This is a genomic window from Pseudomonas sp. NPDC089547 (genome assembly GCF_050280665.1).
Taxonomy (GTDB): Bacteria; Pseudomonadota; Gammaproteobacteria; order Pseudomonadales; family Pseudomonadaceae; genus Aquipseudomonas.
In genome coordinates, this window is the sequence record NZ_JBNNVS010000012.1 from 57,672 (window position 1) to 139,480 (window position 81,809).

An 81,809-nucleotide genomic window follows, 5' to 3' on the forward strand; every position below is an offset into this window, starting at 1 on the left:
AGAATGCGAGGTTTTTCAGGGTTACGGAAGGGTGAGTGAAGTCGATCAGCACGTCGAATTCGTCGGCGACCTTGGCCAGATCGTCGGACAACAACACGCCAATACGGCCAAGCGCCGCCAGCTCACCGGCATCTGCCCCAACCAGCGAGCTGTCAGGGCGATCGATCGCCGCCGTCAGCCCCGCACCCGGGGTTTGTTGCACGGCTTCGATAAGGGTCTTGCCCATCCGCCCCGCCGCGCCCATCACTGCAATACGTCGCATAGCCTTTTCCTTGTCAGAGATCGCCGAAGAAGCGCTTCACGCCATCGAACCAGCCACTGGCCTTGGGCGAGTGGGAGCTGTCACCTTCCAGCGAATCACGCAGCTCTTCGAGCAGCTCGCGCTGGCGACGGCTGAGGTTGACCGGGGTTTCCACCGCCACACGGCACAGCAGGTCACCCGCACCACCGCCACGCACCGGCGCAACACCCTTGCCACGCAGGCGGAACTGCTTGCCAGTCTGGGTGCCTTCTGGAATCTTCAGCTTCACACGACCATCCAGGGTCGGCACTTCCAGCTCGCCACCCAGGGCCGCATCGGTGTAGCTGATCGGTACTTCGCAGTACAGGTGCTTGCCGTCACGCTGGAAGATCTCGTGCTCACGCACGCTGATCACCACATACAGGTCGCCAGTCGGGCCACCATGGGTACCGGCTTCGCCCTCGCCCGACAGGCGGATGCGGTCGCCAGTATCGACACCTGCCGGCACCTTGACCGACAGCGTCTTGTACTCTTCGACACGGCCTTCGCCGTGGCACGAGGTGCACGGATCGGTAATGATCTTGCCCTGGCCATGGCAGCGCGGGCAGGTCTGTTGTACCGAGAAGAAACCTTGCTGCATACGCACCTGGCCGATGCCGCCGCAAGTCGGGCAGGTCGACGGGGTCGAACCCTTCTTGGCACCGGAGCCATCGCAAGGCTGGCAGTTGACCAGGGTAGGTACACGGATGCTGACCGTGGTACCACGCACCGCCTCTTCCAGGTTCAGCTCGAGGGTGTAGCGCAGGTCGCTGCCACGCTGGGCACCACCACGACCACCACCGCGGCCACCGCCGAAGAAGTCGCTGAACACATCGCCGAAGATATCGGAGAAGTTGGCACCACCGAAGCCGGCACCGCCGCCACCCATGCTTGGGTCCACGCCGGCATGACCGTACTGGTCGAACGCCGCACGCTTGCTGGCATCAGACAGTACTTCGTAGGCCTCGTTGGCCTCTTTGAACTTGTCTTCCGACTCTTTGTCGCCCGGGTTGCGGTCCGGGTGGTACTTCATCGCCAGACGACGGTAAGCCTTCTTGAGGTCAGCTTCACTGGCGCCGCGCTCGACACCCAGAACCTCATAGTAATCACGCTTGGACATAGGTCATTTGCACCTTGTTGGGCGTCTGGCATCTGCGCCGCGCCATCAGTACCTGCCGCCCCTCCAGGAGCACTGACAGATGCTGTAAAAATTCTCGAATTCCAGATACGCCAACGCGGGAGCAAGCCCCCGCGCGGCGACATCCTACCAGTTCACCACCAAACGGCGGTGAACCGGCCGACAACATGCAACGATTACTTCTTGTCGTCGCCTTTCACTTCTTCGAACTCGGCGTCAACCACGTCATCGTGCTTGGCTTCCGGCTCGGCCTGCTGCGCGCCACCCTGAGGCTGTTCAGCCGACTGCTCGGCGTACATCTTCTGGGCAACCGGAGCGGAGACCTTGGACAGCTCTTCGACCTTGGCATCGATTGCAGCCTTGTCGTCGCCTTTGACGGCAGCTTCCAGGGCAACCACGGCAGCCTCGATGGCGGTTTTCTCTTCGGCGGTAACCTTGTCACCGGCGTCAACGACCATCTTGCGGGTCGAGTGAACCAGCGCGTCACCCTGGTTACGGGCAGCGGCCAGCTCTTCGAACTTGCGGTCTTCCTCGGCGTTGGCCTCGGCGTCACGCACCATGCGCTCGACTTCTTCGTCCGACAGGCCGGAGTTGGCCTTGATCACGATCGACTGAGCCTTGCCGGTGGCCTTGTCTTTCGCGCCAACGTGCAGAATACCGTTGGCATCGATGTCGAAGGTCACTTCGATCTGCGGCACGCCACGTGGTGCTGGCGGAATGTCAGCCAGGTCGAACTTGCCCAGCGACTTGTTCTGCGAAGCTTGCTTACGCTCACCTTGCAGCACATGAATGGTCACGGCGCCCTGGTTGTCGTCGGCAGTCGAGAACACCTGCGACTTCTTGGTCGGGATGGTGGTGTTCTTCTCGATCAGCGCAGTCATCACGCCACCCATGGTTTCGATACCCAGGGTCAGCGGGCTGACGTCCAGCAGCAGTACGTCTTTCACGTCACCGGCCAGGACAGCACCCTGGATGGCAGCACCCATGGCCACGGCTTCGTCCGGGTTGACGTCCTTGCGGGCTTCTTTACCGAAGAAGTCAGCAACGGTTTTCTGTACCAGCGGCATACGGGTCTGGCCACCGACCAGGATCACGTCGTCGATCTTGCTGGCGTCGATACCGGCATCTTTCAGGGCGATGCGGCAAGGCTCGATGGTACGCTGAACCAGGTCTTCGACCAGCGACTCCAGCTTGGCGCGGGAGATTTTGACGTTCAGGTGCTTAGGACCGGTGGCATCTGCAGTGATGTACGGCAGGTTGACGTCGGTCGACTGAGCGGACGACAGCTCGATCTTGGCCTTCTCGGCAGCTTCCTTCAGGCGCTGCATGGCCAGCGGGTCGCCTTTCAGGTTCATGCCGGTTTCTTTCTTGAACTCTTCGACCAGGTAGTCGATCAGCAGCATGTCGAAGTCTTCGCCACCCAGGAAGGTGTCGCCGTTGGTAGCCAGTACTTCGAACTGGTGCTCACCGTCGACTTCGGCGATTTCGATGACCGAAACGTCGAAGGTACCGCCACCCAGGTCATAAACGATGACAGTGTGGTCGCCCTTGGCCTTGTCCATGCCGTAGGCCAGCGCAGCAGCGGTCGGTTCGTTGATGATGCGTTTTACGTCCAGACCCGCGATGCGGCCGGCGTCTTTAGTGGCCTGACGCTGGCTGTCGTTGAAGTAGGCCGGCACGGTGATGACCGCTTCGGTCACTGGCTCGCCGAGGTAGTCTTCGGCGGTTTTCTTCATTTTTTTCAGGACTTCGGCGCTGATTTGCGGCGGAGCCATTTTCTGGCCGTTCACTTCTACCCAGGCGTCACCGTTGTCGGCCTTGGCGATCTTGTACGGAACCAGCTGGATGTCTTTCTGCACGACCTGCTCTTCGAAGCGGCGGCCGATCAGGCGCTTCACCGCGAACAGGGTGTTGTGCGGGTTGGTGACAGCCTGGCGCTTGGCCGACTGACCTACCAGGATTTCGCCATCGTTGGCGTAGGCCACGATCGAAGGGGTGGTACGCGCACCTTCGGCGTTTTCGATGACCTTGACGTTACCGTTTTCCAGAATGGAGACGCACGAGTTGGTGGTCCCCAGGTCGATACCGATGATTTTACCCATGTTAACTCTCCCGAAACTTGAATTTGGTAGCAGCGACTACTTTGGCCAACTGCGGTAATACTTGAAGGCTTGACACCTAGATGGGGATGCCCCGACGGATTTCAAGCCTTTTCATTGATCGAGGGTTGCGCCGCGCTAGGCGCCTTGCTGACCACCACCATGGCGGGGCGCAGCAGGCGGCCGTTCAGCAGGTAACCCTTCTGGAATACGTTCAGCACGCTGTTCGGCTCGACCTCGGCGTTTTCCTGCATGGCCATGGCCTGGTGATGCTCAGGGTTGAAGGGCTGGCCGTGCGGATCGACAACTTCGAGGTTGTAGCGCTTGAGGGTGTCCTGGAACATCTTCAGGGTCAGCTCGACGCCTTCGCGGATCTGCTTGACGTGCTCGTCATCAGCGCTGGAGTGCGCCAGGGCCAGCTCCAGGCTGTCGATTACCGGCAGCAGGTCGTTGGAGAACTTCTCCAGGGCGAACTTGCGGGCCTTGTCGACCTCCTGCTCAGCGCGACGAATGCTGTTCTGCGCCTCTGCTGCCACACGCAGGGACTGATCCTTGGCGGCGGCCAGCTGCTCCTCGAGTTCCAGAACACGGGCGTCAGCAGTCACTTCTGCACCGACTTCTTCAACGTTAAGGTCTTTCTCGTTCAGCTGTTCGTCAGCCATGGGGTCTCTCCTGCGCAATTTTGTGGACTGCGAGCCAGGCTCGCCTTTGATGTCGGCTATATGGGGCCGGAAAAACCAGCTTCAAGGGGCGAGGTGGTTTTCCGGGCGGCAACAGAATCTGCCAACAGGCATTGGCAGGCCTGAAAAAAGTACTGTATAAATAACCAGACCTGACTTTTCGGGAGCCGCCCCATGCTGGTGCACCTGTCCATTCACAACTACGCCATCGTCGAGCACCTCGACCTCGAAATTGCCCGCGGCATGTCCGTCATCACCGGCGAGACCGGTGCCGGCAAATCGATCATGCTCGACGCCCTGGGCCTGGCCCTTGGCGACCGGGCCGACAGCGGCGTGGTACGCCCCGGCACCGACAAGGCGGACATCCTCGCCACCTTCGACCTCGTGGACATCCCCGAGGCCCATGCCTGGCTGGCCGAGCGCGACCTGGACAACGACGGCCTGTGCATCCTGCGCCGGGTCATTACCGCCGAGGGCCGCAGCCGCGGCTACATCAATGGCACGCCCTGCCCGCTCGGCGACCTCAAGGCGCTGGGCGAGCTGCTGATCGATATCCACAGCCAGCACGAGCACCAGTCGCTGCTGAAAACCGACACCCACCGCCGCTTGCTCGACGAGTATGCCGGCGCCGTCGACCTGTCCCGCCAGGTGCAGCTTGCCGCCAAACGCTGGAACCAGACCCGCCTGGAACTGGAGCGGTTGTCCAACTCCGGCGACGAGCAACGCGCCCGTCACCAATTGCTGAGCTACCAGCTGGAAGAACTGGACAACCTCGGCCTGGGCGAGCACGAACTGGAGCAGCTGGAACAGGAACACAAGAACCTGACCAGCGCCGAAGCCCTGTTCGGCATCTGCCGCCAGGTCATCGACCAGTGCAGCGAAAGCGACTCGGGCAACGTGCTTAGCGCCCTCACCGCCAGCCTCAATCGCCTGGGCGCCACCACCAACTCACCCAAGGCCCTGGGCGAAGCGGCCAACCTGATCGCCAGCGCGCAGATTCAGGTAGAGGAAGCCGTAGGCGAACTCAACCGCTTTCTCGACAATTTCGACGCCGACCCCATGCGCCTGCAAGCGCTGGAAGAGCGCCTGGACACTATCTATACGCTGGCGCGCAAACACCGCGTGCACCCCACCGAACTGCCCCACCTGCAGCAGCAACTGATGGAAGAGATCGAGGGCCTGAACGCCAGCGACGAGTCGATCGAGCAGTTGGGCGTAGAGCTGGCAGCCTTCGCCCAGCATTATAAAGAGAAGGCTCGCGAGCTCAGCACCCTGCGCCAGCAAGCCGCTCAGCAGTTGGCCGTGGCGGTGGAGCAGGAAATCCAGCGCCTGGGCATGCCTGGCGGGCGCTTCTGCATCGAACTGACGCCGAACGAAGGCTCAGACCTGTCGCCACATGGACTGGAGCAGATCGAACTGCTGGTCAGCGCCAACCCCGGCCAACCACTCAAAGGGCTGGCAAAGGTAGCCTCGGGTGGCGAACTGTCGCGTATCAGCTTGGCGATTCAAGTCATCACCGCGCAGACATCACGCATTCCTACCCTGGTGTTCGACGAAGTCGACGTGGGCATCGGCGGCCCTACTGCGGAAATTGTCGGCCAGTTGCTCCGCCGCCTGGGCGAGCGCGGGCAAGTACTGACCGTAACTCACCTGCCGCAGGTCGCGGCGCAAGGTCACCACCACCTGTTCGTGCATAAAGTGCGCAACAGCGATACCACCCACACCGCTGTGGCCAGCCTGGGCAAGCGTGAGCGGGTCGAGGAAGTGGCGCGAATGCTCGGCGGCATCGATCTGACCAAGGAATCCCTGGCGCATGCGCGCAAGATGGTGGTAAGCGGCAAGGCCTGATCCCTTCTTTTTCAGGCCCATTCGCGGGTAAACCCGCTCCCACAGGTTTTTTGCAAGGCTCAGGATTTGTGTGGTCCCTGTGGGAGCGGGCATGCCCGCGAAGAAGCCAGCTCAGACAACAAACCTCTCAGCCCCAGAAAGCACAAAGGCGACCCGAAGGTCGCCTTTGCTGTCCATAACGAAAAAATCGTTACTTCTTCTTACGCACGTACAGGACCAGATTGTGGTCCACCAGCTCGAAACCGTGTTCCTCCACGATTTCACGCTGACGCTTCTCGATCGCGGCATCCATGAACTCGATGACTTCGCTGGTATCCACGTTCACCATATGGTCGTGGTGACCGCCATCAGCCAGCTCGAACACTGCGTGGCCGCCGTCGAAGTTGTGGCGAACCACCAAGCCTGCCGCTTCGAACTGGGTCAGTACGCGATAGACGGTGGCCAGGCCTACGTCCTCGCCCGCCTCCATCAGCGCCTTGTAGACATCCTCGGCACTCATGTGACGCTGCTCGGTAGAGTCGAGCATCTGAAGGATCTTGACTCGAGGCAGGGTCACCTTGAGACCGGCTTTGCGCAATTCGCTATTTTCAACCATGGTCAGCTTTCTCGCCGATGCTGCTTCGCAGCTTCTCTTAATACGGGTATGATCGGGGTTTACGTTGTCCAGCCAAGATAGTGGAAGTCGCCCACCGATGCAAAACACCAAGCTCTTGCTAAACAGCCTCGCCCTCGCGGGACTGCTCGCACTCGCCGGTTGCTCGTTTCCCGGGGTTTACAAAATCGACATCCAGCAGGGCAATGTCGTCACGCAGGATATGATAGACCAATTACGCCCGGGAATGACCCGACGGCAAGTAAGGTTTATCATGGGCAATCCGCTGATTCAGGATACTTTCAACACCAATCGTTGGGATTACCTGTACAGCCTGCAGCCTGGTGGCGGTAAACGCCAGCAGGAGCGCATGAGCATTTTCTTCAATGAAAGCGACCAGCTGGTGAGCCTGTCTGGCGACTTCATGCCAGGCGTCAGCAAGGACCAGGAAATCCTTGGTGGCAGCAGCGATACCACGGTCAGCCCAGCCGCCGAGCCAGGCCAGACCGAGCAGCCAGCTGCACAGCCTGAGGAAAAACCGGCCAAGCCTGGCTCGACCGAAGAGTCCATCCAGCGCGAGATCGACACCATCGAGACCACCCCGGTCCCGACCCCGGCACCGCTGGAAACCCGCTAAGCGGGAACAGCAGCCGAAAAAAAGCCCGGACCTGGTCCGGGCTTTTTGTTTGCGGCTAACCGTCAGGCATTCAGTTGCTTGGCGCGCTGGCAGAAGGCATCGACCAGCGTGTTGGCCGCCTGGTTGAACAGCGGGCCCAGCGTGGCGCGCACAATCGGCCCGGCATAATCGAAGGACAGGTCCAGGCTGATCTTGCAGGCCTTTTCTCCCAGTGGCTTGAACACCCACACACCATGCAGCTGGGTGAATGGCCCTTCCTCTAGGTTCATCTCGATAGACTGCCCCGGCACCAGCACGTTACGCGTCACAAAGTGCTGGCTCATGCCACCCTTGGCCACTTCGAGCCTGGCACGCATGTGCGTGTCACTGGCGTCGATCACCGTCGAGGCCGAGCACCAGGGCAGAAACTCAGGGTAGCTGGCCACATCGTTGACCAGATCGTAGAGCGCCTGGGCGGGGTATGGCAGCAGGGCGGAGCGTTGAATATGGGTAGTCATCCAGGCGTCACTTCCAAGGCTGGGTGGCGGCGCTTCGCAGCGTGCCGAAAACAGGTTCTGTCACCAAGACAGGCCCGTATTGTCCGGTATTCATTGCAGTGGCTCAAGCACACCGAAATCCCATAGCGGACGACGCACGGACTTGCCTATAATGCCGCCCCTATGGCTAAGCAAAAAAAACATCCGACCGGGACCATCGCGCAGAACAAGAAAGCGCGACACGATTACTTCATCGAACACAAGTTCGAGGCCGGGCTGGTCCTGTCCGGCTGGGAAGTAAAAAGCCTGCGCGCCGGCAAGGCACACCTAGTTGACAGCTACGTGCTGCTCAAGGACGGTGAAGCCTGGCTGTTCGGCAGCCACATCACCCCGCTGACCACCGCCAGCACCCACGTCATCGCCGACCCTATCCGCACGCGCAAGCTGCTGCTGAACAAGCGCGAGCTCGAGCGACTGGAAGCGGCCGTGGCGCAAAAGGGCTACACCTGCGTTGCCCTGGCGCTGTACTGGAGCAAGCACCTGATCAAGTGCGAAATCGCACTGGGCAAGGGCAAGAAGGAATTCGACAAGCGCGACACCGTGCGCGAACGCGATTCCAACCGCGAGCTGCAGCGGGTTGTGCGGAACAAGGGCAAGGAAGACTAAAACTTCTTCAGCCTGTTCCGGCCTCTTCGCGGGCACGCCCGCTCCCACAGGGATTGCACCGGCTTCGGAAGCGATACATAACCTGTGGGAGCGGGCGCGCCCGCGAAGAAGCCCACGCAGCTCTCAACGCCCGCTACGCCGCTCCGCCCGCGCCACCCGCTGCGCTTCCTCGTGCGCCTCTTCCAGCACCTCCTGCACATACAGAATGTGCCGGCTGGACACCTCCCGCGCATCGTCCGCCCTACCCTCGACAATCGCCAGGTACAGCTCCCGGTGCTGACTGATCAGCATGTCCCGGGTCTCGGTACGCTGCTGGTACATGCCACCAATGTTGGTTACCACGTTGCGCTTGAGCAGGTCGAACAAACCACGAATGGTGTGCAGCAACACCGCGTTATGGCTGGCCTCGGCGATTGCCAGGTGAAAGCTCGCATCGGCAGCACCTTCTTCCGCACGGGTCACCTCATCGACCCGGGTGTAACAGTCCTGCAGCGCGTCAAAGGCCGCCTTCAAGCGCGTACGGTCCGGCTCGGTGGCGCGCTGGGCCGCGTAATAGGCACACGACGCCTCCAGGGTATGGCGGAATTCAAGCAGATCTCGCTGCGCCTCGGCACTGTGCTCAAGCAACTGCAGCAGCGGGTCGCTGAAGGTGGAGCCCAGGGACTCGGCAACAAAATTGCCCCCACCCTGACGGCTGACAAGCAGCCCCTTGGCCACCAGCTTCTGGATCGCCTCACGCAGTGACGGGCGGGACACACCGAACTGCTCGGCAAGGGCGCGCTCGGCCGGCAGACGCTGTCCCGAGGTCAGCGTGCCCTCCAGAATCATCCCTTCCAACCGGTCGACAATGTCGTCGGACAGGCGCCGTTGGCGGACCTGATCAAAAACCATCACATGCTCTCCACAAACCCCCGGCAAATATCAGGGGGCGCCTATTCTCGCCGATCCAGAGCGCGCAAACACCCATCAACGAGTGATTTTCCCAGCGCATCAGACGCCCGCTCATCGGTACGCGACCAAAGTTTTGCACAGGACAAATTGACACACCCATAACAGCGCTTTTAACCTAGCGACCAGTCATTGTAAATTGGTCTTACCAATTATCCAATGCCAGTGCTGACCAACAACAATTAGGGGCCACCCCATATGCAAACCTGGCAACAACTCTATAGCCCGCTTGGTAGTCTTGGCCTGTCCGCACTGGCGGCGGTCATTCCCATCGTGTTCTTCTTCCTTGCCCTCGCCGTGTTCCGCCTCAAAGGCCACGTCGCCGGCAGCATCACTCTCGCGTTGTCGATCCTGGTGGCCATCTTCGCCTTCCAGATGCCTGTCGACATGGCATTTGCCGCCGCAGGTTATGGCTTCCTCTATGGCCTCTGGCCAATTGCCTGGATCATCGTGGCCGCGGTGTTCCTGTACAAACTCACGGTCAAGAGCGGCCAGTTCGAAGTAATCCGCAGCTCGGTGCTGTCGATTACCGACGACCAGCGCCTGCAAGTGCTGCTGATCGGCTTCTGCTTCGGCGCCTTCCTGGAAGGTGCAGCCGGCTTTGGCGCACCGGTAGCGATCACCGCCGCCCTGCTGGTTGGCCTGGGCTTCAACCCGCTGTACGCCGCCGGCCTGTGCCTGATCGCCAACACCGCCCCGGTGGCCTTCGGCGCCCTGGGCATCCCGATCATCGTCGCCGGCCAGGTGACAGGCATCGACGCCTTCCACATCGGCGCCATGACCGGCCGCCAGCTGCCGCTGCTGTCGCTGTTCGTGCCGTTCTGGCTGGTATTCATGATGGATGGCTTGCGTGGCGTGAAGGAAACCTGGCCTGCCGCCCTGGTTGCCGGCCTGAGCTTTGCCGTTACCCAGTACTTCACCTCGAACTTCATCGGCCCGGAACTGCCCGACATCACCTCGGCACTGGCCAGCCTGATCTGCCTTACCCTGTTCCTGAAAGTCTGGCAGCCAAAGCGTTCGTTCAGCGAGGCCAAAGGCAGCGTCGGCGCAGCTGTCGTGCAGCCAAGCGGCAGCCAGCCTACCCCTTACAGCTTCGGCGAAATCTTCAAAGCCTGGTCGCCGTTCCTGATCCTGACCGTGCTGGTCACCATCTGGACCCTGAAGCCGTTCAAGGCAGCCTTCGCCCCGGGCGGCGCGATGTACAACTTCGTGTTCAACTTCGCCATCCCGCACCTCGACCAACTGGTGATCAAGACCGCACCGATCGTTGCTGCACCCACCGCCATGCCAGCGGTGTTCAAGCTCGACCCGATCTCTGCCACCGGCACTGCAATCTTCCTCTCGGCGCTGATCTCCATGGCCGTGCTGAAGATCAACTTCAAAACTGGTCTGACCACTTTAAAAGAGACCTTCTGGGAGCTGCGCTGGCCGATCCTGTCGATCGGCATGGTGCTGGCCTTCGCCTTCGTCACCAACTACTCAGGCATGTCTTCGACCATGGCCCTGGTACTGGCCGGCACTGGCGCCGCGTTCCCGTTCTTCTCGCCGTTCCTTGGCTGGCTGGGCGTGTTCCTGACGGGTTCGGACACTTCGTCCAACGCCCTGTTCAGCTCGCTGCAGGCCACCACTGCTCACCAGATCGGCGTCAACGACACCCTGCTGGTTGCCGCTAACACCAGCGGCGGCGTGACCGGCAAGATGATCTCGCCGCAGTCGATCGCCGTGGCCTGCGCCGCCACCGGCCTGGTCGGCAAGGAATCCGACCTGTTCCGCTTCACCGTCAAGCACAGCCTGTTCTTCGCCACCATCGTTGGCCTGATCACCCTGATCCAGGCTTACTGGCTGACCGGCATGCTGGTTCATCACTAAAGTGAAAGGGGCCGGGCGCCATCGCGCCCGGCACTCCCCACAAGCAACGCTGCGAGAATCCATGATCATTTCTGCCTCTACCGACTATCGCGCCGCGGCCCAACGCAAGCTGCCTCCCTTCCTGTTCCACTACGCCGATGGCGGCGCATACGCCGAGCACACCCTGCGCCACAACGTGTCGGACCTGGCCGGCATTGCCCTGCGCCAGCGCGTGCTGAACAACATGTCCGAGCTCAGCCTCTCCACCCGCCTGTTCGACGAAACCCTGAGCATGCCGGTGGCGCTGGCCCCGGTCGGCCTTACCGGCATGTATGCCCGCCGTGGCGAAGTGCAGGCGGCGCGTGCGGCGGCAGCCCATGGCATCCCCTTCACCATGTCCACGGTGTCGGTGTGCCCGATCGAAGAAGTGGCCCCGGCCATCGACCGGCCGATGTGGTTCCAGCTGTATGTGCTCAAGGACCGTGGCTTCATGCGCAACGCCCTGGAGCGGGCCAAGGCTGCCGGGGTCAAGACGTTGGTATTCACCGTCGACATGCCCGTACCCGGTGCCCGCTACCGCGATGCCCACTCGGGCATGAGCGGCCGCAACGGCCCGCTGCGCCGCGTGCTGCAAGCCATGACGCACCCCGAGTGGGCGTGGGATGTGGGCGTGATGGGCCGCCCGCACGACCTGGGCAACATCTCCAAGTACCGCGGCAACCCCACCGGCCTGGCCGACTACATCGGCTGGCTGGGCAACAACTTCGACCCGTCCATCTCGTGGAAAGACCTGGAGTGGATCCGCGAATTCTGGGACGGCCCAATGATCATCAAGGGCATTCTCGACGCTGATGACGCCCGCGATGCGGTCAAGTTCGGTGCCGACGGCATCGTGGTGTCCAACCACGGCGGCCGCCAGCTCGATGGCGTGCTGTCCAGCGCCCGCGCCCTGCCGGCGATTGCCGATGCGGTCAAAGGTGATATCAAGATCCTCGCCGACTCGGGCATCCGCAGCGGCCTCGACGTGGTGCGCATGATCGCCCTGGGCGCCGACACTGTGCTGATCGGTCGCGCCTTCCTGTGGGCCTTGGCCGTACACGGCGAAGCCGGGGTTAAAAACCTGCTCGAACTGTTCGAGAAGGAAATGCGCGTGGCCATGGTGCTGACCGGTGCCAAGTCGATCAGCGAGATCACCCGCGACTCGCTGGTACGCGAACTGGGCGCCTGACCGCCTGCCAGAAACACCGCCTGATTGACCCGGGGCATGTGGCGCACAGACGCCACAGCCCCGCGAGGAGACTGCATGAGCCTGCCCGCCGCGTTCCTGCGTGATGCCGAGCGCCTGATACCCGCCGAACGCCGCTTCGACGACCCCACGTCCACCCTGGCCTTCGGCACCGACGCCAGCTTCTACCGGCTGATCCCCAAGCTGGTGGTGCGCGTCGAATCCGAAGACGAAGTGGTCGGCCTGATCAAACTGGCCCAGCGCGAGCGGGTGCCGGTCACCTTCCGCGCGGCGGGTACCAGCCTGTCCGGCCAGGCCATCAGCGACTCGGTACTGATTGTGCTCGGTGATAACTGGAACGGCCGCGAGATCCGCGGCCAGGGCGAGCAGATCCGCCTGCAACCCGGCGTCATCGGCGCCCAGGCCAACGCCTGGCTGGCCCCGTTCGGGCGCAAGATCGGCCCGGATCCTGCCTCGATCAACGCCTGCAAGATTGGCGGCATCGTTGCCAACAATGCCAGCGGCATGTGCTGCGGCACCGCGCAAAATACCTACCACACCCTGGCCGGCCTGCGCCTGGTGCTGGCCGACGGCACCCGCCTCGACAGCGAAGACCCGGCCAGCGTCGCCGCCTTTGCAAGCAGCCACGCCGAGCTGCTGGAATCACTGGCCCGCCTGGGTCGCGAAACCCGCGCCAACACTGCACTGGCCGAGCGCATCCGGCACAAGTACCGGCTGAAGAACACCACCGGCTTGTCGCTGAACGCACTGGTGGATTACGACCAGCCGCTGGACATCCTGCAGCACCTGCTGGTCGGCTCCGAAGGTACGCTGGGCTTCATCAGCGCCGTCACTTACCACACCGTGCCCGACCACCCGCACAAGGCCAGCGCACTGCTGGTGTTTCCCAGCGTCGAAAGCTGCTGCCGGGCAGTGACCGTGCTCAAGCAACAGCCGGTTTCTGCCGTGGAGCTGCTCGACCGCCGCAGCCTGCGTTCGGTGCAGAACATGCCCGGCATGCCGCTGTGGGTAAAAGGCCTGTCGGACAATGCCTGCGCCCTGCTGATCGAGTCCCGCGCTGCCAGCCAGAGCCTGCTGCAAGAGCAACTGCAACAAGTGATGGCCTCGATCGCCGACTTCCCCCTGGAACAACAGGTGGACTTCAGCGAAGACCCGGCCGTGTACAACCAGCTGTGGAAAATCCGCAAAGACACCTTCCCCGCCGTCGGCGCCGTGCGCCAGACCGGCACCACGGTCATCATCGAAGACGTGACCTTCCCCGTTGAGCAACTGGCCGAAGGCGTCAACCGCCTGATCCAGCTGTTCGACAAGCACCGCTACGACGAAGCGATCATTTTCGGCCACGCGCTGGAGGGCAACCTGCACTTCGTCTTCACCCAGGGCTTCAACAACGCCGAGGAAGTCGCCCGCTACCAGGCGTTCATGGACGACGTGGCGCAGTTGGTGGCCGTGGAGTTCGGCGGCTCGCTCAAAGCCGAACACGGCACCGGCCGCAACATGGCCCCGTTCGTGGAGCTGGAATGGGGCCATGACGCCTACCAGCTGATGTGGCAGCTCAAGCGCCTGCTCGACCCCAACAGCATCCTCAACCCCGACGTGGTGCTGAGTGAAGACCCGGACATTCACCTGAAGAACCTCAAGCCACTGCCCGCCGCCGATGAAATCGTCGACAAGTGCATCGAGTGCGGCTTCTGCGAACCGGTGTGCCCATCCAAGGGCCTGACCCTCAGCCCGCGCCAGCGCATTGTCATGTGGCGTGACATCCAGGCCAGGCAACGCGCCGGCCTCGACACCCGCGAGCTGATGCAGACCTACCAGTACCAGGGCATCGACACCTGCGCCGCCACCGGCCTGTGCGCCCAGCGCTGCCCGGTCGGCATCAACACCGGTGAGCTGGTGAAGAAACTGCGCAGCCAGGCCGCCGACCATGACAAGACCGCCGACTGGCTGGCCGAACACTTCCACATCGCACTGGGTGGCGCACGCCTTACCCTCACAGCCGCCAATACTGCACGCAAGCTGCTCGGTGCCCCGCGCCTGGGCCGCCTGACCGGCACACTGAATAAAGTAAGCAAAGGCCGCCTGCCCCAGTGGACACCGGCCATGCCACAACCCCTGCGCCCGATCAGCTTCGGCGCGGCAAGTAACGACGCCCGCCCCCGCGTGGTGTACCTGGCCGCCTGCGTATCGCGGGTGATGGGCCCGGCCTATGCCGACCGTGAGCAAAGCTCGCTGCTGGACAAAACCCGCGGCCTGCTGGAAAAGGCCGGCTATCAGGTGGTGTTCCCCGAAAACTCAGACAGCCTGTGCTGCGGCCAACCATTCGCCTCCAAGGGCTACCCCGAACAGGCCGAGCACAAACGCCAGGAACTGATCAATGCCCTGCTGCACGCCAGCCGCGGCGGCCTTGACCCGATCTACTGCGACACCAGCCCCTGCACCCTGCGCCTGGTGCAAGACCTGGGTGACACCCGGCTGGACCTGTACGACCCGGTGCGCTTCATCCGCACCCACCTGCTCGACCGCCTGGAGTTCAGCCCCCAGGACGAGCCGGTGGCCGTGCACGTGACCTGTAGCACCCAGCATCTTGGCGAAAGCCAGGCACTGATCGACCTGGCGCGGCGTTGCAGCAAGCAGGTGGTGATCCCGGAAGGCATACATTGCTGTGGGTTTGCCGGTGACAAAGGCTTCACCACCCCCGAGCTCAATGCCCACTCGCTGCGCAGCCTGAAAGATGCGGTGCAGTATTGCAGCGAAGGCATCTCCACCAGCCGCACCTGCGAGATCGGCTTGAGCAGCCACAGCGGTATCGACTACCACGGGCTGGTCTACCTGGTGGACCGCGTTACCCGGCCACGCAGCATCTAAAGGCCGGCGCCGTCTCCATTTGTAGGAGCGGCCTTGTGTCGCGATCGGGCCGCGAAGCGGCCCCTCGATTTACGCACCCACACTGACATCCTGGGGCTGCTTCGCAGCCCGATCGCGACACAAGGCCGCTCCTACACAGGTACAGCGCAAGCCTGGGCCAACCGCGATACCTGTGGGAGCGGCTTCAGCCGCGAACACCGGCAAAGCCGGTGCCATCCCACCATCATTCCACCCCGCCACCATCCCGATTGAACCCCCGCCAATCCCCCACAGTCCACCTTACAGGCCCACCTTCCAGAGGCCCCAGAGGAGACACCCATGAAAGGTACCGCGCTTTCGGCCCTGTTCGCGGCCGCTACCCTGCTGGCTTCGCCTGTGTTCGCCGCCGATGACCTCTGCACCACCAACCTGCAAAAGATCGACGACAGCATGGCCACCGCCGGCGCCACCTCCGAAGGCCTGGACAAGGCCATTACCGAGCACGTCGACAAAGCCAAGGCCGCCCAGGCCTCGGGCGACACCAAGGAATGCATCGCCATCACCAGCAAAGTGCTGGAGCGCCTGGAAAAAACCGAGAAAGGCAGCGGCACCGGCAGCGGCGGCGCGTGAGCCTGAAAGCGGGCGACAGGACCGGCTGTCGACGTCGCCCGCGCAATGGCGTATACTCCGCCCCACGTGCCGTAAGGTGCGTTAGCGTAACGCTAGTGTGGGGCCGATTAGGATTCGACGCCGGTAGCGAAACTCTAGGTGCATGCCGAGTTGGTAACAGAACTCGTAAATCCACTGTTGCAACTTTTATAGTTGCCAATGACGAAAACTACGGCGCGGAGTACAAGCTGGCCGCTTAATGCGGTCTCTTGACCCGTTGCTTCTGGTAGCTTCGGCTCCAGCAATCACTAGGGGATGCCTGTAAACCCGAACTGATTGTCATACAGAACAGGATCGTCGCGTAGCACGTTGTGGGCGAAGTGACTAAAACTTACACAACTCATCCAAAGCACCCTGCCCGTCGGGCGGCTGCGGATTAAATCAGTAGACACGGCTAAGCATGTAGTACCGACAGCGGAGTACTGGCGGACGGGGGTTCAAATCCCCCCGGCTCCACCAAATGATCAATCAAAGACGTCCACGGACGTCTTTTTTTGTGCCTGAAATCCAGTAAATACACGGCTTCCAGCGCTTTTGCAGTCTTTTGAGATTTTTTGAGTTCCAGCCATTCGGGTATTCCAGGCGGTATTCCACCTCACCCGGTGCTAATCTTTGGAATACCGAATCAGTGCCTGAGGAGAATCTCATGCCTGCTCAAAACCTCCGTCTGTCCGATCGACAGCTCAAGGGAGTCAAACCCGCGTCCAAGGATTATGTCCTCACTGACGGTGATGGTTTGCAGCTCCGCGTACGCAGCAACGGCTCGTTGCTGTGGAATTTCAACTACCGCGAGCCGGTGACCAAGAAGCGCATCAACATCGGCTTCGGGACCTATCCCGAACTGTCACTGGCGAACGCACGAAAGAAGGCAGTCGAAGCCCGCGAGCTGCTCGCCCAAGGCATCGATCCGAAGGTGCAGCGCAATACGCTGAATGAAGCCAAGCGCGCGGAAACCGAACACACCTTCGAGAACGTGGCCACCGCCTGGTTTGAACTCAAGAAAGACTCGGTCACCCCAGCCTACGCCGAGGACATCTGGCGGTCGCTCACGTTGCACGTGCTCCCCGATTTGAAGACGACGCCACTGACGAAAATCACCGCGCCGATGGTGATCGGATTGCTTCGTCCAATCGAAGCGAAAGGCAGCCTGGAGACGGTCAAACGTCTTAGCCAGCGGCTAAACGAGATCATGACCTACGGCGTAAACTCCGGCCTGATCTTCGCCAACCCGCTCACCGGTATCAGGGCAGTATTCAAGAAGCCCAAGAAAGAGAACATGGCTGCGCTTCCGCCCGAAGAGCTCCCCGAGCTTATGCTGGAGATCGCGAACGCCAGCATCAAACGCACTACCCGCTGCCTGATCGAATGGCAGTTGCATACGATGACTCGCCCCGCTGAGGCGGCGACTACTCGCTGGGCGGACATCGACTTTGAAAGGCGTATCTGGACTATCCCACCGGAGCGAATGAAGAAGCGCCGTCCGCATAGCATCCCGTTGAGTGATCACGCTGTCGCCCTGTTGGAGTCACTCAAGCCTCACAGCGGCCATCGCGAATACGTCTTCCCGGCAGACAGAAATCCGCGCACCCACGCCAATAGCCAGACCGCCAACATGGCGTTGAAACGTATGGGCTTCCAGGATCGGTTGGTCAGCCACGGCATGCGTTCGATGGCCAGCACCATCTTGAATGAACATGGGTGGGACCCCGAACTCATTGAGGTCGCACTGGCGCATGTCGACAAGGATGAGGTGCGCAGCGCTTACAACCGGGCCGACTACATCGAGCGCCGGCGTCCGATGATGGATTGGTGGAGTGAGTACATCCAGAAAGCCGCCACCGGCAGCCTGCTTGCCTCAGCCTACGGCCAAGTCAGAGACAAAAATGTGGTGCCGATTCGTTAGCACTGTGCAGGCGCAAGAATTGCGGTAACAACTGAACGTTCGTGACTCGGGGCAAGCAGCCTCACTTATCCGCTTCTCAGCGCGGGTCCATCCAAACAGGGCTGCAAAGCCGCCCTGTTTGGATGGACCTCACTTTAAAGAGCTAAAGCCACGACGTTGTCCAGGATTTACCACGGAATTCCACCGGTGGATAACCGCTTTTCACGCCCCCAAGAGCGCTGAATTTCGGCCCTTGACCGGTTTTATCCACAGGCGTAGAACTGGCCGTGCAAGCGCTGTCGATGACAGCATCCCAGGTGGCTCGAACCTTCAAGGTCACGCCGCTCTCGCGGTGGTTCTCCCCAAAGGCGATTCGCATCCGGCAGCTCGCCCGGTCACTTCCCAGTGATGGATGCTCTTATACTTATGGCCCTCGTGCGCCAGACACACCGTACCTCGCTGCCCTGCAGCAACCTATCCGCTTGGCCGAATCTTGCGCCAACCTGTGCCCGTCTCTTTCTCTGGAAAGAGACGGGCACTTCTACCACTGCTGCAGCCCCGATCTTACATGGCATTGCGGCAATCCCCCTCGTGACAATCGGCGTGACAAACGCCGATGTCACCAGCAACAGCCATGTAGATGATGGTGCCGCAGACCAGGGAATGGACTGCACCTGACTGACAGTCAGGCATGCCCCGGTCATCGCATTGCTGCTTGCACCTGGCTCAGGATCTCGCGGCGCTGGTCTCGTCAGCCAATGCAGCCTCCACCCGCCCACCGGTAACGGTGCTCAGGAGGCCAGATCATGAGATGCCCTTGCTCCCGGACGTAAGGAGCCGCCAGTCCCGCGTAGTGGACATTCCCCACAGGTCGCAGGGGCCTTGATCCCTGATAACACTCAACATTCTTGGCGGGATGACGTGGGACGAGGATCGGAGAGCGGACGATGAGGTGACTGACATGGCATTGGTGTGTAGACGCGATGGTCGTAATTTCGGCTACGGCAGGCAGTTGAGCTACGCAGGACCTCAGGCGCTGAAAGACATGTTCGGCGGCGGTCACTACGGCACCGTAAAGGCGCACAGTGATCGATGGTTGGCATTCGTGAGGTGGTGCCGCTCCGAACAGGGGCCCGGCATCAATGATGCGCGGCAGATTGATTGTGGGGTATTGGCCGACTATGCGGCGCATCTGCGCGACGTGGTTGGGCGCGGTGACCTAGCCGTCAGCACCGCACAAAATCGGCTATCCAGCGTTAACAGGACCATGGCGGCGCTTCGCGGTGATCAGTACGTGAAGTTGCCCAGTCCGAGCAAGGCATTGGGTATGCAGCGCACTGGGGTTCGCCACTCGGTGCCGCAGGGCCAAGACCGCAAACAGGTTAAGCAGATTGTCGATGTGCTTTGCCGCGATCATCAGCGACGGGCCGCTGCAATCGTTCTATTGGCGCGAGCCACCGGCATGCGCTTGCGTGAGGCCATCCTAGCCGACTTGCCACGGCTGAGCCGTGAGGCTAACGACCTAGGCAGGATCAACATCCAGGATGGCACCAAAGGCAGCCGCGCTGGCGCCTCGGCGCCACGATGGATTACGGTGGACGACCATGTTCTAGGTGCACTTGGGTTTGCACGGCAGGTATCGCCTGCGAGTAGCCGCAATCTGATTGCGCTAGACGAAAGCTATCTGAATGTTCTGCAGGAAATCGTCCGCCCAGCACGGGACGTCCTGCATGCACACAACCTCAAGGGCTTCCATGAGCTACGGGCGGCGTACGCATGCGAGCGCTACGAGCAGATCACCCAATGCCCCGCCCCAATCAATGGTGGCAAATGTTGCCAGGTAGATAGGAACCTTGATGGCGAAGCCCGGAGGCGAATCAGTTACGAGCTTGGGCACGGGCGGATCGACGTGGTCGCGGCCTACATTGGAGGACGGACATGAGCAAGCCATTCGATATGGAGTTGTTCTTGGCGGGCTTCCTGACCGGCTCACACGCAACGCAGCAACGTCATTTACGCCAAGCGAAGCTTATTCAGAATGAAATTGCAAAGCGTTGGCAGCGAGAAACCCCATGGGCTTGGCAGAGAAAGCATGTGACTTGGTTTCTTGAACGTCGCATGAGCCAGCGCAGTCAGGCGACGCGGTACTACTATCTGCTAACGGCCAGGATGCTCGCACGGCGCCTAGAAAAGCCATGGCTTTTCAATCTCTGAGTGAGAGCGGCTGCTATCGATCCACAGCCGCTCGTGAAGGGCAGATGACGCCTAGAATCTGCCGTTAAACTATAGCCCTAGCCACCAGCAGTTTGGGGTTGTGCGGAGCCAGAGCACGCTGGGGCATGGTACTGTGCGCCGACCATAAGCTTGCCTAGATTGATTTTTGATTTTTTGACTCATGATGAAATCGTTGAACGGATATAAAATATGTTGAATTTCAACGAGATAGCGAAAATTTTTTCCAGCAGCAACATCAATTCCGTTTCGGGGGGCGATCTGTCCCTTGTCACAAGAGTGGCAAAATGCTATCAAGACAGCTTTGATGACACCTTTACTGTTGCTAGCGTATTTGAATTTTGTTATGGCCTACTGTGCAGGGAATATCGTAATGAATACTATTACAAAAATTCTATTGCAAAGAAAATTCTCCTCGGAAGACATTCAATAAACAGCTCTACTATGCTCACTGAATTCCGAGTAGGCGCAAACAAAGCCGATTGTGTAATCGTCAATGGCATTTCAACATGTTATGAAATAAAAACTGATTACGACAACCTAACCCGACTAAAACCTCAAATCGATTCTTACCTGAAGATATTCGATAAAGTTAACGTAGTTGTCTCTAAGAAAAATCTAACCTCAGTGCTGAATATAGTACCTGAAGAGGTAGGGATTATCTTACTAAACAAGAGCGGTACTTTTCGAGAAATGAGATCTGCGCAACTTACAGACGCACAGATTGATGTTCGGGTCTTAATGAGATCGCTTCGACGTGACGAATACGTTGGGCTCACCGAATCGTTGTTTGGCGCGGCACCAAATGTGAGCAATACCGAGATCTTCCGTGAGTGTGAACGATTACTACTGACATCTGCCGCCAACGATAAAATTCGTACTGAGTTTAGAAAAATTATTCGTCAGACAAGAGCTCTGGACAAGGATTTCATACTTTCTTTACCTACATCCTTATTAGCGGCCGGAGTCGACTTTGGATCAACCCGCAAGGCCCGAGCTGGGCTTGTGGAAATCATGAATTCAATCTTAAGTAAGGAAACTCTATGTACTACCCAATCCTCAAAGGCAAACAGTTTGAACTAAATGCACTCAGGGAACTCGTTGGACATATACCCTCCAGCAATGTATGTCCCATTTTAGAACCTGTAAATTTAAACCTTGCCCCCCTAGGGACTACCATTTCCGAATTGACAACATCTGGCATCAGCCCGTGGGTAGTAATTAATCCTTCTCAAAGCGAATTCGCAAGTGGTGCGACGTCAAATATTTTTTCTTCTCTGAGAACCAACCTTGCAACTATTGGGACTGGGCAAGGTTCATTCGTCCCATGTATAAAAATACGTGATGCGTCTGACGCGCCTGCCATCGCATTGTTAAAAAGCTTCACCATACCTTTTGTCGCTTATGTTGAAGGTATTGTTACACCAGCCCTAGTTGTGGATCTAATGAGAGCCTCTGCTGTAGCACTCAATCCAGACAAAACGGATTTTTCGGTATGGGGAACTCTTCCAAGGGCCGTCCTCTTTCATGATGGTTTTGACAAAAAAACCAGAAATTTAGATTACGGCACAGAGTCATTTTACTCAAACCTTCACAATGGGTATAGAGCGTTCCCAAATGCAATTGGATTTGGCGATTTCACCATTCTAAGCGAACGCCTCGTTGAAGGTGGTGGCCCAGCATTTGTCGTTACCCTACACATGTCCTACCTTGATCCTTCTCGGTCAACTCAAATGTATGTGCGCCATTTCTCTTCCTACTCTGATAATGACAGCCAAAGTGATCCTGGTGGTAAATTTCGCGAAGCTCTAGATTTGCTTATTTCCCATATTTCAACGAATCCAGGAAATTTCGTCAACACTGCGGGATTACAAGAATTTATAACTCTTCATGCTACTCGCCACTACCCAGGACTTGGCGTTGTCAAAAAAATATCAATTAAGCACCATATTCAGACACTATCTTCATGGTAATTGATTTTGCGAATTAACCTCTAGGGATCCTCCGAATAAGTCGTTTCGAGCTGCTCAGCCCCTGTAAACACGCGGGCTCCAGCGGGCCCTTCGTGAGGAAAATGGACTTGTTCAGAGGGTTCCTAGCCGACTTCCAGCTGGACATATTCGCAAATTCGCCAGTAAGGGCTCAAACCATTTTTTCCCTTCAATATAACTTCCCGAAGCCTTGCCTCCCGAATGCGTTCATAATTCAGCATTAATTACATATACCTCATAAAATTGTGTAGGTTTCTCATGCTTGGCGAATCCCTACACGATTCAATCTACTTTCATCGGGCGCCACTCAGCACAACTCTGCAGCACCTCGATCTATAAGCTCTGTACTTCAAGTGATGCCATACTTGTGGCACCTTTCTTAGGGAAGTCTATAGATGGAGGATTTCAACCCACCGAGAAGCTCTACAAGCTCCCGCTTTTCTGGACTTGTTAGCACAGCGCTCATTGCCCGAGTTAAGCGCTCGTGTAGGGCCGCTGTAGGGGCATGCATACCATTAATAGCATAAGCCCGTTCAAGCTCTTCAAACGAAAGCAGCTCATACGTCTTCAGGCCCTCACCAGAATGAGTAGAGTATTTAGCGAAACATAATGACTCGGTACTAATTTGAACATACGTTAAATGACTGGAATAAATAAAATTTGGCACGATAGGATTGATGATAGGAAGTGCTCTTTTGGACACTTTTTTGTCGACCCTAGCTCCTTTCCACTGATTACAATGCACACACCCAACAGTTAGATTGGCGAGTTTAAAGGCAAGCGAAGGATATTTCGACTTGGGTAGAACATGCTCGATGTGCCATGCCCAGCCGTAATGCCCTACCGGACGACGACAGTACGCACAACATCCTAAGCATCGTTCAAAAAGTACTTCCTGTACTTTTTTGCGAATCTCTTTATATGTGCCGACTTCGTCTTCGGTGAAATTTACCGTTCTCCAATGAGCGTTTTTCCGAGTAAAAGTTTTTGATACGGCTGGCGATGAAAATGCCGACCATGCCTCTCCTCCGTTTAACTCTTTCGCTCTCATCAGTTTTAGTAATTTCGCTAAGTGTTCCTTTTGTTCGGCAGTTGTACAGAGAGACCTCATGGAACATCCTTCATTTTTATGGAGTTTACTAGGTCATTTCTTACCAAAACTAGGGCGGCTTCGATCTGCTGCTCTGCTTCCTTGGATAACCCGATCACTGTTCGCAGTTCATTAAGAAGCTTAACAGCATCATTTTTCTCTATACCGCCCTCAGCCACGCTCAGCACAGCATCAGCAACCTCTACACTGACCTCCCTCGTCTGGTAGGGCGAAGTTTGAAAAAATCTAAGTACCAGTTGGTCGTGACTAGCTACTTCTGCGAAGTTATGGAATTTACAGGTAATTGAGCCTGCTCCCGGACCAGCATATGTTAAACGTTCACCCGCATCGTGCTCTCGATGCAGTACCGCAACCATGTTATCGAGACTATCAGCATCAACCTTGACAGCTTCGCTTATAATCGTAGGTGAATGAGTCGCAACTACGACATGAAAACGATCAAGCCTTGAAAGCAGTTTTTCTAGTGTTTTATGGAAGTCCATCTGCCAGTGAAGATGAAGGCTTATCTCTGGCTCATCGATCAAAAAAATGGTTCCGTCACGCATGACACTTAAAATTTTTGAGAACAACAATAACCTATTCTGCTCACCTGTACTAAGCTCATCAAAACCGATGAGCTCTCCTCCTGCCAGCTCAATTTTTAGCGTGAAATCAATATTCAGCTCTAGATAGTTAAGCAGCATAGGGATTTGAGCTTCAGTTAGTTTCTCAAATCTTCCGCTGCCCTCTGCAATTCTCCGAAGCATTGCAATTGGCCGTGAGGATAGCAAACCTAAGTCAGCTGCTCTTTTAATTATCCTATTACTATCCCTGGTAGCCTTCTCCGGAGGATTAAGGATAGTATCTATTGACTTTTCACTAATAGAAAAAGACAGATTCATATTGACAGCATCAAGCAGATACTTTAACAATCTCCTATCTATCCGCATAGCATGAAGTATATATCTAGCAAGCTGCCTATCTATCGCGGAAAGAAATACCGCATTCGAAGAGTTTCGAGCCCCCATATATATTACATTTTTATGATCACCATAAATAAATCGATCATGCACCGAACTGGCGATGCATGCGACCACTCTATCCGATCTAGCTTTTTTTAGCCGTTCGGCGAGTTCCCCCAACATTCTACTCTTCCCAGTACCATTATTACCAATTACATAAGTATATTGACCTGGCCTCTTACCTCTGGAGGATGAATTAAGGCGATTCAGTATAGCCTCAACAATTTCAGTCATAGAGTAGCTTTTATCTTTCTGCATAATTCCCCAAAGCGAGCGGCCTCTAGCCCACTCAGTACCCTCTGAACATCACTTCCCGCCTAAGATTGGATCATACACTCCAATAGAGCAACTCACTCAACACCTTTACACGTGGACGGGTTTTACAAACGCCGAAACGACAATTTAATAAATTGATCATCTAGCTACTTCAGCAATTGGATTATCGAAGATTGCTGACCCAATGACAAGTCGCTTTACTCACAAAAACTTTAAGGCTGTGTAATAATCCTGCCCGGATATGTATGGAGGGAGTACTTTTTTGCCGTGTGGGTTTGCGCAGACACTAGTAGCACCTGAGCCACATCCAAAATCGGTCACAAACTCACACATCATCTCTTGAATAACTTATAACCATTGCAAATATTTTTCTTTGACCGACTGGGGTAAGAGCGACCACTTCCAACCATGATCTGTCATCCGCGAAGAGTACCTAGGCTGCAGCCTTTGGGGGCACTGATTATTTCCTGAATTTTCACTTTGAAGACGGAATGCTATTATAAGCTCTGTAATAGATGTGACTCTGGTTAATTTAACTTCTGAAGCATGACGGCGATATGATATCACCCTATTGATTGTTAGTTTGTACGCGTGCGATTATCTTAGTTTGCATGCGCGCTGAAAGCATCTATAAAAGATGTGATTAATTGCCCAAAAGTAGCACTTGGGCATCCGGGGAAATTTTTAGTCGCGGCGTTTACGGAGCGTATAAATGAGTTGGAAAATTCGGCTACATTACCCGCCAATAGGCTTTGGTGAGTTCATCGAGGTTTATGCTCGCAGGCCAAGATGGAATGATTTTGGCTATAATTATCATGCGACATTTATATTCAAATATGGTGGAGAATCGGTAAAACTTTCGGCGTTTTTGTTGCCCTGCGCAGGGAAACAAGGGGAATACTCGGATAATTTGCCAGATTTTCCAAACGGGGAGATTTTTAACTTTGAGACTTTATTGTCGGAACCAGAGCAATACAGACTGATTGGCGACCGACTTCCAATAGAAGACTTGAATTATATTTTAGAAGCGCTGCATGATGTTTCATACAGGTATACTGCGGGGTCGCACAATTATGACACCTTAATACGAAGTGCACAGTTCCGGCTGGGTGTACTGCGTTATGAGAATGCGTACTTGTCGTTGATTAATGGTTACCCTAGTGCATATGTCAAAAGTCCGACACATGATGCTAAATTTCCATTTAAGTTTTCGGCCATATTGCCAGGCTCTGAGAATTCAGTAATCCTTAATATCGAATATCGACAACATCGTTTTTTCGATGACCGAGTCCATTGCTTGGTCGGGGTGAACGGTACAGGAAAAACTAATCTGCTTGCACGGTTGGTTGCGGCAACCTGTATGAGTTGTAACGAAGTGCATGGTGCTCCTGCAACTGAATTGTACACTGGTCGCCATCAGTCGTTAGCATTTGATGCGGGCTCGCTCGAAATGCCCGAAGGCTCAGGTTTTAATCGCGTGGTGTCATACTTTTCTGATCCTGCCTCTGCGTTGCCGCGCGGAAACAGTGTTGGTCGTTTTGAATATCATGCTTTTAACACCACTGCGAGATCTGAGACTCAAGGCTTCAATAACAACTTAACTTACTTGCTTGCTAATTTGCTAAGGATTGAAAACGAAAATTTTGATGACCCTAAAAATGTAATCCTCGCTGACGTTCTGAAGGGTATTCTGCCGATGGAGTTACTGGCCATTCCAGTAACTGGAGAGTGTCCGCAAGGGCACTACGTGTTTGATGCTGAAGGTGAAAGGTGGAGCTACATTAGTCACATGACGAGCGAGCAGCGCTCGCTTGAAATATTGGGTACAATCGACACAAATCGCGAGCCGGGCTTTTTGGCTTACGGGAGTAGGACGGTCATTGCTCTCAGTAGTGGTCAGCGAAGTATTTTTAATTTTGCGTTACATTTTTTATGCTTGGCGGGATATGGAACGCTTTTATTAATTGATGAACCTGAAACCTACCTCCACCCCAATCTTGTAAGTGACTATATGATGTTCCTCTATAAAATATTGGAGCGCACATCCTCTGTGGCAATTATTGCCACTCATTCTGCGTATGTAGTACGTGAAGTGCCTACACATTGCGTTCATATATTGCAGCGGGAGGGGTTACGATCTTCAATAAACAATCCCTACCTTCGTACGCTTGGCGCGAGTGTGACGGATATTTCGCTTGCCGTATTTGGCGATAGCACTGTCGACGCCTACCACAGAAAGGTGAGTGAGATTGTCGCAAAGACTGAAATGCCATTTGATAAAATTGTGGAAGCCTATAAGGATATTTTCAACATTGAAATGTTGATGGAGATCAAGGATAGAATTTCTCGGCCTGATGAGTATCATTGAAATGCGTTATTATTTGCCACGAGAAATGGTTTCTGATATTTCATTACTGAAAAGACTTGCGCGCAATTTTGATTATCTAGCGGAAGACTGCGAGAGAGTTCGTGTTGCGTATGGCGCTTATCTTAAAACTGAAGGGAGCCCTCAGCTTCCTGCTGCCGATGTCAGCGATGAACTTGTAACGCTTCTACATCGGCTATATGAGGGCGCATCCAAAAATCATGGATTCGACTGGATTCATAGAATTCGAGATGCACAACTGACTTCATGCCCTATGTGTGGAAATCTTTCAGTTGGAACGGTAGAGCATTATCTTCCAAAAAACCCTTTTCCTGAGTTTTCCGTTTTCAGTTTTAATCTCGTCCCATCGTGCAATGCGTGTAATCGCAAGCGAGGAAGTAGGCATAAAAATGGGATTAAATACAAGCTACTGCATCCGGCTTTTGATAAAGATTTATTTGGTCGAATAGAGCTTGTGACGAGATTTGATATGAGCGGAACTGTGCTGGATTTTGAATTGGATTTCAGAGGTGACAAATTATCCGCTGATGAGCAACTTAGGGTGTCTGCGCATATTAAACTGTGTATTGATCGTCGTGAATTTCGGCAGGTTACAAACTCTCAAATTGGAAGCCTTGCCGCGCGATTAGATATTGATGAGCCGGATGGATGGGTGGCGGAGATCGAAAAGGAGTTGAGTGTCATGACGCGTGCGCAGCTAAACTATGGCTGGGGAGCTGCCTGCCTTCGAGGTATTCTTGACATGAGCGCTAAAGATCGAAATTACTTGCTGCTAAATAGAATTCAAGAATTGGGCCTGATCGAGAATCAATGAACTATTGAGGCGCCGGTCTAACATTATACGAAAATAGATATCGCAAATACTGCATGGAACAAGCCAGTGAGACCATGGCGGCATAACTTTTCGCGAGTTTGTCGAAGCGTATTACGATGCGGCGGTTCTTTTTTAGCCAGCCAAACATACGCTCGATGATGTTGCGCTGTCGCTACTTAGGCCGGTCAAACAATCCGGGTGACGCCAGGCTTGAGTCTGCGTTTCATCGAGCGCATCGGAATGACGGACTGCATTAGATTTTGGTCGCAGTAGCGGCAAAGCGCTTTGGTATTGTAGGCCTTGTCGGCAAGCAACAATTTGCAGCGTTTGCGCGGCCGGCCACGTTGGCTCGATGGAATGCTGACTTCGTCCAGGAGTGGTTGGGCGTAGCTGATGTCACAGGCTTGATCGCCATAGGAGGAAATCCAGTGGTGTCCCGTTGGCGTCGCAGAGCATGTGGATTTTGGTTGTCAGCCCATCGCGACTGCGGCCTAGAGCGTGATCGGCAGGCTCTCTTTTATCCCGGTTGCAAGAGGAGTCTCGGGTTGCTTGTACAGCAGTTGAGTCCATCATCCAGGTTTGCAGATTGATCAAGGCTTGCTCATTCATTTTCAGTTGCAAGCGTTTGAGCATTTGATCGAACGTCCCCCGAATCTGCCAGCTTCGAAACCGTTGATACCACTGTGGACCATAGGCTGGAGCGCTCCGGCATAGCTCGACACGCAGCGCCCGAGCAGAGTACCCAGAACACGTCATAGAGCGTCAGACGATCTCTCAGGCGCGGCCGCCCTCGGCCATGATTTTCAATGAAGAGATGGGAAACCACACCCCAGGTCTGCTCCGAGATTTCGTACCGCTTTGCCATCACAGATTTCCTTTCCGTAGATGGCCGGGAACCATGCAGAATTTCAGCTTCCGAAGGGAGCCGATTGGATTTCGTGCAGAGCCTAGGAGCCCCTGCACCTGCGAGCACAGGGGCAACAATCAACAGCGCGACCATATGCTTGATCGATTTGGCCCCGATTCGCTTTTGGGGGCTTTTTCTCAAAAGAACCGTCCATCGGAATCCAGACCACTCAGCGTTCCAACTGGTATTCCAAGCGATTGGACCAATCAATTATTAGTCAGCCAAAACAGAAAGATACCGACTTGTTTCAGTTTACCCCGGCCCACCAAATCCTAGAAAGAAGACGCCCACGGGCGTCTTTTTTTGTGTCTGGGATTTGCCGGATGGGAAGCTAGAAAATCAGATTTTTCGCCTTCAGCGCAGGCCGTTTCCCAGAAATACTCTCAGCGCCTGTTTTCCGTTGCACGTACCAAATGCGACCCCTAGTGTCGACGAAAGCACCGGATTGGCCATCGTACTCGCCCATGAGGGATAATGCCTCGGCCTTCCGACCCATCGCCCGTCCACCCAGAGAGGCGTCATGACCCTTACCGATCTTCAGCAAATCCTTGCCCGCGGTGAGGATAGCCACCATCAGTTCAAGCGCGATTTCAACAATGTCGATGCTTTGGCGAGCGAACTGGTGGCGTTTGCCAATACGGCCGGAGGCTGCTTGCTGATTGGCGTAGAGGACTCCGGTACGGTGAGCGGATTGAGCAATACCGATGTTGCGCGGCTCAATCAGTTGCTCTCTAACGCGGCCTCCCAGAATGTCCGCCCGGCGATCAATCCTTTATCCAGCAACCTTCAAACCGAACAAGGCCTGGTCATGGTGGTAACCGTCGAACAAGGGTTGAATAAACCCTACGTCGACAGCCAGGGCTGAATTTGGGTGAAGAACGGCGCCGACAAACGTCGAGTCACCGCCCGTGAAGAACTGCAGCGTTTGTTTCAGCAGGCCGGGCTGGTTTGCGCCGATGCGGTACCGGTGGCAGACAGTAGCGTGGCGGATATCGACGCCAAAGCGCTTGGCGAGTACTTCCAACGCCGATTTCGGCAAAGCCCCGAGCACACCGGTTTAGAAACCGCCCGCATCCTGGATAACCTCGGGCTTGCCAGTGGCGGTATACCCAATTTGGCTGGCTTGTTGCTGTTCGGTAAAGCGCCACAACGGCTACGCCCTGCGTTCGACATCAAAGCGGTGGCATTTCCGGGTACGGTACTGCATGACCGTCAGTATCTCGACAGCGAAGACATCGACGGCAACCTGCAGGAGCAATACCGACGCGGCTTGGCCTTCATAAAGCGTAACCTGCGCCACGTGCAGGGCCGGCAAGGCTTCAACACTCTCGGCCAGTTGGAAGTGCCCGAGGAAGTGTTCGAAGAACTGCTAGTCAATGCCCTGATCCATCGAGACTACTTTATCAGCGCCTCAATCCGGATAATGATTTTCGTCGATCGCATCGAGCTGATCAGCCCTGGGCACCTGCCTGACATGCTCGATACCGACAAAATCCGATTCGGCCTGTCCAACCGCCGTAACCCGACACTCACCTCTCACGCTGTACACATCCTCCCCTATCGCGGTTTGGGCACCGGCATCCCGCGCGCTATCGATGCTTGGCCAATGATCCGGCTGGAAGACGACCAGCAGAGCAATCAATTCAAGGTCGTGATTCAGCGCGTGGTGGAAAAAGGGCCTCTCCCAGGCCCAACTGGGGACCAAGTAGAGACCAAGTCGGGACCAAGTCGGGACCAGGTAGGGACTAAGTCGGGACCAAGTCGGGACCAGGTAAGGGCTAAGTCCGCTGTTGAAGAACAAGCCGGAATTTACCTGGTTTTGAAGCAAGAGCAGATATCGCTGCTGTGCAGGATGAAAGTCGATCACTCTGTGTCAGAGCTAATGGCTTTCGTCGGGCGCAGCAACCGCAGCAAGTTCCGCGAACAGGTTTTAGCGCCGCTACTGAGGCTGGGCCTGGTCGAGATGACCATTCCAGAAAAGCCTAGCAGCAGCAAACAACGCTATCGCCTGACTGCGGCCGGCAGAGCGCTAAACGCCGAACAAAGCCCCTCAGACGACTAAGCCCCAACAGCCACTTCTGTGGGTCAGCCAATCTAGCGCTTTACACACCTCCGAGCTGCCGCGCCAGGGGCCGTGGCGTTCCTCTGGTGCCAAACATGTCTGCGAAGAACAGGGAGCTGCAGGTCAAAAAGTCGGATTTAACCCCTTCCTTGTAGGGCGTTTCCCAAAGATACTCCCAGCGCCTGTTTTCCGTTGCGGTCATTTTTTCAGGGTTTTAGTCTCGGTGGGTCGTTGCACATCAACGACCGGCTTTGACAGGCCGCAACGATACACAGCGCGCTCAACCGTTCATGGCGGTTGTGCATGGGGCACGCTCGCGTGCGCCGGTTTCTGTGTTCGCCGGTCTGTCAACCCATGCACAGCTGCCACCTCTCCGTTTGACAGCGGGTTGGCGGTGGCCCCTATCGAGAACACAGCAAAATGCTAAAGATTGTTCCTGACCCACCCCACCACCTCCACTCCCTGGAAGACACGATCACGCTGGCCTCGGACTACGCACTCTGCGCAGAAGCCGTAGCCCAGCAGGCGATGCTGATGCAGCCGAGATCACCCGCTTCGGTGTTGATCATGGCGTCGATGCACGAGCTTGAAACCCTGCGGCGATTACTCGAATCAGCGCTTGCGCTAATCCAGCAGCCAGCGACCCCGCAACCGATGCATTGATTCGCATACCGAGCAGAAAACCTGTGGGAGCCCGGCTTGCCGGCGATAGGGCCAGCCCAGGCAACCACAAGACCAGGGAGATTGATCAATGACCAGCGAAGACACGAAATGCACAGTCGGTAAAACCATCTTCTTTCAAGGCGAAGACCAGACTCATCCACTGTTTCGCATTGAAGCTGGCATCCCTTGCCAGAGCGCCCGCGAGCAGGCTTCAGAGCTGATGGGTTATGCGCGGGACCTGACCATCGATGGGCTGATGGAAGACAAACCCAAGCTGATCTGGGCCGCGCATTACCTGTGCGCGTTGGGCAAGGCACTGCTTGATGATGCCGAACTAGGCATGATGCGCTGAAGCCTGAAGGCTGAATGTGGCAGGCATCTGTGAGAGCGGGCGCGTCGAGGCGTCGAACCGCCGCGAAGCAGGCAACGCGGTGGATGGCACGGGCTTCGCCCGTGTTCGCGGGCAAGCCCGCTCCCACAGGGATCGCGCCAGCTTGTAGAAATTGAGCAAGACAGTTGCTCCCACAGGGACCACGCCATGCTGAAGAAATGCGCCGCACCTGTGGGAGCGGCTTTAGCCGCGAACACGGGCGAAGCCCGTGCCATCCGCCGCCGTTTTACCAGCTGTAGCTGACCTTGGCCGTCACCTCACGCCCCGGGTTGTAGTAGTTTGCCGTCCCCGAACCCACCACATGCTGCTCGTCAAAGAGGTTGCTGACATTCAGCGCAAGGTCGGTGCCCTTGGCAATCTTGTAGTTCAAAGCCGCATCAAACAGCGTGGTCCCATCGCTTTTCTTGGTGTTGGCAGCATCCATGTAGTAGCCCCCAACATACCGCGCACCCAGGCCAACGCTTACGTCGGTATCCGGAATGTCGTAGTAGCTCCACAGCGAGGCGGTATGCTTCGGCGCGACTGTGAATTCCTTGCCCTTGAGCGAAGAGCCGTCATACAGCGAGCCCCGCAGCACCTCCGTCTCCATGTAGGAATAAGCACCGATCAGGCTGATGTTTTGCGTGACCTGCGCCTTGGCCTCAAGGTCCAGGCCACGTGCATGGGACTCACCCACCGTCTGCTGCTCGATGATCCCGCTCGGCAACACCACGGCGATGGTAACGTTTTCCTGGGTCAGGTCATAAACGGCAGCAGAGAACAACGCATCCATGCCCATTGGCGAATATTTCACGCCCACTTCGTACTGCCTGCCGGTCTGCGGCGTTACGCCAACCTGCGGAGGCGACACCGACTCCACCATGCTCACGTAAGTGGAGACCTCATCGTTGACGATGTAGGTCAGCGCACCGCGGTACGAGGTTTCGGAGAAGTTGTCGCTCTGCTTGTTCACGCCACCGACGTACTCGGTGCTGGACAGGTCCATGGAGTCATTACGCACACCCGCTGTCGCAATCACACGGTCATAGAAGGACAGGTTCTGCTGCAGGAACACGGCCTTGGTGGTGGCGTCGTTCTTCTTGCGGGTATAGGGCGTGACGCCGCCCGGAACGCCGGTGAATACCGGGTTGGCGATGTCGATAGACGGCGCAAGGCTGTAGACCGAGCTTTGCTTGGTGCTCGAGTCGAGGTATTCCACACCCACCAAGGTGCTGCTGTCGATGTGCTCGAACTGCGCATCGTACTGCAACATCAGGTTGCCGTTGAGCTGGTCGGCATCGCTGTCGGTGCCGAACACGTAGCGGGGGATGACGGTGCCAACACGCGAAGCGCGATCACTCAGGTAGACATAACCGAAATCATCGCTCAGCTCGCTGTAGCGCAGGTTGCTGCGCAGCGTGAAGCCGTTATCGAAGTCATGGGTGATGTTACCGCTGAGGCTGGTGCGCTCCACATCGTGGAAGTTGTAGCTGGGCTCACCAAAGAAATCGCTGCGGTCGTATTCCTTGTCCAGTGGGTAGCCACCACTGTTTGGCGAACTGTTGGTCTTCAGGTAGTCGAGGATTACCGTAGCCGAGGTGAAGTCGGTAGGCGCCCAGGTCAGGCCGCCCATCACGAAGCGGTTGTCGTCCTGCGAATGGTCGTACTCGCGGTCACTGTTCTGCATCTTGGCGGTGAAGCGGCCAGCCAGGGTTTGCTCATCGTTCAAGGCATCGCCTACATCGATACCGGTCTCGGCGTGATCATAGGAGCCATAGGTCACATAACCTTGCCCGAACTTTTCGAAGCGCGGCTGCTTGGTCACGAAGTTCACCGAGCCGCCCGGGTCTGCCGGGCCAAACAGCGTGGAGTTGGCGCCGCGCAGAATCTCGATGCGCTCATAGGCGAACGGGTCTTCGCGCACACCGCGCATCGAGCTCAAGGTCAGGCCGTCACGGTAGGTAGTGGCCTGAAAGCCGCGGATCTGGAAGTAGTCGTTACGGTCGTCCGAGCCGTAGAAGTCGCTGACCACGCCCGGCGTGTACAGCAGCGCCTCTTCCGTGGTGCTGACACTGCGCTGCTGCATTTCCTTGTTGGTCACCACAGACACGGAAGCTGGCGTATTGAGGATGCTGGTCGCCACCTTGCCGCCAACCCACAGTTCCTTGGCAACCACCGAGTTGGTGTCGTCATCGGCACTGGCCTTGACCTTGGCGTTGATGATGACCGGCGCCAGGCGGTAGTCCTCGGTCGCGCCCAGCTCCAGCGGGCCGGCAGGCTTTGGCTGCGGCACCACCAGGTAGGCGGCAGGGCCCTGCTGCTCAAGCTGCAACTCGGTCCCTTGCAGCAACGACGACAATGCCGACTTGGTATCCAGCGCGCCCTGCACCCCTTGGGTATTGCGGTTGGCCACGTTCTGCGCATCGAAAGAAAGGCTGATCCCCGCCTCCCGCGCAAAGCGGTCGAGGGCCGGCGCAAGTGGGCCGGCAGGAATGTTCCACTGCTTGAGCGGGCTGCTGTGGTCAGCGCTCGAAGGCTGCGCCAGCGACGGCAAGGCGTAGGCGCTGACAACCAGACCAAAGAGTGCGGCGTGCAGGGCACGGTTCAATGGGTGGCGCTGTGGAACCGGGGTAAAACTCATTCTCTCGCTCCGTGTAGGGGGTCGGCGGGGCGGCCTGTAATCCGGCCTTACCTACAAGCCGAACGAGAATGAGAAAACACCTCATTTATTTTTCACTTGGTACCTATGTCGCATCGCATACAGCATTGGTGGACAAATCTCATCGTGCCACCTTATCTGATTCGGTAAAGTCCGCAGGCTCAAGGATCTCTGGAGCTTCAAGAAATGGACTTTAACGTAATCATCAGCCAGAACTGGGCAACCCTGAGCTGGTTCGTCCCACTCGTCATTCTGCTGTTCATCCTCAAAAGACCAGAAACCAAAGGCTATCTCGGAGAGTTGCTGGTGCGGTACTTCGCATGGCTGAAACTGGACGAGCACACCTACCGCCGACTGCACAACATCACCCTGGACACACCGGATGGCACCACTCAGATCGATCATGTCTTCGTCTCGGTCTACGGCATCTTCGTGTTGGAGACGAAAAACATGGGGGGCTGGATTTTTGGCAGCGAAAAGCAGGCACAGTGGACGCAGAAGCTCTACAAACGCACCTTCAAGTTCCAGAACCCGCTGCGCCAGAACTACAAGCACCTCAAAGCACTGGAAGCGACACTGGGTGTAAGTGCCGATCACCTGCACTCGGTGATCACCTTTGTTGGCGACAGCACCTTCAAGACCGAAATGCCGCCGAATGTTACCCAGGGCAGCAAATTCATTCGCTACATGAAGTCGTTCCAGCAACAGGTGTTCAGCGAGGCCGAGGTTGATGCAATGCTGCATGCACTGCAAACCGGACGCCGAGCCCCTACCCTCGCGACTCATCGCGAGCATGTACAGAACCTCAAACGCCGTAGCGACCCGAGTGCAGAACGGCAATGCCCAAAATGTGGAAGTGCGCTGATTGTCAGAACCTTCAAATCTGGCGCAAAAGCTGGCCAGCAATTCTGGGGTTGCTCGACATTCCCCAAATGCCGAACCATGCAGAGTTTCTGACCGGTACCACCTTTCACGCCATTTCGTCGGCACCTGCTCTGGTAGCGCTTCGCGAACTGCCAGTGCCCCCTTCGCCGATCAAACGAATGCGCCAGCCCAATGCGCTGGCGCCCCCGCAATCACTCGAAAATGATGGCCAATTGCCCTTGGCTTTTCTCTCTATCAGCATGTCAAAAAGTTGATACGCCAAGATTTTTGATAGAGAATAAGAAACAGGATGCATTTTAGCGTATTTCAGTATGCTTTAATCGAGTGCAGGGAATGGACGAACACACAATCTCCGACGCGGGCGTACCGCCGATCGACCAGCTTGACCTCACGGCACACGGCGTTCTCGGGCATTTCGCCAAGTCGTCGCGCAATGCCCGGCTGGTGAATTTCCTGATGACCATGGACCGTCTTGACCGCTGGGCAGTGGATTTCGATGAGGATGCCCCCGCGCAGCAATTCGAAACCCAGTTGCTGATGCAGGAAATCCAGGCCTTCGTCGACGCTTACGCACGCGTGCTGCACCAGGTTCCGCAACCCTTTGCCGAACTGCTGGCCCACCTCACCTCTTCGCGCTGCATGTACCTGGTCCGGTATGTCGCGCAACGCAACGAAGCATTCACACCGGCGCTGGCGCCACTGCTGGCGGGCGACTTGTCGCAACCCGCGGAGCTCACGGCGTTTCGTCACCGGCTGGATGCCTTCAGCAAGGCTCACCTGCTCAGCGAGATCTTCTCCGAGGAGCGGCTGCGCGAGATATCACAGATCATGGAGAGTTACGCAGATGTATAACGGACGGCTGAACCCTGTCGCGGTGGCGGTAGGCAACTCTGTGGGCAAACGCGCAATCCTGGGCGGCGTGCTGGGGGCCTGCCTTTTGCTGGCGGGCCCGGCCTTCGCAGCAACCAGCAGCCTTGGCGCTACATCGAGCAGCCTGATTTCACAGCAGGATTCGGTGGTGGCCGATGCCATCAAGGCCGATGCCCAGGACTGCGCCGACGGCACCAAGCAAGGGACGATCGGCGCCTCCATCAGCGATGCGCTGAAGATCCACACCGAGCTGGCATCGGCAACACCGAATGTCGAGTCACTGTTCAGCGCCACGGCAGATTGCTTCGGCGGCCTGAGCAGCCTGTTCGACCTGTCCGGCTCCATCCCGAGCCTGGGCAGCATCCTGGCCTCGGCCCAGGCGGCCGTTCTGCAGTACGCACAGAAAAAGGTCTGTACGGCAATCCAGCAGGTTACCTCGATGGTCACCAGCCCGATCAACCAGGCCATTGGCAAGGTCAGCAGTGGCACCTCGCTGGGCGACCTGAACGGCCTGACCAATGGCTTGGTCAGCAAGGGCATGACCACGCTAGACCCGGACCTGGGCGGCAGCTACCACAACGCAGCCGCTGGTTACGAGGCTACCTACACGGTGGATGTAAACCCGTTCAACTATGTACAGACCGACTTCGGCGGTGGTGCCAGCACCGGCGGTGGTACAACCACCAGCAGCGCAGCCACCACCAATACTGTAGCGCCTGCCGCCAGCACCTCGTCCGGCACCTCTTCAAGCAGTACCAGTAGCGCGCCTTCCAGTTCGAGCAGCGGGTCCTCCAGCTCGGCTGCCGGCCTGTTCAACTAAGAGGGGCAGCCAATGAAGAAAGTCGCGGCAGCCCTGGCCGTTGGCCTTGGGCTTGGTACTACGGCACTGCCTGCCCAGGCACTGTCCTGGGCCTCGGTGCTGACGTTCATCAGCACCATGCAGACCGAGATGAGTGCCTGGTCGGTAACGGTCAAGCAAACTGCGCTGTCGGCCAACGTTGTTTCGCAGATGGACAGCGATTCGAAGAAACAGCTGGCCAACGCGGTAGGGGCCATCGACATGTCGGACCGGGTCATGAAGGCTGCAACCACCTTCGACTCCGCCGTCGGGCAGCCGGTCAGCATCAAGTGCACAGCCCAGGAGCAAGGCAAGCTTTTCGTCGAAGCCGTCTCGCAGCGTGACAAGGATACCGCGCGGCTGATGGCCACCTACGCCTCCCAGCGCGTCGGCTCCAGGGCCACCGCCGACCAGGCAACGCTGAACATGCACCGCGATACCTACTGCACCGTGTCCGAGGCCAGGCAGGGCATGTGCTCGCTCAATGCCAACGGCATGCAGGGGTGGGACACCGATTACGCCGGGCCCTTCAGCGAGAAAACCCTCGCCCCTGAAGGCGAGGCTGCAGCGTATGCCTACACCGCGATGATTACCGATCAGCGTGCAGAAGCGCACATCGACTGCACCTCGGTGGCGTGCAATGCAGCCCAGTCGCAACAGCTTGCCGATGCAGCGATGAGTGCGATGGCGGCCAATTCTCTTGTAGGGCAAGTGACGGACCGTCGCGTGCCAATGCTCACAGGGCAGTGATATGAATTTTCGGCTCAAACTGGCCAGCATTGTCGTAGGGTCGACGATGCTTTCGAGTGTTTCCTACGGCGCCCTGTACGGTTTCGGCCCGGCAGAAGCCTGGACGGCAGCGCAGATAGCCTCGCTGACAGCGTCCGTGTCCGCCAACATTGCTGCCTTTGGCACGAGCTTCGGTACTCAGATGACGTACAAGTTCGAGCAGATCATTTCGGCAGTGGCCATTGCCACCAAGCAAGAGGCGCTGTCTGCAAACGTGGTAGCGGACAACAACCGACAAACCTCCGAGCAGTTGGTCAACGCTGTCCGCGCCCAGCAACAGAACTCAGCCGTTGCCCAAGCCTACCTCGACTTCAACGCAGCCACCGGCCAGGGCTTCGACCCGTGCGGCACGGTGGCGAAAAACAAGTCGATGGACATTGCCTTCAGCACCATGGCAGCCAAGGCCAAGGCATCGGTGGGTGAACTGGATGCGTCCCCAGGGCGCCTGGTCGCCTCCACAGGCCAGGCCATGCAGCAACGCCTCAAACAGCATCGTGACAAGTTCTGTACCGAGGCGGAGGCAAACGCCGGCCTGTGCACACTCAGTACGTTGCCCGGCGGGGACACGAACGCAGCCTTGCTGTTCGAACCTGCGGAAGAAAACTCGCTCACCACCGAGGCACGCACTGCCTATATCCAGCACGTCATGGGCCCGCCCGACCAGGCACTGACCAAGGAAGCCGGCGCGACACCGGCCGGTGAAACCTACATGATGCAGAAAAACCGCAAGGACTCGATGCTGTCGATACCGGCCTACAGCCTGTCGATGATCAATGCCGCCAACACCCGCAGCAAGGCATTCGGCGACAAATCGCCCAATGAAGTGCTCAAGCTGCGTGTGAACCAGTACTTCGGTGGCAAGGAAGCGGAGCAGTGGTCGGGCAACCTGGCGCGGCAGACCCAGCGCGGGCTGTTGATGGAGGCCGCCAAGATGGGTGGGCTCGAGGTGTGGATCCACCAGCAGCAGTACGAGCAGAACCAGCGGCTGCTGGCCAACCTGGCAACATTGGTAGTTGCCTCTTCCGAAAGCCTCGACGCCACGCTGGAAGCGCGGTACCAGAAGGTATTGTCTGAAACCGCTGCACGGTCGGTGAAGTGAGGTCGCCATGAAAAAGGACTTTGACGAAACGCGCGAGGCGCGCAAATGGAAGGTGTCGTTCGGCGCTTCACTGGCCCTCACCTCCACACTCGCCTGGGCCTACTGCCCTCCGCAGTATCAGGAAACCACCGTGGCGCCGGCGTTCACGGCTGCTACCCAGACGCTTAACGGCGCAGTGTCCGCGGTCGATGCATCGCTCTCGGCCCTGCTCGAAACCGAAAGCCAGCGCCTGACCTCCGCCATTGCGGTCATGACCAAGCAGAAGGCCCTGGCAGCCAACACCGTTGCCGAGGCCGGGCGCAATGCCGCCCAGCAGACAGCCACCGGCCTCAAGATACTGGCCCAGACGCAGCGGGTGAAGCAGGCGCGGTTCGACTATGGCGGCGAGTTTGGCCAAGGCTTCTCGCCCTGCAAGATCTTCTCGACCCGAACACTGATCAGCAACCGCGATGCCGACATGGGCACCGAGGTTCGCCAGCGGGTCAAGGCCGAGATCGTGGCGGCACCCGGGACCTACGCCGAACCGATCAGCGCCCAGACAGCACTGGTAGAAGCGCGCAAGCCATTTTGCACCCAGGACCAGGCAGATTCGGGCTTGTGCAAATCGGTGGGCACGATGCCAGGCGCCGACCTGAGCGTAGCCACGCTGTTCGAGCCTGCCATGGAAAACGAAACCCTGTATAAGGCCAAGGTCGGGTTCGTGAACAACGTTGCCGGCCTGCCTGACGGCCCGGTGCCAACCTCCGCGGGCAAGTCGTCCGCCGCCGAGGATTACTCGCTTTCCAAGGCCCGCAAGGATGCGCTGGTCTCACCTGCACTTTCCAGCCTCAAGGCAATCCAGCTCGACTACTCGGGCGTTGAGGGCAAGGAAACAGGCACCGACCTGCCCTTGGCGGTGCATTTTCGCAACGAGGTGAAACGCTACTCCGGCAACACGGCCGAGTACGACAGCTGGGCACGCGTGATGGCCGCACAGAACGAGCGCGGTGCATTGGTCGAGCTGCTGAAGATCAAGGCACTGGACCTCGCCATCCAGGAAAAACAGTACCGCCAGTACGAAAGCATGGAGGCCCAGTTGGCGTCGCTGGTGTCGATGAACGTCAGCACGGCTGGCGCACAGAACCAGAGCAGCAAGGCGGCAACAGATGCGGCCAGGCAAAACGTGCAGCAAAGTGTGAAATGATGGAGCGCCAAGCATGAAAAAAACGATCTTGCGTGGCGTTGCGACCTTTGGGCTCATGGCCTGTGCTCACGTTGCCGTTGCAGACACCTGCATGGTATCGCCAACCGACAAGGAAATTGTTTCTGGGCGTTTCGGCAAATTCCGCGGCGGCGGCGCTGGCAACTTTGGCTCAGCCAACAAGAAAGCGCACATGCACGATGGCCTGGACTTCTCCACCAGCGGTGCTTCGCAACCGGTGTATGCAACCACCGAGGGCGAAATCACCTTTGCCGGGTCGCGCGGGTCTGCGGGTAACGCTGTGCTGATCAAACGGGACAATGGCGACATCGTGGCCTACTACCACCTCAGCGGCTTTGCCAACGGCGTTAAGCGCGGGGCCAAAGTGAAACCTGGGCAGCAGTTGGGCCTTTCGGGCAACACCCCCAGCAGCTCGATGACCAAGCACTTGCACTTCACCTACGGCACGGCCGCCAAGGACGCCGCCAGGGCCAAGGCGTTCTCCGAGAATGCACAACGAGGCCCCTTCAACCCCGCCCAGTTACCACCGGTGTTCAACCGTCAGGACGGGATTGGCTGGAAGACTGACCCGGCCCCCTATTTCTGCCAAACTTACGCCATTCAGGACGGTCACCCGGAGCACTACGCCATCCTGGGCAAGGACACCAAGGCGCAGCACGAAAAACTTTTCGGCAATGTACCTTCCGGTGGCGTTGCTCCAGACTCGACAGCCGAACCCGTTCAGGTAGCAGCGGCCAATGCCGATGCGGCGCTGGCAGAGGCAGATGGAAAGACGCCTGCGATGTACTTGAGCGACTCCGATGGCTATGGTGCCTTGCCGACGGCGCCCATTGGCGGTTACGACTCCATGTCGGTTTCGGAAATGATGATGACCGAAGCCTCCCGACGGTTCAGCGATGCCGAGTGGAACAACAGCATCACGCATGTTTCCAGCCGCGCCCTGTGGGTTGACTACAACCGGGCGATAGGTGTCAGCAATTACATGTCGGAAGCGATTTATCGCAAGAAGGAAAAAGTTGAAGCATTGCTTGCCGTTTACGCGTCGCAGAAATTGGCAGGTCAAAGGGCACAGACCGAATGGGCGCATGGGCGTGCCCAGAAAGGAGCTGTTTCCAGATCCATTGAATAACGCGGCGCCCACGAAAGGTAAACATAGATGGAACCCAAAGACCTCAATAAGCCTGATCAAGCCGTCGCTGATTCTGCTGCCGGGCAAACAGCCCAGCCAGGGCGGAGTTATGCAGGCATTTTGGTCCATCATGGCGCAGCACCCTTGAACAAAGAGGGTGTCAGCGAGAACGTTTACAGCATTACCCTGAAAACCGCTGAAGGTAACCTGACCTTCAAGGACCCCGCGCTTGAGCAGGCCATGCGTAGCACGCCCACGCAATTGGGCGCGCCCCTGCGCCTGGATCACCAGGAAGGTGCCTGGAGCGTGCAACCGATCGATGCTGCAGCCCTGAAGGCATTCAACGCCGAGGCTGGCAAGCAGCAGGCGCCCGGCTCACCACAAGGCAACGCTTCACAAGCCTCTGCTGAAATTGACCCGGGTGCACTCGATGCACTGATGAAGGTAGTCGGCGAAATGAACGCCAAAGGCGCTTCACTCGACCCGGAGGAAGTGCGGCGCATCAATGAGTCGCTGAATGAGCACAAGGATGTTGCAAGTTCCAAACAGGCCCAACAGCCACAGCAGCAGCCGAACGGCGCAGAAGCCCTGCTGCGTGGCAGCGCCGAACTTGTGAGTGGCGTAGCCTCGCTGACCGGGGCCGCCATGCAAGGGATCGGCAAGGGTGCAGGTGCGCTCGCCGATGCCTTGCAGGGTGGTGCGAAAACCCAGGATGCCAACACCGCTCCGGCGCCGGCGGTTGCCGACGAACTGACGGGGCGCGTGCAGGTCCTTCCGCGCCTGTCCGAGTACCGGGTGGACCAGGTTGAAAAAGCCGCCAGCAACTATGAAAAGGCCCATTCGGCGTTCTGGAATGCGCAAAACATGCCGCAGGTTCGTGAGCAGATCGAAGCACGTGCAGAGCAAACCGGCCTGACAGTGCCCGAAGTGATCGAGAAGATGAAGCCTGACGGTGAATTCACCGACTTGCACGAGGCATTCGTCGATGCCGTAGGGCAGTCACCCGACGCCCAAGGCCAGAAGAAAGCCATGGACAAGGCCCTCACCGGCTGGACCCGGCAATACGGGCGTGCGCAGGAAGAGTTGCTGAACCCCGAAACCGAAGGCAACCCGCATTACGACAAGCTCAAGAATCGCCTCGAGACGTCCAGTGACAGCATTCATCGTAATGCGGCGGACACACCGGCATTCGAGGGTGAAACCCAATCGCACCTGGAGCGCCTGCAAGAGTCCATACAGCGCATCTTCGAGCGACTGAAGGAAATGGTGAAAGGGATCGTCAACCTGGTACGCAACAGGCCGGATGGTGCCTCGCAGGACAACGACATGGCGCCGTGAGGCCCGCATGCTGCCAGGCCAGTCGACGCCGAAGGGAAGCCATGAAGGCAAACGCATTCATCCAAGCAAGGAGAACGGAATGAACGAATACAGCAGCTGGAAAGAAGTGACCGCCACTCCCGAAGCCCACCTGGACTTCCTGCGCGTGGTCGACGCCAAGCTGGAGGAAGGCCTGGGCGGCAAAAACCTGTATGAAAAGCTGGCGAAGGAGATCACGGTGGATGGCAAGCCCTTCAGCCAGGCCTTCCACCTGAACAACCTGGAGAACCACTCGACCAACTGGGATACCGACGAGACACCGGACCCGGTGAAACTCGAGATCGTTCAGCTGACCTCGAAGATCAAGGAAGCCGACCCAGGGTACGACCTGGCTCACTTCACCGTCGGCTACGAGTACATGATCAGCGAAATGAAAGAACGCGGCGTGGAAGTGAATGCCGGCCTGGACCACAGCGACCCGGCCCCCTCGCACCGCAGTGGTTCTGACTACGAACCTGGCATGTGACCCTGGAGGCGCCCGTGAAAGCGATCCTGCCACTGGTGTTGGTGTTCAGTGCATCGGCACTGGCGAGTACTGCTCAAACCCAGGCCCCTCCCGCAGGGGCTGAAGAGCAATGGCAAGAGCTACCGCGCAACACCACGATCTATGTGCCGGTACCGAAGCAGGTGACGCCGGTCTCTGCCTACCGTTCCTGCGCCAACCGCTATGAAGGTGAAAGCTGTGATTTCTCCACGCCGCAGCAGGGCGTGATCGAAGGCACGTGCCAGGCGCCCGAGATACGCCAACCACCCGCCTATGGGTATCAGGTGCAGCAGTACCCGGCGCAAGTACGCACGGCCCTGGTCTGCGCGCCCGTCGAGGCCCCGGGTAGCCCGGGCACGCCAGCCAACCCTGGCCACGAGTCGCCCTACCCACCCCAGGCAACCCCGCCCGCGGACCAGCCGACCCCATAGCCTGGCAAGGCCCTCGACAAGCGCAGGCCCTGCCCGGGGGCCTAAAGCATTGGGTCAGGGCCGTCAGCATCCTGCCCTGGGGCGACGGACTGCTGCATCCTCAGGATGAACTGCCGGGTTTCGGGCAACAGCTTCTGGAAAACCTCGTCCAGTTCCGGGGCAATCTGGATATCCCCGCTTCGCAAACCATGGGCAACCTGGTCCTGGTAACGCTCGACAAAACGCTGCCGGATGCGCAGTGCCTCGGGGGTGTCGTCGGCGACGAGTTCTTCAAGCAGCCCTTGCACCGCCTGCATGAACACCAGGCTGCGCTTGTACTGTTGGTCTCGCAGACTGGACTGCTCGAGCGCTGCTGCATAATGCTCATCCATCACCTCAACCCTGGCCTGCAACAGGTCATTGGTGCTCTGCAACGCCTCGAACGCTTCCGGGCTTGCAGCGGCCTGCCCGCCCTCCGCGCGCTTGGCCGCCTTGGCGACCTGGGAGAGTTGCTGGTACATCAGGTCAATCATTGTCTGCTGGCGCTCGACAACGGCCCTGAGCTGCACTGCCTCCTCGAAATACTGCCGCACATAGCCCCTTAGCGGCTCCAGTTTTTCGTTGGCACACGCCACACCGGCATCCCACCCTTGCGAATAGCCGTGGGAATGCCCGTCATCGAAGCCCTCCTTGCGCCCCTCCTGCCGCCCCTGGCTTCGCCCGACATGCAGGTTGGAGATCGCATGGTCCAGCGACCCGGTATAACCGCCGTCCAGGCCGCCACCGCGCCTGCCCGCACCCCAGTTGTGATCCATTTTCCACCTCCTTTGATCCGCATGTCGTCATGCATGCCCACCGGCGAAGCCTGGCACAGGGCGCTGCGGTTACCTGGTTGTTCTGATTTCAGCCCCGGCAGCCTGCTGGGCATCTGCCTGGGGCAGGGCAAATTCAGTCAGCCTGTGAAGGGCAACCGCTACCCAGTCCCCGCCAAAGCGCTCATCCTCCAACACCGACTTGAGGGCAAGGATTGGAACACAGTGCCTGCCGTCACCTTGGACATAAAAAGCAGCCAACCATTCCGGCAGCAGGTGTTTGACCTCGTCATGGGTTTCTACAGTGAACATCAACGCAAGCATTCCGGGCATGGCCTTGACCTCCCGACTAGGCAGTGCGTCGGCCAGCCAGAACGCCACTTCACCCAACTGGTTGGAGTGCACTGGCAGCAGTGCCACCACCTTGCCTGCCTCGCTGTCCACCACGATACCTGGCTCCAGCATGAGCGTTGTGGCTTCGAAGCTGAGCCTACCTTGGCGGAGCGGGAGCGACTTCAGAAAATGCCCCAGCAGTGTGTACATCTCGAACGCCGCCGGAATGTCTTTCTGAATGGCAGGTACGCTCTTGGCCATTACCCCAACGAAACCACCGCCCGCTTGCTCGAAGACATCGCCACTGATGGCCTGCGCCGCATAAGCCTCGAGTTCATACCGCGAATACATGCTCCAACTCCCTCGCTTCGGCTCGACTAGACTGAACTTCAACCTGCCGACAGGTCCAATTTTCAGTTATCTGTGTTTTGGATATTGGCAGCCCAGACCTCAAGGATGTACCCATGACCCATCAGTTTCACTGTGCATTTCACCCGGCACCCGGCAATGTCGGTGGCGTGCTGAACATTGGCCCCGCCTCGGTCAGCATCGACCTTGAAAACCTGCGCCTGTTCACCAACGTGGTCGCGCAGATCGAAAAACGGCGGGCAAGCAGCCCGGCGCGAACAGAGATCCTGGGTGAATGGACGGGCAGTGAAAGCATCGACTGGGCCCATATCGGCTTTCATTCCTGCCGCGAAAGCTACAGCCTGCGTTACAACGGCGTAGCCTGGGAGGCGCCTGCCGACGCTACCATTGCCGCTGCCGCCGAGGCGCGGCTGTTCCTCGACGACATGCGCTTGCAGGCCTGACTTGCAGGCATGGCCCCGCCGCTATCGAGCAGGGGCCGTGCTTGCCTGGTATTGGCCGAAAAACTCGAACTCGACCCGGCGATTGGCGGCGCGGCCATTTGCGGTGTCATTCGAGGCAATGTAGTCGCCCTCTTGCCCCTCGGCACTGATCTTCGCTGCCGCCACACCACGCCGCACCAGGTACGTTTTCGCGGCTTGTGCCCTCAGCAAGGCAACACGGCGGTTCGCCTCGACCGTGCCCACGCTGTCGGTGAAGCCCACGATCTTCACCTGTAGCGCGTCCTGCGCGGAGCGCACCAGCATGTCACCGTCATCGGCACTGGGGCTGAAGCGCGAGTGGCCAAAGGCAAAGTTCAGAGTCATGTGGTTGATCGAAGACTGGATGTGGTCCTGCCGCGCCCGGATTGCCAGCAACTCCTGGCGACTGCCATTGGCATCGGCCTCTGCTGCTGCCAGGCGAACCCGCAGGCTCTGGATTTCGAGGTTCAACGCATGGATGGTTTGCTGCATCTGCGCCGTGTCACCGCCCTGGGCAGTTGATGAGTGGTAGGGAATCGGCGCAGCGGCGCTTTCTACCAGCTCGAACCCCGCGAAAGCCCTCGGGGCGAGTACTGCCGACATCACGACCAGCATCAGCGGCAGCAACCTGCGAGGGGTGGCAATCATGGTGCTCATACATCTCTCCAGTACCGCAGAATCAGGTAAACGATGACGGACCAGGCATACCCCAGCATCAGGGTAAGCATGCCTGCCAACAGATAGGTGCGCAGCGGGTCGACGGCATCCTGGCCCAGTGGCTGCAGGCCGGGCACCAGCGTGGCCGGGAACCACGCGAACAGAAGCGCCACCAGCGGTGCAAGCCACAGGCCCTGGCGCAGCTTCTGGTGGTCACCGTCACGCGTCCACCATGCATACCAGCCCAGGCTGAGCAGGTAGGCAGGCAGCAGCATCACACTCAGCAACAGTGCAGACAGGGAAAGCGCAGCGGCATAAAAGCGTGGCGAACCTTCGGCCATTTCACCCATCAGGGTTGCAATGACCGCAATGGCAAAGGCAACAAGTGCCACCAGCAAAGGTACCGACAACAGCCACAAGGCGGCGCGGCGATCGCCAACCAGCCTCAGGCCCGGCGCCACGGCGAGTGGGGGTAGCGGGTAGGACATGCCATGAAACTCCTTGTAAGGGCCAGAACGCCAGGGTTCAGTACAAACGTCTGTGCAACCGGTGACGAAGTGTACCCGCCAGCGTTCGACATCCTGTCAACTGTCAAAATGACCTATTAGAAAAATGTTGATTTCAATGGTTAGTATGAGTTTGAGGGCCTATGCCGTCAAGGTTTGAATCCCCTTCATAACGAGGCGCTCACTTGACCATACGCAAGGCGTAGCGCAAACTCAGACCATACAAAAAACATTTTTCTAACAAGCCAAATTGATAGCAATTTGTCATCCAGAAGGATCTGACGCATGAAAGCCCTGCAACTCGCCCTGCCGCTACTGGTTTCGCTCGCCTGCTCTACAGCCTACGCCGCAAAGATCGACCCGTCGGAGGCCAGGGCACGACTCTCCCAGGTCCTTACCTGCGAGCGCAGCATATCGCCCGAGCAGTTCGAAGCCCTGATCAAGGCCGCCGATGGCAAAGCCATCGTGCAGGCTTCGGATTTGTCCGACGGTGAATACACCGTTCCCAACCCAGTGGACGTGTTCGGCCGCGCCATCACGCGGCTATCGATGCACCCCGGCTCCAATGGTGAAGGCGACTTCGATACCTACGCCGGCGCATTCACCGGTGAGAGCATCCAGACCGTCGCCAGGCTGGCCGACATCCCCAAGGACCAGTTCGGCGATTACAAGAAGGAAGTCGGCAACCATGACCTGTGGCTTTACGTCGATGGCAACGACACCTACATCAGTTGCTCGAACAACATGCGCACGGTAGCCAAAACCTTGAAACGTACGGCACGCGAGGCGGCAGATGCCGTAAAACGCGCCACCCAATAACCGCAAGCACCCACATGCGTCGAATGGAGTCACGCCATGAGCTTCAGAACACTGGCTGCAAAGTTCCTGGAAACGGTCAAGGACGACCTGGGCATCCCCGCCCGGCTACGCAGGGTGATTGCGGATACGCCGGGCATTCGGACGCGGGTGGATGACACCGCTGCCGTCATCGCCTCGTCCAGCGTGGTGCGCTGGCATGACTGGCCGCAACGCATCAGCTTTGGCCAAGGCAGCGAGAAAAGCGGCGAAGTCAGAGGCTGGCGCAACCGTGACGGCCACTATCACGGCGAACACCGGCAGATCCCGGCGCTGGCCCGGCTGGGCAAAACCGAGGCCATCGCGGAGTTTGAGTGCGACATCGCCGACGTCACTGGCCTGTCTGCCTCAAAATCCGAGTTGTTCCGCTTTTTCTCCATGCAGCAGATGGCCGAACAAGCCTGTCAGGCACTCACCCGGGACGTAAGCCAGGAAGGGCTCGCGCAAAACCTGCGCTGGCCCGAGATCGGCATCGTTCATGGCACTGGCGACTTCCTGGTCCAATACGGTTGGGATGATGGGATGTACCTGGCCAACAGTGGTGGCTCGCACCATTTCGTCGCCGCCCGGCATATCGCCGGCCAATTGCAGCAACCCGTTGCACTGCAAGGCCGCCTGGTCCGCCATGGCCTGGATGCCGAGGCCGTTGCGCAACTCAACGATGAATATGCCATCTACGCCGTCGACAAAGATGCGTTTTTTGCAGAAGCACTCGATGCCCTGCGCGACTTCAAAGCCACCCACTACTGGGGCGACCTTCCGCAGCCATACGACAACGGCCTGGCGGTCTTCCTGCCAAGGGACGAAGCACGCTCACGCAAAGTGGCAGAAGTCTTCGCCAGCGAAGGCTTTACCAATGTGGGCGAAGTGTTGGTGGAACTCGCATCACCGGGCGCCGCAGCAGAGCGCCGGGCACGTAAGGATGAGACGCGACTGCGCATAGAAGCCTTGCCTGGGCTGGAGGCCAAGGCCGGTGTCGCGCACCTGTTCGGCAAGCACGCCGCAGCCCGCCTTCACGACGAGCTGGCAACGCAAGTGGACTGGCAAGCCGTGGAACAGGCGACCATGGACGAGGCCTTTGGCGTTCATCGGCTCGACGCCCAGAGCGTGTACGACGCGCTGGCCCGACACAGCCCTGGCGCCACCTCCGGGCACGCGTTGAACACCCTGCGCGCTACCGTGGACGGCTACGCTACTCTACATGAGCGCAACCTTGCCAAGCAGGCAACGCCCGAGGCACCGGCCCCTGACTGACAGGCCTGGCCAGGGCGCGAGCGTGCAATGTCATGCCGTACTAGACCGCGCAGTACTGGCCGGCCAGCTGGTGAATGTGCTCCGCCGATTGCGCCTGGGCCTGGGCCTGCTCGCAGGCCCATAGCAGCGCCCCGGCATCAGGCACGTAGCCCTCACCGCTCGCCTTCTGCGCCACGAACCATAGCGCACGCATGACGAACAGCGGGTCGCTGCCCAGTCGCTGATCATCCAGGGCCTGCAGGTGGCTGACCAACGCCTGCAGCGCCTTGCCCAAGGCTTTAGCCTGGCTGTACTGCACCAGATTGCCCAGTTCTACCGGCTTCATGGACGGGTGAATGGTCAGCGGCGTACAGCGCCCGGAATCGGGCAAATCCCAAAACGTCACGCCGTCCTTGCAGACCATCCCAACGCGGCGACCACCTGCCATGTCATCGACCTCGATGAACGTGCCTGGCTGGTATTTGTGGATTTTCATCTTCTAGCCCTTACCGATTGACTGACCGACCACCGTCGGCAATACCTGCATTCTAAGCAAGCGGGCGACAAAAAACCTTAATGCCAATGCTTGCAAACACCCGCACTGCAACAGTGCCAAACTGCGTTTTCTCACGGTTCGGGGGCGTCCCAGGCCGCAGTGCGCTCCAGCTGGGGCGTTTCGGGGCGGGCAACCACGCAACGGACCGATGGTTTGCCATCCACACCTGCAACCTCGTAGCCGTCCTTCAACAGCCCCTCCGGTCGCCCGGCAATCCAGTCCGCAGCCTGCCTGAAGCCGTCGTAGAGGAACCCGGCCTGTGCCGCCGGCGCTACATGCTGCATATCTATCGCAATCAGCACGCCGCTGTCGATGTCGAATGAAGGCACCTTGTGCACGGCCTCCAAGGTACCCACCACATTGCCGTTGGTGTCGTGCAGCAGGAATGGATCATCAATATCCAGAGGCGCCCTGGCAAGTGCACCAATTGCGGCATCAGCAACAATACGGCTGGCCTCGTATTCAAAGCCCAGGTCAGCAAATGCAGATGAGCCTCTCGCGTCGATCTTCACAACTGCATGGTTCGCCGTCAGCCCCGGCTCCGGAACGGGAACCGCTTCAAGCCCCAACTTTTGCAGGTATTCCTTTTCAGGCTTCGAGTTCGACAGCAGTTCAGAAAGTTCGGATACTTGCGCCAAGGCCACAACTTCTGGCTTCACAGCGTCCTTGGCCAACTCATCGAACAGGTCCGCCCGCGTTTGCTCAAGGGTGACTGGAGCCTCGGGACGCTCAAACGTGACATTCTTGAGTTTGCTTCCAAGCCCGGCCAGCAACTGCCCTACTTGGTTGCCCACTCGCTGGATAGCAGGCTTGCCGAGACTGTCATCGTTTTCGAAAATGACTTTTCGGCCCTCAACAGCCTGCGCGAACGGCTGGCTCTGCCGCTTGGATTTGTCAAACGTACCGCGCTGGAAATAGAACGGCGTATTGTCCACCACCTCAAGCGAGCCATCGGGGTTTCGCCTGAACGCTTCATTGCCCTTGACGAGCCGCGAATCGATCAAGGCCTCCTGCACCCGCCCAGGGTCCTTGATCAGAACATTGTACTGCTCGATCCGCTGCCTATCCTCAGGCAGCAGCGGCTGCAGTTCCACGCCAGCGGACACCAGCTCGCCATACATGACCGCCAGTGGCCCGGCCGCCAGCACGTCATTACGATAACCGCCGCCTATCTGCGAATGTGCACCCGCGAATTTGATCTCTGTTACCCGCGGGTTGTCGCTGTTTCGCAACACGCTGGTCAACGGGAAGGTATCGCGATATTCGTTCATCGCAATCAAGTGGGTGGTCGAAGCGACGTTCTCGTGAATAGCCAGGTTCTTGCCCACATGGCTTTCCGTTTTGGGGTTGCCATACGACGCGACAGTATCGAACAGGCCCAGTTTGTTGATACGTGCCTCTCCGGGCGGGATCAGGTACTCGCCCGTTGCTTTCCATTGGTCATTGAGCATCGGCACGCCGCGCTCGATGAACACATTGGCCAGGGCACGGGCCTGCGCGGCACCGCGGCTGAAGCCAACCACATTCACATCTACCGGCAAATGCGGGTTCTTGTTGTGAAACCGCACCAGGGTGTCATAGGCCTGTTCGATCCGGTTCTGGCTGCCGCTGCCCGTGGCACCTTCGAACATGGCCACGGGCCCCTGGACTTTCTGGCTGCCAACCCCGTCGAAGTAGATCTTTTCCGACAGCCCATAATGCTGCATGCCCTCGTACTTCAGCGCCACGTGACCAGAATTGCGGGCAAGGTTGGTCCCCTGCGCACTGTCCCGTTCGTAAAGCCGGGCAACATTGGTGTGGGTACCTTTTGGCTGGTCATTGTCCTTGTTGTTGCCAGTGCCATCAAAGTACACCGTGACGTGCAATGAATCGCTCATGCCATATCCCTATGAACAAACGTCGGATCAGTCCGCATTCAACTTCAGTATGTGATCGCGTATGGCAACCCCGGCCTGGTCGATGAGTGGCTCCCAGAACTCACGCCCCCTGGCCATCAACGGCGACCCTCGCAAAGCGTCTGCCGAGGCCCGCAGTGCAAGCACCCCGAACTCTTCGGCCATGCTGATGACGCTGCGCTTGCGCCTGTCCACGTTGTCATACGGTTTCTGGTACCAGGTCGCGATCTGGTACTCGACACCCTGCTCTTCGAACTTGGCGTACAGGTGGGAGACCAGTGCAATGATGGTTTCGCGAATCAGGCCTGGGTCGACGCCCTGTGCCTCCAGGAAGGCCTGGGTAGGAACCTGGGCAACCACAAGCAGGTCTTGGTGGGTGTAGCCTGACATCGGCGGAAAAACGCCATCCGGCAACTCCATGTCGGCGCCTGAGTCTTGGCCAATGTTTTCGTCATCTTGCATGAAGGGCTCCAGAGCAGATCAGCTCATGAAAATGAGCGCAGAAGAAAGGCAGTTGATTGCATGCCAGGTCAATTCATATCCAACAACGGCGTGCGTTCAGAAACCAAGGCTTCCAGGGCACGCGCGCAGGCGTCTACACGCGCCGCGCAGCAGCATGATAAAGGAGCGTGAAGTCACGCTTCGCCTCCAGTACCTCGCCATGAAAAACCGCAGAAACAAAGGGTGCCACCCTGAAAAAGTCCGGCAGCACCTCGGGTGCAGTGGCGTGAATGGGGAACACCGGGTTGGCAGGCGCAGCCAACTGGAACGCATAGCCAAAGCCACCCAGGCCGGCCCGCTCGGACAGCGACTGGGCAATGCACAACACCGCCACCAGGCCAATTTCCGCTACATCATCGGCGTACAACTCGCCACCGTCATAGATGAACTGCTCACCACGCACGATGGCCTGGTCGGCCAGGCCGGTGAGAAGCCGTCGAAGCTGGTCTTCCAGTTGATTCTCATCCATGCGAAGTCTCCGCCAAGCGATCCGGGTTGCGTATCAGGGTGCGCACACGATTGCGCGTCTTCGTCCAAGACAACCAGTGGCGCGGAAAATTCCCACCAACTGATGGCAATGTGCCGGCCGCCCCTTCACCGGCCCTCTTCATCATTGTCCTTGGCGCTTTCCGAGCCGGCGCCAGCGGGAAGCGAAGTATCGTTGAACTGCCGATTATCGGCCCCGGCACTGTCCGCCCCTGCCTCCGGCGTGGGGGCCTGGTCGTCATTTGCACTGCTGCCGGCAGGCGCCGAGCCGCCCTTCAGCGAATCCTTGAACGCCTGGATTCGCGCGTCGGCGCCTTCATTGTAAGCTGCCTTGCCCTCGGCACCTGCCGTGGAAAAGGCCTGCTTGAAGTCGGCTCCCGCAGCAACTGCAGTAGAGGCCATACCAGCCCCCGCCGTGAGCGCACCGTTGGCAACAGCATCACGCACTCGCCCCCCCAGGGAGGCCGAGCCAGATTCGCGGAATGACTCCACGCCAGCACGCCCGGCGGACAAGGCAACGCTGCCTGCCCTGCCCAGCGTCCTGGCGGTAGCGGCAGTGCCGCCCGTGATCGCCCGCCCCAATGCAACACCGGCTGCCTCACTGCGTTTTTCACCCAGTGTGCGTTTGTCAGCCGATTCAGCCTCGGCTTTTGCACCCGAATCACTTGAAGACGAGCCCCCGACACCCTGCCCGTTCGCACTGACCAGCGCCGGATTACCGCCCGAGCCGCCGCGAGACCCGCCGCCTTTAGGCCCGCCGCCAGGCGGGTTGCCGTCTGGCGGTGGCAGCTTGCCCTTGTCGTGACCCAGGCGCATGCCTGTACCGGAACCCTGTATTCCAGCACCTACCGAAGCCATGCCTCCACGCATCTGGCCCACGGCATTGGTCTCGCCCAGGTCACCTATGCCTGCACCGATCCAGCGCAGTACCTGGTCGGGCAAGGTCTGGGGCAAGCCGAAGATCATGTACAGCACGGGCAACAACGTCAGCCCGAAGACCATGAACCACCAGGCAAAGGTCAGGAACTCCGAAATCGCACCCACACCACCTGACGAGGTCACCACGGCACCGCGCATGGCGAAGAAGCCCTGGGCGATGTAATCGATCACCGGGTCAGACACCAGCACCGCGGCAAACAGGCCAAGAACAGCCAGCGCCGGGCGGGCGAACAGCGAAAGCAGCAACAGGTAACCCTGTGTCTGGGAGCCCACGAACGTACGGTCAGGTGTCATGTGCATCACCGCCCACAGCGGCGCAGCAATGATGGATTGCAACACCGCGAGCAACCAGCCGACAAAGACGATCATGAACAGCGTGTAAGGCAGGCTGGGCAGGAAGACCGCAAAGTAGAACGCCAAAGGTTCGATGTAAGAGGCCATCAAGGCGAGCTGCTTGACCGGCACGGTCAATACCCAGTCCCAGAGCGGAGTCACGATCTTGTCCAGGTCAAGCCCGTTACCCAAGCCCTTGACCGAGGAGAGCGTGCCTGCAATCACCCGTATCGCCGTGCCGGCCGTCTTGATTGCCACATCGGCCACAAGAATGCCGGCGCGCGCGACGGACAGGTAGTCACCTACACACTTCATGCGGTTGAGCGAGCCCCCCATCTGCCCGGCCGTGCCGCACAGTGGTGTCTGCCCGTTACTGCCTGCCCCCGTTGCGATCTCCACCACGTTCAGCATCACGCCGTTGACGAACGATGACATCTTGGAGTCCATGTCAGCTTTCAAAGAGCCGACATTGATGTCGCTGTTGGGATCCTTGGGAATGAGGCTGGCAATGTCCTCCGGCTTGGACGTGGTCGATTGCTTGTAGCGGGGCTTTTCTTCTGCCTTCTTGTCGATCGCCTCGGTGACCGTGGTTACGCTGTGGGTCAGCAAAGAGGAGCGGGCGTCGGCGGGCAACGCGCCCATGGAGGGGGCGCTGACCGTTCCAACCGGCTCGGACAGCACGCCAGATATCTGGCCCCGGACCATGCCCACACGCTGGAACCACCCACCAGCGGCAGCCCAGCCATCATCCGTCAGCGTATCCAGGAAGTCCTTGATGCCACTGTCCACATCGCCCTTGTCACTGCTCACCTGGGTGAACAGATCCGTCGCCACCTTCTGTTCCGCCTCGTTCACGATGACATTGAAGCGGTCAGAATCAACCGCATCCCAGCCGGAGTCGTTGATGGTTTCAGGCCAGCTTCTCACCCAGGCATCCAGTTGGGTAATCATGGCCATGGCCGCAATACGCTTCTTCTCCTGCACATTTACCCGCAGAGACTCCAGCGCCTTGGCCATCGCTTCCGTGTTGGTCTGGGCCTGGGACTGGGCCTGGGCGGCATATACCCCCACTTTCACGGTGCCACAGAAAGCCGCACCGCCTGCCAGGTTGGTAATCGCATTGCGGTCTTTGATCTCGAAGACGTATTCCGTGCGGCCATTCACCGTACTGAGCTTGTCATGGGTCGACTCAGCCCTGACCTGGGGCGCTGAACCGGATGCCGGGTTGTTCGCATAGATCGAGTTGGCCGCCTTGGCGCAGTACGAGGCCGCCAGGTAGCTGCGGGCAAAGTCGCGCAACCCATAGAAGTTGCCCGGCGAGTTGACGCCCTCGACGATACCGTTCGGCGACAGGACGCCCATGGCCATCCCGGCTTTATAGGTGCCATTGGCGAAGCCGACCCCCCACAGGGAGAACATCAGCACAATCAGCTGAATGAACGAAAAACCGCTGGTTGTCGGCAGCAGCACTGCGCCACCCGCCACGATCCGCACCGGCGTCCACAGCGAGGACCAGTTCTTGCCCATTGCCTCGCCGTCGTTGGCCGTGTTGGTTACACCCATCACGGCAACGTACGAAACGATAAGCGAACCGATGATGAGGATCCCGCTGTTGAAGAAGCCGAACATCGTCGCGAGTATGTTTGCGCTTGCCTGCACGGTATTGGGGTCGGTGCCTTTGACCAAGGCGTCGATTACCGGGCCAAAAATCCGGCCAAGCATCTCGACTGACTGGTCGCTGCAGTCGTTTGCATCGCACGGTGAAAACGGCATCTGAGCCATTGTGAATACCTACCTGAATCGAGTAGCGGACGGTTGATCTAAATCGTTCGCGACGAATTCCCTTGGAATGCTCCGTCGTCCTTGAGTTGAGCTGCATGAGCCCCACGCGTGCTGGTCTGCACAGGGACTTGCGGCCTGAGCCATGGTGCTGACCTGCGAACCATGATCCTGCAGATATAAAAAACATGGCAATCTTAAACCACAAATCGTCAAAAAATCAAAATATTGATACGAAAGAAAATTAACAAAAATCCGTAAAGACTTGATCATCACGACAAGATCGGGATGATCAGGGAAATCCTTGATCAGAAAAAATCCAAAAAATTGACGTAATAATTCGTCAAAAATCCGAGAAATGTCGCGAAACATTTATAAAGCCCAGACCTTGATTAGCGCTTCCCCCGTCAGCATCAATAAGTTTTCGATACCGCAAAAAGCGCTTGGTACTCGCTCATTTCCAGGAAATTCAGCGCGATGAACCCCAAAAAAGCGGCTCAATCGGCTTTGTAAAGTTGTGTAAATAGACATTTCACCTACTGGCCAGCGCAGCAGGCGAGCGGCATGATGGGCCTCAAGCCCCCATTTAATGGGCGAATGAGCATACTCACCGCCCACTGAGCATTTTCCAGGCAGGAGGCAAGCAGCCTCGTGTGGGATACCTTAAACCGCCAAAAAAACGATTTATCCGACTCAAGCACAAGAAAAATAACAGTAAAAATGCTATGGTCACTCAAGCAAGCGGACCTCAAGGTTCGCGGTGGTATGGCGACTGAATCGGGCACGTTCAAGCCCTGTGAAAAAACGACGGACATAGATGCAGCTATCAATACGTGATGCGAGCCGATTCGTGATCGGCGCCGGGTTAATGCGCGAAAGGGCCATCGAAGCCTCGGGTAACCCTGCAATCAGTTTTGGCAACGTAGCGCAAGCCGCCCTGCGGCAAGGCCCCGACGGCCAGAAAATCCGCCAGACGATCGACACGCTGGCTGATCAGGAGTCTGCATACCTGCGCTCGACACCTCCCCACACCTTGAGCTCTGACCGGGTCATGCAAAGCCGCGAAGCCGAAGTGAACGCATTCACCGCCATCCACCGCGCCGTGATTGGCAGCGTTAACCTTGAAGCAGCCAGCCCGTCACGCAAAAGCGGCGCACAGTCCGAACTCCGCCAATCGCTGCTCGATGCATTCGAAGCAATCGACAACACGCCCGGCTCGCGAGCAGACCGGGAAGGCTTGCTTGCCAGCGTGCGCGAACAGGTAATTGCGGCCTCTTCCGATGCCGACGGCATGAAGCGAATGCTGCGCGAGAGCGAACAAAGCTACCTGGCGGCCGACCTGGACAAGACCTTCGCCCGCTACGCCAGCGCATCACTACCACGCAGCGAGAGCAGCAACGACTACAGCATGTAAGGATCACAGCCCATGCCGACTGCACAGGCGTTCCAAAGCTTCACCGCTTCAGTATTTCCCTCTCAATCGACGGAAACCGTCATCGCCAAGCAACCCGTACTGGCCGAATACGGCCGCGAGCTGCGTAACGCAATCAGCCAGCTGCCGCCAGAAGCAACACGATCGCTGCTGGGCGAATATGGCCAGGCGTCCCCAGCCCTGATATCGTCGATCGAGGGTTCCATTCTGGATCGCGAGTTTGCCCACGAACGAGCTGCCCAGCAGGCAGACGTCAGCCAGGACTGGTTGAACGCTGCCGATGCGCACGGCACAGGGATCAATGAGTCAGTGGCAGCAGCAGACGACACCTGGAACATGAACCCCCAGGCATAAATGCAGGCGCAAAAAAACCGGACCAGCGTCCGGTTTTTTTGTGCCTGCCATCACCAGCAAAAGCCGGCGAATTCACACCCTAGCGCGAAGCAGTCTTGAACTGCCGGGTGCTGTCCTTGCACCCCATGGATGCAACAGTGAACAACACCTCATACCGCGTGTATGCACTGGCAGAAATGCTTGCTGGCCTGGGCCCCTTGTCGAGCGTCTTGCTGTATGCAAGCACGGCATCGCACGCGATCGCATCAACGACCTGAGTGTTTGCCCGGGCAGCACGCTGGCGCACTCCCAGTTCGAACTGCGCGTCATCCAGCACAACCGGCGTGCGCGCCGGCGTGGTCGCCAACGCAGCGTACGCTCCTTGAGTTTCCCCCAACAAACGTACGGAAATCGTGATACCGCCACCGCTCTCGATCCGCGGGTACCCGGCAAACCGCGCAGTGAACTGTTCCGTAGCCGCCAGCTGGCTTACCGTGCGGCCCACCACTTTGGCCCAGTACTCATTTGGCGGATTTGAAGGGTTATAGGCTGGCGCGCCTCGATCATACGACTTGCCCGCCATCCTGAGCTGCTCCTGGCGCAGGAAGTAGCTGGAGCGGCAGTTGTTGCTGACCTCTGCATCCAGCGGCCGGCCAGACTTGGCGGTGTATAGCAAAGCGGACGCGCATGGCAGTTCGAACTGCCCGTTGAGATACAGTTGCTCACCGGTCCCCAGCGGGCTTGTGGTGGGGATAAGGTTGACCGCTCCGCCACCCGCACCACCCGCAACCCCGGTCACAAGGGCGCTAGGCATCATCGAAGTCAGCGAACTGACAGCTTCGTCTGAAAAACGAATCTTGGTGGTCCCGTCCGGCATCTGCTCGGTGGTTACACAGCCCGCCATTGCCGCAGCAGCCAGCAGCGGCAGGATGAGTTTGCACTTGGTCATGCTCGTGTCCTTACTTGAAAAGTCTGCTTGAGCGCGATCAGAAGAACCGCCCCATATCTTGCTGCCTGACCTTTGCCTGGCGAGTCTCGCGCAGCTGGCGCACCACGTCACCTGCACGCATCTCGACAGGGTCGCCACAAGGCTCCCCCACCTCGACCACGTAGCCATCACGTACGCCCACCTGCACAAACTGCACAAACCTGGCACTGGCCATGAGCGCACGCTTGCTGCCCTCGTCGACAAAGATGCCGAGCGCCAGTGGCGGCATGCGCGAGTCCATGAAGCTGACGCCCTCGACCGACAGGTACAGCCGGTCGGAAACGTAGGCAGCCTCGAACGGCATGCACGAAGCCCAGGCGGCCTCGAATGGCTGGACGCCCACGTACAGGGTGTCGCCTTCCAGCGCAAAGCTGAACCGCCCACTTTGCATGGGCGAAAGCAGCATCACGCGGTCGTGTTCGGGATGGCGCAGTACTTCGTCCCGCTTGAAGTTTGCCGTCCAGCGCAGAAAATTGGCGTACGCCACCACTTGGCTGGCGGCCCGCGCTACACGGGCCCGCTCTTCTGCACTTATTGCCGGCCCGACATCCTTATGGCCCTGGGTCCCCATCAACATCAGTCCTCGTGCTTTTTGCGCTTATCCAGCATCCCGAAGAAGTCATCAAGAATCTTGTTCAGCATTTTTTGCGGCGTGTGGCCAAAGTTCTTGGCGTGCTCTGAAACCCGCTCATGGTTGTCGTTGCGCAAGGTGTAAGCGTTGGACGGGTCCTTCTTGCGGTTACGGAACGAAATCAGACCCGAACGGCGCGCCATCGACATCATGCGCTCGTAATCGGTGTGCGAGATGTTGAACTTCTTGCGGATATCCACCTTGGTCAGACGCTCGTCCGCCTTCATCAGGCGCACCGACTCCAGCATCAGGTTATGCAGCTGGTTCAACCGCACCAGATGGTTGAAGCCACTGTCGATCTGCCCCCGTTCCACGGCACCTCGGTCGGTGTCCGGGCGAGCCAGGCCGCTGGAAAGGTTCTTCAGCACGACTTCGTCAGACAAGTCGAGCGGGTTTCGGTTCTTCTTGGTTTCCTTGAAATCGGGCGACTCGCCGCTCAGGTAGTAGACCGAGCCTTGCTTGGCGATTTCCACTTCCAGGAACGAACAGGCAACCATGAAAATGTCTTCGGTGCAGAGCTTACGCGACACCCCTTGCTGAACGGCTTCGCGGCTCAGCGGCTCGCTGGCCGCGCGCATGGCCGCATGGGTATGCTTGGTCCGCTGAATGTCCTGGACCATGTTGAAATACGACTTCAGCGGCAGCACCTTGTCGGACAAATTGACCAGCGGGTGCAACTCCTTGACGGTGTCAGCCAATACATCCGGCGAGGGGACCAGCAGGGACCGCAGGCCTTGGGCAAGCGACAATAACTTGGTCCCGTCTTTCACTTCATTCGCTGGTCGCATATACGTACCTAAGGTTTTCCAATCCAAAATAGTCTTCAAGTGCCTGCGGGGGAGCAAACACCCCGCTCAAGCAGAACGGCAGCCGAAGGCTTCCTTGAGGATGGGAGCAGGTAATCATTGCGGCGCCAGGCACCCGAGATCACCCCCTTGACCAGGGTCAAGGCCCATGGACTGAAGTGTCTGCTTGGTCAGCTCCACCTGCGCCTTGATCGACTCCGGGTCGTTCGCCATCTGCTGCGCGACAGCATTTTCAATCGGCGACTGAGAGGAAGCAAGGTTAGACAAGGTCGCCATGACCGCAACCACTACCAATGGAGGGACAAGCCAGGCCAAGGCTGTCTTGCGCCGGCGCGCCCTGGCCTGCCGCGCAGCGTCACTGGCGGCTTGCTCGCGCACGGCTTTGCGCGACGGCTGGGGCGCTGCAGCAGAATACTGCGACGCCGCCACCGGGGAAGACTGGAAGGCCTCTGGCAGCACGACCAGGCGCTCGGCTTCGTCGCGCTGGAAGTAGTTGTTCAGTGCGTCGTTCAGGCACTCCGAAAGCGCCTGGCGCACGGTGTAGGCGACCAGCGCCGGGTCGATGTGCGGAGCCAGCGTGCCCTTGCGATTGGCCTCGGCATGGAACATCAGCTGCAGCACAGCCAACTCATGGTTCGACTGCACGCCAGCGTCGTCCTGAATTGCCAGGCTGACGCTACCCTTCAGCAAACGCTGATGGCCATCGTCTTCAGCCATGTCGAAACCGTCAACCACCAGCGACAACTGCTGGAACCCCTTGGGAATGCGCACCGTCCGCGTTGCACGCTGTACGTCGTTGGGGCTCTGGCTGTCGAACACTACCAGCAAGTGCTCGCCCGAACCGAAGATGCGGATGCTGGGATCGAACGCGAAGTTCGGCGCTTTGGCTTTCATGTACTTTGCTCCTTAAAGTTTTCCAAAGATGTCTTCAAGTACGACGGCCTGCGAAAGGCCCGTCATCATCCTTGGCTTCCCTGTGCGATGGTCGATGAAGAATGCAGCTGGCACACCCGCTTGTTCCTTGCCGTTGTTTTCGAATGCGGCAAAAAGGAACGCCAGGTTGGTGCTGAGATGCTCGACCGTTTCCGGCGTTGGCTCTGAGCGGATCTGCTCATGCTTGCCCAGCATCCGCGCCAGCGTTTTCTGGTCCTTGGCCTGCAGGATCGTGGCGGCCAACGGCACGCCATCGGTTGGGTTACCCAGCGCAGCGGACGGAATCCACTTGATGGAGTGGCCCTTTGCCGCGTAAGCCCTTGTTAAGTTGTACGCCTCGCGGCAGTACGGGCAGCGAGGGTCGATGATGATGTAGACGGTATCGCCAATGCCGCCCTTGCCTTCCTTGACCCCAGCCAGGGTATCAACCGTCTTCATGGATTCGGGGATAGCCCCCTTGAAGCTGCCGTCCATGGCTGCGGCCTCGCGCACGTTCGGCGCGGCCACCGGCGACATCATCGGCGCGACAGGTGCGGCCGGCGCGGCAGCAACTGGAGGCGATGCAGGAAGAGCGCTTGCTGCCTGGGCAGCACCTGGCAGGAAGGCATCGGAAATATTGCTGCCGGTTTCCGCATTCCAGGCTACACCGGTGAACAGCACCGCAGAGTCCGGGGTGCTGAACAACACCACCTGGTGGCCGTTTTTCTCCACGGTCCAGGCGGTCAAGCCACCCAGGCCGACAGGGCGGGCATTGACGATACGGCCATAGCGCGATACCCGCTGCGCGGTCAGGTCATCGAGTTCCTGCTGGGCCGGGGTCGCTGGCGCAGCAGCTTGAGCGGTGATGAAAGAAGAGAGATCTGCCGTTTGCGTGGGCGCGGCATGGGCGACTGAAACCCCCGCCGCAAGCGCCGCAAGCACGGCAATAGGTCTTGCAATCACACCTTTCATGGCTCGATGTCCTTATTAAGAATCCAATACGACCGTATTCTAACAAAAATGTAGAAAAAGGCACCAAAAAATAAAAAAAGGCCATCTTTGTAGATGGCCTTTGGTTACCGCTGATCCGCTAGGCAGCAGTGTTTCAGGACGCCCCTGCATCGCGTGCCGCAGCCTCAGCCGAGGCATGCCTTTCCTGCTGCAAGTCCTCATAACGCTTTTTGTCCGCATCGGAGTACTTGTATGCCGACATGGCCAACTCAAGGCCGTTGACTGCCTTGTCCAGCTGAGGCTCCGCCAGCGATACGCCCGCTTTGCACTCATAGAGGAAGTGCGACAGGATGCCCGGCGCCTCCGGGAACCCGGCCTGGCGCCCGATCGTCTGCAAGGCGTACCACAGGTCCCTGTCGAAGAATCGCAGCCAGCGCATCTCGGCGGGTGGCAACACCCCCAGGCGCCGAGCCTGGAAGAACAGGGCGAAGATAATGGTCCTGACAAACGCATGAGCGTGCAGGATCGCGCTGGCATTGGGGTGCTTGATGTACTTCTGGATGATCGCCCGCGGCTTCTCCAGCGGTATTTCAGGCTTCAGCCATGCATAAGGCTCGGCAGCACCTGCGCCCTTGCCCGCGGGCGCCTTGAACTGGTCCCAACACCACGCAACCATGTCGTCGCTGTCGGCCATCGCCGCCTTGAAAGCACTCTCGTCCAGCGCTGTGTCCGTAGCGACTACCCGTGGCAGTGCGATTGCCACGAGCAGGGTTTCTGCCGGCGACAGGTTGCCAACCCGGGTCCAGTGCTGGCCCAGCTGATGGCGCATCACCTCGGTGGTTTTCTCGCGGTCGAGGGTCGGTGCCCAGCTTCGGTCCGCCTGCGCTTGCCAGCCGCTGATCAACAGATGCTCATAGGCAAACTGGCGAGAGGTTTGCGACATGCCGAATACCGGGTGATCCAGCGGCTGGGCGATCAGGTCGAGTTCGGCGAACATCCGCAGGTGCGGGTACTGCACCTTGTTCTCTTGCACATAGCTCTTGATGTTATGCGTCCGGGTGAACCTGAGCTTGGGGTGGGTCTTGTTGATACGCATGAACATGCGTACCGAGAAAATCACCATGAACACCAGCAAGAACCCATTCATGAACAGCGACGAGGACGTGATTTCGCCCCACGCCACACTGGAAAAGTCACGCTGGCACGCACCGACGATACCGTCAGGCGCACACATGCGCCCGACCCATTCGCTGATCGAAGAGACACCCGGGATTTGTGCAACATCGCCCAGCACGCTCGGCAACCAGAGTTCCACATAACGGATGTAGGTGTAGGCGGCAGAAATCTTTTCATGGGCAAAATACCAGGCACCCCACCCACCCAGGTAAAGCACCGCGATGATCCCGAGCAATATGGCCGGGTCATCCCAGGTGAAACTCTTTTGCCCACCTCCTTGCTGCTTCATTCAACGCCTCCTCTGGCCGCCACAAAGATATTTACCGGTCATGACTACCCTGCCACCTACCTGACCAGCTCTTTGAGGATGCTGTGAGTGGTGCGCACGCGCCCCACCATGAACACCGCGGCCCGACGAACCACAGCCCGAACGGTCATCTTCTTGACCACTTCGATGTAGACCAGCGCGCCGGTCATGCACAACGCCAACGGCAGCAGAAATTTCCACAACGACGGCACCAGCAGCAACGTCAACCACGGCAGGGCGGCGCTCGCGTTGATCACGAAGAACCGTGCGGGTGGAGCACATCTGCTCCAGTGATACCGACCTGTTGCCATAACCTCTCCCTAAATTCGCTTTGCCAGCCACTACCTGTATGCGCCGGCTCAGCCGTGACGCAGATCGCGGGCAGTCGCTTGCGTGATCAATCCTGCCGCCAGCAGGCGGTCTGCCTCGGCTGCAAAGGTATGCCCTTCTTCGCGCACGAACTCGGCAACCCGCTGGGTCACCCGCCCCATGTCGGTCAGGTCCATCAAGGTGTCGCGTACTTCTTCGGTAAACTTCAGCCACGAACGCGCAGCGGTGCGCTTGCCGTCCACCGTTGGCACCAGCTTCTGCGCCATCATGAAACGGCTGGTGTCGACCAGGTCATAGATCGCGGTCGCCCGCTCCTGCTCGGGGAAGCGGGAAATCATCCGGCGCATGATGGCCGCCACATCCTTGGCGTGGACCGTGCCAAACACCGGGTGCCCCGTGAGCGACAGCTCCACCGCCGCGCGGATGGTTTCCTGGTCACGCAACTCGCCAATCACACACAGGCCTGGCGCACGCCGCATGGCCTCGCGGTTCGCCCGGTAGAAATCCTTGAAGTGCGTGGGAATCTGCGACTGCACGAAGATCGAATGCTTGCTCTGGATCTTGTCGTAGGTGAACTCGATCGGCTCTTCATGGCTGATCAGGTTGCCCTTGATCGGCGTTTCGTTTTCCAGGATGAAACGGTTGATGGCCGCAAACGTGGTGGTCTTGCCATGGCCCGTGGCCCCGGCGATATAGACGATGCCATCGCGCGGTGTAGCCATCCTGACGATATCCTCGCTCAAACCCACGTCCTGGATGCGTGGCGGGTCGTCGGGAATGGCCCGGATGACAATCTGGCAGGACGTATCGCCATGGCAGGCGATGGGCGATGCGTTTACCCGGTAGGCATAACGCAAGCGGGCCCCTCGGGCATCCTTGCGTTGCGGGTCGAACAACTCATACCGCTCGTTGACCGCGGTGCCGGACACGATATCGGTCGTGGCGGTGTCACGGTTGGCCGCCATCTTCAGCAGTTCGTTGACTTCCCCGACATCGAGCGCACGACGGGTCACCGCATACAACCGCCCGTATTTCTTCACCACCACCGGCAAGGCGGGCTGGATGAAGATATCGCTGACGCCATGGGTCAGGGTTTCCAGCATCATCGCCTTGAACTGGTCGGCGCGGTCGAAGCGAAACGGGTCTTCGTAGCTGGTCAGCCGTTCCAGGCGCTCAATCAGCGCGCCCGGCTCGAGCATCATCACATCATCGTGAAAGTCCTGCTTCATTGCGCCCCGCCTTCACCACCAGGCGGGGTGCGCAAGCCACTACCACCGGGCGCCGCAAATGCCTCGGCGGCAGCAGGCTGACGGTACGTGGCAGGCGACGGCGCCGGGCTGGTTGCGCGGGTTGGCGCAGCACGGCGCACCGGGTCGGCGGTGGTGGAGGTGGCAATCGAGCTGCGCCACACATTCATGTTGTCGTTGAAGTCGGGCAGCGCGGTGATGCGCAGCAGGGTTTCGTCCACCGCCATGGACCGCCCTTCCTTGGTAACCGGGATCGAAGCACCCGAGATGATCGGCAAGGTAACCTGGCCGTGGCGGGCAAACTCACTGAAACGGCGCATGCCATCGATATCGCGGTTCATCCGGTCAAAGCCGTAGGTCAGCATCAGGTTTGCCTGCTCGACCCCTTGCTTCCAGCCTTCACGCACGGCCAGCTTCCACACCTTCTCCTCTTCATCGGAACGCGGCACCAGCGCAGACACCAGTGACGTGCGGTCGAATGTGGGCAGCGGGAAGCTCAGGTACTCGCGCCAGCTTGGCGGTACGGACGAAAAGCGTGCCTGCGATTCGATCTTGTAGGCGGCCCCGGAGAGGCGCAGCGTGTAGTTACCGTCCTGGTTGTACAGGTGTCGCGCCTCGGTAATCACCGGTGGCACCACACGGTCCTGGATCATCAGGCTGCTGAAGTCGTAGACCGTATCGAACTCACGCTCACGCAACTTCAGTGCGTTGTTGATGTTGGTGAGCTGCCAGGCAAGGCCAGCTTTCACCCCCACCTGCAGTGCCGCATCCAGAATGGCCTCGCCGCGTGCCGCCGAGGCCTGGTTCTTCTCTTCCCGCATGGCTTCGACAGCTGACCTGGCATCGCCGCTGTCACCTTGCTGCTGAACGTAGGCGGGCTTGTCATAGAGGCGCTCGGCGTCCTCCAGGGTCATCGGGGGCATGTCCATCGCCATGATCAACCCCTCCCCAGCGCCAATGGCACCGGTTTGTAGATCAGGCGCAGGGTGTTGGTACTCTTGTCGAGCACCACGTCGGCACCGGTATCGATCTGCGCACCGACATCCTTGAGCACGTTGATCGGGGTGGCCTTGCGCACCCACACGTTGATGGGCTTGAGGTCTACTCGCTTGCCGCTTTCAACGTAGGCATAGCCATAACGGCTGGCAAAGGTCTGCAGCAGTTCCTGGGGCTTGCCGATGAAGTCGATATCCACCTGGTCGGTATCGACCGCAGCCTGCCGCGAGGCGGCTTGCACCCGGTCGGCACTCAACCGCGAAACGTAATTGTGTTGCGAGTTGACCGCCACCGACACCTTGTCCGCGATGATCCGGCTGGCAAACGCCTCGGTGTCCTCGGTGGTCGGCTTGGCCGAGCTTGCACACCCACCCAACGCAACCAGCGCCAGCAGCACGCTGCCAGCTTTGCAGCCGCGAGCACCCATGAGCATTCCTTTCATGTAAAAAACTCCTGAAGTTGTCATTCTGATCGACCCTGTGCCGGGACCTGCGGCGGCCCGTTACTGGTAGCTCACCACCAGCCGGTCATGGCGTTGCCGTTCGAGGTACTGGCCCCATTTCACCGCCAGCGGGATCAGGTCTTTCTTGTAGATGTCGTTGAATTTGCGGGTGCGCGAGTGATAGTTGGCAGCGCGCGTCCAGAAGTCCTGGCCATTGTTTTCGGCGAGCTTCTGGCGCAGCAACCAGGCCGCCAGCTCCGCGTTGTAGCAGCCGCGCCAGGCGACATCGGACTTGGTAATGGCCGGGTACGAGGCGAACACGCCTTTAGGCCCCCAGTGGGTGGTGTTGATCTGGAAGTGGCCAAGGTCGAAGGTGCCATTGCTGTTCGACACGCTTTGCCCGTTCTTGCCGCTCTCCTTGCTGGAGATGGCCAGCAGTACGTTGGCCGGCACTCCCTGGCGCTGGGCGGCCTGGACGACACAGTCGATATCCGCCGGCCGCACCGCATAGAAGTCATCGGCCAGGGCCTGCGCAGACCACAGTGCGATCAAGGCGACTGGCCAGTGGAGCCCGTTGCGCGTCATGGTCAGATGATCCATTTCTGATGCTGGAACCAGAACCAGAACGCGCCTTCGACAAACAGCTGCCCTGCCGAGACCTGCCAGCTGCGGTAAGACTTCTTCATGCCGAAGACCCACAGCGCAAAACCGATCGACAGCCAGTTGAGGGCGATCATGATGCCTGCGCCGGTCGCCAGCATGTAGACGAACCCGGCAACGGCGAACAAGCTGGCGATGAAGAACGCCCTGGAATGCAGCTTGTGGTTGTGCGCGATCCGGTCGATCTCGCCCCGCTCGATCGTGCTCAGTTGGGCTTTCACCCGCTCGTTGCGGTAGCGCGCGGCATGCTCCCGGACCTTCTTGACATCGTCCTCTTCGAACAAGGCAAAGTCGCAGTTGTTGCAACCCCAACTGTGCAGCACCCGCATCTTGCCTGCCGGGCTCTGCTCCAGTTCCTGGTGGTCGCCCTCGGCTTTGAGCAGGATGCCCCGCTCGCACTCAGGGCAGGCGGGGCTGAAGTTCGAACGCCAAAGCGACTTGATGTGCTGGTTGCCCATGCGCAACTGGTTCATGCCCAACGCCGCCATCGGCATGGTGATGAACGCGAACTTTGCGGCCTTCTTCCCTGAATCGAACAACCCCATCACATCACCCTGGCATGCCAAAAATCTAGTTTCTGATTATCTGTCAGATATCTATCGTCGTCAATTTATGACATTAACTTCCATTCGCTTCCGACCGACGGACGACGCGCCCGATGCCTATTGGTGCGGCTGGTCTTTCATCAGCACCCGGCATTGCGCCTGCAAATCGCTCAGCCGTTTACGCATACCCGCCACATCCTGCGCCTCAGGCGCGGGCGATACGCCATAGGCCGTTTCGCGGGCGATTGCATCGCAGACTTGCTTGATCCGCTCTTCGGCAGCCCACTTGTCCGACAGCGATGCAAACCCTTCACCGGCCGCCATCACCTGCATGTCGAGCATTTGCTGCGGCATGACGATGGCCAGTTCACGCGCCCATTCATCGTCCAGCGCCTGCTCGTCTTCAGCCGCAACAGCGGGCACCGTGGGCGCTGGCATGTTGCCGATGATCAGGTCAGCCACGGCCAAAAGGCTCGCCTCGATGGCTTCCGGGCTTTGCGGATCCTCCTGCACAGCAACCAAAGGGGCAGCGGGCGGCGCCTCTTGCACGTGCTGCTCCGGCAACGGTGCAGGAGCTGCGGGCTTGTTCAGCCCGCCAGTCAAGTAACCCCCCAGCACGGCAAATGACGTGTCCAGCCGCCCCAGCAATGGCCGGTCCGGGTCTGCATAATTGTGTTCAAACGCACTGTGCATCCGGGCCAAGGTAGGATCCCCCTTCACTACCGCCCGCACCCGCTTGGCGAACGAGCCGTCTTTCAGGCTGTCGACAAATGCCTGGCGCGACTGCCTGCTTTGCGGGAGGTCCGACGGCTCGGGCGGCTCGACCGGAATGAAATCGTTGATGCGCATTTCTTTCGGTGCCGGGCCGGCCGTGTAGAAGCCCATGCCCCGGATAAGCGCCACCCCGCCAGTTTTGCCATTCTGCGATTTCTTGCCGACCAGGAAGGTGAACTCGCCGTTTTCCTGCATGGCGACGTCGTCGTAGTTCAGCCGGCTGCGCTGCTCAATGGCGATGTTGTCCGACTGCCTGAGCTTCTCGTTGCCCGCCATCCGCTCGAAGTTGCCCAGCATGGCCTGGGAAGACTCGGCAGCTGCACCCTGAACGCGCCGCCAGGTTTCCGACTCCGTGCCCGAGGTCAAGCGCCCGACGGCCCGGATGTTGGTGTTTTCCCAGGTGGCATCTGCCTCTTCGGCGCTGGATTTCTTCAGCGAGGAGAAGTCCTGCGCAGCGAAGGTAACGCTGAAGCCCAGGCTACGCGCCTGAGCAGGCGCCACAGCAAAGCCGACCACGGCGTAATAGCCGTATTCGTCCAGGATGGTATAGAACGGGAACTTCGACCCGGTCGGCCGGCTATCGATGATTTCGCGCACCACACCCTCCACCCGGTTGCCCAGGCAGCCGGCCATCATTTGCTTGATACTGCCCACGATCATCTTACCGAGCATGCGCATGCTGTCCGGGGCACGCTCCAGCGCTGGCAGCAGCACCACCAGCAGCCTGCGGTTGATCACCACGTCATAGAAATCCACGTCGCCGACGCGGGTCTTGAAAATGTGCCCGTAGTTGAAGGTCAGGTCGTTGAAGATCCGCCCCAGCTGCATGACGATGTAGCCGTGTTGCTCCAGGGTCTTGGTTTCCTGCTGCTTGAACTTGGCCTTCTGGTAGCCCGGTAGCGTCAGCAGGTATGAGCGCAGCGGGGCCACGATCACATCGAACATTTCGCCGTACTTGCCGCCGTGCTCCCACACCAGCTCTTCGATCACGTTCAGCTCGAAGTACTCCAGGTACTTCTCGGGCGACAAGTTGATGTGGCCCTTGTCACGCAGGTAGGTCAGCGGCCGCGTCAAGGCCGCCACGAACATGATCGCCCGCCCCTTCCACATGTCGCCGCCACCGCCCGAGTCGTCCATCAGCGAGACAATCAGCTCGATCAACATGCCCGACGAGGTATTCCCCATCATGTTCATGTTGTTGGTCACCTTGTCGACCTGCTTCTCGACGAAGTCTCGGCCAGAGGTGATGAAGTTGATGATCAGCAGGTCATCTTCGCGGCCCAGGTAGCGCGACAGCCGGAAGATTTCCTTCTGCAGCTTGGGGTCGCCCTTGCCGTCTACGTAGATGAAACCGGTGTTCTGCACCAGCGCGTTGAACACGATGCCAAGCAGCAGCTCGGTGTTGTGGGTAACCAGGCTGTCGTCGGTGATGTACAGGTGGTGCGGGTGGTCGATCTCGATGCACTGGCAGGGCGCCTGACCGGCAGCCGTTACCTTCCACACCTCGGCCCAACCGTTGAATTTGGCAGACCCACGCTTCTTGCGCACCTTGGGCAGCATCACCACCACGCCGCGCCCCATCAGCTCGCGGATGGCATCGGTGGTCACGGTGTGCGCTTCTTCGCTGCCGTCGTGGCCACGGGTAAGCACCCGCCACAGGTGGTCACCGGTGGCCTGGGCCCTGCGGCCGTCGCGTGTGGCAACGGTCCAGACCGGCTGGATACCCTGCTCGATCACCCGCAGCACCGCAGCCTGCTTGCCGTCGGGTGTGCATACACTGTCCCCGACCTTGATCTGCCCCATCTGCACCCAGCCCTTGGGGGTGAGCACCTTGGCGTGCTTGGGTTGCGGCTTGCCGGAACCGGTGGTGCCCAGTACCAGCTGGTGCGTGCGCAGGTCGCTGTCGCCGGCGTAGATTTGCTCGCGGGTCTCCAGGTCATTGCCGAACAGGGTCACGCCCTCGCCTTTCTTCTTGCCCTTGTACGAGCCGTCGTTGACGTCCGCCAGCTTGGGTACCCGATAAGGAAAGTCGAACGCACGATTGTCCACATCGACGAACTTGCGCTTGAACGCCCAGGCCAAGAGCAACAGCAGCTCACCCGAAAAGGGCACCTTGATCGAAATCAGCGCCAGGATCGGCAGCGCGAATGTGCCGAAGACGGCGCCGTCAGCAGACTGGAAAAAATCACTGAAGCGCTGCCCGGCCAGGCGAGTATCTTTGCGCCGCCGGCTGCTGCTGACTTCATGCTGACGGGATGCGCCCTTGTACTGAGCCATCTGTCACTCCCTCACACTACGTCTTCGTATGCACTGGCGCTGATGTAGTCAGCGACCAGATCCTTGGCGATGCGCGCAATCACGGACTGCTCCATGTCGTCATCGACGAACTCGACGTCCTTGAACGTCTCGCGCTTGAGGCGCTCCACCATGTCCTTGCAGCCACCCGACGGGAAGCGCCGGGCCAGCAACGCGAGGGCGTCCGGACGTGGCATGTGCTCGTAGAGCATGGTGCGCAGCTTGCGGTCTTCGGCGGTGGTGGTCAGCGCCCACAGGCGCATCGGCCCGGCCGACATGGTGAACAGCTGGCTGTAGGTGGCGTTCTTGGTTTCGAACCGCGCCAGGAAGGTACAGCCGTGCTTGTTGGCACCGTGGACAAAGTTGACCAGCGCATGTTCTTCGGTGTCGGACAGGCCGATGTTCTTCCTCAGCCAGTCGCGGGTTTCCTTGGTCCCCGAATCGAGGATAAAGGTGGCAGTCGCGATCTTGGTCAGCTGGCCAAAGTCTTCCATCAACTGGGAGGCCAGGATGATTTCCATGTTCCACTTCCGGGCCTCACGGCCGTCAGTCTGCATCTGCTCCTGCAGGCCAACGTGGCCACCGGTCTTGTGGAATTCGTCCATGCACATGACCTTGTATTCATCCACCAGGTCCGCCACCAAGCGCTCATAGAACGGCAGGTATTTCTGGGTGAAGAACGGGAAGTCCTCTTTCGAGAACGCCACCTTCTTCATGAAGCACTGGCGGGCAATCATGTACATCAAGGCGGTCTGCTTCTTGGCCGATGCAGAACCTTGCAGCGCAACGTCCTGCAGGTCGAGAGCCACGATGCGGGCACTGCCTACGTCGAAGCGGGTGTGATCGGAGAACACCGGGAAATCGCCGACAGATTCGCGAATGCCGAGGATGAACGCGTCAACCAGGCTACGCCCGACCTCGCCGGAACCTTCGTATTCGGCGCGAACCTCTTCGGTCGATGCAACTGCCACCAGGTCGTTGAGGGTCGGTACTGCGTAGCGCTGGGTCACCTCTGCCTCGTACACCATGCCGGCGTCGAACATGGCATCGACCAGCTCCCAGTAGGTGGTCGCCGGAAGAATACGCACGCCAAGCTGCGCCACGGCAGTGTCCACCACATCGTTGTGCCCAGGCTTGTAGGTTTCCGGGCTGGCCCGCTCGATCTTGTCGTCCTTGCGCCGGTAGGCCAGGTCGACCATGCGGCCGACGAAGTTGCTCATCCCTTCATAGGGCTTCTCGCGCTCGGGCGGCGTTACCAGGATGGTCAGGAAGTTCTTGTTGAACTCACGGTCCTTTGGCAGCGGGTAGCGCTGGCCCAACGGGGTATCCAGCGGGTTGATGCAGTCCTTGCGGGCATTCTGCAAACGTTTGTACACCACCAGGTGATGAAGCCGGGGCGGCAGGTTGTCACGCACCAGGTCACAGAAGCCGGACGAGGAAATACCAATGTCGGTAATGCCGATGTAAGGCAAGCCCGTCAGGCCAGGCATCAGGCAGGATTCAAAGTGGTTGTTGTTCATCAGCACCGATTTACCCGAACCCGGCTTGCCGGCGATCAGGGTGATCCAGGTGGTCTGCTGCGACGAGAAACGCTGGTACTTGAGGATCTTGCCGTCCAGGCTGCGGTAGATGGTCGAACCTTCCTGGAACGGCGAAGCCGGCCGGGTCAGCGGCAGCATGGCCACGGCATCGCCCAGCGGGGCCGCGGCAGGGTCGCCCAGGTGCTTGGTGGTCAAGCCCAGGCAATTGGACTGGAACGCCTGCATCGGGTTGCCCGTGCGCTCGATGAACACCGGCTGCCCCCAGGCCTCCAGCGTGCGCCAGAGCTTCGACTTGCGCAGCGCAAGCTCCTTCACACCCTTCTCGTCCGGGCTGGCCCAGGTCATTGCGGCAACCTGCAACTTGACCATGCACTCACCGTCGCGCACCCGCTCGCGCAGTTCCTTGGTGGCCAGGTTGATGTTGCGGTTCTGCTCGGAGGTTACCGACAGCAACTGGGCGAACAGGCTCTTCCAGGCCAGCACGCTCATGCCATCGGAAGACAGCATGATCGACACCGAGTACGGCAAGGCACGAGACACCCCGTTTTCCTGGGTTTCGGCGCGGTTGAGGCTGTTGAACAGGGTATTGAAATATTGCGGCTCAGCCGGCGGAATCGACATCAGCAAAGGCGCATACACACGCGAGCCTACCCGCACGCTGGTAGGGTCTGGCAGCAGGCTGGTGCGCTGGCCACTGCCGATCTCACCCGAGGTGACCATGATCTGGCTGGGCAGCGTCGGGTACATGAACTCCGACATGTCGCCGCTGCGCTTGCTGGTTTTCCAGCGCATGGGGATGGCGCTGCCTGGAATATAGGGCTTCCAGGTGCGTGGCGTGATGTCGGGGTTTACCTTTGCGCGGATGGCGCGGATTGCTTCACTGACGTCGAGCACATCGACCGAACAGCCGAACTCGGGGGAAGTCAGGTCTTCGGAAATCTTGGTAACGAAAGAAAGATGGCGGTCCTTGAGGTAGGAAATGGGCCGCAGCAGGTTTTGCGCATCCGCAGTAGCCGGCCACTCCGACGCCTTCCTGAACTCGTTCAGGGCCTCGCGGGCCATTGCCCTTTCGGTCTGGTCAAGCAGCGCTGGCCGCGACCAGAACACCAGATAGCACTCTTCGTCATACACATACTGAGCATATTTGCTGACACCTTCATTGATCAGGTGTCGCACGTTCAAATTCAGCCGTTCGGCGGTGGCCACCTGCTGATGGGCGTTTTGCTCCAGCGGTGCGGTGGCGTCCAGGTCGCGGCTGAAAACGATCTGCAAGTGATGGCCGCGCACCTTGAAGTACACGGAAAGCGAGGCCTCCAGCAGGCTCACAAGCCGTTCGAACTGCTCGCGCCCCAGTACGCTCTTGGTGCCGTTGAAGCGCACGATGGACGCCAGCGAACCGTCGTTGGCGACGATCGATTGCCCGCCATCGACCGTTTCAAGGTCGCAATAGTCCTGCACGTCGGCCTTGAGCTGGCTCAGAACCGTCAGGATCACCGCCTCGAGTTTGTTAAACATGTCCTTGTTCTCCCTTGATAACGTGCTCAACGGCGAGGCTGATCAGCGCTGCGTGCTTGTGCATCAGGCAAAGTTCTTCATTAACTGGCCAGTCAATGCCGACCAGTTGTCGGGCAGGAACAATGCACGGTTATTGGCCGCGTAATAGTCGAGCTGCCCGTCCTTGAACGCGTTCTTGGTTGGAAACAGCCGCAAGGGGGCCAACCACTCAGCGCGTCGTTCGTATTCTTCATCACTGACAAGTGTTTTGCTGGCGAGGGTTTCTGCCACACCCAACACGGTGATGACTTCACCGCCGAATATTTCCTTGAGTGTGTCGCTACCGCGAAACTGGAAAGCGGCCAGCAGGCTGGTGAGCTTCTCGTTGACTGCGACATCACCCAGCAGTTCATTGACATAGATGCACCGGGCAATGTTGTTGATCTCGGTTTGCGTCAATTCCTGAACCGCGACGAAAAAGCCCGTGCCATTCATGGCGCATGCACCCAGGTGATGGACCTGGCGGCACAAGTTACAGGCGGTAATCAGGTTTTCCTTGGTGCAGTTTTCGGAGTTACCGTCCAGCGCATGAAGTTCCTGATACTTGGCGGACTTGAAACCACAGAAACGGCAGGTGTAGTTGTCACGCTGCCACACCGAAGTGCGAACTTTACTGTGCTCGTCACGCCACAATTTGCGTTGATCATCGTCCGAGCGCCACAGCGGCCGGCGTACGCCAAATACCGGTTGATTGGCAGTACGGCTTACATAGCCACTCGCCAGCGTGGGCACAGTGAATGCCCCGCCCCGAGCCGGGTTTGTTTCGCTCATGTCCGATAATCCCGAAACCGTGTTGAGAATGCGGGGCCTTGCGCCCCGCCCTAAGGTCAGCGGCGGGCAGCCTTAGTTGACCACGGTGTTGCGCATGATCCACATCACGGTGCCGACAGCAGCCATCAGGCCACCGATGAACAGGCCGACAATGGCCGACATCGGCTTCTCACGCTCGTCCTTGGAGGCTTTCCACAGGGTGTACAGGGAAATGGCGACCACCACGAAGCCACCAATCGACACCAGCGAGATCAACAGCGTGGCGCCGCCCTGGGCAGTGTTGTCGATGTTGGTCATGACGTCATCAGCGGTTTTGCCGCCCGACGTATCCTGGGTCAGGTCAGTCTTGGTAATGGCGAATGCCGACGGTGCTGCCAGGGCACCGATAACTGCGGTGGTCGCACGTACTTTGGCCGAATCGTAAGCAGCTTTCAGGGTTTTGAGTGCTTTCATGAGTGACGCTCCTTGGGTTTCATAGTTCGAAAAGCCGTTACGACCACGGCGTGAAAAGACCCACCAGATTGAATCCGATGGTGTTGTTGAGTACATCGCTGAACCACTTGAAGTTCCACGCCAGTACACCGCCGATGATCCATCCGCTGGCGGTGCCCAGGCCGGCTTGAGTCTGATTGTTGTAATAACCGTTTACGGTCAACCAGCCTTTCACCATGGCAATCAGGCCAACCACCTGCATGATGCCCAGCAGGGCCAGCGTGGCCAGTTGTGCCTGTTCTTGTAAGGTGGTGCCGGTCGAGGAATAAGACAGCATGCGCGAGTTGGCATAATCCCCGGTCAGGGTGCGCGACATGATGCCCATCCATTCCAATGTGCCAATGGCCAGCAAGATAGAGCCAATGACCAACTGCACACAGGCGGAGCCGACAGAGAAACGCTGTCGCCCGGCCACATACTTCAATGCGTTGTCATGGGTAACGCCCCATATTTCAATTAGCGCGGCACCTGTCAGGTAAAGCCCGATAAGCGCGGCAATACCCTGGCACATCATGATCGCCGTCGGGATTACTTTCCCGATATTGACCATTACATCTACGAGATCGGCAAATCCGGCCGCCATGTCAACGTCCTTGTTTAAAGAGCGGGTGCAGTGACGACAATGCCGCTGTCGCGATCAACTGAAAGTACTTTCAGTTCGCGCTGAACCGGTGGCAACGTATCGCCGGCTTTTATGCTGTCTTCGCTATCGCCATTTTTCACCCAGGCCCGGTGCCCGACCACGGCTTGCACTTTGTACCCACTCGACTGCGGGATCGGGTGGGCGCTTCTGGCACGCGCCTGCGACACAACAGGTGCCGGCTCCCTGCGCGGCGGCTTGACGATCTCCACACGCTGGCGGCTCTGCTCGAAGTAGTTCATGCGCTGGGTCAAACCTGTAAGGTTGTTGTCCAGCGCCTTGATCTGGCTCAGCAGCAGCTGGGTATTGCGCTGGGATTCCTCGCGCACGATCTTCAGCTGCTTCTCGCTGTTCTCCTGGGCCTGCAACGCCGCTTGCGCTTGCTCCCTGGATTTGGCCAGCTCGATGCTCAGCACATCCATGCGTGGCTGTTGCACCGATTGAGTCTGGTTTTGCGCCATGCGCTTGGCCTTGGCTGTCGGCGACGACGTCGCCTTCATCACGACCACCGCAACCACGATGAGCGCCACGAAGCTACCGGCAAAAACGCCGATGAGTTTTCCGAACGACCAGTTCTTCATGTCGAACTCCTTATCGAGATTGATCGTGAACGTCTTGCAGGAAGAACAGGCCAAAGCCTTTGTTCGCAGGCGTTGCGTACGTGGCCGGGCGGTTGAAGCCGCGGCGCACTTCCGACGCGATCGCGGTACCCATCTCCCCCACCGACGAACCGATGACCTGCTTGGTCGAAGGCTCGGTGGTGGTCTGGGCCACGACACCGCTCGGGCTGATGATCGTGGTGCCCGCAGTCTGCTGGTAGGCACGACCGTAGCCGGACAGCAACGAGGCAGCACCCAGGGCGAAGTAGCGCGACATGGTGTGGTGGTCCTTGGTCTCGGCGATACCTTGCTTGGCATCGTCTTCACGCAGGGCCACGGCACTGATGCGCATGGTCGGGCGGGGATCGTTCACCGGCGGCGCCAGGATGGTGAACTTCACCCGGATATTGTCCGGTGCCTGCTCGATCTTGCCGATCAGCTTGGCGCCATTCCATTTGCCGCCACGAATGGTTGCCAGCACGTCACCACCATCGTCGGTGTTCACCTCCGCATCCAGCGTGGCGTACATGATGGTGCCGGTCTTGATCAGCAGCTCCCGGTCGGTGTCGCCCACGGCCTCGATATCGTTGGGATCCTTCTTGTCCTTGGCCGTACGCAGCGCGACATCACGATCGCCACTGCCATTGCGCTCGGTCGGGTAGTAGCTGACGGTGCTGAAGCTGCTTTTGTCGGCAAAGCCCTTTGCGCTTTCCGATTCGCCCATCAACTGCTTGATCGACTTGAGTGTCTCGGTCTTGAGCTCGTTGACGTACAGGTCGCGCTGTTGCTCGGCCTTCTTCAGCTCTTCCTCCAGGCGCCGGCGTTCCTGCTCGTCGGCCTGGGCGTTGTTCACCCCAGCGCGCTGGGCAACCTGTGTGGTCTCGCGGGGTTGCTGTCCGGCCCCGACATAGATCGGCGGCGGTTGCGTGCTGGCATCGTTGTACGGCTGCCCTGGCACATTGAACTGGGCGTTCTGGCCACGGGCCAGTTCCTTGCCGGTGGACTGAACGATGTTGGGGTCGAAGCCTGGTTGGTACGACATGCCACGCTCGGCCGCCTGCTCGGCCTCCAGCGAGCTGCGCTGGGCGCGGCGCTGCGCCTCGGCAGCGGAAATAGGGTCAACCGACACCTCGGGCTGCGGCGCACGCGGCACATCCACGGTGGATGCCTTGCCGGCCGGTTCGTCCTTGCCGGTCATGCCGTTGTAGGCCAGCGCACCCAGCGCAAGCACCACCAGGCCTGCGGCAATCAGCGAAACCTTGCCGACGCCGGAACCGAACACGGCCTGCAGGTTGCGCTGCATCTCATCGGACTTGCGCGCCTTCTTCACATGCGAGCCCGCCGGCCCGTCACGGTCGGCCACCAGGTGCTCGTCGTCTTCATCGAAGCCCGAGTCGCTCGGCGGCATGTTGTGATCACTCATTGCAGATTCCCTTGCTCGATGAAGACGGTTACGGCCTGCCCGCCAGTCGTGAACGTGACGCTGTTCTGCAAGCCGGCATAGCGGTACACCGCCACGCCAGTAGTGCTGCGGGCAGCGTTGGTGTACGCGGGGTACTGCGCATCGGCCTTGGCTTTCACATACATGTTCGGGCCATAGCTCCAGGCTTCCACGCCTTCCAGCCCGGTCACCTTCAGGCGATTGGCCTCTTTTGGCGGCACGCCATCCAGGAAGTAGGTCAACGCATCGTCGATGCTCGGCATCCTCAACATGGCCACAGTGGCCTCGGCATCCGGATTACGCCCGGGCACCTTGGCATCCACACGCATGTCCACCTCTTCCTGCCCGGCAGCCAGGATCAGGATGATCGGTGTGGCCAGGCCGCGCAGCGTGACCGTGACGTTGCCGTAGGCGGCTGCCGTGGCAGGGTCCAGCGTCAGGATGTTGGTCGGTGCGACATTGCCGCCCTGGCCGTTCTGCCCACCACGCTCACGCCCGTCGCTGAACAGTTCGCGGTTGATCGACACGTTCTGGATCATCCACGGCTGGCCGGCGTAGTCGGAGAACACGATCGACGACTGCTGCCCCTTGCTCAGGCGAACGATGGGCGGCGAAACACCCGGGTCCAGGTTCAGTGCAAGCGTGCGGGTCACCGGCTTGGCCGGGCTTACGTAAGCCGTGGCCTTCTGCTTTTCACGCTCGAGCCACAGCTGCTTGATCAACTCCACCTGCGACGAGGTCAGCTGCGAGTCCTGCACGTCCTGAACCGTGTCGCTGATGACATCTTCAGGGCGCGGGTACACCACTTGAGCAACGCTGGATACCTGCCGGCCCAGGCCATTCATCGGCGGCAGGGGTGGCGCATCGCTGCCTTGCGCTGCGTCAACCTGGCCCGCACCACCCTCGGCGGCAGGCGCATTTTGCGCCTCGTTGGCAAATGCGGGCATGGCGATAGCGCTCGCAAGCAACGATGCGATCAGATGCTTCTTCATGGTCACTTCCTTGAGGTGTACGGCGACAGCTGAACAGAATCGACGGCGATGCCTTTGGTGTTGGTGGCCGAGGCGGGGATCTGCACGATGGTTACGGCTGCGAGGAAGTCCTGGCGCGAGCGTGCCTGCTGATCGCCGCCCACATAGAACTCGATGGCAATCGGCACCTGCACCAGCCAGTAGTTCTGCCCGGTTGCCAGCGCGCCGCTTTCTTCAACCTGAGGTACTTGCGTGGCCATGGCGCGCAGGATCATCCGCCCCTTGAGCACACGCTCCAGGTTGCCGGAATCGTCAAGCGTCTTCAGGAAGGCCTTGCGCCCTTCATCCGTGTACCAGCGGGCACCCGCGGCATTGAGGTTGGAGCGGTAGTTGACGTAGTCATAGGAATACGAGTTCACCACTGCGTCCTTGGCGTACTCGGCCAGCGTCGCCGGGGTGACACGCGGGTTGCTCTCGGTCGAGACCTCGCAGATGGCGTGGTTGTCGATGGTCGGAATCCAGCGGTACTTGGGGTACCAGAACACCACGGCAGCAATGGTCACGCCGAATACGCAGGTAAGCGCAAGCAGTTGCCCCCAGACGCGCTTGTTGCGGCGCTTGAGGTCAAGGCATTCCAGTTGCAGGCGTTTGACTTCGCGGACGGTGGCGGCTGCTTCACCCGGCGTTTCATCCAGCGCCAGCTCAAGCAGCTTTTCTTCATCGGTGCCCTGCCTGGCCGCAGGCGCCTCACCACCTGGGGTTCCGTGTTGGGTTTCCTTACTCGACATTGCGGATTTCCCCTGTCGTTCCGTCGTAAATGCAAATCGAGTCGGTTCCGTCATAGAACACGACGTTTTCAAAATTCGTTTGCGTCACCAGCCAGATGGCCGCAATAGCAACGCAGGGGAGCAAGGCAAGGCAGGCCCACTCACCAATATCCAGCAGCACACCCAGCATGCGGTTGTAGCGCCGCAATGCGCGCACATCCACGTCATCGCCTGTTCCGCTGCCCCATGACGTTGTGGTTGATCCGAGTTCGTCCATATCTCGCTCCATGAAGCAGCATTTTCATTTAAAACTTAGAAAGGTGCAACAGCGAAATTTTGACATATAGAAAAAATAGTCGCAATGCGCGACGTATTTTGACACGCCTACGTCAGGCTTCAGTCATCTAAGAAAATCGAATTTTTGCGCAAAAGGCACCCTCCTCTCACGGGCAACGGAACGCTGTAAGCCACGAATTACGGGCACTTCCAGAGTAAAATGGGTTACACCGCACTGCCTGGAAGCAGCACATGCATGCTGTCACATTGATATCAAAAAAATGTACGTCACCGATATTTTAGATAGTCAAAACACAACCCTTCCGGTGCTCTTGGCGAGCTCCAAAATCAAAGGTCAGGTTTCAGGCAATGACCGCGCAGGCCAAGACAGACAAGGCTTCCGGCATTTCTCCGGATAAAATCGGCGAGATTGATAGCGGGGGTTGCAGCACATCCTCCATGACAAGGCGGGAACCTGGTCCAGCTCTTCTCCTTAACGGCCCTCTTACGCGGGGGCCATTTCAATAAAACCCTTGTAAAACAAGGGTTTTACAAGTAGCTCCAACGTTCCTTGGGCCCTTCGGGATCAGTTCGTGAAGCGTGCAAGGCGGGTGAGCCATCACCCGCCTTGAGGCGATTTCAGTCTGTCACGATAGCGACTGAACATGGCCAAAATGTGATTTTCCACCATCCACACATTTTTTTGCGATAGCAGCTTTTTGCCATCATGCCTGCGAGCCACACCCATATCCCCTCACAGCATTCATGCCGGGCGGCCTACCGGGCACGAATTCTCTGGCCTGTAGTGAATGACACTGATCGATTGAAATAGTTGTGAACCGCTTAAAAATAATTGCAAAAGGCCATGCTTCAGATGCTCGCAAGCCACCTTTTGGCTTAGCCTGAATCAAGGGCGCTTCAAAAAAGCACCGGCGCTGAAAAAAACAAAGGGCACCCATCCCAGGGTGCCCTTTGCCTTACTGCGAGGTGAACCAGATCACCCCATCGAACGCACCCCCACGGGTTGCGAATGGCCCCGCGAAGTCACGATCCCCAGGAAGGAAATCACGATCGCCAGGCCCAATGTCGAACTCACCTCTACCCGGTGCTCAGGCGTGTACATCATCACCGCCAGTGCCCCGGCAATGAAGATGATCACCGCCCAGGTCAGGTACGGGAACAGCCACATGCGGAACTTCAGCTCGGTGTTCTCCCGCTCAAGGCGCCGACGCATGCGCAGCTGCGAGATGGCGATGACCATGTACACCAGCAGGGCGATGGCGCCGGAACTGGCCAACAGGAACTCGAACACGCCCTTCGGCGCAAAGTAGTTGAGGATGGCAATGGCTGCGCCGATCAGGGTGCTGCCAAACACCGCGGCACGCGGCACGCCAACCTTGGAGGTCTTGTTGAGGAAGGCCGGGGCGTCACCGCGCTTGGCCAGCGAATACATCATCCGCGAGGCAATGTAGATCGACGAGTTCATGCAACTGGTCACGGCCACCAGGACCACCAGGTCGACCATGAACGCCGCGTTGGGGATGTTCATGATTTCCAGCGCACGCTGGTACGAGCCCACCACTGCCAACTGCGGGTCGTTCCACGGCACCACCGAGATGATCACGAAGATCGACAGGATGTAGAAGGTGCTGATCCGCCAGATCACCGAGCGCGTGGCCTTGGCGATGTTGCGCGACGGGTCGCTGGACTCCGACGCGGCAATGGTTACCGCCTCGGTACCGATGAAGCTGAACATCACGGTGATGAACGCCCCCACCACCGCCGACCAGCCCTTCGGCGCAAAGCCCCCATACTCCGCCATCAGCCCGCTCAGGCCGCTGACCTCGCGGTTGGGCAGCCAACCCATCAGCGCGGCAACGCCCAGACCGATAAAGCCCAGGATGGCCGTTACCTTGAGGATGGCGAACCAGAACTCGAACTCACCATACTTGGCCACGCTGAACAGGTTGGTGCCGGCCAGCAGCAGTACCGAGGCCAGAGCGAAGATCCAGCTGTCTACCTGGGGGAACCAGGCGTTCAGCACATGCCCTGCGGCCAAGGCTTCGATAGGGATTACCAGCACCCAGAACCACCAGTACAACCAGCCGATGGTGTAGCCGGCCCAGCGGCCAATGGCCTGGTCGGCGTAGGTGGAAAACGATCCGGTGTCGGGGTGTGCCACGGCCATTTCGCCGAGCATGCGCATGACCAGTACCACCAGGGTGCCGGCCACGAAATAAGAAACTATGGTTGCTGGCCCGGCCGCCGCGATGGCGTGCCCAGAGCCTACGAAAAGTCCGGCGCCGATGATGCCGGCGATGGACAGCATCGTTACATGACGCGGCTTGAAACCTTGTGCAAGGTTGCCATCAGATCCCACGGTGCTCATTGATGTTGTTCTCTTTTTGCTGACACAAGGATGGGGGCAGAGGTAGGCGAAAATATCTCCTTTGAATTGAGTAAGTCGACAGGTTACTGGCGCGCTGTTGTTGATCTTTGGCGCGCATCACAAAGCAACGTGCCGGTGCGGTTCGGGCTTCATTTAAGCCGCGCAGGGCTGTGGGAAATTACACGAGAACGCCCCGGAACTGTTCGATCACGACAGGGCAGTTCCATTACCGCCAGATGTCGCGAATGGCATGCCCGATCGCGCCATCGGGCCGTCTGAAGCTTTTGTTTTTCATTTGGATGTGTATCGCCTGTGCGGGCCTCTTCGCGGGTAAACCCGCTTGTATGGTAGGACTTGAAGGGAGGAGGAGGGTCATAACTCGCTTCTGACTGTTCGCGCAGTACAGACCGTGGGAGAA

76 protein-coding genes and 1 other RNA gene (1 of these 77 only partly in view) are annotated in these 81,809 nt (G+C 58.7%); 34 read left to right on the top strand and 43 right to left on the bottom strand.

Annotation, left to right across the window (positions count from 1 at the left end):
- The 4 genes from dapB to grpE form a co-directional block, all read right to left on the bottom strand.
- Positions 1 to 262: the 5' end (the start) of a 4-hydroxy-tetrahydrodipicolinate reductase gene (dapB, locus tag ACQKPZ_RS11125; RefSeq protein WP_016712092.1), read on the bottom strand. It extends 542 nt beyond the left edge of the window; the window shows 262 of its 804 coding nt (coding positions 1-262); it begins with the start codon at positions 260 to 262; the stop codon falls past the left edge of the window.
- 13 nt (positions 263 to 275) lie between these two features.
- Positions 276 to 1,400 (bottom strand): molecular chaperone DnaJ, encoded by a 1,125-nt coding sequence (gene dnaJ / locus ACQKPZ_RS11130; RefSeq protein ID WP_012274254.1) that lies wholly within the window; start codon positions 1,398 to 1,400, stop codon positions 276 to 278.
- 194 nt (positions 1,401 to 1,594) lie between these two features.
- Positions 1,595 to 3,520 (bottom strand): molecular chaperone DnaK, encoded by a 1,926-nt coding sequence (dnaK, locus tag ACQKPZ_RS11135; protein ID WP_391135257.1) that lies wholly within the window; start codon positions 3,518 to 3,520, stop codon positions 1,595 to 1,597.
- A gap of 101 nt (positions 3,521 to 3,621) precedes the next feature.
- On the bottom strand, positions 3,622 to 4,179 hold the full coding sequence (gene grpE / locus ACQKPZ_RS11140; protein WP_391135260.1) for a nucleotide exchange factor GrpE: 558 nt from the start codon (positions 4,177 to 4,179) through the stop codon (positions 3,622 to 3,624).
- Between the two features lie 192 nt (positions 4,180 to 4,371).
- Here grpE and recN point away from each other — a divergent pair, with 192 nt between their 5' ends.
- Entirely contained in the window at positions 4,372 to 6,045 is a 1,674-nt protein-coding gene (gene recN, locus ACQKPZ_RS11145; RefSeq protein WP_427537749.1) for a DNA repair protein RecN, read from the top strand.
- Positions 6,046 to 6,235: 190 nt separating this feature from the next.
- On the opposite strand, the gene fur is transcribed toward recN, so the two are convergent.
- Entirely contained in the window at positions 6,236 to 6,640 is a 405-nt protein-coding gene (gene fur / locus ACQKPZ_RS11150) for a ferric iron uptake transcriptional regulator (RefSeq protein WP_051101230.1), read from the bottom strand.
- Positions 6,641 to 6,737: 97 nt separating this feature from the next.
- Here fur and ACQKPZ_RS11155 point away from each other — a divergent pair, with 97 nt between their 5' ends.
- Positions 6,738 to 7,274 carry an outer membrane protein assembly factor BamE gene (locus ACQKPZ_RS11155; RefSeq protein ID WP_391135267.1) on the top strand — a complete coding sequence of 179 codons (537 nt, stop codon included), beginning with the start codon at positions 6,738 to 6,740 and terminating at the stop codon, positions 7,272 to 7,274.
- 62 nt (positions 7,275 to 7,336) lie between these two features.
- On the opposite strand, the gene ACQKPZ_RS11160 is transcribed toward ACQKPZ_RS11155, so the two are convergent.
- A complete protein-coding gene (locus ACQKPZ_RS11160) occupies positions 7,337 to 7,771 on the bottom strand; it encodes a type II toxin-antitoxin system RatA family toxin (protein WP_391135270.1) in 435 nt (144 codons plus the stop codon).
- 162 nt (positions 7,772 to 7,933) lie between these two features.
- On the opposite strand from ACQKPZ_RS11160, the gene smpB reads away from it, so the two are divergent.
- Complete coding sequence (gene smpB / locus ACQKPZ_RS11165) at positions 7,934 to 8,416, top strand: SsrA-binding protein SmpB (protein ID WP_300028786.1); 483 nt, start codon at positions 7,934 to 7,936, stop codon at positions 8,414 to 8,416.
- A 123-nt stretch (positions 8,417 to 8,539) separates the two neighbouring features.
- Here smpB and ACQKPZ_RS11170 read toward each other — a convergent pair whose 3' ends face one another.
- Positions 8,540 to 9,307 carry a GntR family transcriptional regulator gene (locus ACQKPZ_RS11170; RefSeq protein WP_427537752.1) on the bottom strand — a complete coding sequence of 256 codons (768 nt, stop codon included), beginning with the start codon at positions 9,305 to 9,307 and terminating at the stop codon, positions 8,540 to 8,542.
- 255 nt (positions 9,308 to 9,562) lie between these two features.
- On the opposite strand from ACQKPZ_RS11170, the gene ACQKPZ_RS11175 reads away from it, so the two are divergent.
- From ACQKPZ_RS11175 to ACQKPZ_RS11220, 10 genes are all read left to right on the top strand, one after another.
- The gene (locus ACQKPZ_RS11175; RefSeq protein WP_391135276.1) at positions 9,563 to 11,233 is read left to right on the top strand and encodes a lactate permease LctP family transporter; all 1,671 of its coding nucleotides are present in this window, start codon (positions 9,563 to 9,565) and stop codon (positions 11,231 to 11,233) included.
- Positions 11,234 to 11,294: 61 nt separating this feature from the next.
- Positions 11,295 to 12,440, top strand: coding sequence for an FMN-dependent L-lactate dehydrogenase LldD (gene lldD, locus ACQKPZ_RS11180; protein WP_391135279.1), 1,146 nt, complete (start codon positions 11,295 to 11,297; stop codon positions 12,438 to 12,440).
- 75 nt (positions 12,441 to 12,515) lie between these two features.
- Entirely contained in the window at positions 12,516 to 15,326 is a 2,811-nt protein-coding gene (locus ACQKPZ_RS11185) for an FAD-binding and (Fe-S)-binding domain-containing protein (RefSeq protein ID WP_427537755.1), read from the top strand.
- Between the two features lie 318 nt (positions 15,327 to 15,644).
- Positions 15,645 to 15,935 (top strand): hypothetical protein, encoded by a 291-nt coding sequence (locus tag ACQKPZ_RS11190; protein ID WP_025754271.1) that lies wholly within the window; start codon positions 15,645 to 15,647, stop codon positions 15,933 to 15,935.
- 99 nt (positions 15,936 to 16,034) lie between these two features.
- Positions 16,035 to 16,433: a transfer-messenger RNA gene (ssrA, locus tag ACQKPZ_RS11195) on the top strand.
- Between the two features lie 187 nt (positions 16,434 to 16,620).
- The gene (locus tag ACQKPZ_RS11200; RefSeq protein ID WP_402832240.1) at positions 16,621 to 17,877 is read left to right on the top strand and encodes an integrase domain-containing protein; all 1,257 of its coding nucleotides are present in this window, start codon (positions 16,621 to 16,623) and stop codon (positions 17,875 to 17,877) included.
- A 940-nt stretch (positions 17,878 to 18,817) separates the two neighbouring features.
- On the top strand, positions 18,818 to 19,798 hold the full coding sequence (locus ACQKPZ_RS11205) for an integrase domain-containing protein (RefSeq protein WP_427537758.1): 981 nt from the start codon (positions 18,818 to 18,820) through the stop codon (positions 19,796 to 19,798).
- Positions 19,795 to 20,070: a hypothetical protein gene (locus tag ACQKPZ_RS11210; protein WP_402832237.1), complete on the top strand. Its 276-nt coding sequence runs from the start codon at positions 19,795 to 19,797 to the stop codon at positions 20,068 to 20,070. The genes ACQKPZ_RS11205 and ACQKPZ_RS11210 overlap by 4 nt, the downstream gene beginning before the upstream one ends.
- A 210-nt stretch (positions 20,071 to 20,280) precedes the next feature.
- The gene (locus ACQKPZ_RS11215) at positions 20,281 to 21,171 is read left to right on the top strand and encodes a sce7726 family protein (protein WP_402832235.1); all 891 of its coding nucleotides are present in this window, start codon (positions 20,281 to 20,283) and stop codon (positions 21,169 to 21,171) included.
- The gene (locus ACQKPZ_RS11220) at positions 21,132 to 22,061 is read left to right on the top strand and encodes a sce7725 family protein (RefSeq protein ID WP_402832233.1); all 930 of its coding nucleotides are present in this window, start codon (positions 21,132 to 21,134) and stop codon (positions 22,059 to 22,061) included. Before ACQKPZ_RS11215 ends, ACQKPZ_RS11220 begins: the two co-directional genes overlap by 40 nt.
- A 397-nt stretch (positions 22,062 to 22,458) precedes the next feature.
- On the opposite strand, the gene ACQKPZ_RS11225 is transcribed toward ACQKPZ_RS11220, so the two are convergent.
- Positions 22,459 to 23,190: an HNH endonuclease gene (locus ACQKPZ_RS11225; RefSeq protein WP_402832232.1), complete on the bottom strand. Its 732-nt coding sequence runs from the start codon at positions 23,188 to 23,190 to the stop codon at positions 22,459 to 22,461.
- The gene (locus ACQKPZ_RS11230) at positions 23,187 to 24,425 is read right to left on the bottom strand and encodes an AAA family ATPase (protein ID WP_402832231.1); all 1,239 of its coding nucleotides are present in this window, start codon (positions 24,423 to 24,425) and stop codon (positions 23,187 to 23,189) included. The genes ACQKPZ_RS11225 and ACQKPZ_RS11230 overlap by 4 nt, the downstream gene beginning before the upstream one ends.
- Positions 24,426 to 25,179: 754 nt before the next feature.
- Here ACQKPZ_RS11230 and ACQKPZ_RS11235 point away from each other — a divergent pair.
- Positions 25,180 to 26,835, top strand: a complete 1,656-nt coding sequence (locus ACQKPZ_RS11235; protein WP_427537761.1) for an AAA family ATPase — start codon at positions 25,180 to 25,182, stop codon at positions 26,833 to 26,835.
- Positions 26,822 to 27,667: a hypothetical protein gene (locus ACQKPZ_RS11240; protein ID WP_402832228.1), complete on the top strand. Its 846-nt coding sequence runs from the start codon at positions 26,822 to 26,824 to the stop codon at positions 27,665 to 27,667. Before ACQKPZ_RS11235 ends, ACQKPZ_RS11240 begins: the two co-directional genes overlap by 14 nt.
- Positions 27,668 to 28,268: 601 nt before the next feature.
- Here the strand turns inward: ACQKPZ_RS11240 and ACQKPZ_RS11245 are convergent.
- On the bottom strand, positions 28,269 to 28,667 hold the full coding sequence (locus tag ACQKPZ_RS11245) for a transposase (protein ID WP_427537909.1): 399 nt from the start codon (positions 28,665 to 28,667) through the stop codon (positions 28,269 to 28,271).
- A 427-nt stretch (positions 28,668 to 29,094) separates the two neighbouring features.
- Between ACQKPZ_RS11245 and ACQKPZ_RS11250 the strand changes: the two genes are divergently transcribed.
- The 4 genes from ACQKPZ_RS11250 to ACQKPZ_RS11265 all read left to right on the top strand — a co-directional run bounded on the left by ACQKPZ_RS11250 (position 29,095) and on the right by ACQKPZ_RS11265 (position 31,651).
- The gene (locus ACQKPZ_RS11250; RefSeq protein ID WP_427537764.1) at positions 29,095 to 29,439 is read left to right on the top strand and encodes an AlbA family DNA-binding domain-containing protein; all 345 of its coding nucleotides are present in this window, start codon (positions 29,095 to 29,097) and stop codon (positions 29,437 to 29,439) included.
- Between the two features lie 6 nt (positions 29,440 to 29,445).
- A complete protein-coding gene (locus ACQKPZ_RS11255; protein WP_427537767.1) occupies positions 29,446 to 30,636 on the top strand; it encodes a Fic family protein in 1,191 nt (396 codons plus the stop codon).
- Between the two features lie 420 nt (positions 30,637 to 31,056).
- Positions 31,057 to 31,299, top strand: coding sequence for a hypothetical protein (locus ACQKPZ_RS11260; RefSeq protein WP_427537770.1), 243 nt, complete (start codon positions 31,057 to 31,059; stop codon positions 31,297 to 31,299).
- 88 nt (positions 31,300 to 31,387) lie between these two features.
- Positions 31,388 to 31,651 (top strand): DUF3077 domain-containing protein, encoded by a 264-nt coding sequence (locus tag ACQKPZ_RS11265; RefSeq protein ID WP_427537773.1) that lies wholly within the window; start codon positions 31,388 to 31,390, stop codon positions 31,649 to 31,651.
- A gap of 265 nt (positions 31,652 to 31,916) precedes the next feature.
- On the opposite strand, the gene ACQKPZ_RS11270 is transcribed toward ACQKPZ_RS11265, so the two are convergent.
- The gene (locus tag ACQKPZ_RS11270; RefSeq protein ID WP_427537776.1) at positions 31,917 to 34,310 is read right to left on the bottom strand and encodes a TonB-dependent siderophore receptor; all 2,394 of its coding nucleotides are present in this window, start codon (positions 34,308 to 34,310) and stop codon (positions 31,917 to 31,919) included.
- Between the two features lie 204 nt (positions 34,311 to 34,514).
- Between ACQKPZ_RS11270 and ACQKPZ_RS11275 the strand changes: the two genes are divergently transcribed.
- The 10 genes from ACQKPZ_RS11275 (at position 34,515) to ACQKPZ_RS11320 (ending at position 43,431) form a co-directional block, all read left to right on the top strand.
- Positions 34,515 to 35,285: an NERD domain-containing protein gene (locus ACQKPZ_RS11275; protein ID WP_427537779.1), complete on the top strand. Its 771-nt coding sequence runs from the start codon at positions 34,515 to 34,517 to the stop codon at positions 35,283 to 35,285.
- A 261-nt stretch (positions 35,286 to 35,546) separates the two neighbouring features.
- Positions 35,547 to 36,065 (top strand): type IV secretion protein IcmW, encoded by a 519-nt coding sequence (locus ACQKPZ_RS11280; protein ID WP_427537782.1) that lies wholly within the window; start codon positions 35,547 to 35,549, stop codon positions 36,063 to 36,065.
- A complete protein-coding gene (locus ACQKPZ_RS11285; RefSeq protein ID WP_427537785.1) occupies positions 36,058 to 36,903 on the top strand; it encodes a hypothetical protein in 846 nt (281 codons plus the stop codon). Before ACQKPZ_RS11280 ends, ACQKPZ_RS11285 begins: the two co-directional genes overlap by 8 nt.
- 12 nt (positions 36,904 to 36,915) lie before the next feature.
- The gene (locus tag ACQKPZ_RS11290) at positions 36,916 to 37,671 is read left to right on the top strand and encodes a hypothetical protein (protein ID WP_427537788.1); all 756 of its coding nucleotides are present in this window, start codon (positions 36,916 to 36,918) and stop codon (positions 37,669 to 37,671) included.
- A gap of 1 nt (position 37,672) precedes the next feature.
- On the top strand, positions 37,673 to 38,809 hold the full coding sequence (locus ACQKPZ_RS11295) for a hypothetical protein (protein ID WP_427537791.1): 1,137 nt from the start codon (positions 37,673 to 37,675) through the stop codon (positions 38,807 to 38,809).
- Between the two features lie 7 nt (positions 38,810 to 38,816).
- Entirely contained in the window at positions 38,817 to 39,992 is a 1,176-nt protein-coding gene (locus ACQKPZ_RS11300) for a hypothetical protein (RefSeq protein WP_427537794.1), read from the top strand.
- 13 nt (positions 39,993 to 40,005) lie between these two features.
- Positions 40,006 to 41,139 (top strand): M23 family metallopeptidase, encoded by a 1,134-nt coding sequence (locus ACQKPZ_RS11305; protein ID WP_427537797.1) that lies wholly within the window; start codon positions 40,006 to 40,008, stop codon positions 41,137 to 41,139.
- Between the two features lie 144 nt (positions 41,140 to 41,283).
- Positions 41,284 to 42,477, top strand: a complete 1,194-nt coding sequence (locus ACQKPZ_RS11310) for a hypothetical protein (protein ID WP_427537800.1) — start codon at positions 41,284 to 41,286, stop codon at positions 42,475 to 42,477.
- A gap of 79 nt (positions 42,478 to 42,556) precedes the next feature.
- Positions 42,557 to 42,982: a hypothetical protein gene (locus ACQKPZ_RS11315; protein ID WP_427537803.1), complete on the top strand. Its 426-nt coding sequence runs from the start codon at positions 42,557 to 42,559 to the stop codon at positions 42,980 to 42,982.
- A 14-nt stretch (positions 42,983 to 42,996) separates the two neighbouring features.
- On the top strand, positions 42,997 to 43,431 hold the full coding sequence (locus tag ACQKPZ_RS11320; protein ID WP_427537806.1) for a hypothetical protein: 435 nt from the start codon (positions 42,997 to 42,999) through the stop codon (positions 43,429 to 43,431).
- A gap of 41 nt (positions 43,432 to 43,472) precedes the next feature.
- On the opposite strand, the gene ACQKPZ_RS11325 is transcribed toward ACQKPZ_RS11320, so the two are convergent.
- Together ACQKPZ_RS11325 and ACQKPZ_RS11330 are read right to left on the bottom strand one after the other, a co-directional pair.
- Complete coding sequence (locus tag ACQKPZ_RS11325; RefSeq protein ID WP_427537809.1) at positions 43,473 to 44,225, bottom strand: hypothetical protein; 753 nt, start codon at positions 44,223 to 44,225, stop codon at positions 43,473 to 43,475.
- Between the two features lie 69 nt (positions 44,226 to 44,294).
- Entirely contained in the window at positions 44,295 to 44,906 is a 612-nt protein-coding gene (locus ACQKPZ_RS11330) for a hypothetical protein (RefSeq protein ID WP_427537812.1), read from the bottom strand.
- 113 nt (positions 44,907 to 45,019) lie between these two features.
- Between ACQKPZ_RS11330 and ACQKPZ_RS11335 the strand changes: the two genes are divergently transcribed.
- The gene (locus ACQKPZ_RS11335) at positions 45,020 to 45,367 is read left to right on the top strand and encodes a hypothetical protein (protein ID WP_427537815.1); all 348 of its coding nucleotides are present in this window, start codon (positions 45,020 to 45,022) and stop codon (positions 45,365 to 45,367) included.
- Between the two features lie 21 nt (positions 45,368 to 45,388).
- Here ACQKPZ_RS11335 and ACQKPZ_RS11340 read toward each other — a convergent pair whose 3' ends face one another.
- The gene (locus ACQKPZ_RS11340; protein ID WP_427537818.1) at positions 45,389 to 46,042 is read right to left on the bottom strand and encodes an OmpA family protein; all 654 of its coding nucleotides are present in this window, start codon (positions 46,040 to 46,042) and stop codon (positions 45,389 to 45,391) included.
- The gene (locus ACQKPZ_RS11345; protein ID WP_427537821.1) at positions 46,039 to 46,530 is read right to left on the bottom strand and encodes a hypothetical protein; all 492 of its coding nucleotides are present in this window, start codon (positions 46,528 to 46,530) and stop codon (positions 46,039 to 46,041) included. Before ACQKPZ_RS11345 ends, ACQKPZ_RS11340 begins: the two co-directional genes overlap by 4 nt.
- A 303-nt stretch (positions 46,531 to 46,833) precedes the next feature.
- Here ACQKPZ_RS11345 and ACQKPZ_RS11350 point away from each other — a divergent pair, with 303 nt between their 5' ends.
- Together ACQKPZ_RS11350 and ACQKPZ_RS11355 are read left to right on the top strand one after the other, a co-directional pair.
- Positions 46,834 to 47,367: a hypothetical protein gene (locus ACQKPZ_RS11350; RefSeq protein WP_427537824.1), complete on the top strand. Its 534-nt coding sequence runs from the start codon at positions 46,834 to 46,836 to the stop codon at positions 47,365 to 47,367.
- Positions 47,368 to 47,403: 36 nt separating this feature from the next.
- On the top strand, positions 47,404 to 48,657 hold the full coding sequence (locus tag ACQKPZ_RS11355) for a DUF6685 family protein (RefSeq protein WP_427537827.1): 1,254 nt from the start codon (positions 47,404 to 47,406) through the stop codon (positions 48,655 to 48,657).
- 40 nt (positions 48,658 to 48,697) lie between these two features.
- Here the strand turns inward: ACQKPZ_RS11355 and ACQKPZ_RS11360 are convergent, their stop codons facing one another.
- The 5 genes from ACQKPZ_RS11360 to ACQKPZ_RS11380 form a co-directional block, all read right to left on the bottom strand.
- Entirely contained in the window at positions 48,698 to 49,132 is a 435-nt protein-coding gene (locus ACQKPZ_RS11360) for a hypothetical protein (RefSeq protein ID WP_427537829.1), read from the bottom strand.
- 131 nt (positions 49,133 to 49,263) lie between these two features.
- A complete protein-coding gene (locus ACQKPZ_RS11365; protein WP_427537832.1) occupies positions 49,264 to 51,069 on the bottom strand; it encodes a phospholipase effector Tle1 domain-containing protein in 1,806 nt (601 codons plus the stop codon).
- 27 nt (positions 51,070 to 51,096) lie between these two features.
- On the bottom strand, positions 51,097 to 51,549 hold the full coding sequence (locus ACQKPZ_RS11370; protein WP_427537835.1) for a hypothetical protein: 453 nt from the start codon (positions 51,547 to 51,549) through the stop codon (positions 51,097 to 51,099).
- A gap of 133 nt (positions 51,550 to 51,682) precedes the next feature.
- Positions 51,683 to 52,057, bottom strand: coding sequence for a hypothetical protein (locus tag ACQKPZ_RS11375; RefSeq protein ID WP_427537838.1), 375 nt, complete (start codon positions 52,055 to 52,057; stop codon positions 51,683 to 51,685).
- A gap of 125 nt (positions 52,058 to 52,182) precedes the next feature.
- Positions 52,183 to 55,128 (bottom strand): DotA/TraY family protein, encoded by a 2,946-nt coding sequence (locus ACQKPZ_RS11380; protein WP_427537841.1) that lies wholly within the window; start codon positions 55,126 to 55,128, stop codon positions 52,183 to 52,185.
- Positions 55,129 to 55,993: 865 nt separating this feature from the next.
- Between ACQKPZ_RS11380 and ACQKPZ_RS11385 the strand changes: the two genes are divergently transcribed.
- Entirely contained in the window at positions 55,994 to 56,539 is a 546-nt protein-coding gene (locus ACQKPZ_RS11385) for a hypothetical protein (RefSeq protein WP_427537844.1), read from the top strand.
- Between the two features lie 12 nt (positions 56,540 to 56,551).
- Positions 56,552 to 56,911 (top strand): hypothetical protein, encoded by a 360-nt coding sequence (locus ACQKPZ_RS11390; RefSeq protein WP_427537847.1) that lies wholly within the window; start codon positions 56,552 to 56,554, stop codon positions 56,909 to 56,911.
- Between the two features lie 79 nt (positions 56,912 to 56,990).
- Here ACQKPZ_RS11390 and ACQKPZ_RS11395 read toward each other — a convergent pair whose 3' ends face one another.
- The 23 genes from ACQKPZ_RS11395 to ACQKPZ_RS11505 form a co-directional block, all read right to left on the bottom strand.
- Positions 56,991 to 57,839 (bottom strand): hypothetical protein, encoded by an 849-nt coding sequence (locus tag ACQKPZ_RS11395; RefSeq protein ID WP_427537850.1) that lies wholly within the window; start codon positions 57,837 to 57,839, stop codon positions 56,991 to 56,993.
- Between the two features lie 37 nt (positions 57,840 to 57,876).
- The gene (locus tag ACQKPZ_RS11400) at positions 57,877 to 58,455 is read right to left on the bottom strand and encodes a hypothetical protein (protein WP_427537852.1); all 579 of its coding nucleotides are present in this window, start codon (positions 58,453 to 58,455) and stop codon (positions 57,877 to 57,879) included.
- Positions 58,455 to 59,297, bottom strand: a complete 843-nt coding sequence (locus ACQKPZ_RS11405) for a hypothetical protein (RefSeq protein WP_427537855.1) — start codon at positions 59,295 to 59,297, stop codon at positions 58,455 to 58,457. The genes ACQKPZ_RS11400 and ACQKPZ_RS11405 overlap by 1 nt, the downstream gene beginning before the upstream one ends.
- Positions 59,298 to 59,411: 114 nt before the next feature.
- The gene (locus ACQKPZ_RS11410; RefSeq protein WP_427537858.1) at positions 59,412 to 60,209 is read right to left on the bottom strand and encodes a hypothetical protein; all 798 of its coding nucleotides are present in this window, start codon (positions 60,207 to 60,209) and stop codon (positions 59,412 to 59,414) included.
- Between the two features lie 12 nt (positions 60,210 to 60,221).
- Complete coding sequence (locus ACQKPZ_RS11415) at positions 60,222 to 61,199, bottom strand: hypothetical protein (protein WP_427537861.1); 978 nt, start codon at positions 61,197 to 61,199, stop codon at positions 60,222 to 60,224.
- Between the two features lie 133 nt (positions 61,200 to 61,332).
- On the bottom strand, positions 61,333 to 62,643 hold the full coding sequence (locus ACQKPZ_RS11420) for a type IV secretion protein (RefSeq protein WP_427537864.1): 1,311 nt from the start codon (positions 62,641 to 62,643) through the stop codon (positions 61,333 to 61,335).
- Positions 62,644 to 62,699: 56 nt separating this feature from the next.
- Positions 62,700 to 62,918, bottom strand: coding sequence for a hypothetical protein (locus tag ACQKPZ_RS11425; RefSeq protein ID WP_427537867.1), 219 nt, complete (start codon positions 62,916 to 62,918; stop codon positions 62,700 to 62,702).
- A 102-nt stretch (positions 62,919 to 63,020) separates the two neighbouring features.
- Complete coding sequence (locus ACQKPZ_RS11430) at positions 63,021 to 64,220, bottom strand: ATPase, T2SS/T4P/T4SS family (protein ID WP_427537869.1); 1,200 nt, start codon at positions 64,218 to 64,220, stop codon at positions 63,021 to 63,023.
- On the bottom strand, positions 64,217 to 65,161 hold the full coding sequence (locus tag ACQKPZ_RS11435; RefSeq protein ID WP_427537871.1) for a type IV secretory system conjugative DNA transfer family protein: 945 nt from the start codon (positions 65,159 to 65,161) through the stop codon (positions 64,217 to 64,219). The genes ACQKPZ_RS11430 and ACQKPZ_RS11435 overlap by 4 nt, the downstream gene beginning before the upstream one ends.
- A gap of 14 nt (positions 65,162 to 65,175) precedes the next feature.
- On the bottom strand, positions 65,176 to 65,676 hold the full coding sequence (locus ACQKPZ_RS11440) for a DotD/TraH family lipoprotein (RefSeq protein ID WP_427537874.1): 501 nt from the start codon (positions 65,674 to 65,676) through the stop codon (positions 65,176 to 65,178).
- A gap of 60 nt (positions 65,677 to 65,736) precedes the next feature.
- Positions 65,737 to 66,261: a transglycosylase SLT domain-containing protein gene (locus tag ACQKPZ_RS11445; RefSeq protein ID WP_427537877.1), complete on the bottom strand. Its 525-nt coding sequence runs from the start codon at positions 66,259 to 66,261 to the stop codon at positions 65,737 to 65,739.
- 2 nt (positions 66,262 to 66,263) lie between these two features.
- On the bottom strand, positions 66,264 to 66,881 hold the full coding sequence (locus tag ACQKPZ_RS11450; RefSeq protein ID WP_427537880.1) for a hypothetical protein: 618 nt from the start codon (positions 66,879 to 66,881) through the stop codon (positions 66,264 to 66,266).
- A 117-nt stretch (positions 66,882 to 66,998) separates the two neighbouring features.
- Positions 66,999 to 69,932, bottom strand: coding sequence for a TraM recognition domain-containing protein (locus ACQKPZ_RS11455; RefSeq protein ID WP_427537883.1), 2,934 nt, complete (start codon positions 69,930 to 69,932; stop codon positions 66,999 to 67,001).
- Positions 69,933 to 69,943: 11 nt separating this feature from the next.
- A complete protein-coding gene (locus ACQKPZ_RS11460; RefSeq protein ID WP_427537886.1) occupies positions 69,944 to 73,006 on the bottom strand; it encodes a type IV secretion protein DotO in 3,063 nt (1,020 codons plus the stop codon).
- 63 nt (positions 73,007 to 73,069) lie between these two features.
- Positions 73,070 to 73,816, bottom strand: a complete 747-nt coding sequence (locus ACQKPZ_RS11465) for an HNH endonuclease (RefSeq protein WP_427537889.1) — start codon at positions 73,814 to 73,816, stop codon at positions 73,070 to 73,072.
- A gap of 72 nt (positions 73,817 to 73,888) precedes the next feature.
- A complete protein-coding gene (locus tag ACQKPZ_RS11470) occupies positions 73,889 to 74,269 on the bottom strand; it encodes a hypothetical protein (protein WP_019097479.1) in 381 nt (126 codons plus the stop codon).
- A gap of 37 nt (positions 74,270 to 74,306) precedes the next feature.
- A complete protein-coding gene (locus tag ACQKPZ_RS11475; protein ID WP_019097480.1) occupies positions 74,307 to 74,891 on the bottom strand; it encodes a hypothetical protein in 585 nt (194 codons plus the stop codon).
- A 14-nt stretch (positions 74,892 to 74,905) separates the two neighbouring features.
- Complete coding sequence (locus ACQKPZ_RS11480; RefSeq protein ID WP_427537912.1) at positions 74,906 to 75,583, bottom strand: hypothetical protein; 678 nt, start codon at positions 75,581 to 75,583, stop codon at positions 74,906 to 74,908.
- Entirely contained in the window at positions 75,540 to 76,970 is a 1,431-nt protein-coding gene (locus ACQKPZ_RS11485; protein ID WP_427537892.1) for a DotG/IcmE/VirB10 family protein, read from the bottom strand. Before ACQKPZ_RS11485 ends, ACQKPZ_RS11480 begins: the two co-directional genes overlap by 44 nt.
- On the bottom strand, positions 76,967 to 77,980 hold the full coding sequence (locus tag ACQKPZ_RS11490; RefSeq protein WP_427537895.1) for a DotH/IcmK family type IV secretion protein: 1,014 nt from the start codon (positions 77,978 to 77,980) through the stop codon (positions 76,967 to 76,969). The genes ACQKPZ_RS11485 and ACQKPZ_RS11490 overlap by 4 nt, the downstream gene beginning before the upstream one ends.
- A gap of 2 nt (positions 77,981 to 77,982) precedes the next feature.
- Positions 77,983 to 78,747, bottom strand: coding sequence for a DotI/IcmL family type IV secretion protein (locus tag ACQKPZ_RS11495; protein WP_427537898.1), 765 nt, complete (start codon positions 78,745 to 78,747; stop codon positions 77,983 to 77,985).
- Positions 78,737 to 79,003: a hypothetical protein gene (locus ACQKPZ_RS11500; protein ID WP_427537901.1), complete on the bottom strand. Its 267-nt coding sequence runs from the start codon at positions 79,001 to 79,003 to the stop codon at positions 78,737 to 78,739. Before ACQKPZ_RS11500 ends, ACQKPZ_RS11495 begins: the two co-directional genes overlap by 11 nt.
- Before the next feature lie 996 nt (positions 79,004 to 79,999).
- Complete coding sequence (locus tag ACQKPZ_RS11505) at positions 80,000 to 81,391, bottom strand: amino acid permease (RefSeq protein ID WP_427537903.1); 1,392 nt, start codon at positions 81,389 to 81,391, stop codon at positions 80,000 to 80,002.
- Positions 81,392 to 81,809: the final 418 nt, after the last annotated feature.

Bases quoted from the DNA above. Each gene is read 5' to 3' on its own strand.
- ACQKPZ_RS11185 (WP_427537755.1), top strand. From the start codon at position 12,516: ATGAGCCTGCCCGCCGCGTTCCTGCGTGATGCCGAGCGCCTGATACCC.
- ACQKPZ_RS11415 (WP_427537861.1), bottom strand. From the start codon at position 61,199: ATGAAAGGTGTGATTGCAAGACCTATTGCCGTGCTTGCGGCGCTTGCG.
- ACQKPZ_RS11380 (WP_427537841.1), bottom strand. From the start codon at position 55,128: ATGGCTCAGATGCCGTTTTCACCGTGCGATGCAAACGACTGCAGCGAC.
- ACQKPZ_RS11390 (WP_427537847.1), top strand. From the start codon at position 56,552: ATGCCGACTGCACAGGCGTTCCAAAGCTTCACCGCTTCAGTATTTCCC.
- ACQKPZ_RS11410 (WP_427537858.1), bottom strand. From the start codon at position 60,209: ATGAAAGCCAAAGCGCCGAACTTCGCGTTCGATCCCAGCATCCGCATC.
- ACQKPZ_RS11230 (WP_402832231.1), bottom strand. From the start codon at position 24,425: ATGACTGAAATTGTTGAGGCTATACTGAATCGCCTTAATTCATCCTCC.
- ACQKPZ_RS11295 (WP_427537791.1), top strand. From the start codon at position 37,673: ATGAATTTTCGGCTCAAACTGGCCAGCATTGTCGTAGGGTCGACGATG.
- ACQKPZ_RS11270 (WP_427537776.1), bottom strand. From the start codon at position 34,310: ATGAGTTTTACCCCGGTTCCACAGCGCCACCCATTGAACCGTGCCCTG.
- ACQKPZ_RS11490 (WP_427537895.1), bottom strand. From the start codon at position 77,980: ATGAAGAAGCATCTGATCGCATCGTTGCTTGCGAGCGCTATCGCCATG.
- ACQKPZ_RS11395 (WP_427537850.1), bottom strand. From the start codon at position 57,839: ATGACCAAGTGCAAACTCATCCTGCCGCTGCTGGCTGCTGCGGCAATG.
- ACQKPZ_RS11205 (WP_427537758.1), top strand. From the start codon at position 18,818: ATGGCATTGGTGTGTAGACGCGATGGTCGTAATTTCGGCTACGGCAGG.
- ACQKPZ_RS11265 (WP_427537773.1), top strand. From the start codon at position 31,388: ATGACCAGCGAAGACACGAAATGCACAGTCGGTAAAACCATCTTCTTT.
- grpE (WP_391135260.1), bottom strand. From the start codon at position 4,179: ATGGCTGACGAACAGCTGAACGAGAAAGACCTTAACGTTGAAGAAGTC.
- ACQKPZ_RS11450 (WP_427537880.1), bottom strand. From the start codon at position 66,881: ATGGGGTTGTTCGATTCAGGGAAGAAGGCCGCAAAGTTCGCGTTCATC.
- smpB (WP_300028786.1), top strand. From the start codon at position 7,934: ATGGCTAAGCAAAAAAAACATCCGACCGGGACCATCGCGCAGAACAAG.
- ACQKPZ_RS11400 (WP_427537852.1), bottom strand. From the start codon at position 58,455: ATGTTGATGGGGACCCAGGGCCATAAGGATGTCGGGCCGGCAATAAGT.
- ACQKPZ_RS11155 (WP_391135267.1), top strand. From the start codon at position 6,738: ATGCAAAACACCAAGCTCTTGCTAAACAGCCTCGCCCTCGCGGGACTG.
- ACQKPZ_RS11435 (WP_427537871.1), bottom strand. From the start codon at position 65,161: ATGCCCCCGATGACCCTGGAGGACGCCGAGCGCCTCTATGACAAGCCC.
- ACQKPZ_RS11465 (WP_427537889.1), bottom strand. From the start codon at position 73,816: ATGAGCGAAACAAACCCGGCTCGGGGCGGGGCATTCACTGTGCCCACG.
- ACQKPZ_RS11430 (WP_427537869.1), bottom strand. From the start codon at position 64,220: ATGAAGCAGGACTTTCACGATGATGTGATGATGCTCGAGCCGGGCGCG.
- ACQKPZ_RS11345 (WP_427537821.1), bottom strand. From the start codon at position 46,530: ATGTCCTACCCGCTACCCCCACTCGCCGTGGCGCCGGGCCTGAGGCTG.
- ACQKPZ_RS11280 (WP_427537782.1), top strand. From the start codon at position 35,547: ATGGACGAACACACAATCTCCGACGCGGGCGTACCGCCGATCGACCAG.
- ACQKPZ_RS11405 (WP_427537855.1), bottom strand. From the start codon at position 59,297: ATGCGACCAGCGAATGAAGTGAAAGACGGGACCAAGTTATTGTCGCTT.
- ACQKPZ_RS11210 (WP_402832237.1), top strand. From the start codon at position 19,795: ATGAGCAAGCCATTCGATATGGAGTTGTTCTTGGCGGGCTTCCTGACC.
- ACQKPZ_RS11250 (WP_427537764.1), top strand. From the start codon at position 29,095: ATGACCCTTACCGATCTTCAGCAAATCCTTGCCCGCGGTGAGGATAGC.
- lldD (WP_391135279.1), top strand. From the start codon at position 11,295: ATGATCATTTCTGCCTCTACCGACTATCGCGCCGCGGCCCAACGCAAG.
- ACQKPZ_RS11335 (WP_427537815.1), top strand. From the start codon at position 45,020: ATGACCCATCAGTTTCACTGTGCATTTCACCCGGCACCCGGCAATGTC.
- ACQKPZ_RS11505 (WP_427537903.1), bottom strand. From the start codon at position 81,391: ATGAGCACCGTGGGATCTGATGGCAACCTTGCACAAGGTTTCAAGCCG.
- ACQKPZ_RS11385 (WP_427537844.1), top strand. From the start codon at position 55,994: ATGCGCGAAAGGGCCATCGAAGCCTCGGGTAACCCTGCAATCAGTTTT.
- ACQKPZ_RS11365 (WP_427537832.1), bottom strand. From the start codon at position 51,069: ATGAGCGATTCATTGCACGTCACGGTGTACTTTGATGGCACTGGCAAC.
- ACQKPZ_RS11485 (WP_427537892.1), bottom strand. From the start codon at position 76,970: ATGAGTGATCACAACATGCCGCCGAGCGACTCGGGCTTCGATGAAGAC.
- ACQKPZ_RS11470 (WP_019097479.1), bottom strand. From the start codon at position 74,269: ATGAAAGCACTCAAAACCCTGAAAGCTGCTTACGATTCGGCCAAAGTA.
- ACQKPZ_RS11260 (WP_427537770.1), top strand. From the start codon at position 31,057: ATGCTAAAGATTGTTCCTGACCCACCCCACCACCTCCACTCCCTGGAA.
- ACQKPZ_RS11475 (WP_019097480.1), bottom strand. From the start codon at position 74,891: ATGGCGGCCGGATTTGCCGATCTCGTAGATGTAATGGTCAATATCGGG.
- ACQKPZ_RS11325 (WP_427537809.1), bottom strand. From the start codon at position 44,225: ATGGATCACAACTGGGGTGCGGGCAGGCGCGGTGGCGGCCTGGACGGC.
- ACQKPZ_RS11350 (WP_427537824.1), top strand. From the start codon at position 46,834: ATGAAAGCCCTGCAACTCGCCCTGCCGCTACTGGTTTCGCTCGCCTGC.
- ACQKPZ_RS11225 (WP_402832232.1), bottom strand. From the start codon at position 23,190: ATGAGGTCTCTCTGTACAACTGCCGAACAAAAGGAACACTTAGCGAAA.
- ACQKPZ_RS11170 (WP_427537752.1), bottom strand. From the start codon at position 9,307: ATGGTTTTTGATCAGGTCCGCCAACGGCGCCTGTCCGACGACATTGTC.
- ACQKPZ_RS11300 (WP_427537794.1), top strand. From the start codon at position 38,817: ATGAAAAAGGACTTTGACGAAACGCGCGAGGCGCGCAAATGGAAGGTG.
- ACQKPZ_RS11160 (WP_391135270.1), bottom strand. From the start codon at position 7,771: ATGACTACCCATATTCAACGCTCCGCCCTGCTGCCATACCCCGCCCAG.
- ACQKPZ_RS11215 (WP_402832235.1), top strand. From the start codon at position 20,281: ATGTTGAATTTCAACGAGATAGCGAAAATTTTTTCCAGCAGCAACATC.
- ACQKPZ_RS11305 (WP_427537797.1), top strand. From the start codon at position 40,006: ATGAAAAAAACGATCTTGCGTGGCGTTGCGACCTTTGGGCTCATGGCC.
- ACQKPZ_RS11495 (WP_427537898.1), bottom strand. From the start codon at position 78,747: ATGTCGAGTAAGGAAACCCAACACGGAACCCCAGGTGGTGAGGCGCCT.
- dnaJ (WP_012274254.1), bottom strand. From the start codon at position 1,400: ATGTCCAAGCGTGATTACTATGAGGTTCTGGGTGTCGAGCGCGGCGCC.
- ACQKPZ_RS11500 (WP_427537901.1), bottom strand. From the start codon at position 79,003: ATGGACGAACTCGGATCAACCACAACGTCATGGGGCAGCGGAACAGGC.
- ACQKPZ_RS11355 (WP_427537827.1), top strand. From the start codon at position 47,404: ATGAGCTTCAGAACACTGGCTGCAAAGTTCCTGGAAACGGTCAAGGAC.
- ACQKPZ_RS11175 (WP_391135276.1), top strand. From the start codon at position 9,563: ATGCAAACCTGGCAACAACTCTATAGCCCGCTTGGTAGTCTTGGCCTG.
- ACQKPZ_RS11275 (WP_427537779.1), top strand. From the start codon at position 34,515: ATGGACTTTAACGTAATCATCAGCCAGAACTGGGCAACCCTGAGCTGG.
- ACQKPZ_RS11315 (WP_427537803.1), top strand. From the start codon at position 42,557: ATGAACGAATACAGCAGCTGGAAAGAAGTGACCGCCACTCCCGAAGCC.
- recN (WP_427537749.1), top strand. From the start codon at position 4,372: ATGCTGGTGCACCTGTCCATTCACAACTACGCCATCGTCGAGCACCTC.
- ACQKPZ_RS11340 (WP_427537818.1), bottom strand. From the start codon at position 46,042: ATGAGCACCATGATTGCCACCCCTCGCAGGTTGCTGCCGCTGATGCTG.
- ACQKPZ_RS11190 (WP_025754271.1), top strand. From the start codon at position 15,645: ATGAAAGGTACCGCGCTTTCGGCCCTGTTCGCGGCCGCTACCCTGCTG.
- ACQKPZ_RS11460 (WP_427537886.1), bottom strand. From the start codon at position 73,006: ATGTTTAACAAACTCGAGGCGGTGATCCTGACGGTTCTGAGCCAGCTC.
- ACQKPZ_RS11330 (WP_427537812.1), bottom strand. From the start codon at position 44,906: ATGTATTCGCGGTATGAACTCGAGGCTTATGCGGCGCAGGCCATCAGT.
- dnaK (WP_391135257.1), bottom strand. From the start codon at position 3,520: ATGGGTAAAATCATCGGTATCGACCTGGGGACCACCAACTCGTGCGTC.
- ACQKPZ_RS11370 (WP_427537835.1), bottom strand. From the start codon at position 51,549: ATGCAAGATGACGAAAACATTGGCCAAGACTCAGGCGCCGACATGGAG.
- ACQKPZ_RS11445 (WP_427537877.1), bottom strand. From the start codon at position 66,261: ATGACGCGCAACGGGCTCCACTGGCCAGTCGCCTTGATCGCACTGTGG.
- ACQKPZ_RS11235 (WP_427537761.1), top strand. From the start codon at position 25,180: ATGAGTTGGAAAATTCGGCTACATTACCCGCCAATAGGCTTTGGTGAG.
- ACQKPZ_RS11375 (WP_427537838.1), bottom strand. From the start codon at position 52,057: ATGGATGAGAATCAACTGGAAGACCAGCTTCGACGGCTTCTCACCGGC.
- fur (WP_051101230.1), bottom strand. From the start codon at position 6,640: ATGGTTGAAAATAGCGAATTGCGCAAAGCCGGTCTCAAGGTGACCCTG.
- ACQKPZ_RS11290 (WP_427537788.1), top strand. From the start codon at position 36,916: ATGAAGAAAGTCGCGGCAGCCCTGGCCGTTGGCCTTGGGCTTGGTACT.
- ACQKPZ_RS11455 (WP_427537883.1), bottom strand. From the start codon at position 69,932: ATGGCTCAGTACAAGGGCGCATCCCGTCAGCATGAAGTCAGCAGCAGC.
- ACQKPZ_RS11220 (WP_402832233.1), top strand. From the start codon at position 21,132: ATGTACTACCCAATCCTCAAAGGCAAACAGTTTGAACTAAATGCACTC.
- ACQKPZ_RS11440 (WP_427537874.1), bottom strand. From the start codon at position 65,676: ATGAAAGGAATGCTCATGGGTGCTCGCGGCTGCAAAGCTGGCAGCGTG.
- ACQKPZ_RS11360 (WP_427537829.1), bottom strand. From the start codon at position 49,132: ATGAAAATCCACAAATACCAGCCAGGCACGTTCATCGAGGTCGATGAC.
- ACQKPZ_RS11200 (WP_402832240.1), top strand. From the start codon at position 16,621: ATGCCTGCTCAAAACCTCCGTCTGTCCGATCGACAGCTCAAGGGAGTC.
- ACQKPZ_RS11285 (WP_427537785.1), top strand. From the start codon at position 36,058: ATGTATAACGGACGGCTGAACCCTGTCGCGGTGGCGGTAGGCAACTCT.
- ACQKPZ_RS11240 (WP_402832228.1), top strand. From the start codon at position 26,822: ATGAGTATCATTGAAATGCGTTATTATTTGCCACGAGAAATGGTTTCT.
- ACQKPZ_RS11245 (WP_427537909.1), bottom strand. From the start codon at position 28,667: ATGGTCGCGCTGTTGATTGTTGCCCCTGTGCTCGCAGGTGCAGGGGCT.
- ACQKPZ_RS11420 (WP_427537864.1), bottom strand. From the start codon at position 62,643: ATGAAGCAGCAAGGAGGTGGGCAAAAGAGTTTCACCTGGGATGACCCG.